The sequence below is a fragment of the Chryseobacterium sp. CY350 genome, from assembly GCF_027945075.1.
Classification (GTDB): Bacteria; Bacteroidota; Bacteroidia; order Flavobacteriales; family Weeksellaceae; genus Chryseobacterium.
The window spans coordinates 1038085-1153427 of sequence record NZ_CP116034.1; the positions used below are offsets into that span (position 1 = coordinate 1038085).

Sequence of the window (115343 nt, forward strand, 5' to 3'; positions counted from 1 at the left end):
ATTGTATATAATTTCTGTACTGAATCTTCGCTCGTCTTTCTGACCGTGATGCATGATAAAAAATTTTTCGCCTGAAGTTTTTTTCAGTGCCTGAATATATTTTCCATCTTTTTTGTAAAAATCGAAGGTCACATTGGCATTGCCTACCTGAAAATCAAACTCTTCACCATCGGTATTTACTCGTTTATAAGCAGGAAAACCGCCTTGTACATAATTAAGGTCATATAAAACCACCACCTTGTCCTTTTTATCATAAGTAATTTCACCATCTATCTCTATCCCGTTTTCAGATTTTATTTTGACACCAATTAATTGCAAATCACCCTGTTCTGACAACAGTCTACCAACATTTTTCGAATTTTTCATCCTCATGTTGATCAACAACCTGTAAATTTCATAGTTAAAAAAGAAATTACCCATTTCATCATGATTAAACTCTTTCGTCTTGACGTTAAATATACTTTTAGAATCATTCTTTTTGAAGTATTTTACATTATTAAGCTGTAATTGCAGCAATTCATCATAATCTTTTTTGTAGCCATACTTAAAATTATAGGCATTCGTTTTACTCCAAAGTTTAGCTTCAGCAATAACCATAATAAAGAGTTTATCATTGTTAAATCCCTTAGATTTGAAGGTAATATCATATAAAGATGGCTCGTCGTAATATCTCTTGTGATAATTTTTGTAAAGATCTTCGAACAGGTTTTTGATATCTACATCAATAATTTTCACTTCTTCAATATCTTTCATAAAAGGCTTTAGCTTCACCACATTTTGAAAACTGCTAAAACTTTCTTTATGAAAACCAGAAGCAGAAACTTCAAAGTTTTTAACAGAACTGTCTAATGGTGCAAAACCATCTTCGTTGCTGTAAACCAACTGGTCTGACAGTACAATTCTGGCATTAGCAATGGGTTTTCCGTTTTCAGCATCTACGACCTGTACTTTTTGGGAATAAAAAATTGTCGAAATAAGGAGAAATAAAATAGAAATTCGTTTCATATTGATTCGTTTATTCTGGTTGATAATTTTTAACAAATATATATTTCAGAACACATACAATTCAAACGTAAATGAATTATTTAGGAGAAATTATCAAAAATTAACTAAATCTTATGAATATTGATGAGTATTTGGAATTTTATAGAGTAAAGATAGCATTGCGAAACAAAGCACAAATATTACTATGACTAAAGAAAAAGGCATAAAAAAAGCCGGCGTTTAAAAGCCGGCTTTATCTGTCTTATTTTTTAGATTCTTCTACAGAAACTTTTCTGAATTCTTTGAACAATTTGCTCAATTCTAAAGCTGACTTACGAGCTCTTGTACCCGCTGCCTTGTTTCCTTTTTCTGATTGTTGGTTTGCTTCACTTGCAAACGCTTCGAATTCTGCGTTGATTTTTTCAATAAGTTCTTTCATGTCTATAAAATTTAGGCTGCAAATATATGTTTTCAGATGTTGCCAGCCTAACATTGGAGAAAAAATTTAAGGCAAAATGTGAATTATTTAACATAAAACCTAGAATTTTCACTTTCAAAAGCACAAAACAGTGGAAATAATTCAATCTGAAAAGGATTTAAACTTAAATTTAAGCCAAATCCGAAGGTTTTTACAACAACAAAAAAATTCAATCAATTGAGAGAAAATTCTTGCAGTAAAATCCCAAACCCACTACTTTCTGATTGAGAATATCTTACTATTTTAAAGGTGAAAAAACTGCAGGATTCATATCATCTTTTAAACCATTGAACAACAAATCAAAAATAATATACAGCTAAAAAAATACTACAAAGTGATCATTTTAAACTCTAATAATTAAATCTTTATCGTTCATTTAAGACTTTTCGGATAAATATGTATTTTGGTAAAGCTTTTGAGGTAACGAACATCAATTCCAGCACTATTCTTGAATTGCATATTTAATAACAACATGATTTAATTTAAAAATGAAAAAAATACTGACGGCATTTATAGCAGGAACATCAGCAACAATCGCATTGATATACCTCGCCGGTTATGGTTACATTTTTAAAGCTGTCGCCATGAACTTAAAAAAAGGCTCTCTCACACCTTCAACCGATGATAATGAAAAATTTCCGTCTCATCATATTTCTAATGCAAACCCAATATTCTGGCAAAAAGATGATTCTTACAATACAAAAAAATTGTCGGAAAAACTGATGGATGATCTTAAAGAAACAAGAGCTTCATCACTCATCATCATTCGAGACAACAAACTTATTCACGAGCAGTACTGGAAAAATCATCGCGAATATTCACTTACAAATTCTTTTTCTATAGCTAAAGGAATCATTTCGATTCTCGTTGGCTGTGCTATTGATGACGGATATTTGCAGTCGGAAGATCAACTATTGTCATCAGTACTTCCGGATTACAAAAACAGCGAGTTTGGAAGACATCTTACCTTCAAACATCTGATGACAATGCAGGCCGGCCTTGATTGGGAGGAAGAATATCATCATCCGTTTGCTCCTAACTCTAAGCAATATTTTGTTGATGATCTTAAAAAGCAGGCACTCGAAGTTGAAGTAAAAGAAATGCCCGGAGAAAAATATGAATATCAAAGTGTTGCTGCACAAGTTTTGGGAATTGCATTGACGGAAGCAACGGGAATGAAATTAGCAGACTATTTATCAAAAAAAATATGGATTCCTCTCGGGATGGAGCTGCCAGCAAAATGGAGCATCGATGAGAAAGGAATGGAGAAAGCTTTTTGCTGCATTCATGCAACCGCAAGAGATTTTGCAAAAATAGGACAGTTCATTTTGCAGAACGGAAATTGGAACGGACAGCAGATCCTGAGTGAACAGTTCTGCAAAAATCTCATTTTACCGACAAAAGCTAATGATGCTTTTTGCTATACAGTCTGGGCAAATGACGACAGCAATATCAAATATCGTTTTTTTTACGGCTTTCTGGGCCAGTTTATCATAATGATTCCTGATAAAAACATCGTAATCGTAAAAACCGGACTATCAAACAGTCTGGAGGTTGATAAAAAGAAAAGACCGCATCAGGTACAGCTTCTCGTAGACGAAATTATTAAAATGACTGAGCAGCAGTTTTCATAATTTTTTTTCTAAAATATTATTACATATCAATAATCATTTACTATTAAGAAAACAATAATTTTTAGTTCAGTAAATTTCTAAAATATTAAATGAATTTAAGATTGGAAATAACTTCATTTGATTAAACTATTTTTGGATAAAAACATTTCATTAACAAGCTTTTTAGCTTATTTACAGTTTTTTCTATATTATTTTTTTCGATTTAAATAATATTATAAGTTATTTTTTTGCCATATAATATTTAGTTATCAAAGCGGCATCACAAGACACAAATCAGGCATTCTGTGATCTACATTATAAAATTATTAAATTTATTACATAATTGAAAATTGTTTGCATATTTGTCAAATTAAAATTCTATTTTTGATGGAGTTAAAGTTTATGTTTCAGTTTCAACTTAGTAAGAATGTACCAAATAACAAATCAGCTTCATAAGATAGGTTTCAGTATCGATTTGATCAGCAATATCATCAGAAGAAACAATTTTCAGAAAAAATTTAATACTAAGCAATTTTTCTGCATTCTGCTGGTTGCGAAAGATATTGATTTAATTATTTCGGGCATTCAATACGAAATAAAAGGCGGCAACGCAGTATTTATCGGCCCCATGAAAGATGTAGAATTTGGAGACGCTTATGGCAAAGAGATTTACGTGATTGTTTTTTCAGCAGATTTCTATGACAAATCAATGAAAGACAGCGTTTTTATGAATTCTCAGGTGTTTTTCAATTCCCGATCTGATGTTTTCATTTCACCCTATTTTGGAAACAATAAATACAATGAAGTCATTTTAGTAGAAAGGCTTTTAAAATTCCAAAGCAAGGATGAAAGTCTTTATATTTCCGCCGCTCACAATGCTATTGAAGGCTTGATTCTCGATGCATATCTTCATGTAGACGAGCATCATACCGAGGCAGATGAGCGTTTGGAATACGTTTCGTTTGTGAACAGATTCAGGGTTTTACTTCAGAGAGATTTCAAAACTGCAAAAAAAGTTCTATACTATTCTCAGGAACTGAAGATCTCATCACGAAGACTGACCGAGATGTGTGAATACGTTTACGGCAAATCTGCAAAACAGATTATTATTGAAAAAATAAAAATCGAGTGCGAAAAAGCAATAAAATTTTCAAATTTTACCATGTCAGAAATTGCTTACGACCTGGGTTTCAACGATGAAGGAAACTTCAGCAATTTCGTAAAAAAACATACAGGAAAAAAACCATCTGAAATGAGGGAAATCTCAGCATAAATTCTTAGATTTATGTAACCAAGATCATTCAAATTATCAGTATGTACGCTAAGTATATTGTGCTTTTCTGCCTTTTAGGACTTTCAGCACTCTTACCTGCACAAGCAGTAGACCACAATCGCATCAATATCAGAATTTACCCCGCACAGGTTCTTTCAATTTCATCTGGCTCAGATTTAAATAAAAACTCGAACACTCAAAAGAATATTGAAGCGAGTGAAAGGCGGGAGTTAATTGTCTCCAATCTCTATGGTTATCAGATAAAAACTTTGAGTGAACGGTCAGATGATCAGGCTGAAAAAAGATTATCTACAAAAGATTGCCCACCAAATTCAAGACTTTTATACCAAAGAACATCCTCTTCGGCCGATCAAAGAATCGGAACAACCAATTATTCTGAGGTTTTTGATAAGAAATGCACAAGTTCTAATAACGAAAGACTCCTTGTATATCTCATCATAACTCAGTGAAAAATTACAACTGTATTAACTTTATTTTATGCAACAAATAATAAAAATTCATCATGATTTTTATTAAATTGACTACATAATATTTAAAGTGTTACAATATTTTACAATATAATAACATTTTTCATTAACAATATTTAACCATATAATATTATGTTTAAATTTCATTAAAAACAATAAATGACATGATTTAATAACGATTTGTTAATTTTCACAAAACATATGTCATTTTTCACAAACTTTCATTTTGAGATTCGCTGTACTTTTGCATCAGAAACTTAGAAACAATATAACAATAACTTTAATGAAAAAATTCATTATTACATCAATAGCAATATTAGGTGTAGGAACTATCAGTGGTCAAAACGTAACTCTTAACGTTAGATTAAAACCTATCCAGACGCTTGTAGTAAACGACGGACAGAAAATCGTAAATTTAGACTACGTTACAAAAGATGATTACGCTAACGGTGTAAGCTCTAATAATGTAGATCACTTAAAAATCTTTAGTACAGGAGGATTTCAGGTAAAGGTAAAAAGTGCTACTTCTGCTTTACAAAGTGGCTCTAAAAACATTCAGGCTAATACAATTAGAATAATTGCTACTGCAGGTTCTGATGCTGTAAATGGCGCTCAATATGCTCAGGGAGTTCTACTTTCTGCAAACGAAGCTAATTTGGTAACTTCTGCAAGCGGAGGTGTAGATAAAAAAATCAGCATCGAATATAAGGGTGCAGGCTCAAATACTTATATTGATAACTATATCGCAGGGCAAGATCCTACAATTTACTCAACAGAATTGACTTATACAATCATCTCTCAATAAATTCTGGCCAATTCAAATAAATACAGAAGTGTTGCATCCTTGCAGCACTTTTGTTACATTCAGTACTTTTTTCATGAGAACTACCATTCAGCAAATCTGCATTTTATTTTTTGCAATCATCTTTCAGGCTAAAGCACAGACAGGAATTTCAGTTTCGCCACCTCGACTTTATTTTGAGTCGGCGGCAGGAATCAGCAATTCCGAAAAAATAACTGTTACCAACGTCAGCGCAAAAAATACGCTCGATCTTGCATTAAGTCTTGGCGACTGGCAATATGATGCTAAAGGTGAAAATCAAATGTATCCTGCCAATTCTTTACCAACTTCATGTGCCTCATGGATCAGCATTAAAAAAGATGACACTTATTTTTCCCTCGGTCCGGGAGAAAGACGAGACATTGAGCTTACCATCACCTCGCCTACCCTTTCGAAAGAAAATCTGGCGGCTCACACTGCGTTGCTTTACGTAAGCCAGATGAATCCTGTGGAAGATGTAGACAGTAAAGGTGCCAACATTAAAGTAAGCATCCGTTCAGGAATCAAGATCTTTCACAAAAAGCCGGAAGCAACGAAGAAAAAATTAGAAATTACAGATTTAAAATATGATGCAGAAAAAAAAATACTGAGATTACATTTTGAAAATCAGGCAGATATTTGGGTTGATGGAAAAGTGACTACAGACATTCTGAATGTAGGTAATGGAAAAAAAACAAGCCTGAGCCCAATTGTATTTTACACGATGCCGGGCAACAAACGCGAAATGGAAGTTCAGCTGCCAACACCTTTAGATAAAGGAAACTATACGGCTTCTGTACTTGTAGATTATGGTGATTCTGAAAATCTGGAGATGGGTGAATTAAATTTTAGTTATGAGTAGAAAGCTCTGTTTTTTAATGACGCTATTTTTCGTAAGCAACTATTGTAATGCTCAAATATCATACTCTTCATGGGTAAACGGTTATCTTCAGATTAATTCTTATCAGGGCGAAACAAATCCCGATGCGTATACCGCAACTTTTGCCGGAAACGGAAATTTTAAGTACACAAACTGGAGATTGGCTGCCCTTTTAAAAAGCAGCATCACCGCAAACAATGGCCCTTATATTTTTCCCGCAAACAAAATTTCTTTTCAGCCTGTTTCGTCTTCAGGCCAGGCTTATCCCAATTCTGTTCCCACTATTGCAGAAATAGGAATTCCTCTCAACACGACCGTTACAGAAGCAGGAGATTTTTTATTGATCCCGACATCTAACGCGCCACTTTACAATCAGCCGAGTCAACCAAACGGCTATTATAATCTGCAGTTAAAATTCAGCATTATTGTTGCCGGAGGAGCATATCTCGGGAATTACCCTGCATGGACAACCTTTACCGCGCCTATTGAATTTACTGCTTATGATCAAAACAACATGATTATCGGCAGGATGGATCATCTCTTTAAATTCCAGATTGGGGCACTCACGGGAACGCCACCGATGAGCACAGAACTTTCGTTAAAAGTAAATGGTAACGCAGCAAACGGTGTTTTGGAATTTAGCAGTATGCAGGATTATAAAGACGGAAAAAGCGTTATTTATCCAAATGCACTTACTGTAAAAGCTAATACAAATTTCCAGATAACTGTACGGTCGATTCAAAATAACTTTATTTCAGCTGCCGGAAAAACTATTCCTGTAAGTAATGTTAAGATGAATTTAATTCCGACTGCGCAAAATACTGGATCAACATTTTCAACTGTTTATCTAAATACAGCCTCGCAAATCATCACAAAAGGATCTTCTACGCAAGGCGCAAATCTTGATTACACGATCAAGTATTTCACAAAACCAAATGACGAATATTTCATTAATGCAAAGCCTGATGAATATTCTGCAACTTTACAATACGAGATTACTCCGCAATAATGTCATCGTCTTTCAGCAAGAATTTTACCCAATATTTTTCGGCTTTTCTGATCATGATAAGCTCGGTAATTTTGTCGGCTCAAAATAAAACTGAAAGCATCGTTTTTGACATTCACGAAAAATCTTACAACGAAGATTCTAAAATTCTTGACATCGTAATTTCACTTAATAACACTACGAATCAAAATTTTAATGGAAAAATAAAAATATCTGTTCCTGAAGGGTTTCGATCAATCATGGGTGAGGAAATTCTTATAGATCTTCAAAAAAATGAGAAAAAATTTATTTCAGTTAAAATTTTTGTGAGTAATAGTGCTGACGCGGGAGATGCAAAAATCAAGCTTTCATTGACAGACCAATTTAACAACAAAATTGACCAAAAAACCATTTTGCACCAAGTTATTGAAAAAAGTCTGCTGCAGATGGTTGCAGAAACTTCGCAGATTTTCAGAACAGATGCTCGGGATTCTCTACAAGTAAGAGTAAAAGTTTCTAACAAAGGAAACAGAAGGCAACAGACGACGCTGGTCTTTAAAATTCCTGAACAAAATGACAGCAATTTATTTATAGAAAAAAAAGGAACAATTCGCCCGCAGCAGGATTCCGTTTTTATATTCAGTTTTTTGCCTTCAAAGGAGCTTCTGAAAAAAAGTACTTTTAATATTAATGTGACTGGTTTTAAAGATGCTGATAAAGAAATTTTTGGCAATACCAGAATTAGCGTACAAAGTGTTTCGCATATACAAAAGTTTCAGGATGAGCAGCAAAGTGGTTTTGCCAGCACTTCGAAAAATACGGTTACTACAAGTTTTCGCAGAGTTGGTGATGACCTCAGTATGTATCAGATCTTGGGAAATGGTGGTTTTAACGTTTCTTCCGGATATATTTTCATCAACGGAAATGTGTTTTTAATGAATTCTCAGACTGAACCGATCATTAACAATACCTATATTTCTTACCGCCGTGAGAAAAGTGAGTTTACGATCGGAAACATCAGTAAACTTCTGGAACTTTCTCTTTTCGGACGAGGAATAGAATACAGTTTTCTGAATTCTGCTAAAGACAAAAAAATTGAGGTAGGTTTTATAGAGCAGAGCTTCAGTTTACTGGAAAAAAATTCGTTCCTGAAAAATGGCTACGGATTTTATGTCAAAGGAATTTTAAATCCTAATAATTTTTCGCGAAATCTTTCTACTATCTATATATTTAAAAATGATCCTTTCGAAAAAGCCAGGCATCATTTGGTAGGTACAGAATTTACGCACAGCTTCAACAATCTTTGGCAAAGCTCTTCAAAACTGTACGGCGGAGTGAGTTTCTACGATCAGAATGATCTTAAAAAGCCATCTTTTGCATTTGAATCGCAATATTCGGGAATGGTAAAAAAGATTAATCTAAATGGAAATTTTTTCTACAGCTCAGATTATTATCCCGGTAACAGAAGAGGGAATCTACAGCTTCAGCAAAATGCAAATTTGTTGGTTTTAAAAAAACATTATGCCTTTGCTAATATTTTTTATTCTAATTATTCGCCAAAATATTACTTTTATCAGACGCAGCTTTCTTCGGACAATATAAAAATCGAGACCGGACTGAATTTAGCAAAAAAAGGAGAATTCGGTTACTCTTTGGCGTATCAGTTTCAGTCTGAAAGATCGAATTCTTATAATAACTTTCTCCCAAAGAGTAAAGAAAATGATTTGTCAATTACCGCCCACAGGATAGTGGAAACTACAAACTGGATCAGCAAAAACAGAAAACATTCTGCTTTACTGGCTTTCGATCTCGGATTTGCACAATATCCAAATAATGAAAACAGCCAGTTTCAAGGAAAGATTGTTGCAAATTATAATTATCGAAAAATCAATTTTGCATCTCAATATCAGTTTGGAAGTTATTATCTGTCGGAGTTTGCATTTTCTCAGCTTATTAACCAAAATATCAAATACAAAAAAGTAAACACTTCTTTGTACTACAGCAGCAGTACTTTCAAAGAAAAATTAAGCGTTACTTCAGGACTTTCTTACACAGATGATAATATTTATGGAAAATCTCCGTCTGCATTTTGCAATCTAAAATGGCACGCAAGACTGTTTGAGTTTTTCGTCAATTCATCTGGATATAATTACTCATCCACAAATATGAGAAATAATATATTCACCATTGAGGCAGGAGTTACGTTAAACATTCATAAAAATTCACTGTCTACTCAGAAAAAATCAAACATTCGCGGTTTTGCATTTTATGATGAGAACAACAACAATCTTTTTGATCCAAACGAAAAACCGGCGCCAAACTACCTTATTACCATCAATAATATAGCCTTCAAAACAGACAGTAATGGCACAATGACCTACAAAAATGTTCCTTTTGGAAAATATAAATTGAAGCAGACCATTCAGGAAGGTTGGTATTACGACGAAAAAATAGTAGAGATCGATTCTTATCAGTACCAACTTACAATACCATTGCATCAAAACGGAACTGCAACAGGGCGAATAGATTATCAGTTTGATCATAAAACCGCAATGGATTTTCAACCCAAAACAAGTGGTATTGCATTTAAAATTTCCCAAAACAATGTTCCGATTGAGACGGTATATTCTGATGACAACGGCGAATTTATCGCATTTTTACCCATCGGAAACTACACAATTTCGCTTTCAGAAAATACACTTCCTACTAACACTTTCTGCGAAAAACCAGTTATTCAAGTTGATATAAAAGCAGGACAACTCACATCACTTCCTTCATTTCTTGTTAAAGTGAAAGAGAAAAAGATTCATTCTAAGAAATTTTAAATTACATTAAAGAGTACAATATTCGATTTTCTCTTAAATATGATGTAAACATTTGTAAATAAGATCATTTTTGTATAAATGTCACTCTTCACAGACAGTGCAGGATAATCATTAATCATATTTATATTAGATTGCGAATAGCAAAGGAGATTTTTTAAATATAGATCTTCCGAAAACTTCTAATGTTGTGAATTCATGAAAAATTATCTTGTATCAATTCTAATTTGCCTGTTATCCAGTTCTTTTTCGGCTCAATATAAACCGTGGACTTCCCCAAAGCAACCTTTAAAGGAAATCAAAGCTTTAAAGAAACAAATCAAAGCTCCAAAATTCAGAAAAGTTGACTATTTAATCACAGATTTCGGAGCAATTGGTGACGGAAAAACAAAAAATACGGAAGCTTTTAGAAAAGCAATTGAAAAATGCAGTGCTGAAGGTGGCGGTAGAGTTGTCGTTCCAAACGGCGTTTTCCTGACTGGAGCAATTTATCTGGAATCTAATGTCAATCTGCATCTGACAGACGGTTCTACGATTTTGTTCAGTCAGGATAGCAACGACTACCCTATCGTTTTCACGCGTTGGGAAGGTATGGAATGTATGAATTATTCCTCTTTGATTTATGCGTATGAAGAAGAAAACATTGCCGTGACCGGAAAAGGAACTTTGGATGGGAATTCAGATTTAGACAACTGGTGGTTTTGGTGTGGTGCAACAAAATATGGTTACAACACATCACGTCCTGGAAGACAAAACCCGGCGAGAGCTAAACTTCACGAATATATGGCCAATAGAACTCCTGCAAGAGAAAGAATTTTTGGCGACGGATGGTATTTAAGACCAAACTTTGTCCAGCCTTATAAGTCTAAAAACTTCTATATGGCAGACGTTTTAGTTAAAAATTCACCGATGTGGAACCTAAATCCTGTTTTGTGTGAAAATGTTTTAATTGAAAGAGTAAAAGTCATCAGTCACGGACCAAATAACGATGGTTTCGACCCTGAAGCCTGTAAAAATGTCTGGATTAAAGATTCATATTTCGACACCGGAGACGACTGTATCGCCATCAAATCAGGAAGAGACGAGGACGGAAGAGATATCGGAAGACCTGCTGAAAACCACATTATCGAAAACTGCGAAATGAAAGACGGTCACGGCGGTGTTGTTATCGGTAGCGAAATTGCAGGTGGTGCAAAAAATATCTACGCCATCGGAAATGTGATGGATAGCAAGAATCTTGACCGTGCATTAAGAATTAAAACCAGTTCAAGCCGTGGCGGAACGGTCGAAAATGTTTTTTTCTATAATACAAAAGTAGGTGCTTACAAAGATGCAGCGGTACGTTTCAATATGTTTTATGAAAAACCAGGGAATCATATTCCGACCATTAGAAATATTTGGGTAGAAAATCTTACCGTAGAAAAAGGTGGAAAATACGCCATCCTTTCTAATGCTTACGAATCCTCTCCTGTCACCGACTTCACGATGATTAATGCAAAAATGACAGGCGTTGAAATTCCGTATAAAGTTAATTTCCTTAAAAATGTGACTTTAAAAAATGTAACCGTAAACGGACAGCCATTAACCGAGCTAAAGCCATAAAATGCAAAGAAAAACCATTTTCGCCGGACTTATTGTTTTGTCGGCATTTTCACTCTCATTTTCCCAGTCGAAACACTGGCAGAATAATGACCGTGAACTGCATTACAAAGAAGATAAAGGCGATTTTTTGTTGGTCAACGGAAAGTACAGATTCAACCGTGCCTTATATGGCGACAACCGTGCATCGCGAGTTGAAGCCGGAGATTTGCCGGAATTTGCACTCTATCTTCCGGGAATGGGCGGAAATCTTCAGTTCGTCATTCAAAAGGGAAATTCAATTAAACAATTAATAAAAGCTGATAAAATTGAAACGCGTTACCGACCGGGTTCAATGTTGTATGAAATCAAAGACCCTATTCTTGGATATGGGACTTTAAAACTGACCGTTTTAGCACAAGCTAAAGAAGAAGGTTTGGTTTTAAAAATGGAGACTGTCAATGTAGATTCTTCAACAAAAATCTATGCAGTTTACGGCGGTGCGAGCGGAAATACTTTCAGCAGAAACGGTGACATCGGTGCAGACCCGGAATCCGGATTTTATCTGTTGCCTGAATATTGTTTGAATAATCAGTTTCAATTCAATAAAAATCAGTTTCAGCTCAATTATTTAAATAAGAAAAAAGAAACTCAAATTGTCAGCGGAAGTTTTTCGAATGTCAATTCATTACAGCAAACTGATGCTACAACTTTAGAAAAACTTACCGAGTTTACTCAAAATAAAACAGACAAATCTCCAATTGTTTACGCTTCATATTCATCACAAAAACAACCGGTTTATATTCAGGTTGCAAAGGGAAAATCGGCTAAGAATTTTTCAGATGAAGATTTGAAAAACATTTTTGATGAGGCGGAAAAATCCCGTTTTACATTAACAAATAGAATTCAGCTTAAAACTCCGGATGCAGATCTGAATAATTTCGGAGCCAATTTAGCGGTTGCAGCAGACGGAATTTGGGAAAGTCCGACCTTCCTTCACGGTGCTGTTGCCTGGAGAATGCGGTTAAATGCCTGGCGCGGCGCTTACACAGCCGATGCTTTGAGTTGGCACGACCGAGCGAAAGAACATTTTGAAAGTTATGCAAATTCTCAGGTTTTAGAACCTAAAAATGCTCCAGTACAAATGGATACTTTAAGGAATATTGCAAGACACGAAGAAAAAATGGGAACTTCTGTTTTTTCCAGCGGATATATTTCCAGAAATCCGAATGATAATACAAAACCGCACCATTACGATATGAATCTGGTGTTTTTTGACCAGATGTTTTCGCACTTCAACTACACCGGAGACAAAGAATTTCTGAAAAAAATGTGGCCCACAATGGTTCGTCATATGGATTGGGAAAAACGAAATTTCAAACGTGGCGATTTGTATGATGCGTATGCTGCGATTTGGGCAAGCGATGCGTTGCAGTATTCGGGTGGAAAAGTAACGCATACTTCAGCCTATAATTACAGAGCCAACCGTGAAATGGCAAAGCTGGCGAAAATCATTGGCGAAAATCCTCAACCCTACGAACAGGAAGCTGATGCGATTTTAAAAGCGATGAAAAACGAACTTTGGATTAAAAACAAAGGTTATTTTTCTGAATATAAAGATGCTTTGGGCAATCAAATCATTCACGACAAACCAGGAATCTGGTCGATTTACCACGTTTCGGATGCTTTTATTTTGAATGAATTTGAGGATTATCAAAATTTACAATACATTAATAATTACACACCGAAAATTCCAATCACAGTAAAGGGTGCGGATAATAAAGATTATTTTACTCTAGCAACTACCACTTGGCAACCCTACGATTGGTCGATTAACAATGTTGCTTTAGCGGAAAATTTACAGACTGCTTTGGCGTATTGGCAAGCCGGAAGAACAGAAGATGCTTACCAACTTTGGAAAGGAAATCTAGTGGAATCGATGTATTACGGAATCAGTCCGGGGAATTTTGAACAGCTTTCTCATTACGATGCTTTTCGTGGAGAATTGTACCGTGATTTTGCTGACCCGATTGGCGTAGCTTCAAGAACTTTGACAGAAGGACTTTTCGGAGTTTATCCGAATTTACTGGAGAATAAAATCAGCATCAAACCAGGATTTCCAAAAGACTGGAATTCTGCAGAATTGAAACTCCCGGATTGGGATTATCAGTTTAAAAGAACCTCTAAAAAGACTGAATATTTTTTTAATTCAAAATATCAAAATCCGGTATCACTGGAAATGCAGATTCCTGTAAATTATTCCAATATCAAATCGGTAAAAGTAAATGGAAAGAAAGTGGATTGGAAGATTAAACCCAATTCAATTTTGCAACCTTTTGTTCAGTTTGAAACGCCGAAAGGAAATGATTTTAAAATAGAAATTAAATATTCGGGAGAAGAAATTAAAAACGAACAAACCTCTTTCACTAATTATATTACTGAAAATCTTCAGTTGAATTTTGATTCAAAAAAGAAAATTAAAAATATCTACGACCCACAAGGACTAATTAAAAATTCCCCTCCTTTGGAGGGGTGGATTCGACCAAAGGGAGAAGACGGGGTGGTTAACCGCGCAATCAATTTAAACGATGAAGAAAGAAAAGGAACATTTTTCGTTCAGGTTGAGCAAAATGGATCGACTTGGTGGCAACCTTTAAATGTAGACATCCGTTTTCCTTTGGAGACCAAATGGGCGAATAAAAAACTACAGATTCAGTCAAAATCTACAAATCAAATTAATGGAAAACTTACTGTTAATGGTTTAAACAAAACATTTTCGATTCAGAAAAATCAAAGTGCATCGATTGAAATTCCTTCAAATTATTTAAGCAAAGGAACCAATTCTATAACGCTTGAGTACAACGGAATTAAACAAAATATTGAAATCACAGATTGGGAAATTGAAAACCAAGGTCAGTTTAACAATATCTCTTTGGCTTCAAAATACAATGAAAAAGTAACTGAGATTTTCAATCAGAAATATCTTTCGCCGAGACTGGAAGTTCCGACTTTACAGCTTCCGTGGCAGGGAATCGGAAACTGGTGTTATCCGTTAATAACTGCTCAAATCGATGACAGCGGATTAATGAATAAAAGAAAAAACGGCAAAGTTGATTTTCTCGGAATTCCATTTTTAATTGATAAAACAGATAAAAATATCGCGTTTGTAAGTCAGTGGGATAACTATTCTGATTCTCTTGAAATTCCGGTTTCAGGGAAAGGAAAGAAAATCTATTTTGTGATGGCAGGTTCTACGAATCCGATGCAGTCGCAGATTGTGAATGGGAAAATTACAGTTCAATATGTGGACGGTTCGACTACAGAATTAGAGTTGAAAAACCCGACAAACTGGTGGCCGATTGAGCAGGATTTGTTTGATGATAATTTTGCGTTCGAAATTCCGGATGATAAAATTCCGTATCGTGTGAAACTGAAAACCGGAGAATTGTACAAAGGCGGAACTTTGAGTAACTACTCGAGTATCAAAGGATTCACAGATCGGCAGGTAGATGGCGGTTCTGCCACGATTTTGGATTTGCCGATTGACCCAAATAAAGAATTAAAATCAATAAAATTAACAGCCGTGAGCAATGATGTGGTGATTGGAATGATGAGTGCGACGGTTTTGAAATAAATAATTAACAAAATAAAAATTCGAATTCCATATTAAATAATGAATTATGAATAAAAAAATAGCAATATATCTTGGGATTTTCCTAATGGGATTTTCTTCAATGAATGCCCAGAAAATCGAACGAAAGAAGGTCGTTCAGCGACATAATGTAGTCAACACAAAAGCCGATACACTTTCTACTTTGACGGTTGGAAACGGAAAATTCGCGTACACGGTTGACATCACCGGAATGCAGTCGTTCCCTGAATATTACAAGAATGGAGTTTCTCTTGGAACCCAGTCTGAATGGGGCTGGAACAGTTTTTCGAATAAGGAAAATTATAAGTTTGAGGAAACTTTAAAGCCTTACGATTTCAATAACGACGGGAGAAAAGCTTTGTACTCTGTTCAAATCAAAGAACCGGAAAGAAATAAAGGTGCTGTTGAATATTTCCGTGTGAATCAACACCGTTTACAGTTGGGAAATATTGGAATTGAACTGACGAAAAAAGATGGTTCGAAAGCAAAAATTTCAGATTTGACCAACATCAATCAGAAAATTGATTTGTGGACGGGAATTATCACAAGCGAATTTTCTCTGGAAGGAACTCCGGTAAAAGTCTGGACGGCTTCTTTCCAAAATTCAGATAAAATCGGGGTAAAAATTGAATCTGATTTGGTTGCTAAAGGTAAGCTAAAAGTATTTGCACGCTACCCTTCTCCGACCGGTCAGTTTTTAGATGATGCTGCTTTTTATGGAAAGGAAAATGATCATTCTTCGAAAATTGTTTCTTCAAAGTCGACGCAGGGTTTGATTCAGCACAAATTGCAAAGCACAGATTATTATACTCAGCTTAATTTTACGGAAGGGAAACTTCGTGAGGCCGGAAAACATTATTTCGTTTACGAGCCTTCTTCGAAAAACAAAACGGTTGAATTAAGTGTTGAGTTTTCAGCTAAAAATCCGAAATCTAACAGAACTTTATTCGCTGATGCTGAAAAAGAAAGTACTTCTGGCTGGAAAAACTTCTGGGAAAGCGGTGCAGCCGTGGATTTTGAAGGAAGTACAGACCCAAGAGCCAATGAATTGGAAAGAAGAGTTGTTCTTTCAGAATATTTAACCAAAGTTCAGTGTGGAGGAAACAATCCACCTCAGGAAACGGGCTTGACATTCAACAGCTGGTACGGAAAACCGCATACAGAAATGCATTGGTGGCACGGCGTTCATTATGCTTTATGGGGAAGACCGGAGATTTTGGAGAAGCAACTGGATTATTATTTCAGATCGTTTGACAAAGCTAAAAAATTAGCAGAAAGACAAGGTTACAAAGGCGTTCGCTGGATTAAAATGTCGGATAACGATGGGAATGAAAGTCCGTCTTCTGTTGCAGCATTTCTGATTTGGGAGCAGCCGCACATTATTTATATGACCGAACTTTTGTACCGAAACAGCAAGGATAAAAAGGTTTTAGAAAAATATAAAGATTTGATATTCGCTACGGCTGATTTTATGGCTGATTTTGCAACTTATGATAAAGAGAAAAACCGTTACAACTTAGGTAAAGGTGTCATTCCAGCTCAGGAAGTTTTCCCGGCAAAAGATACTTACAACCCGACTTATGAAGTGGCGTACTGGGACTGGTCACTGAGAATCGCTCAGGAATGGAAAGAAAGATTGGGGCAACCAAGAGATAAAAAATGGGATGATGTTATTAATAAACTGGCTCCGCTTCCGGTTCAGGATAATGTTTATTTATCGACAGAATCTGCGAAAGATTCATTCACTTTTCCAAAATGGATGACTGATCACCCTGCAGTTTTAGGTGCTTTAGGAATGGTTCCGGAATCTGCGAAACTGGACAAAAAAATTATGAAAAACACGCTGGATATCGTTTGGGAAAGATGGAACTGGGAACACACCTGGGGTTGGGATTTCCCGATGACCGCAATGAATGCAGCAAGATTGGGTCTTCCGAATAAAGCTTTGGACGCTCTGTTTATGAATATTCAAACCAATACGTATTTGAAAAATGGTCATAATTTTCAGGACAAACGTCTTCGAATTTATCTTCCTGGAAATGGTGGTGTTCTGACAACGGTTGCAATGATGTTAGAAGGTTGGGACAGTTCGACAGGTCAATATCCTGGTTTCCCGAAAGACGGAACTTGGAAAATAAAAGCAGAAGGTTTTAAAAAAATGCCTTAAAAATTTCACATTCATATAGTTTCGAAGTCTGTCTCGCAAGGGGCAGGCTTTTTTTTAACGATTTTAGTTAAAGAGTTGGAGAGGTGAAAAGTAAAAGGTTCTCAAAGTAACTATTTTGTTTTTCAATAGATGCTACCAGCATTACGCTTTCAGATACAGAATGATTACCAATTCTTCTGTCAGCTATCATATCGGGGAATTAAAAGCATTAAACAAAAATCAATAGACTTTTTCAATAATCAATAAATCAAATAGTTATAACCAATTAAAATTTTAAACATGATGAATATCACTTATTTTAAAATTTTGTATCTTGTCATTTCTCATTACTAAAGATTTCACGTTTCAGTTTTGCGGCTGAAATTTATATTTACCAAGTAAACATCATGTCAGACACTTTAGAAATCAATATCAACGAAAACTCCAGAGTTCCGAAATACAAACAGATTGTAGATTCTATTTTAAACGGAATTGATGGCGGTCAAATAAAAATTGGAGAAAAAATCCCTTCTATTAACGAGCTCAGCGAATCCTGCTTTCTCTCAAGAGATACTGTGGAAAAAGCCTATAAAGAACTTCGTAAAAGGCAAATTATTGAATCGGTGAAAGGTAAAGGCTACTATATTTCCCGTATCAACAAGAACGATATCATCAATATTTTCTTTCTGATCAATAAACCGAGTACCTATAAAATGATGATTTACAATTATTTCGTCAATGCGATCGGTACAAAAGGAAATGTGGAGATGTATATTTACCATTGTGACGAAACCCTTTTCATCAATGCTCTGAAAAAGAATCTTGGTGGATTTGATTATTACGTTGTGATGCCCCATTTTCGTGATGAACAGTCGAAACACACGAGTTCTACGCAGGAAGTTTTAGATATTATTGAACAGATTCCGAAGAATAAACTTTTGCTTTTAGACAATACAAAACCTAATATTTCAGGAGATTATGGTTCAATTTTTCAGGATTTTGAGTATGATATTTATGATGCCCTGAAAGAAGGTTTAGATAAAATTAAAAAGTACGAAAAGATCATTTTGGTTTATCCTGATAAATCGATTCATCCCTACCCTTTCCGTATCGTGCGTGGATTTGAGCAGTTTTGTCGAGATTTTAAACTTGATTATGAAATTTTGGATGAAATTTATCCCGACATGGAACTGCAGGATAAAGATATTTTCATCACGATTCGTGAGCGTGACTTGGTGAATTTGGTAAAGCAGATCCGTCAGAAAAATTTAAAATTAGGTGAAGACATCGGGATTATTTCCTACAACGAAACTCCTTTGAAAGAATTGCTGGGAATTACTGTGATTACAACTGATTTTAAGGCAATGGGAGAATCTGCTGCGTACATGATTCTGAAAAATAAGAAAGAACAGGTGAATAATGTTTTTAAATTTATTCAGAGAGAGTCACTATAAATATCTGTTAAAAATTATTTTAGTTTTCCTCAATTAATAATAACTAAAAACTCCGTGAGCTTTTATAAGTTTACGGCTTTGTGAGCCTTCAAGACGCTTAGTAGATAGAAAAAACTTTGTGGTCTTTGTGTCAACACTTTAATAGATAACGATAATTACAAAAATTATAAATGAATATTCGCTATTCATTACAATACCAATTTAACGCAAGGTCAAACAAAGATTTTTAAATCCTGACTGTTTTAAAGGTATACAAAGGCGTAAACTTAGCAAAGAAATACAAAGTATTCTATGATTACAGATTACCGACAGTCTTTTATAAAATATATTAATAATTATGATTAAGAAATTAATTTTAGCCATGAGTTTTTTGGTGGCAATCACTGTTTTCGGACAGAAAAAAAATGACATCCAAGCTGTGACAGATGCAGCAGAAAAACTAAGATTAGCGATGATCAGCGGTGAAAAATCTGCTTTGGAATTTTTAATCGTTCCGGAATTGACTTACGGACATTCGGGAGGTCATATTGATGACCCTAAAGAATTTGTTGAAAAATTGGTCAGCAAAAAATCTGATTTTCTAACGATTGATATTTCTAATCAAAACATACAAATCGTTGGAAACACAGCAATTGTGCGTCATCATTTTTATGCGACGACTGCTGATCTGGGAAAAGCTCCGGGAGATGTGACTTTGGATATTTTATTGGTTTGGACGAAGGTGAAAAACGACTGGAAATTATTGGCGAGACAGGCGGTGAAGTCGGAGAAGAAAAAATAGTAAGCATTTATCACAAGGATTTAAATTATTCTTAATTTAGTAAGACAATAAATTTTCCAATACATTATGAAAAAATTGGTTTTAATATTAATACTTTTTATTACAAATATTCTTTACTCTCAAAATATAAAATTTGTAAATTCACAATTTGCAGAGATCGTTCTAAAAAAGTATCCTACAATTGACATTAATAAAAATGGGAAAATTGAAATTGATGAATCAGCAAAGGTTGATAGTCTTGATTTAATGGAAGAAAATTTAACTGATGTTGAAGATTTAATTCATTTTAAAAATCTAAAATATCTTTCATTAACAATAAATGAAATAAAAACACTGAAATTAAATGACTTTCTTAATCTTGAAGAATTATATTGTTCAAGAAATAAGCTAACAAAATTGGAAATTTCTAATATGCCAAAATTGAAGGACTTAGCATTTGGAATTAATCAACTTGAAAAAGTGACAATTAAAAACTGTCCAAATATTGAGTCGTTGAATTTTATGGACAACAAAATAAATACAATTGATTTAAGTCAATTTTCAAAATTAAAATATTTGTCTGCAGATAATAATGGACTTACACAAATAGATTTTTCCAAAAATCCGCTATTAATACAATTCATAATTGATGAAAACCAAATAAAAAAAATTGATATCTCTAACAATCCAAATTTAGATATGAAAATTCTTTATATAGATGACAATGTAGAAATTATAGGTACTAAAAAACAAACTAAAAATTACACTCCTATTTCACGCCCCCCAGCTTCAATGTAAAGAGACATTGGAAAAGGGTTAAAATTCGGTAATGAACTTTGAAATTTAATATATTTAAAATTATTGGGGAAGCCATAACATATTCCTAAAAAACGGGCTAAAGCCCGTTCCTATTGATATTATTTCGTAATTATTTTACCCTAAACTTCTGCAACTCCTCCGGCGTATCACAGCAAACCTGCTCCATCACCTGTCTGAACTGCATTTTCAGCATTTCAATAATATGATCGCCACCTTTGTCGCCTAAAGCTCCGACTGCATACATAAACGTTCTTCCCATAAAGGTAAATTCTGCACCACAGCTCAAAGCACGGGCAACATCCGGACCGGTTCTTACGCCACTGTCCATCATGATTTTAATCTGACCTTTGTATTTTTCACTGATTTCTTTTACCACAGCAATCGTAGATTCTCCTGCATCCAACTGTCTTCCACCGTGATTGGAAATGATCATTCCGTCGAAGCCTAAACGTACTGCTTCTGCTGCATCTTCGTTGGAAGCAACGCCTTTGATGACCAATTTCCCTTTCCATTTATCGCGGATAGCTTTGATTCTGTCTGAATTTAATCTTCCCGAAAAAGTAGAGTTCATGAACTGTCCCAACTGTTTCACATTCATGTTTTTATCCATGTATTTTTCCATCGTTTTAAAACTTGGAACGCCGTGTTTCAAAATTTCAAGGCACCATTCAGGTCTTGCTAAAGCCTGGGAAACATTTCTGAAATTCAATTGCGGCGGCATCGCCAAACCGTTTCTGATTTCTTTAGCTCTGTAACCGAAGGTAGGAACATCAGATAAAACGCAAAGCACATCATATCCGGAAGCTTCACACCGGTCGAGAATATCGTCCCGCAACCATTCTTCTCTCGGATGATAGAGTTGATACCACGCTTTTCCTTCTGTTAATTCAGCAATTCTTTCAATGCTGCTGGTTGTTACCGTACTTAAAATGAAAGGAATATTATGTTTAAAAGCTGCTTTTGCTAAAATTTCGGGAGCATTTGGCCACATTAAACCTTGTAAACCAACAGGAGAAATTCCGAACGGTGCGGAATATTTTACACCGAACAATTCCGTTTCCATATTGGCTTCCGTATAATTGTTGTTCAGGTATTGCGGACGAAGCAGAACATCACGCAATTCACTTGTATTTCTGTCGCGGTTGATATTTTCGTTACAGCCACCATCCAGATATTCGAAAGCGAAACGGGGCATTTTCTTTTTTGCTTTTTCGATCAGCAATTCGAGGGAAGCGTAGTTGGTATCAAATGGAAAGGACATAAATAGTTTTTGGTTGTTGGTTGATTGTTGTCGGTTTTTGAGATTTTGCCATCAACTGACAACCAATAACCGACAACTAAAATATTTTACAAATTAAGGATTAAAGGCTGAAGCACTTTCATCTGATAATGCTGCTGTAAAAAAGTTTCGTCTATTTTTTTGTTTGAAATCACCATCGATGCGCCCAAAGCCGATCCCAACGGAGAATGCGTAGACATTACATTATAATGCTGGAAATGATGAGACATCAGTTTCATAAAGACATCATTGTCTGTAAAACCGCCGTCAATGTAAATATTTTTTATTTCCGAATTTCCGATGGCATTGGTAATCGTGTGAATCTGCAAATCCATTAACTCGATCATCAATTGGTGATATGCTTCTTCAAATGTTGCAAATGAATTTAAATCTGTTGCAGTAATCATTTTTCGTTTTAAAATAATCCCTTCAAAACGGAAATAGATATTTTTATTTTTCATTAAACGCAGATACAAATCCTGATCAAACTGAACTTCTCTGTGGAAACCGTATTCTTTTCCATAATAATCGCACAGTTTTTCAACCTGAATTTTGTATTCATTCCCCATGAAAAAACGGGATGCTTTCACACGTTTGCCGTCGATTCTCATGTAGTTCAGACAGTTGTTTTCGATATCTTCATCCGTCAAACTTTCATCGTTGAATGGATTTAAAGAAATACTCCACGTTCCGGTTGAAAGCAATAAAAACGGTTCTTTTTTACTTAAAATATAAGGCAACAGCGCTGAAGAACTGTCGTGAATTCCAACGCCGATTTTAATTTTTTTGTTTCTGTAAGAGGTGTTGATACTGGCAGAAGTAGGAACAATTGGTCCTAGTAAGGCATCGATTTCTTCTTCATAAACCCAGTCGTGGTAATCTGCTTTGTCGTAATCCCAAAGGTTGGTATGACAGCCAATTGAGGTAAATTCCGAAACAAAAATTCCCGTAAACAAATACGATAAATACTGAGGTAAATGAAGGCTGTAACGGATTTTTTTAAAAACTTCCGGATGTTTGTATTTTAACCAGAATAACTGCAGTCCGGAATTCAGCATTCCGGTTTGGGGCGATGCAGTTTCGCGGGCAATTTTTAGTTTGCTGCCATGTTTTTCGTAAAACAGATCAAGAATATCCTGATCCATTGGTTTGGTATAGTTGTACAATGGCGTCAGAACATTTCCTTTCTGATCGAGGTGTACAAAACTTGCTCCGTACGTAGAAAAATTGATGGCTTTTACTTCAAAATTTTCATCATCTAGAATGGCATTGAAATTATCTTTGATCCAGTTTTGCAATGCTGCCAAATCTTCTGTAGGATAACCATCTTCATCGGTGGTAAGGGGAAGTTCGGTATATTCACGCACAACTTCTTTGTAGTTTTTATCAAATAAAAAAAACTTTTTGTTGGTTTTTCCAATATCAAATACGATGGTTACCTTTTTTTTGGACATTCCTGAGATGAATTTAATGATTTATTGTAAATGGGAATTAGTTTTTTTCAAATGTAAATTACAATTGTTCTAATATTTTTAACGCAAAGTACGCTAAGATATTTTTTTTTAAAATGCTGATTATTTTTAAGTTCGCAAAGGCGTTCTACTCAGCAAAGACTTCAAAGAATCCTTTTTGGCTTTTCTTTAATTAAAAAAAGTAAAACCATCAAGGAGTGTTTAGTTATTAAAAATAATTAAGAAAAAAATCAACTGATTTCTTAAATAAAGAATTCATCTTTAATTCTAAACACTCTTTCTCAACGGTAAATAAGGATACATATAATTAAACTTTCGATTGCACCTGAAAGTAATTATCAAATTAAACGGATTTTACAATCCGGTTGCTTTTGCCCAGCCTCTTTCAGAAATCAAGGTTTCTCTCACCTTTAAACTTCTGTAAGCCGCAATTGGGTCTAAAGCCGCGCCAGTCCGTAATCTTGCAGCTTTCAACAACGGACGGACATCTGTTCTGTACGCATTCTGCAAAATATCCTGAGCTGCTACAACATCATTGTTTAACTGTGCTGTTTTTAAAGCTTTCTGATCAACCAAGAGTGCCTGAGCATAAGCAATTAATATCGCTTCTAAAGACTGTAATAAATCTTCCAAAGGATCTTTGATGTTATGACTTGCATCGATCATCCAAGCCGGATAAGGATTGTTGGCGTTGTTTTCCATTCCGTATACCAATTCATTGAAAATCAAGAATAAAGCATAAGGTTTAATAGAACCCACCGTCAAATCATCATCTCCATATTTGCTGTCGTTGAAGTGGAAACCACCTAATTTACCTTTATACATCAATGTTGCAACGATCTGCTCGATGTTGGTGTTTGGTAAATGATGACCAAGGTCAACTAATGTGAAAGCTCTTTCTCCACAAGCGTTTGCCAGCATGAAAGATGTTCCCCAATCCTGAATGGTTGTTGAATAGAAATTCGGTTCGTAAGGTTTGTACTCGATAAACAGTTTCCAGTCTTCCGGCATTCCTGCGTAGATTTCTTTTAGGCTTTTTTCAGTGTTTGATAAAGCGGTCTGAAAATTTAACTGTCCCGGAAAACTTGCTCCGTCAGCCAACCAAACGGTTAAGCTTTTTGAACCTAATTCTTTCCCGATTCTGATTACTTCTTTGTTGTGTTCAACAGCGTAAGCACGGGAATCTTCGTTAACAGAATTTAGAGATCCGAATTTGTAAGAATGTTTCGCATCCGGCTGATCCTGAAATGTGTTTGAATTCATCGCATCAAAGATCAATCCGTGAGACGCAGCACTTTCTTTCAATGCATTTACATCACTTGGAATATCCCATGGAATATGCAAAGAAACCGCTCCGGCAGAATGAGTCAGGGCGTGAAGCAAACCAACATCATCTAATTTCTGTTCTAAAACAGCAGGTTCGCCACCGTAAGAAAATCTTCCGAATCTTGTTCCGCCTGCGCCTAAAGCCCAACTTGGAATTGCTACCTGAAAGTCGGCAATTTTGTTAACGATTTCTGAAACGTTTGAACCTGATTTTGTTAATTTATCTGATAAATATGCGAAGTCTGAATTGAAATTTTCAACTTCGTTTTTGTTGTGTTGTTCAATGATATCTTTTCCTATAATCATAGTTTGAATTTTAAATTTTTAGATTGAATCAGTTTATTTAAAATATTGAACTTAAACCATTAAGATTATTTAAGTTGTTAAGTTTTTTTAAGAACAATCAAATAGATTTTTTAAGTACACCTCTTAAAGCGAAGCTAAACTTAATAATTCTAAACTTCTTAATAGAACTTAATGGTTCAAATATTTTAATTCATCAATTTAAAATAATTTATTTTAAAATTTTTATCTCGGGAACGCATTTGCCATTCCGCCATCTACATTGATGATGTTTCCTGTTGTTTTATCTAAAATTGCTACACAAGCGAAAACTCCGTTTGCGATGTCTTCTGGAAGGATAATTTCGTTTAATAAGTTTCTTTTGGCATAAAATGCAGGCAATTCTTCTACAGAAATTCCGTTGGCTTTTGCACGGCCTTCTGCCCAAGAACCTTCCCAGATTTTGCTTCCAACGATAACTCCGTCTGGATTCACAACATTAACTCTGATTTTATCAGCTGCCAATTCTGCCGCCAATAATCTTGTCATGTGCTGTTGCGCTGCTTTTGCAGTTCCGTAAGCTACGTTATTTGGTCCGGCAACCAAGCCGTTTTTACTTGCAATATTTACGATGTCGCCACCTAAATTTTGCTTTTTCATAATTTCAGTACCGCTTTTAGCCATCAAAAACTGACCTTTTACCAATACATTTTCCAGTAATTCCCAGTCTTTTGTAGTCGTGTCTTCCAAAGATTTAGAAATAGCCAAACCTGCAGAATGAACGATAATATCTACTCCTCCGAAAGCTAAAACTGCCTCTTTGAAAGCATTTGCAATAGATTCTTCATTCGTCACATCACACGGAACAGACACTGCCTGATCTTTGCTGTATTTTGAAGTAACAGATTCTACAGCTTCCTGATTAAGGTCTGTGAAAACAACTACTGCACCTTCCTGAAGCATTTTGTCAGCGATTGCCTGTCCGATTCCACCACCTGCGCCTGTTACGATGGCAACTTTTCTTGACAATGGCTTTTCTTTAGGCATTCTTTGAAGCTTAGCTTCTTCCAATAACCAATATTCGATGTCGAAAGCTTCCTGTCTTGGTAAAGAAGTGTACTCAGAAATGGCTTCTGCACCACGCATTACGTTGATTGCATTCACGTAAAATTCATTTGCAACACGCGTCGTTTGTTTATCTTTTGAGAAACTGAACATTCCTACTCCCGGATAAATGATGATCACCGGATTCGGGTCACGCATTGCCGGACTGTTTGGATGCTTGCAGGTTTCGTAATAGTCTTTATATTCCTGTCTGTACTGTTCAAAAAATGGATTTAATTTTTCTAAAATCGCTTTAGAATCACTTAAATCTTCATTTTTATCTAAAGTCAACACCAAAGGCTGAATTTTCGTTCTTAAGAAGTGATCCGGGCAAGATGTTCCCATTGGAGCCAATCTTTCCAAATCATTACTGTTGATGTATTCTAAAACCACCTCGCTGTCTGTGAAATGACCAACCATTCTATTTTCAGAAGAAGCCAAACCTCTTAACAAAGGCATGATCTGAGCGGCTTTGTTTTTACGTTCGTCAGCAGGAAGAGATTCTACTTTTTGTCCGCCAAAAACCTGTCCTTTTTCTTCGATTTTTTTAGCGATGTATTCAGAAGCCATTTCGATAACTTCTAAACTGTTCATGTAAGATTCATAAGAAGTGTCTCCCCATGTGAATAAACCGTGGCTTCCTAAAACAATTCCTCTGATTCCAGGGTTATCAGCTAAACATTTTTCAAGCTGCAAACCTAAATCGAAGCCAGGTCTTTGCCAAGGCACCCACCCCATTGTGTCGCCCCAGATTTCTTTAGTAATTGCTTCGCTGTCTTTTGCTGCTGCAACTGCAATTAATGCATCCGGATGAAGGTGATCGATATGTTTAAATGGAAGTAAACCGTGAAGAGGCGTATCAATAGAAGGTGCTTTGCTGTCTAAATCGAAAATACAGTGGTCGAATAATCCTACCATTCTGTCTTCGTCTGCCAAACCTCCGTAAACATTTTTAAGATTTCTCAATCTTTCCGTATATAATCCGGCAATTCCTTTTCTTGTTAAAGTTCCAATGTCGCCACCTGAACCTTTAACCCACATTACCTCAACTTCTTCGTTGGTTAATGGGTCTTTTTCGATGGTTTTGCAACTTGTGTTACCCCCACCATAATTGGTAATTCTAAGGTCTGCTCCTAATATGTTTGAACGGTATAAAAATAAAGCCACCTGATCGTCTCCGAAAGATGCTGCTTTTTCTTCATCCCATAAATAATCTACGTATTTAAATGTTTTTACGTTTTCCATTTGTTTTCTTTTTGTTTTCTGAATTTCACTCAAATTTAGATCGTTTTACCCGTTACACTATCCCGCACTATACTGCTAAAAGCTTTATTTAAAGATAAATTAACGTTTGCCATTTACTGATCAGAAACCTATTTGAGTTTGTTAATATTTAATATTTTGTGATTGTCGGTTCAAAAAAAATAAACATTAAGAAAGTTTACAAGAGCAATCGGAAATACCATTAATCTTTTAAACTCCTTAATGTTTAATTTAATTAAGTATGAAATTTATTAATAACCGGGAAGCTGTGTCAGATTAGGGTTGTCAATCATTGGATGACCTGCAGACTGCGCCGCAAATGGAAGCAATTCTGTTTTATTCGGTACAAATCCGTAGAAAAGACCATCACCTCCACCTTCGATCCAGTTCGGATAAACTCCGCCGTTTTCGAAAGAGCCTGTTGGCTTCGTATAAATGATATTACCTATCTGAAGTGCATTAAATCCTGCTGTAAATCCTACGGCTTTTCTTGCGTTACCGTTAAATGTACTCGTGTATGCCTGGAACATATTTACAGGATACCATTTGTCATCGGTGGTTGAAGTTTGTCCGTTTGCTAGTGCAACAGCCTTCAGAGTTGTCTGGTAGGTTGTATATGCATTATTAGCATTGCTTGTTGGAACTGCCTGAACCTGTGCAATCTGTGCAGGATTTGTAAGATCAATATAAGTCACAGCCAAAAACGGATCTCCATAAACCTGCGCATTTTTATGATACTTATAAAGACGGTAAATTGGTGTACTTGCAAACTGACCTGTACGGTTTGAAAGATTTTTCATTGCTGTTTTTGTAGCTTCAATTTCGGTAGCCAATTTATTCATTCGAATCAAATCGGTACGAAGCATGAACTCATCAGAAAATTCCCACTTACGTTCCTGAACAATTGCGTCCTCAAAAGCCTGTTGCCCGCCAGGAATTGCCATAGACCCTATACCTGCGCGATTTCTTACCTGCTGTAGAGCCGCTATACCAAGAGCGGTAGGTCCATTATTTAAATAATTTTGTGTCTCTGCATACATCAATAATACGTCAGCATATCGGATGATAGGAATATTCAAATTACGTGAATCTGCAGCCTGTGGCTCTACACACCAAGAGATTCTGAATTTCCCCGGCATAATACAAGAATAGGTAGTTCCTACATCTACCCAAGTATCAGACGCAGCTCCGCCATTCAGGAAATAAATACTATAAGAAGTTGTAGCGACATCTCTACGTTTATCGGCAGCATTAAATGACAGATAGTAACTTGGCAAGATGAACTGTAAAGCTTTACGAGAACCGTATGTACCGCCTCTTGAGCCCGGATGTGCGTAGACTCCGAATGCTGAATTGGTATTGGGTCCATACGAAGCTATATGCCAAAGCATTTCCTGATTAACTGCTGCGAAATTTCTCCTGTCGAAATTAAACCAAAGAGCTTCAAAACCACTTTTACCTCCACTCGCCTGCACTAAGCTGTTAGTACCGCCATTAATAACAGAAGCTGCTGCTGCATCAGCAATTTGATACAATTGCTGAACTCTAGCATTATCTGGACGACGAGCCATTGTACCCGGTGTAGAAGTGTTGAGAGGCCAACGAAGTGAATATCCAGCAGCATACAAAGCAATTCTTGCCAGTAATGCGTTGGTAGACTGTTTGTTTAATCTTTCAGGTGTTCCGTTTGAAACAGGCATATTTGCAATAGATTCTTGTATATCACCAATAACTTTATCGTAGATGACATCACGAGAAGCACGCTTAGGATACAAGGTACTTGGATCGTTAGGGTCTGCTTCTTCTAAAGGAATCCAGATTGCCGGAACGTCTCCGTATACCCTAATCAAGTTGTAGTAACAAAAAGCACGGATTGCCTTCGCTTCTGCCAGCAATGCATCACGCTTTGTACTAGCCGGCATATCTGGCAATCGATCGATGGCAATATTGGTTCTCTCAATAACCGCGTACATTGCAGCGTAGATTCCTGTAATGGTGTTTGGTGTTTTTGAGTCATACTGATAATTACAAATATTATATTTAGAATTATTGGTTGACCCATCTTCGGCAGAATGCGTAACTGTATCACCTGCACCCAGCTGGTAAAACATTTCGGTTGGTACAAGGCCTCTGTACAAACCCTGAACAAATGCATCTGCTGTTTCTATATTGTTAAAGACAGATTCTGTGTCTGACGAATTATATGCAGGTTGATCTAAAAAATCATCACTACAAGAATTAACACCCATGCCTGCAATTAGAATTGCGGGAACGATGATCAATTTTTTTATTAAATTATGTTTATTAAATATATTTTTCATGATTGAAACATTTAAATATTAAAAAGTAAGATTGATCCCTAGAACATAACTTCTAGATCTTGGGAACGAAGAATTATCATAACCCGGTGTCACTGTAACGCCACTTGCAGCTGAAACTTCCGGGTCAAAACCTGAGTAGCCCGTGATCGTTGCCAAATTATTAACTGTTGCGTAAATACGCGCATTACTTAATCTGACAGTATTTAAAAATTCTCTTGGGAATGAATAACCTACCGTTACCATAGCAATTCTCAAGTATGAACCATCTTCTACGTAATAAGATGAAGGATATGTAATGTAACTTGAGTTCGTAGTTCCTAAGCTCCAAAGTCTATCACTTTCATTAGGATTAAGTTCTTTTAATCTTACCAAACTTGTTGCAGCCTGCCCTGTATTAGGATCAACCACGTGATAGTAATTATCACCAAATTCTGAAGGTACATTTTGGAACAACGCATACGGACTCATACTATGTTTTGTAGCATTATATACATCACCTCCCACACTGAACTTCATAAATACAGCAAGATCAAAACCTTTATACGAAAAGTTATTGGTAATTCCGCCAATAAAATCTGGAGTACCATTTCCTATTTTCACCAATTTTCTTGTAAACTGATCTCCTGCTTCATTATCAGCAGCAAATTTAATATCGCCCGGCTTCGGAGTTCCTGAAGCTGGTTTTACAACTCCAGGCTTTAAAGTTAGAACGCCATTTGACGCCTGTGTAAAGTCATCAGTAGTATAAATTCCCTGATAAATATATCCATACATGTCACCCAATTCTTCTCCTACGGTTGCATAATACGTTACCATACCTGCTCTATTGCTACCTACGCTGAAGTTTCTAAAAGTTCTTCCCTCATCAAGAGATATTACTTTAGACTTATTTAAACCAATGTTGGCATCTGTAGACCATCTGAAATTTTCAGATTTTAAGTTTACTGAATTTAAGGTAAATTCCATACCTCTGTTTACCATAGAACCAACGTTTATAAATTGGCTTTTATATCCTGTAGAAGCAGGAAGTACAGTTTCCAACAGCATATCACTTACATTATTATTATACCATTCTGAAGTTAGTTTGATTCTGTTGTTAAACAATGCAAGATCAACTCCGATGTTCGTAGATCTCATCGACTCCCACGCTACGCCACGGTTTCCTAAAACAGAGCTTGTTACTAAAGCTAGATTTCCTACCGTATTATTCGTAGGATAATCTGTTCCTACCACATTGGTTCTAAATACATTGTTTGGGATACCATTATTACCGACAACTCCATATTCTCCTCTAAACTTTAGATCATTGATATAATTTTCGATTTTAGAATTTTTCCAAAATCCTTCTTCAGAAACACGCCAAGCTACTGCTGCTGATGGAAACATTCCCCAAAGATTATCTTTAAATTTGGAAGAACCGTCATAACGTAAAGTACCCGTAATTAAGTATCGGTTATCGTAGTTATAATTTACACGTCCGAAGTATGAAAGCAAGCTAAAAGAAGATCTATCTGCACTTTTATCTGCAACAGTAGCATTGGTAATATCATCCAAACCATAATTTAAAATAGTTGGGAATTTTATTAATCTCATGCTGTTGCTTTCATTTTCCTGATAAATGATTTCATTACCGATTAAACCAGTGAATTTATGTTTCTCTCCAAAAGTTTTATTGTAGTTTAATGTATTCGTAATCTGATATCGGTAAGATTCAGAATTACCTATACTACCATTAATCCCAGTGTTTACAGGATCTGTAAGAAAAGCACGCGAGTTTCTATCAGAAAATGCAGTAGATTTACTGTTCGTCCAATTATAAGATCCGGCAGTTCTGAAAGTGAAGTCTTTAAATAAATCGAATTCAAGACCTATATTTGCTAAAAATGTTCTGGCTCGTCTGTTTGAAGTAGAGGCTGCAGTTTCGATATACGGATTCTCTGTATCAAATGAAGAATCTAAACTTGAGAAATCACCAAACGTCTGCGTGTTGAATAACTGATCCTGAGTAAACAATGTTCCTCCTGTGATAGGCTGAAGGAGAATCTTTTTCATTCCAGAATACGCTCCACCGCCATTTGTAGAATTGGATGTAAACATTGAACTGAAATCTAATCTTATCCCTTTGTATAATTCAGAATTAATATTGGCGCGCAATGAATTTCTTGTCTCGCTGAAGTTTTGCAGCAAACCTTCCTGTTTATTGTAGTTGTAACTTACAAAAACCTGTGTTTTATCGGTGCCTGCAGAAACATTCACGTTATGGTTTTGAGTAAGCCCTGCTCCGCCAAGCATTTTTTCCTGCCAATCTAACGCAGGCTCTGAAGCGTAACGGTTACTAATCCTATTAAAAGCACCTGTGTAATATCCTGGTGAATCTATTCCTAAACTATTATCAAAAACATTACTCCACTGCGTCGTTTTACCTTGCAACTGAGCCATTTCATATTGATATTTTACATATTGCTCAGCATTTGAAATCATATCTAGTTTTTTAGATAGCATATCAAACGCCACGAAAGAATTGTACTGTATAGTCACTCTTCCTTTCTTACCTGTTTTGGTCTTAATAACAATAATACCGTTAGAACCACGTGAACCGTAGATTGCGATTGCTGATGCTCCTTTTAGTACGTCAATACTTTCAATATCGTTAGGATTAATAATATTTAATGCATTATCAAACTGGAAACCATCCACAATATACAAAGGCTCGGTACCCTGAGTAATTGAAGAACCACCACGCACGGTAACATTGGCTCCTGCTCCTGGTGCGCCACCAGCTGTAACAATATTAAGACCTGCGGCTCTACCCTGTAAAGCCTGCAAAGCATTCATTGCGGGAGTTGCAGCAAGTTCTTTTGCAGAAACTGAGGATACCGATCCTGTAAGATCAGATTTTTTCACCTTTCCGTATCCTATTACTACTACTTCCTCAATATCTTTGGTATCTGTTTTTGCAGTATCACTTACTGAGTTTTGTCCGAACACAAAGCCAGACGCAAGCAAAAACAGCGGAGCGATGAGTGGCTTAAAATTCTTGTGACTAATTATTAATGACATATTATTAATTTTTATTTACATTACTTATTTCTGTCACCAAAGTACATCGTTACAGAAGTTTTGGCATCCTGTCATATCCTGCATTATAAAATTCTTAATTTAACTTAAATATTTATAAATATTTAATACAAAATTTAATAGTATTAGCAATTCAGCGACAAAAAATAGAATAAAATTTGAAATCGATAAATAACCAATATATTCTTCTCTATCTGTTAACATAAAATTTAATTACAATAAATGTAATAAAATACAAGAAAAAAGCACTGATCTTTATCAGTGCCTTACAAAAATTGAACTATATAAAATATGAATGAAATTTAAAACAACACACATAAAACCGCATCTCTATCTCAAAGAATTTCCGTATCCGACGATCAAAATAGAAATTAATAATACAAACATACCCAAGCAAATCGTGGTAATAGTTTTCTTTGAAACTCCTTTCCATTCTTTAATGATAACGCCCCAAAGATTGGCAATTAAAATAATGAATGCCATGTGTAATATCCATGAACTTGCACCATTCCCCATTTTGCTTTCGCCCATTCCGTAAAAGAAAAACTGTAAATACCACATCGTTCCTGCCAACGCACAAAACAGTATATTTTTTGCAACAGGTACATTTTTTTTAGTGTAATCGGTATAGGATTTATTTTTAAATGCCAAATAAAGACAACCGATGAGATTGGATGCCATACCGCCCCACAAAACAACAACATAAGTCACATTATTTTGAAAAAGAAATTCTCCCTGATTAGGATTTGCTAGTTTCCAAGCTTCATTGGCAACATTTGCCATTGGTTTTCCTGCTTCCAAACCAAAATTAAAACATGCACTTAAAACTCCTGAAATAATGGCCACCGTAAGGCCCAAGCCAAATTTATACTCAGTTTTCACCGTGACTCCATGAGGATCTGTAGATTCTCCTTGAAGTTCTCTGTCTTTCATGACACCGGCTTTTCCACTGATGACAATTCCGATAACACATACAAAAAGTCCCAAAAGAACCATTTGTCCCCATGAGCTTGAAATCATTAATCCGATATTATCTTTTCCGGTCTGCGGAGAGAATTCATAAAAAATAGAAGGAACCAACGAACCGATAACCATGGTAAGACCAAGCATAATGCTGCTTCCCAATGCCACTCCCAGATAACGAACTCCCAAACCGTACATGAAACCTCCAATTCCCCACAAAGCACCAAACAAAAACGTCAAACCAATAATTGATGAACTTTCATTCTGGATAATATTCCAAAATCCCGGAATGGTAAGATATGCTGCTAATGGCGGAACGATGATCCATGAGAATGTTCCCCCGATTAACCAAAACGTTTCCCACTCCCAACCCTTCACTTTTTTGTACGGCAGGTAAAAACTTCCAGACGAAAAGCCTCCCAAGAAATGAAATAAAACTCCTAATAATGCATTCATAATTTATTGTATTGGATGAAACTGAAAATTAACAAGATGTAATCGGTTGCGCATCTTGTAGTGTCATGCAAAAGACTTTTGAAAATTAAGATTTTTTTCTTTATTTCAGAAAGATAAGGCAACTCTCTATCAGATTGAAAGTTATGCCTATCTAAATCACAATCTGCTCTTTTCTATTTAACTAAAATAAACATATAAATCCCATTATTACAGATTTTTGATAATTTAAAAATCAATCTCTCTTTCTGTAAATAACAAAAAGGCTTAACAATTTTCATTATTAAGCTTTTAATTATTTTGAATATAAATTTACTTCAATTTATAAACCTCACTTCCCGCAAGCAGGAAACAGCCCAATCCATAATCTTCAAAATCAGGCACTTTGTCTACAGCTAAAGGTTGACCATCTTTCGGCTCCTTTCCTGTTCCCTGTACCCAACCTAAAAATCCGTTTGGCTGAACAGAATCTTTTACCATCGCATTCCAAGCTTTAACCAAAACCGGCAAGTAAGTTTCTCTGTCGATCAATCCGTTATTCACGCCATAAGCCATTCCGTAAACAAAAAGTGCAGTTCCTGTTGTCTCCTTTCCACCAAAATTAGTCGGATCGTGCAAACTCACATTCCAGAAACCATCTTCTCTTTGGATTGGAAGTAACGCCGCTAACAAATCTTTGTAATCCTTTAAATATTCCTGATAATGCGGGTCAGATTTTGGTGTATCGTGTAATGTTTTGGCTAATGCAGCCACTACCCATCCGTTTCCACGGCTCCAGTAGCAATCTTCGCCATTCGGTTCTTTGTAGGGTGGAAGAAAACTTTTGTCTCGCCACCAGATTTTGTCTGCCTGATTATACAATCCGCTTCCGCCTTCCTTGTATTTGGTATGGGCGTACATTTCGTAATTTTTATCGAAATACTTTTGCTCACCTGTGATTCTGCCTAACTTTGTAAAGAGTGGCATCGACATTTGAAGCGCATCAATCCACCACCAATCGTCCACTTTTGGGGTGGCAATCATACTGTCCATCGCAGCTTTTACGTTTTTAATTCTTTCAGGATGTTTTCTTCCATCGATTTCATAAAGGTCAAGATAGGTTTGTCCACAAGCCTGATGGTCAGCATTTCTGGTATATGTACCGCGCTGTAAATTCCAATTGTGATTGTTTGCCCACGACATTGCATAATCGTAATATTCCTTTTTAGGATCTACGGAATAAAGAGCCATTAAACCTTCATAATAAACCGCTCTCGTCCAGAGATTACTTGGCCACACTTTTTTGCCGACAATATCTTGTTTGGTATCCGGCCACTTGTTCATAAAGTATTGATTGGCTCTTCTCGAAACTTCCAGAACCTCTTTCTTATTCGGAATCTCCACCTTGCTTGCCGAACTGTTTTTCTGGACTGAACAGGAAGTCAATCCCGCCAGAATCAGTGCAAAAAAACCTGTTGTTAATAGCTTTTTCATAAGTATATATTTATTTTTTATTTTCTTTTAAATAATTTTTAAGACCACATTTCTTTAAATCCCTGATGCCTTTCGCCACCAGTTCTGCATTGAAAACAGCACCAGCTTCATTGGTGTGCGTATGATCTTTGGGGAAGAATCCTTTTACATTTTCGGCTCCCATTTTTTCATATTTTTCGATGACCATTGTATTTAAATCTAAAAAATAAGCTCCGGTTTGTTGAGCGACTTCCTCTGCCCAAATTCCATATTGGTCTTTTTCAATTTTGCCTTTTTCATTAAATTTATTTCGTGGAACCGGTGAAACGATGATAGGAATTGCGCCCTTAGATTTTGATTCGTTTGCATATTTTCTCATATAATAACCGTAAGTATAGACCGTTTCGTTCACCTTACGAATTGGATTGTAAATATCTTTTGACTCGTCGCCAATCCCTTTTATCGTTCCTCGTGCTCTTAAAGTATCTGCTAACTCTCCGCCGTCATTATGACCGAACTGCATCAAAACATAATCGCCTTTTTTAATGGTTTTCATAATCGAATCCCAACGGCCTTCCGTCACAAATGTTCTGCTGCTCCTGCCACCTTTTGCGTGATTCTGAATTTCAATTTTTGTCGTATCTAAAAATAAATTCATAAAACTTCCCCATCCCCAAAGTGAGTCTGAACCCTTTCCTGAACCGTTCTGCACCGTAGAATCTCCGATGATGTAAATAACAGGTTTATCCTGAAGTTTTTGAAATGAAGCTCCAATTAGAATGACCAATGCAACCATTGGAATGATGAATTTTATTTTCATGAATGATTTTATTTTTTTGGAGTTATAGTTTTAACATTCGGTTTTGGCATTTCCTTAATCGATTCATCCAGATAATAATCCGTATGCGGTGGCTGATTATATCCCACATTTTGCCAGACAATGCTCAAACGGTATTGCGGATTATGCATCAAAGTGTACAATCTATGTTTCGTCGGAATGGTTGTCGAAAAAATTCTCAATTCCTGATTATCTGTAGTTCTGTACATCACTTCTTCACGCCAATCTCCGAACAAATCGACCACCAAAGCAGGATTTTTCTTGGTTCCATTATTTGATTCACACTGGAAATTTTTAGCATCAAAAATTAGATTTGATTTTTCATTCTTCCAATCCCATTTTGAAACGTTTGTGCCGTCTAAAATTTCGCTTAAAAAATCCCCGTCCCAATAAATCCCCATATTGGCAGGTGGATTTTTGTCACTGATTTTTTTTCCTTTGCTATCATATATTCCTTTCAGTCCAGCTCCGGCTGCCCAGAATTCTGAACCTTCGTAACGAGGGTCAATATTTAAAGACAAACCTCTTCCCGGACCTTGAAATTTCCCCTGTTTGCTGTAAACTGTGGAAGGTAATTTCCATAAAACTTTTCCGGTTTTCCCATCTCTGAAATGCGCTCCTGCATCATCAAATCTCTCCTGAATGTCAAAAATTTCCAGTCCCGGATTGGAAGGGTCCAAATCTCCGACGTGCAATGCATCGCCGTGACCGTAACCTGTACTGTTTAACACTTTTCCGTCGTCATCCACCGTCATTGCCCCGAAAACAATTTCGTCTTTTCCGTCGTTATCAACGTCTGCAATCGTCAAATTATGATTTCCCTGTCCGCGGTATTTTTTATTTTCTTCTGAACTTTCGGTATCAAAAAGCCAACGTAAACTGAGTTTTTTATCTTTATAATCCCACGCTGCAATCGCCGTTCTGGTGTAATATCCTCTCGACATAATCACACTCGGTGTTTTGCCATCCAAATATGCAACTGCACCTAAAAATCGGTCGATACGATTTCCTTTGGCATCGCCCCAGGTTTCGGTCATCTGTTCATCGGTCGGATTCAAACTGCCTGCAAATCTTGGAACTTGATAATTAACTGTATTGATTTCAGCGCCGGTTTGTCCGTCAAAAACGGTCAGATATTCCGGTCCGGAGAGAATCATTCCGTTTTCGTTGACGTAATTTTTGGTCGAATCGCCAATGAATTTTCCTTTTCCGTCTTTGCTTCCGTCGGCGGTTTTCATTACGATTTCAGCTTTGCCGTCCTGGTCTAAATCATATACCAAAAACTGGGTGTAATGCGCACCCTCTCTTATATTTTTCCCTAAATTAATTTCCCACAAAAGCTTTCCATCCATTTTATAAGCCTGAATAATTGGCGGATCGGTTTCGCCTTTCTGACTGTTGTCTTTTGACCTACCGGTTTGATGAAGGATAATTTCGTATTCACCATCTCCGTCCAAATCGGCAACAGAAGCGTCATTCGGTGTGTAACCTTGTGGTGTTTTTAATGGAATTGAAAAATAAGGTTTTTGATTAGCTACATATTTTACAGAATCAATGTCAACCGATTTATCCTGAGTATTTGATTTGACGAAATAGGTGTAATTTTTTGCTTTGTCTGGGGTTTTATCTAAAAAATTCGTTTCGTTCGAAAGTTGTTTTTCATTCAGCTTTTTGGTTGAATTATTTTCAGTTCGGTACAAATCAAAATGGGTTTTTTGAGCTTCTGTGCCGAGCAAACGCCAACTCACAAAAATGCCGGAATCCGCTGGAATGGCAACGATTCCTCTCTTCAGATATTCCATTTGTCTTTGGGCAAAGGCTAATTGCGAAAGAAAAATGACTGATGTAATGAAGATATATTTGACTTTCATAATTCTGTTTTGATTTTATAAGTTTTGGCTAAAGCCGGATTTGAAAAACCTTTTTTAAGCGGGCTTCCTTCGACAAACTCAGGATGACATAACCCGTTCCTATTGATAATTTTCGATGATTTTTATCCTTGCCAAGGTTTGAAACCTTCACAAGGATTTTTTGCGCTGAATCTCTCGCAGCCCGACTTGAACGGAGCTCTTTTTGTGAGGAGGAACGACGAGCAAAAAAGCGGGAGTGGAAGGCGGATAAAGCTGCCCAAATAAAATTCATCGAACCGCTTCAACCGATTGCACACCTTTAATTATTTCTGGGAAGTCTGCTTCAAAAGCCACTTCACCCACTCTTCAGTTCCCTGATAATTGGTAAAATCTGCGGGTAGTTTTTTGCCGTCGATGTACTCGTTGTAGCACCACGGGTCACCCAATGCGAATACAGTTCCTTTACCGATTTTTGCGATGGCTGCGATGTTTTTGCTTTCCGCAGACAGCAATTCTTTCGCTAGACTTTTCACGGAAATCGTTGCTACTTCCTTCATATATAATTTTTGTTCGGAGAAAATTTCATTCCTTGCCGGAACCATCACTTTTCCCTGCTCAAATTCTCTTTTCTGAACTCGGTTGTAGCTGTCTTCATTGAAATGAATGCCAAATTCTCCTGCAAGTTTGTTGAAATGTTCAAACTCAGAATTTCCTTTATCGTTGCTCATCAAAACCAAAACGCCTCCTTTTTTTACCCAATCTGTCAGGTTTTTGATGCTCGTCGGGTCAATCAGATTCGCCTTTCCGCCGTACGCTTCTTTGTCAATATCTGCATCGACGATGATGTAAATATTGGCTTTTTTTAAATCTTTTTTTGTAGGAGCAGTCGTCAGCGTACTGATTTCTGCGCCTTGTTTCTGGAAGAGCTCTCCCAACAGAGAAAACCCGCCGTTCGTTGTATCATTCCACGTGTAATGCCAGGATTCCAAGGCTTTGGTTTCTTTGTTTTCTCTTTTTTCGTTGTTGAAAAAGTTGTCTAAAACGACTTTCGGTTTCTGCTGAGCATTGGAAAAACTGAAGGTCAACAAAGTTCCTAATGCAAATGTTTTTATGATATTTTTTGTACTCATTATCAATTATTTATTTTTTTGAATTCGTGAATTTTCGATTTCATATTTTAATTAATCTGCTTTCTTAATAATTTTTAACGCAAAGTCAGCAAAGTTTTTTTTACTACTAACTTTTTTTTAAGTTACACAAAGGCGTTTCACTTAAATAAGAACACAAAGTTTCAAATTTCATAATCCTAAAATTTATTTTGAATAATGAATTGGAATTAATTGAATTTCGCCATCCAGACCGGAAGGCTGAACTTTCCAGTTAGATGCATCGAAAGGCTTATAGTTAATGTTCACAAAGTTGATTTCGTGATAATTTCGCCACTGGATTTTATTTTGGTCCATATAACGGATACGGTTGGCCATCAGATTACTCACTTCAATCTGAATCGTATTTTTTCCTTTTTTAAGATATTTTCCGACGTTGATTTCAAACGGGTTGCTCCAGACAATTCCGGCCTCTTTCCCGTTGACAACCACTGTCGCACTTTCGTAGAGTTTATCGAACTTCAAAAGGTAATTGTCAGCTTTATTTTTCTTTAAATTAAAAGTCGTTGTGTAGACTCCGGTTCCCGAAAAACTTTGCGTTTGAGCGTCTTCTGTGAAATTCGTCCAAGGTTGAAGTTTCGTCAAAGTTCTTGATTTCGGAAGTTCCGGACCGCCTTCTTTGAAGGTAAGTTGCCAAGGTTGATTTAAAACAATTGGCCCTTCTGTTTTTTCAACATATTTCCATTTTGCAACAGAATTATCTGCAGTTTCAGAAGCTCTTACAATTAAAGATTGCCCGGATTTCAACTGAATTTTCACCGAATTATTTTGAGTTTCAGCAATTCCATAATCCCCATTTTCAGGATTCATCAAAGCGACCTGTTTCCCAACAAAATTCAACGGAATATTCTGATTGATTTCCTTCGAAGTGTGATTGACGATGTAATAATATTTTCCGCCATCAAACTTTCTTCGCACGAATTTCAATCCGGTATCAGTCAGTTTTTCTCTTTCAATTTTTAAAAATTCCAGACCTTTTTCAACATCCGAAGTCAGGATAATTTTTCCTTCTCCAAATGTTGCCGATTTTAAATTTCCGTTTTGCTGAAAAGGAATTGACTTCCATAAAGTCTGCAGTTCCGCTTTTCTTTTTTCTGCTTCAAAATATCCCGGAATATTTTTCGGTTCATTCTGAAATATAATAGATGCGCCGTTTTGAGCTAAATTCAGAATATTTTTCAAGGTAGATTCCGGTAAATAATCCAATTGCGGAATGATTAAAACTTTATAAGAACCACCTTCTTTTGAAACCTGAATATTTTGATTATCCAACTTCGCCTCGCTAATCATTTTATCGGAAACCATATCCAGAGAATAGCCGGATTTGCCCAATTTATCGAGGTTTTTATAAAACTCTGTGGGCTGTAGCCATTTTTCAATATTGTGAATTTTAAAGGCAACATCTTTCCCTTTCGGACTCGCCCACTGGTCATAAACCGGCCAGTAAATCAACAGTTCGTTATCCGATTTTCCGCTCTGCAAAACACTTTGCGTACGTGCAACATACGAATTGAGCCCACTCAACTGTGGCCACAAACTATTCTCGGGCACAAAATTGGTCGATGCATAAAACAACCATCCCGGAAATTGTACATCCGCGGGCGTGTAGGTCGTTCCGTGGTAAAAAACGTGATTGATTCCCGACAAAAAAACCTGCTCCACTTCCGGTTTTGCCTGTGACCACGAGGTTTTGAAATGCTCCGTGAGCCAGGTAAAAGTTTCATTCGAAATCAATTTTTTGCCCGTTACATTGGCTGCCGAAGAAGAAAATTTCAACATATTAATATCGGGAACGTCCGATTTTTGAATGTCGGCGCTGTCTCTTTTCAAACCTAAAATATCAAATGGCGTACTTCCAAATGTTTCAGATTCGGGAATATCAACTGCTGCATATAAATCCAATAAATTTCCCGGCGAACCGTGTGCCTGATTGGTATTTTTGGAGTTTTTGGAATGTGCCCAATTGGTAAAATCTTTGGTAAAACGATTTAAAATCAAATCGCTCAATGTTTCCCTGTAATCAGATTTTATTCTTGCTGCTATTTCGCTTTCCTCATTGCCCACCAAATATTTGATGTACGGACTTAAATCATAACCCCGTCTTTTTTGAAATTCTTCTTTAAAATCGGGCGTCCAATCGGCGTTATAAACTTCATAACTGTCGTTGAAAAAAGAACGGATTCCATAATTTGAATTTCCAAAAGCTTTATCGAAAGTTTTCAGATAATCCTTTGTAGCATTGGGCGAAAAATGGTCTAAAGTGTACCCTTCTCCACCCGGAGCAGCACGTTTTACCTTCTGTAAAGTTTTACCCACAAAAAAGGCGTAGATTGTCCACTTGCCTGAAGTTGGTTTCCAGTTTAAAGTTCCGTCAGCACTGATTTTATCCGTTAAAATCAACGGTTCATTTTTTTCGTTGTAAGCGGTTACAATATCTAATTTTACGGTTTTTAAATTCTTCTGCTTTTCGTCTTTCAGAACAATTTTTTCTGAGAATTTTTCATTCTTTTGAATTTCGTAAATCTGAACAATCATCTTGGTCGCCGCATCATTTTCGTCAACTTGTGGCCCACCGATTGGCCATCCCGTGCCAACTGCCATATCAACGTCCATATTTAAGCTTTTCGCTTTGCTGGTCGTGAATTGCAACATTTCCATCCATTCTGGAGAAAGATAATTGATGTAATTTTTTTCAAAACCTTTTGCGCCGTAAATCGGTACGATTTCCACGCCACCGAAACCTGCTTTATTTAAAGTAGTCAGTTGTTTGTCTAATCCTTTTTCGTCAACCGCATTTCCCATCCACCACCAGCGTGTCCACGGTTTTGCGGTCTCTGTGGGTTTTGGCCACGGGTTTTGTGCGGAGAGATTTCCGAAGGCAAAACAAATGACACTGAGTTTTATGATATTTTTGATATTCATTTTTACTTTTTAATTTAACCGCAAAGTCATAAAAGATTTTAAAATACATTAGTTTGTTGAAAAATCTGCAATTTTCTTTTTAAAACTGCTTGTTGAAATTTCATCAAAATTATTTCCCCAACCCTAAAGGGAGTAATTTTCCTGAAATCTTCAAAGAAATTTTGCTTCCTTTAGGGTTGGGGCAAACAAAATTTCTTTGAAAATCATTTGACAATTAATTTCCATCAGGCTTCAAAGATTCCATAAAAACAGATTCCGGCCAATGGAATTTTTCTAAATCATCAGGTTTATTGGGGTTAAAACTTTTATAATTTTTTGAAATATATTTCTTTAAAGGTAAATTTTGGTCGACGATAGATTTCACGACACATTTTGCTAATTCGTAGGCACCATAAGGGTTAAAATGGGTATCATCTGCCAAAGTTTCTTTCTGATTCGGATAAGAATTGGCTGGATAATATACGAATGCTTTTTTGGAATTCTCAGGTCCCATCGCTTCAAACAACGTTTTGCTCATCGCATTTAAGTCGATTAAATATACATTTTCTTCCTTCGAAATTTCACGCATCGCATCCGGAAAATCCTCCAATTTATTAACAATTTTATTATTCTCGTCAAAAACTCTGCGGTTCATTGAGGTAACCAAAACAGGAATTGCACCCAATTCTTTGGCTTTCGAAATCCATTCTTTTAATCGCTTTCTATAACCGGATTTTGTACTGTTTCCCGCCTTTTGGTCATTGTGCCCAAACTGGATGAACAGATAATCTCCGGACTTTATTTTATTCCAAATTTTATCAATTCGGTGACGGTCTTCAAAAGCTTTGAGGGTTTCACCACTTTCTGCGTAGTTGGCAATCACGACTTCATTTGGAACGAAAAAATACGGCAACATTTGTCCCCAAGACGCCCAAGGTTCGTACTGAGCATCCACAACCGTAGAATCTCCAGTGATATAGATAGTTTTCGCCGTTTTGTTGGGTTGAATGATGACCGAACAAACTTTTGGAGCTTTATCGTTGAATTCAATCGTCAACAGATTGTCCCAATGCAGATATTTTCTTTCTCTCGGTTTCAGTTTTACAATCCCAATTTGAGTTCCGTCCTGATTTCGGATAATGCTGTCTTTGACGTGAACTGTGATTTGTTTTTCGAGGATTTCGCCTTTTTTAGTTTTGACTTCATTCAACATCAGACGACGGTTTTCCACACGAACTGTCGTTTCCGATGTTCCTTTTGTATCGCCTAGATTCAGTTTAATATCATAATTTCCTTCAGGAATTGCGACAGAAAAATAGAATGGTTTTTCGCTGATGATGAAATCTCCTGTCAATGCATTTCCGCCATTATCGACAGATTTCAGACCGGAAATATCCATAAAACCGTAGCCGATTTTCTTATCAAATTTTGAGGTCGACATAATAGGAATAAATCCGTTTTCGTTTCTTTCTGTGCCAAAATCAAAATTAAAAGTCGTCTGTTGCGCGAACAAAAGCGAACCTAAGAAAAGCGTCAAAAATTTTATCCAGTTCTGCATCTTAATCTGTTAAAATATTTTCTTTAGGCATTGTAAACTGCTTATTTTCATCACCCAAATCCGGCAGACCAAAATAGAAATACAATGTTCTTTTGAAGGTCCCATTCAAATGATTCGGTTCACTTTCAGGGCCTAAAGTCGAAGTATCATTATTAATATTAAATGCTAAAACAGTTCCCAGTGGCGGAATAGCATCGAGGAAAGAAATGTTTTCTGTAGGCAGTTTTGGATAACCTTCCGCACCATAAATTCCGTAAAAATCGAAAAGTCTGATGAACATTTTTTCTTCTTTTGTTCCTACCGTAATTTTTCCTTCTGCAGTATTCAATTGCAACCACGAAACATCGTCGAAATAACCTTTAAATTCCGGATAAATCCAAGGTGAAAAACCTGTTCGGGTAGAGTTTTTTAGATTTTGCCAGACATTGTAGGTTTGTCCTTGCGTTCTGTTTTTCCAAACGTGATACGGACCTTTGCCGAGCCATTTTGCGCTGATAACATAATTTTCGGGATAATCGAAACTCACGCCTGAAAACGGGTAATCTGCGGAAAGCGAATATTCATAATTCAATTCTAAAACTCCATTATGATTCAGTTTCCAAATTATTACTTTTCCATCTTTAAAACGAGCTTCTATTTCCGCATTTCCTTCTTCCAGAAAAGATTTGAAAGATGATAATTCCGTTTTTCCGTTCACGAAAACGGGTCCGTTTGTGAAGGTCATTTTTTTGCCTTTCTTATCTAAAATGACAGACTTTAATAATCCATCTTTTTTTCCAAACGAAAATTCTTTTTCGTCTGATTTCAAAATAAATAATGAGTCATTTTCTATAACCAAAATCGGAAATTCTTTGATTAAAGATTTCGAAAACTGTTTTGAAATATCATCGTTTGATTTTATTTTCCAAGTCCAGGTGTAAATTTCCTTTCCGAAAGAATCGGTTGCGGTCAGCATTAAAGCTTCATTTTCTTTCCAATTTGATGGTAGATTTAGTTTTAAATTTCCCTTTTCTGTTGGTTTAATATTAGGAGATTCTGCTTTTCCTTTTTGAAGCACATCAAAACCAGATTCAGACGAGAACGGTGTTTTAAATTTAACCAGTTTCCATTCAAACTGGCATTCATTCAGATTAGTAAAATGATAACGATTTTCAACAGGAATGATTCCATTAAAATCATTCCGCAACGTTTTCAAATCAATTTTTACCGGACTGTAAATTTCCCGTATGGCGTAAAAACTTCCCTCTTTTTCACGATGCGGACCGACCACGCCATCGGGAGCGTTAATCGCATTGACATCAAGTTGATTATTATAATCAGTTCGCACCAATCCTTCATCCGCAAACGCCCAAAGAAAACCGCCTGCACCTTTTTTGGAATTCCAGTGAAGTTCCCAGTAATCGGCTAAAGATGTTCCGCCACCGCCGTCATCCTGCGCGTGCAGAAACTCGGTCGGCATATAAATATTTTCGCCTTCGAGAATTTTTTTGGTGCTGTAATAATCTTCATAATGATTGCAGTCGATGCCGTTGAAAGCGTTTCCAGGTTTGTGATGAGCGTGAATTACAGGACGGTCTGACAAGTCGTATTTTGCATATTCTGCATCCAAATCAAAATTATGTCCGCCTTCATTTCCGTTGCTCCAAAAAATAATTGAAGGATGATTGGCATCTCTCGTAACCATTTCTCTCACGAGCTTTTTTCCAACTTCAGTGCTGTATTTTTTTTGCCAGCCAGCGAGTTCATCCAAAACATATAAACCTAACGAATCGCAAATTTGTAAAAAGGATTTATTTGGAGGATAATGAGCACATCGAACGGCGTTCATATTCATCTCTTTAATGAGCTGAACGTCCATCAAATCGATGTTTTTGTTGACCGCTCTTCCGGTTTCTGGCCACCAAACGTGACGGTTGATACCCTTCATTTTGATTTTGGTTCCGTTGACGTAAATACCGTCGCTTTTTCGGATTTCAATGGTTCGGAAACCGAATTTTTCTTCGGTTTGGTAGATGTTTTTTCTATTTTTATTTAAACTGAATTTCGCTTTATATAAATTCGGCGTTTCAGCTGTCCAGAGTTTTGGATTTTTAAGATTGAATTGGATTTGTTTTAAAGTATCATCTTTCTGAATTTGAATCTGAGATTCCCCAACTAAATTATTTTTAGCATCAAAAATTTCAACCTTTACATTATTGGCAGATTGAATTCCTTTTAAATGAATATTCGAACGGAAAGTTCCATCTGCTTTGGCATCAATTGCTGTCCAAGAAATATTTTCTTTTGGAGTCGCTTCCAAATAAACCGGTCTGAAAATCCCTCCCAAAACCCAATAATCAGCCAGCCGTTCTGCGTTGTTGACCGATTTATCAGTTGACATTTTGAAAACTTTGACTTCGATAATATTTTCTTTTCCGAAAAGTAATTTGTCGGAAATATCATATTTAAATTCATAAAAAGCACCCTGATGAATTGCTCCGGCCAACTTGCCATTGATTTTCACTTCGGTGTCGGTCATTGAACCTTCAAAAACGATGTTGATTGACTTTCCTTTCCAGGAATTCGGAACTGAAAATTGGTGTTTGTAAAGACCTACTTCATCATTGAATTTAAAATTTTTGCCGTAAGTAACGTAATCTCTTCCGTAGTTATACGAGCCAAATCCCTGCTGTTCCCATTGTGACGGAACCTGTATTTTATCCCAGCTTCCGGATTTTCGTCCGCCGGTTATCCAAAAATCCCATTGTTTCGTATGCTCAGAATCTGTTCCGCTTAGGAATTGGATTTCCTTAGATTGAGCATGCAGAAACTGTGAGCAAAAGCATAAAAGAACAAATATTTTGGAATAAAAACTCATTTAGCAGAAATATCGGAATCGTCTTTTTTGTCGTAAGATTGCGTGAGAGAAGCCACTTGCATCACATTGATATTTTTTTGCTTTAAATTCTGAATGTGATTCAGGTTTTGCATTTCAGGTTTTACAGCTTTGATTTTGAAATTTTCAAATGTGAAATCCTTCAAATCAAACAAATCTGATTTTTCAATAGAGAACGCCGTTTCACAACTGATGTCGATATTTTTTATTGTGATATTGTTGGCCAATCCTTTTCTAGGTCTTTCTTCACCTTTTAAATCAAAAAACTGGTTCCAGCCTTTTACATATAAGAAAGTTTTTACGTTTCCGGTGATGTTTTCAACCGTTAGATATTCATAATGCTGAGGCGTGTCGGGACGCATTTTAAGGTGTAATAATCTTGATGCATCTTTTACTTTAGAATTGCGCAAAATCACATTGTAATTGTGAATGGACTCACTTCCGCAAGTCAAAACGCTGTGGCAGAATCCAAAAGTATTGTCTTCGATAAGAATGTTTCTGTTTTCGCCGTTGTTCGGGTCTTTATCAGACTTCGGACCTTTTCCGCCTTTCAAAGCAATTGCGTCGTCGTTCACTGACATATAGCAATTTTTAATTAAGAAATTGGTACAGGCGTCGATGTCAACCGCGTCTGTACTTGGTGCTTTTACAGGTTCTTTCGGAGCGAGAATGGTCAGATTTAATAATTTAACAAAATCACTTTTATAATAATGCGTGCTCCAAAAAGGTGAATTTTTAATGGTAATTCCTTCCACCTGAACGTTTTTAGAATTTGAAACATAAATAATTCTAGGTCTCATTTCGTCCATATTAGTGCATTTAGGATTCCATTCTCTTCTTTTCCAGAATGATTTCCAGAAACGAAGTCCGTTTCCATCTAATGTTCCTTTTCCTGAAATCGTGAAACCGTCTAATCCGTCTGCATTAATTAAGGCAGGAAAATATTTTACTGTTTGACCTTCCATTCTTGTCGTTACCACCGGAAAATCATTGATATCGTCGCTACCTTTTAATTTTGCTCCAGCTTCCAAATGCAAATGCGTTCCCTGTTTGAAGAAAACTGAACTGATGAGAAATGTTCCCTTCGGAACCACCACAATTCCGCCGCCGTTTTTAGCAGCCAAATCAATGACTGCCTGAAGTTCTTTGGTCTGAAGAATCGTGCTGTCGTTCTTCACACCGTTGGCTGTAAGGAGGTATTTCTTGCCTAATTTGCTAATGTCTGTAGGTTTGTTTTCTGTGAACCATTTGTCGATTTTGGTTCCATCCGGCCATTTGTCCTGACTTTTCAGTCCGTTAGAAAATGATAGGATTATTATTAATGAAAATAGGAATTTAGGAGTGTTTTGGAATTTCATAATTGGTTGATATTGTTTAAAACCTGATTTCTGCCTCATCATTATTAAGCTCTAAAAATCAGCAAAATAACTTTCATTTATTATGTGAAAATTATTTTAATATTTCATTTTCATAAAAGTATACATTTTTGGTGCTTGCAGTATCCTGCTCTTTCGGGTTAAAGATACTATCATAATAATTGGAAAGAAAATGTCAATAAAAATTTCTTATTACAACACATTTTGCTAAACTCCATAACTGTAATTGGTAAATTATATTACTATATGATAAAAAATAATAATATTAATCACTAAATTTGTTTAGAAATAATTATATAATGGAAAACAATAATACAATGACCGAAGAACGAATATTTGAACTTTACAGCGATTATATTCTTAATCATGGTGAACGACCAAAAAATATCTATCGCTTTGCAAAAGACAATGAATTTGAGGAAAAAGATTTTTACGAATATTTTGCAAGCTTTGAGCAAATTGAACGAAGAATATTGCAGGAGATTTTCATGAAATCTGTTGATCTCGCTGCGACAGTAAATGAAAACCAAGGTACTCATTCTAAAGAAAAAGTTTTGAATGTTTACTATATTTTCTTCGAGAATCTTACAATGAACAGATCGTTGGTTTTGATGCTATTGGGAAAAAATATGCTTCACAATTCTAAAATACTTACACCTCTCAGAGAAACCCATCGGAACTTTATAAAAACTCTCGATTTCAATGATTGGGAAATCATCAAGAATGCAAAAAGTGATGTTCGAAATTTCAATGATAAAGCGAGAGAAGAAATTTTCTGGTTACATCTGCTTTCAAGCATAGACTTTTGGCGAAAAGACACTTCACCAGCGTTCGAAAAAACAGATGTTTTTATTGAAAAAACAATCGATACAGGATTCGAAATCATGGATAGTCAGCCGCTGAAAAAGGTTGCAGATCTGGGTAAATTTCTTTGGAAAGAAAAATTTAAAAAAGATTAAATGAAAACACTCAATACAATTCCTACAGGGAAAATCGAAAGAACCGGAAGCCTTCTTAAAGCTGGAGCAAAAGTGGGAGTCAATTACATAAAATACTACGGTAACAAAATCACGAAAGATAAAAATGAGGAAGAAGCTCTGAAGACTTTGAATGAAGATAATGCCGCAGATATTTATGATTCCCTCAAAGAGCTTAAAGGTTCTGCTTTGAAAGTGGCCCAAATGCTCAGCATGGAAAAAAATATTCTTCCTCAGGCATATGTAGAAAAATTTTCTCTTGCCCAATTTTCTGTTCCGCCGCTTTCCGGAGCTTTGGTGAGAAAGACTTTCAGAAAATATTTCGGTAAAAATCCGGAAGATATTTTTGATCAGTTTTCTCCCGAATCGATTAATGCAGCAAGTATTGGTCAGGTTCATAAAGCTGCCAAAGATGGAAATAATCTAGCAGTAAAGATTCAATATCCCGGCGTGAGAGAAAGTATCTCCAGCGATCTGAAGATGGTGAAACCTATTGCTATGAAGATGTTTAATATTAAAAAAGAAGGTTCAGAATCTTATTTTCAGGAAGTGGAAGATAAATTGTTTGAAGAAACAAATTATGATCTGGAATTGAAGCGAAGTCGGTATTTTGCTGAACAATGTGAACATTTACCGAATATTGTATTTCCAAAATACTATCCGGAATACTCTTGTGAGAAAATAATCACTATGGACTGGATGGATGGAAGACATTTTTCAGAATTTGTGAAAGAAAAAAATTCCCAGAGTGATTTTAATAAAATCGGACAGGCTCTTTGGGATTTTTATATGTACCAAATGCACAGTCTGAAAATGGTGCATGCAGATCCGCATCCTGGCAACTTTCTGGTTTCGGATGATAAAGAATTGTTGGTTATCGATTTTGGATGTATTAAAGAGATTCCGGCTGACTTTTATAAACCTTACTTTGAACTTGCAAAAAGAGAAAACCTGAATAATGCTGATATTTTCCGCGAAAAACTTTACCAGCTGGAAATTCTAAGAGATGATGATTCACCGGAAGAGCAGATTTTTTTCACAAAATTATTTTATGAACTTTTGGAACTTTTCACAAGACCTTTCAATAGTGAAATTTTTGATTTTTCAGATGAATCGTTTTTTCAGGAAATTGCCGATCTCGGACAGCGATATGCAAAAATGAGCAATATGAAAGGAATGAATCTAAACCGAGGATCAAAACATTTTATATATCTCAACAGAACATTTTTTGGTCTTTATAATATGATGCATGATCTGAGAGCTGAAAATATGATCATTAATAATTACTTAAAATTTACCAAATAATGCCGTCGGAATTGCCTTCAAAAATTTGCCCCATTTGTGGTTTTCCATTCAACTGGAGAAAAAAATGGAAACAGAACTGGGAAGAGGTAAAATACTGCAGCGAACGTTGCAGGAAGAATAAACGCAATGACTTTTAACAAGCATATTGTGATTTAAATTTAAACAAATTATTATGAAGATGTTACTCAATTTGCAACAGATTGACCGTATTATAGAAATGGCCTGGGAAGACCGAACTCCCTTCGAAGCAATCAGTTACCAATTTCAGATTTCTGAAAGTGAAGTTATAGAGCTGATGAGAAAAGAACTTAAATCTTCAAGTTTCAGACTTTGGAGAAAAAGAGTGAATTCTGGTGTTAGCAGCAAACATTTAAAGAAAAGAAGTTCAGAAATCACGAGATTTAGATGCAGCAGACAAAAGACGATTAGTCTTAATAAAATTTCCAAACGCATAAAATAATTAAATCTTATCAATAAAACTTTATGAAAAACATTGTAATAATTGGTTGCGGACAAGGTATTGGACTGGAAGCCGCAAAAATTTTGGCAGATAACAACAATATTATAGGAATTTCGCGTACTGAAAATGAGATCGTAAACAGCCTTGGGATAGAATTTCACAAGTTTGATATCAGCAGTGATGAACTTAGCAGTATTACTTTTCCGGATCATATTGACGGTTTGGTATACGCACCGGGAAGCATTAATCTAAAGCCCTTTAATCGACTGACGACGGAAGATTTTAGAAATGATTTTGAAATTAATGTGATTGGTGCTGTAAAAGCGATTCAGCACTTTTTGCCCTTTTTAAAAAAATCAGGAAATTCTTCAGTCGTTCTTTTCAGTTCGGTGGCAGCAAAATTAGGCATGCCTTTTCACGCTTCAATTTCTGCAAGCAAGAGTGCGGTTGAAGGTTTAACGAAGAGTTTGGCCGCAGAATTATCGTCACATAAAATTCGTGTAAATGCAATTGCGCCTTCTCTTACAGACACTCATTTGGCATCACAATTATTGTCAACTCCAGAAAAACGAGATTCATCAGCGAGAAGACATCCGCTACAAAGAATTGGAAGCGCAGTCGAGATGGCAGAAATGGCGGAATTTTTATTATCTGATAAAGCATCGTGGATTACCGGGCAAATTATCGGAATCGACGGCGGAATGGGAAGCACCAAGCTTTAATTGACAAAAAAAAACGAATATCTTTACGCGAAATATAATATTATGAATACCAACTTTATCATCGATCTTCTTCATGAAGTTAAAAGCTATGAAGATTCTAAATTCTACAAGCCTAACGGTAAAGTTGAGGATTTTAGAGTTTGGCTGAATGAAAAAAAATATGCTGAAGAAAGCCCTACAAAACTTTTCAAAAATGAAGATCATACGGTCTCATTTACTGAAAATGATATCTGCAAACAGATAATTCTGCTGAGTAGATATTCGAAATTACTTATTAGAAAGGGTTTGGGAGAATTTCCTGATCTTGCGAATGAAGAATTTACCTATTTGTACAGGCTGAAAGATGAATCGTCGCTGACTAAAACTCATTTGATCGAAAAAAATGCTCATGAAAAACAAACCGGAACACAAATTATTAAAAGACTGATAGAAGCAGGTTTTGTACAAGAGAAGGGAGATGAAGAAGACCGACGTATCAAGCGCCTTAGCCTAACAGAAAAAGGTGAAGAGATTTTCCATCATTCTGTAGAAAAAGTAAATAAAACATCAAAAGTTCTTACAGGAAAATTAGATGTAAAAGAGAAAAAGGATCTTCTGTCAATTCTAAAAAAGCTGAATGAATTTCATGCTCATTTACACGCAGAATCCCGAAATGTGAGCATTGAAAAAATGCAGGAATTGATATGAGAGGTCTCAGTACTTTTATTTGAATTTCTTAACTTTGCGTAATGGAAAAGAAGGTAACCAGAGCAATATCGAGTTTCAACAAAGAATTAAAACTTCAAGGTTTCAAAGCATTCCAAATTGAAGGAGATGGTGCTGAAACCAGAACGTACAGCCGCAAAGAATTTTATAAAATCTGCCTTACGACGGGAGAAAGTAAAATTCATTATTCGGATAAAACCTTTGAGCAGGAAGGAACTATTTTATTCTTCGGAAATCCTCATATTCCGTATTCCTGGGAAACAATTTCTACGGCATACGTAGGTTACACAATTCTCTTTTCAGAGGATTTTTTCAAAAATTCTGAACGTTCTGAAAGTCTGCAACATTCGTCTTTCTTTAAAATTGGGGGTACGCCTGTTTTACAAATTACCGAAGAGCAGAGATCATTTTTAAATACTATTTTTCAGAAAATGATTACTGAGCAGGAAAGCGATTATATCTTTAAAGATGAATTGATTCGAAATTACATAAGTCTGATTATCCATGAATCTCTCAAGATGGAACCGTCTCAGAACTATGAGCAGAGCAAAAATGCATCTTCCAGACTAACATCTGTTTTTTTAGAACTATTAGAAAGACAATTTCCTGTAGAAACTACCGCAAATCCGCTTCAGTTGAGAACTGCTAAACACTATGCACAATATCTGAATGTACATGTAAATTATTTAAACCGCACCGTAAAAGAAGTAACCGGAAAATCTACTACGACACACATTACCGAAAGAATCATCACCGAGGCTAAAGCACTTTTACAACATACAGAATGGAGTATTTCTGAAATCGCCTATGCCTTAGGATTTGAGTATCCAACTTATTTTAATAATTTTTTCAAAAAATTTACGGGAACTACTCCTACTTCATATCGCATATCTGAAGTTTGATTTTCTTAATCTTTGGTTTGATTATCTTTACGTTAATACACTAAAACGGAGCTAATTTTGTATCTGGTAATCAAATCCAAATACAATGTCAGAATCTAATAACAATTCAGCTTTATCCTCTGTTCAGAAAGACGTTTTTGAAAGGTTGCGCGACGGCGAAACCATTGCTCCGGGCGATCCAGAATCTTACAAAATGATGGAAGCTTCATTTGCCACAAAAAAACTTTCGGTACAAATGAATAACGCCTCCGAACCTGAAGAAATCCGAAGTTTCCTCAGTAAAATTACAGAAACAGAAATTGATGAAACGGTTACGGTTTTTACTCCTTTACACATCAATTACGGTAAGCATACAAAAATAGGGAAAAATGTCTTCATCAATTTCGACTGTGTATTTTTAGATCTTGGCGGAATCACCATTGAAGACAATGTTTTAATCGCTCCCAAAGTGAGTCTGCTCTCCGAAGGTCATCCTACGTCTGGTACTCACCGACATTCATTAATTCCTAAACCTATTCATATTAAAAAAAATGCATGGATTGGCGCCAACTCCACTATTTTACAAGGCGTTACGATTGGAGAAAATGCAATTGTGGCAGCAGGATCTATTGTTTCTAACGATGTACCTGATAATAAAATTGTAGGTGGAATTCCAGCAAAAATACTTAAAAATATTAATCCTTAAAACCACTAAAATGTCAGAACAAAATAACAATTCACGAAGAAGATTCATTCAGCAGACCGCTATTGCTGGGGCTGGTTTGGCACTTGCGGGACCGCTGAATCTTTTAGCACAAAACAACAAATCAGCGATGAGTAAAAACATTAAATCAAAAGGATACGCCGGAAAAGATGTAAAAGGAAAAATGCTCCCATGGAATTTTGAAAGAAGAGCCGTTGGTGACCATGATGTTTTAATTGAAATAAAATATTCCGGCATTTGTCATTCGGACATTCATACCATCAAAGGACATTGGGGAGAGCAGAAATATCCTCAGGTTCCGGGACACGAAATTGCCGGAATCGTAACTGCTGTCGGAAAAGAGGTAACTAAATTCAAAGTAGGCGATCATGCCGGTGTAGGCTGTATGGTAAACAGCTGTATGAAATGTGACAGCTGTAAAAGCGGCGAAGAGCATCATTGTGAAACAACCGGAATGGTGGGAACATACGGAGCTCCGGAAGCCACCTCTCCTACAGGTATCACGCAAGGTGGTTATTCTAATAATATCGTGGTAACAGAACATTTCGCCATTAAGATTCCAAAAAATATTGAGCTAAAATATGCCGCACCACTTCTCTGCGCAGGAATTACGACCTACTCACCGCTCATGAAAGCGAATTTTAAAAAAGGCGACAAGATTGGCGTGATCGGCATCGGAGGTTTAGGACATATCGCCGTAAAGTTAGCAGTCTCGAAAGGAGCAGAAGTTTATGCTTTTACGTCATCACCTTCAAAGCAAAATGATATTAGAGGATTTGGTGCTGCGCAGGTTATCGTGGTAAAATCAGCAGAAGATCTAAAACCATACAAGGGCAAATTAGACTTTATGATATCTACCGTTCCTTATGCGTATGATATGTCACCATATATTGACTGTGTAAAAAAGTACGGTTATTTTACGCAAGTCGGTCAGCCGATTAATGGCGAACTGACTATCAACAATTTTAATATGATTTTCAACCGAGTGAATTTTAATGGTTCTTTGATTGGCGGAATTCCCGAAACACAGGAGGTTATAAATTATTGTGCTGATAATAAAATCTATCCGCAGATAGAAGTCATTAAAGCATCCGAAATTAACGAGGCCTGGGAAAAAGTTGTGAATAAAGAAGCCCGATATCGATATGTTATTGACGCCTCTACTTTTTAGCATTAGAAAATTTATGCAAAAATTTTTTATTTTGATTGCTTACCTCCCTGTATTTTCATTCTCTATTATCGCAAGCAGCATCAAAAACGTGGAGACATTTATACAAAACAACAAGGGTAATTATCTAAAACAATCAACATCAAAAATGGAAATAACAATCGGAACTGCAGTTTTTACAGGAACATTATATAACAACTCAAGCAGCGAAGTTCTTAAAGCAATGTTTCCGCTTACCATTAAGATGACAGAACTCAATGAGAATGAGAAGTATTTTGATCTGGCGGAAAATCTCCCAACCAGTTCGACAGCACACTTACCGATAAAGTCAGGTGATTTAATGTTGTACGGAAACAATACACTCGTGCTTTTTTATAAGAATTTTACAACGTCATACAGCTATACAAAATTGGGAAAGATTGATAACCCGGCCGGACTTTCTTACGCTCTCGGCAGAGGAAATGTGACGGTAAAATTTGAAATTAATTAACCAAAAAAATATGAAAAATATATTGAAATCTTTTGCATTATTGATAATTTCACAAGCCATTCTATCGTGCAGCAATAAAAATCAGAAAACAATGAACGAAGAAAAAAACGGATTAGACCAAATTTTTCCCAAGGGAGAAAAAGGATCAGGTGACACATTTACCGGAAACGCATATAATGTTGGCTTAGTCGATGCAGACAATATTTATACAACTGCCGTTGGAAACGTATATTTTGAACCCGGAGCAAGAAGCAACTGGCATAGCCATCCTGCCGGTCAGATCTTAATGATTACCGACGGAATTGGCTATCACCAAATTGAAGGACAGCCAATGGAAATCATCAAAAAAGGAAGCGTTATCAAATGTCCGCCAAACGTTCGACATTGGCATGGAGCAAGTGCAGATGTAGGTTTACAGCAATTATACATCGTACCAAACACCGAAAAAGGAATTGTAAATTGGGATGAAGCAGTCACCGACGAGGTGTATAACCTGGCAAAATGATGCAACCAAATACTTAAAAACAGGTATTAATAAAAAGTTGGTAAAAACTTTGATATCTGAATTGTAAATATTTCACATGAAAAAGTTTACAGTTCAGATATTTCTTCTTTTTGTAGCTTCAACGGCATTAAAAGCTCAGTCTTTACAGTCTCCTGACGGAAAATTCACAATGAACTTCAATTTAAAGAATGGCGTTCCATACTATAATTTGAAATATGATGGAGCGACAGTTATTGAAGATTCTAAATTGGGATTTCAATTATTCAATGACACGGGAGCGATACCTGTGATTGAGAAACCGATTGACGCAAAATTTAATTTAAATAACGGCTTTACCAAATCTGGAGAAAAAAGAGCGTCAAAAAATGAAATCTGGCAGCCTATTTTAGGCGAAAAAAAGAATTATGTCAACCATTATAATGAGTTGGCAATTTCATTAGATCAAAATCTCAGCGATCGAAATATTGTCATTAAATTCAGATTATTCAACGATGGCCTCGGTTTCAGATATGAATTCCCTCAACAAAAAAATCTCAACTATTTTACAATTCGTGAAGAAGATACAGAATTTGATCTGCCGGAAGATCTGAAAGTCTGGTGGATTGTAGCGGATTACGATTCTCAGGAATATCCTTATCAGACCACAAAAATTTCTGAAATTCCCGAAAAATGGGATCAGGCTTTTGACAAACATTCTTCACAAAAACTCATTAAAGGTTCTGTGCAGTCTCCGATCATGTTAAAAAAAGAAGGGGCAAAACCTTTATATATCAATATTGCTGAAGCTGCAGTACTCGATTATCCTGCTTCAAATCTTGATGTTGATCCTGAAAATTTTAAATTTAAAGTTCATCTTACGCCAGACAGACAGGGTGTAAAAGGCTATATTCAAACTTCTTCAGTCACACCCTGGAGAACAATTGTTGTATCGCCAAAAGCCGAAATGGTATTAGATTCAAAAATGCTGTTCAACCTCAATGAGCCAACCAAGTATTCTAACACTTCTTACATTAAGCCAACAAAATACATGGGCGTCTGGTGGGAAATGATCGTTGGAAAATCACAGTGGGCGTACGGAGAACCGAAAACGAATATTCACATCGGAAAAACAGATTATTCTAAAATAAAACCAAACGGAAAACATGCAGCCAACAATACGAAGGTAAAAGAGTATATCGATTTCGCCTCCGAAAATGGTTTTGACGCGCTGCTGGTTGAGGGATGGAATATTGGTTGGGAAGACTGGATTAATCACTCCAAAGAATTCGTCTTCGATTTTGTAACACCAAATCCTGACTTTGATATAAAAATGCTTAACGAATATGCACATTCGAAAGGTCTCAAACTTATCATGCATCATGAAACTTCAGGTTCAGCTACAAATTATGAAAGATGGGCAGACCAAGCTTTTCAGCTGATGAATAAATATGGCTATAACTCTGTAAAGACAGGCTACGTAGGAGATATTATTCCTAGAAATGAACATCATAATTCGCAGTGGACAATCAATCATTACTACAGAATAGTTGAAAAAGCGCACGAATATAAAATAATGTTTAACTCCCACGAATCTGTACGTCCGGGAGGTGAAAGCCGTACTTATCCCAACTGGGTTTCTGCGGAAGCCGCAAGAGGAACAGAGCATGAAGCATTTTTGGGGAATAATCCTGATCATCAGACGATTTTACCCTTTACAAGATTTATTGGTGGTTCGATGGATTACACACCCGGAATTTTTCAGACTAAACTTGATTATTATTTTCCCGGAGACAAACGTTTTGTGAAAACCACTCTTGCCAAACAGCTTGCGCTTTATGTGGTGATGTATATGCCCGTACAAATGGCCGCAGACCTTCCTGAAAATTATAAAAAACATATGGATGCTTTTCAGTTTATAAAAGATGTTTCTGCAGATTGGGATGATACAAAAATTTTATCTGCCGAACCTGGCGATTATATTGTAACGGCAAGAAAAACGAAAGGTCAAGAAACCTGGTTTGTAGGAGGAATTACCGATGAAAATAAACGTGATTATACCGTAGACTTTTCTTTTTTAGATAAGGGAAAGCGATACGAAGCTACAATATATGAGGATGGAAAAAATGCAGATTACATAGAAAATCCACAAAGCTACTCTATTTATAAAAAAATAATCAACAGCAAATCTAAAATCAATTTTAAAATGGCTCGAAGTGGAGGTTTTGCAATAAGTCTTAAACCTGTAAAATGATCATTTATTTTTTTGAAATTTTTAAAATAAAATAAAAAAAATATGATAAGAAAAGAACAAAATCTTTGGGAAAATGATTTCGCATAAACGTAGTTTTGATTTATTTAAGTGAAGTACAAACCTAGTAGTGGCGCACTATTTGCAACTATTTACACAAAAATCACCAAACAAAAATTTTATGGAATTGACCTACGATTTTCAAAAAAACATTTTGAATCCTGCACAACAAATTGAAGATATTGAAGTAGTTTACAAAAAAAATAAAAAATACAGCGGGCCTTTATTAAACGTAACCGAAGACCCATTTAAAATTATCATTTCAGATGATGAAAAAAAAGAAGATTCTGTGCATACAATTGATTTTGATGCTGCATTACAAATCACAGTGAAGTACAGTGATGATTCTTTTAAGGTTTATCAGGATATAATCGACTAAAAATTATTATAATCAGAAAATTCTCACCCTTTTTCTTTTTTCCAATTTTTTTTCATTTTAGAATATTCAGGATCAGCCTCAGCTTTTTTCCACTTTTCATAGAAAATTGCGGCTGATTCTGCTTTTTCAGGATCGCCTGTACCTCTTTCCAACTGTTGATGATTGTTTTCGGCGTCATATTTTTTTCCGCCTTTGTAATTATAATATCTACGTGCACGCGTAAAACCCATCTGAAGATATTTTCTTGCCATATCTGCACCCACAAAATCATTTTCAAGTAAATACTTTTTAAATAAACTATAGATCGCTGCAGAACTTTCTTCTGCAATTTCTTTGCTCTTGAAACGCCAGAATTTTCCGATTTCGGTTTTGTAAGGTTCACAGGTTAAAACACCTTGTTCACCTTTTCCTACGCGGTATTTTTCAGGATGAAGCCTGTAATCTACATCAGCTTTCCAGAAATAATCATCTTTATTAAAATTTAAATAACTCGGCTTTTGATCTTTCATTTTTAAACTGTGAGAGTTTTTTAATTTAGTATGCAAAAAAAATTCCTGAAAGTAAATCTCCCAGGAATTCTGTTTTTTAAAATGAAATCTTAATCTCTTGTTCTTTCAAGAGTTTCAAATTTAGCATAAGAAGATTTCAGATTTTGCAACTGGTCTGCTACCACAACGGTACTTTGTGGACATAGATCTCCGCTTTGTAAAGCTTCCTGATAAGCATCAATCGCTGCTCTTTCGCCAAAAACTACATTTTCTAATGTAGATTCGGTGTTATCTCCACCAAAAGAATTTTTAACGTCAATCCACGTTCTGTGCAAAGCACCTGCAGTTGTAGATGTATCGTCCGGCGTGCCACCGCGCTCTGTGATTAAACTGATAAGGTCTGACTTCATTTTTTGAGATTCCATAACCATTTGATCATAGTCGTTTTTCAATGGAGAATAAGTTTCCCAAACTTTATCTTCCACTTTGCTGAATCCCTGAATTCTGTCGTTTGTAATGTTTAGTAAATCATTAAGTGTTGATACTGTTTTACTGTTGTCCATAATAATATTTTTAAGTTAGTGATAACATAATGTTTGCAATCAGCATACCATTTAAGCGTTTGATAATGTTAAACTTGTTTAACACAGTACTGTGATTTGAATCATAAAAAAGTTTATTTTTTATGCTTATGTTTCCTGACAATAGGTATACATTTTGAATTAGAATATTCTGAATAATCCTATAAATTTATGTCACAAAACGACTCCCAAACCATTGCCTTAATCGGTGGTGGCCCAGCTGCCTTATTTTCATTAAAACACATACTTCTAAAACAAATACAAACTGATAAGATTATCATTTTCGAGAAAAATGGCCATCTCGGGATGGGAATGCCATATAGTAATGCAGGAGCCGGCCATGAGCATGTAGCAAATGTCTCTGCAAATGAACTTCCTGAGTTAGTAGACGATATTGAAACATTTGTAACAGAACATCCTACAGATGAGTTTCCAGATTATATAAAGAACGGTCACATTAACCGCGATCAAGTAATTCCAAGATTGTTGTTGGGGAAATTCCTCGAAAATCAATTTAAGAAATACATCAAAATGGCCAAAAAATCACATATTGATGTTGTAGGTTTAACGAATACTTCTGTGAAAGATATAACAACAGTACAAGACGGAACATTTAAAATCTTTACTGATAATAATGAGCAACACATGGCAAATGTTGTGATTCTCTGCACAGGTCATCAGTGGCTAAAATCTTTCGAAGGGAAACACAAAGGCTGGTACGATTCTCCTTATCCACCATCAAAATTCACCCAACATACCAATCATCCGGTTGCGGTAAAAGGCGCATCACTAACTGCTGTAGACATTATCAGAACTCTGTCACGTTTGAATGGTGAGTTTAAACACGATAAAGATGATAAATTAACATACACATTGCATTCTAAATCTAAAAATTTCAAAATTGATCTTTATTCTTTAAGCGGATTATTGCCTGCACTAAGATTTCATTCTGAAGATGATGCCTTTTCGCCAGACTGGAAAATGTCTTTTAAAGAAATCTTTGAATACAAAAAAAATAATGGTGGTTTTGTAGATCTTGATTATGTATTTGATAAAAATTTCAAGTCTGTTGTAAAAAATAAAGATCCGGAATTTTATAATGAAATAAGCGAACTGAGTATCGAAGAGTTTGTTGATAAGATGATGAAACTGCGTAGAGAATTAGACAGTTTTGATCTTTTTAAAGCTGAATATGCAGAAGCTGAAAAGTCTATAAAAAGACATCAGTCTATTACCTGGAAAGAGGCACTTACGGCATTCAGCTATGCGATGAATTATCCTGCAAAACATTTCTCCGCAGAAGATATGCTGAGACTTAATAAAACATTAATGCCGCTTATTTCTATTATAATTGCTGCACTTCCGCAGTCGTCTTACCGTGAGATGATCACTCTTTATGACGCAGGAATTTTACAGCTTAGTAATGTTGACCGTGAAAGTACCGTTGAGCCATTTGAAAATGAAGGCGCAATTTATCGTTATCAGACAGAATCAGGGGATTCAAAAGAAATAAGTTACAAAATGTATGTTGATGCCACAGGACAAAGTGCGATGAACCTGAACGACCTTCCTTTTGACGGACTTAAAGAAAGTGGTTTTGTGAGTTCCGGTTATTTAAGTTTTAAAGAAACTGAAGAAGCCATCGAATTAAATAAAAAAGGAAACAAACAGATCATTAAAGGTTACAATGAAAATTTTTATTTAAAAGTTAATGGTCTCAGTATTAACGATCATTTTCAGGCTTTAGATTCTTATGGTAAAGTGCAGGAAAAATTATATATCATGTCAGTTGCATATATTGGTGGCCTGAATCCCGATTATTCCGGTCTTGATTTTTGTGACACAGCTGCAGATACGATTGCCGAATCTCTGGCGATGCCAAAAATGATTTCGAAAGTTGATCTCAGAGCTTAGTAAAAAATTTTTCGATTTCTAATTTGTAGAAGTTGATCCTTTTCCATGTTTTTAATGATTCTGATCACTGTTTCTACCCGCAAATTGGTGAGCGATGCCATTTCTTTGCGGGTATAAGGGATCTGGTAAGAATAGAGTCCGGTTTTTTTATGATAATTCTTCAGGCAGTCCATTAAACCTTTTACTTTATGTACAGGATCTGAAGCTGTAATAAGATTCATCATCACATATCGGTAATACATTCTTTCGGCTGTATAATGATATAATTTTCTGAATATCTGCGGGTCTTGCCCCAACAGTTCAAAAAATTTAGATCTCGTTAACCTCATTACTTCGCTGTCGTCTGTCATCACTTCAGCATTCACAGGATATGGTGAATCGGAAAATAGAAAAGTCTCGCCAATACAGTGTCCTACGGTAGGAAGACTATGTATAAATTCTTTCCCGTCCTGCTGATAATTGTTGAGTTTTACTTCACCGCGGATAATCTGATAATAAAATTTTGGAGTTTCTGCTTCTCTGAATATAAAATCATTTTTGCTGAAACGTAACAATTCTCCTCCATAACGAAAGAGCATATCTTCACTAATTAACATTGATAAAAAGTCTTCTTGTTTTAAACTAAAGTATTGCACTTTACAGGTGCAATACATTGGATTGATATCACGATCAGATCTCCTGAAAGTGAGACTCAAAGGTAGTTTAAGAAGTCTATTTGTCGCTATGATCAAGATCATATGGATTACAGATCGAAAAGTACGGCAGATAAAATACAGTTGACAATCATAATCATTTCAAAATTTAAATGAAACTTTCCTTAAATCTATGGTAATGCACCAAACGAAATGTTAGACTGATATGTTCAGAAATTATTAAGGTAAATTTTACTGAAAAGTTTTCTGATAACGATTTATTAATTAATTAAAAATAAAAAAAGGTGCAAAACTTATGATAAGTTTGCACCTTGTGACCTCGGAGGGATTCGAACCCCCAACCCTCAGAGCCGAAATCTGATATTCTATCCAGTTGAACTACGAAGCCGATCTTTAAAAAGTAATGAGTAATCAATAATAAGTAATGCAATAATGATTATTACCGCTTACTCATTACCACTTTTTTTAGAAAGTAATTTTCACACCTCCCACAACCTGCGCACCAAGAACTTTGTAGCCTTTGTACGTTTGGTATTTTGAGCTTAGAAGATTGTTTCCGAGTGCGAAAATACTGAAATTTTTGTGAATTTTATACTCTGCTGACAAATTTAGATCTGCAAAACCTCCAACTTTGTCATTGGTGTCTTCTGCCGACTGGAAAACCAATGACGGATTTCCCACGCCTTCAAGCATATACGAATTTGTGGTTCTGTCTGTTGCGAAAATTCCTTTGAAGCCTAAAGACAGTTTTTTCTCAAACATCGTATATTTTGCACCGATGCTTCCACTGACTAAAGGTACATTATAAATATTGTCATAATTCTTTAAATCATACTTTAAAAATCGTACGTCAGCATCCACAATCAGATTTTCGAGCGGGAAATATTGTAAACTCCCTTTGATATCGCTTACATTTCCATCATCATAAACTGCAGAAAATGTATTCGCAAAATCATAACCCGGACGGTCTAAAGTAAATGTATTGTCGAATAAATTATTTCCCTGGAAGAACATAATATTTCTCATTTTCCCAAATCCGGCAGAAACATCGTATTTAAAAGTTTCGTCGATATCACCTCTCAAACCTGCGTAAAAATGATATTGTGTTTCCGTCGGTCTCAACATTTGGTCTGAAACCAAGAACGGATTTGCCTGCAATAACTCGCTGTAAGTATTTAGCTTTAAACCACCGTCTACTCCACCATAGAATTTAAATTCTTTAGCAGCAGCAACCTGAAATTCGGCCTGAGGAAACCAATATGTTTTATTATTTTTTAATTCTTCAGCTAAAATTAAATTTGAATTTCTCGCATTTAAAAATGAAAAAGATGATCCTAACATTAAATATGATTCACCTTTTGCAAAAGTCACCTTCGGAGCAATATCTGCGTTAAAAAACGTTGATGAGTTTTCACTTAATAAAGCAAAATCTGTTTTTACAGTCTCCAATCCTAAACCTAAATCTGCATTTAAAACAATTCCGTTGTCAGAAAGTTTCACAGCATGTTTTGAAAGATTCGCTAAGATCGAAGCCTGATTTTCTTTTGCATCAAAATGATCACTCAAAAATGAAGACTTTACTCTAACATCGTTTAAAATTTCATTAGAATAAAAATCGTAATAACCATTTACTTTAAACTGATTTACTTTCTGCTTCAAGTCTACATCCGCAGAAGGCGTCAATGCATAAATTCCGTAATAATTGTAATTATCTAAGCCGTATTCAGCATTAACATTAATTTTTCCTTTCTCTCCATAAGAATTTAAGAAAGCGCCTAAAGTTGCCGAACTCTGATCAGAATCCCAATCGTAAACTTTTTTCAAACCGTTGGTAGAAAGCACATGAACATCTGCTCCCACTTCAATTTTATTCTCAAGAGTTTTAGAAATGTTGGCGTCTGCCAAGATCTTTCCGTAATTCCCCATTCCAAACTGGAAATAATTGTTCTGAGCCGTTCCGTCAAATTTTGGCGCAACATCTTCACTCTGAATGGTAGAAGTTTTAAAATCTGAAACCGCAGGAACGTCTGTAATATTGTATTTCACAGGATTGGCTGATTTCTCTTCCGGCGGATAGTTTTTTATGATTTCAACTGAGGTTTTCTTCTTCTCAATTTTCTTTACTTCCGGTTCTCTTTTTTTATTAAGAATCAGTTTTTCTTCTTTGATCTGAGAAAACGCCACCGACGAAATTCCTAAGAATAATATAGATAATATTTGAATTTTCTTGTTCATACTCTTAATTTTAATCACAAAGGATTTTAAATCTATTGAATATTATTGTTTATTTTTTTAATTAGTCCTCCTCCTAAAAAATCTCGGAAGATTCCACTACTTTCATCTCTTTTATATAAGTAATCATAAAATGTTCCTTCAGATTTTTTACCATTACTAAAATAATAACCTATAAAATGATTAGGGTTAAATCTAAAATCATTTATTATAATATAGGATGTATAAAAATTAACTCCCACTCGGTTTAAGGGACCATAAAAATTTCCGTCCCAATCTCCTCCAAATAATCTGATAAGAGATTCACCAATATATGAAGTTAAAAAATCTTCTAAAATTTCCCGATCACTGTCTAAGGATTTTGAGTATTTCTCTAAAATTTTATCAATTTCTATTTCTAAACTTTCTAATGAAAAATTGAGAACAAATCCTTTCCTTTCCATTATCGTTGCAAAATATTCTGCACAAATTCTTGGATTCATGGGTTCGGAAGTTGAATATTCAAAAGAAATATCCTCTCCTAAAAAAATCATTTCTTAATCATTTTTTTCACTTCCTTCGCTTCTGCCACAATTTCCGGGAAATCTGCATAGTTTGAAATAATTTGATCGCAAGTATAACTGGCCTGATAATTATCTTTCAGACCAATATAATTTTTCGCCATCAAAACCAATGCTTTTGCGCCCCAATAATCTTCTGATGCGTAATTATTAGCCAGTTTAAAGATGGTTTCATTAGAAGACTTGAATGCTTTTCCTTTGTTCTGATAGAATGCTTTTGCGTAAAGAGCTTCTGCTGCAACTTCTGTGTTTGAAGACTTTTCAAGAGAAGTGTAAGCGTTCTGTGCATCTTTATCTTTCCCAGAATTCATCAGACTTCTCGCCTTAATTACTTTTGCCGTTTCAATAACTGCTGCAGAGTTTTTATTGTTGGCAATAACGGCGTTTGCTAATTTCTCAGCTTCTGAGAAATTCTTTTCTTCTGCATACATCTTCATCAACTCAACATTAGCATAATTTTTAATGTTAATATTGGATGAATTTTTAATGTTTTCTAAATATTTTTTAGCTTCAGCAGAATTCCCTTGGGCAATATAAATTTGAGAAACTCTTGTCGCCGCATCGTCCTGATAATCATTCTGAAGATTGGCAATTTCCTGAAGAACTAATAAAGCTTTCGTAGAATTATTCATCTGGTAATAACTTTCACCCAACTCATATTTAGCCTGATAAAGACCTTCCCCTGTAGGATTTTGCGTTAAATATTTCTCATAATAAGAAATGGCATTCTTATAATCTTTCTTCGCGAAATACTGTTTTCCTGTTGATAAATTGATTTCGTCGATTTCAGAAGCATCAATATTCACTCCGACATTTCGTGCAAAATCAGCATATCCAGAAACATCACCGTTTTTCGTGAAAATAGGTTTCGCAGCCTGAACAATCTTCTGTGCGTATGCCGTATTTTTATATTGTTCGCCAAGAGATTTTAATTCAGATAAAGCTTTATCATTTTGATTTTGGTCAATATAGTTCTGTGCTCTGTAAATTGATGCGTTGGCCACCAAATCTTTATCTGGAGAAGATTTTACAACCTTACTGAAGAAATCGTTAGAATTTGCAAAATCATCCTGAGCAGCGTAAGCCACACCCATTTCGTACTGTGCATCATCAATATATTCTGAACCTGGATATTTAGAAATCAGTGACTTTAAATTACTAATTTTTGCAGCCTGATCATCTTTAAAACCTAGAGCCAAAGCTTTTTGATACAAGGTATAATCTGTGGCATCTTCGTTTTTATCGTAAATCGCAATCGCCTGATCTAAATCGTTGTTAGCGTAATTGATATCTGCTAAACGAAGTTCAGCATCATTTTTAAACTCAGGTTTCGGATTTTTTAGATATTGGGTAAAGTACTGTTCTGCCTCATCAAACTTTTTAGATTTAAAATAAGCATAACCCAAATCATAAGGTAGTTGTTGCTTTTCCGGGAACGTTTCGTTGTTCAGTTTTTCGTAACGAACAATTGCAGAGGGATAATTTCCTTTTTGATAATACACCTGACCCAACCAGTATAAAGCCCTGCTGTTGAATTCTTTATTGATATTAAACTCTAAACTTCTGAGGAAATATTTTTCCGCTTCATCAAAATTACCTTTATTAAACTCTTCGGTTCCCAATAAATAAGAAACTTCCTGATCTACTTTATCGGTTTCAGGAGTTGAATTTGGCAATTTATCAATCGCATTCAGAGTTTCTTTAAAATTCCCCGAGTATAGATAAGATTTAACCAAAAGCGATCTCATTTCTGCATTTTTAGGACCACTTGGGTTTGCCGTAATATAATTTTGAATTACCGTTGTCGGACTTTCAAAAGGATTTCCGATGTCGTAACCTAATTTTGCGTACTGCTCGTGCGCCAACTGCTTCACACTCGCATCATAATCCATCTGATAAGACGAACGAAACGCTGAAAGTGCTTCCTGCTTTTTATCAACCGCCAAATATGCATTTCCCAGCTGATAATATGCATTCTGAGCCAAAGCCGAATTGCTGTTGATCAATTGATTATAATAAGAAACTGCTTCGTCATATTTTTTAAGCTGAGCCGCTACAAATCCCATTTCATACAGATCATTTTCAGATGGGTTTTGCTGAACGCTTAGATAATCTTTCAAGTGTGGATATGCTGATTCATAATCATTCTTCATGAAATATGATTCACCGATAATTTTGTGAACCTCTGCTTTATAAGACGCCGAAATATCTTCATTCAACAAAGCATTTCCTTCTGAAATTGCTTTATCATAATCTTTATCATTGTAATACATCTGCACATAATACGGACGTACCAATTTTGAAAATTTCGGCTGATCTTTTATCGAATCAAAATACTGAAATGCCTGATCATTTTGCTTGTTTGAATAATACAAATGTCCCAACATATAAGCAATATCTCCTTTTTGAGATTCGTCTGCTGTTTTGTGAGCTTCTTCCAGCGCATCGATTGCGCCTTTAGAATCGCCCATCATAAACTTAGCATAACCCAATTTCAGAATATACTGAGTATTTTCTTCTTTGGTCAGTTGGTATTGATTAACTTTTTTTAAAGTTTTTAAAGCTTTCGCAAAATCTTTTTTCGCCAGATAATAGTCCGCTAAAGGAAGATTTGCCTGCGCAAAATATGCAGAATTAGGATATTCTTTCATAAAAGCCGTCAAACCTTCTTCCGCATGATTTTTCTGAAGAATAACCCCTATCACATTATCAAAAAACTGAGCAGCTTCTTTTTTCGACTGCTCCAAATTCTGATTATAGAAATATTGGCGTGCATATTCGTACTGTGAAGCGTTGTATATTTTGGTCTGATAAAGATTCTGTGCAAGAGTAAACCTGTAGTTTTCCTTTTGAGTAAAGTATTGAGACTGTTGCGCTTCCGAAACTCCGAAATAGAAAACAGCAGCCGCTAAGAGTATTTTTTTTGATTTCATTAATATCAAATTTTAATAGGGGTACATCTTCAAAAATAAGACCAATTGCCTTACATTTTAAACATGTTTTTATCCACAAATTATCAACGAAAATATCAAAAAGATATTGCATAAACAAGTCTTTTCAGATAATGTTAGTCTGTGGATTAATTTTTAGTATTAATTAACTTTTGAGTAATAATTTTTAAGATAATATTAATTATTTAATAGAAATAATTACATTTGTTTTTTTCAACTTATATATAATTATTGATGAATCAACTTTTCAAGAGAAAAAACTATTCAGAAACAGATACTTCTACTAATCTTTTAAGAGTTCTCGGAACCTGGGACATTGTATTTTTTGGTATTGCCGCAATTATTGGCGCGGGTAGCTTCAGCAGTTTGGGCGAGGCTGTTTTCAGAGGCGGTCCCGGTGTAATTTTACTGTACCTGATATGTGGTTTTGCCTGTGGTTTTACCGCGCTTTGTTACGCAGAATTTGCCAGCAGAATTCCTACAGCGGGTTCGGCTTATACGTATGCTTACGCCAGTTTTGGTGAATTAATAGCTTGGGTAATCGGCTGGGCTTTGATCATGGAATATTCTTTTGGAAATATTTACGTCGCCTTTTCATGGTCAGATTATTTTACCAGTTTTATTGAGAGAATGGGAATGCACATTCCCGACTACCTCACGTGCAGCTATACTGAAGCAAAAAAAGCCTTTATGAATGGCTCGGAAAATAAAGAACTCATCAATGCCTGGACAAGCGCGCCTTTGCTGGGAAGTTTGAAATTTATCGTCGACATTCCTGCGCTGGTTATCAACGGATTGATCACGTGGCTTTGCTACCGTGGAGTAAAAGAAAGTAAAAATTTCAATAATTCTTTAGTGATCTTAAAACTTGCCGTGATCGTACTTGTGATCTTGGTTGGTTATTCATATATCAACACCGAAAACTGGACGCCTCTAAGCATTGAAACAGGAACACGATCTTTTATGCCAAATGGTTTTGCTGGGGTAATGAGTGCCGTTTCAGGAGTTTTCTTTGCCTACATTGGTTTTGATGCACTGAGCGTACTTTCTGAAGAGACGAAAGATCCACAGAAAACTTTACCGAAAGGAATGATCATTTCTCTGGCTCTGTGTACAGTTATTTATATTGTCCTGACTCTGGTTCTTACAGGAATGGTAGATTACCGAAAATTTGACGGTGTAGGAGATCCGCTTTCTTTCATCTTTGAAACTTCTAATGCCAACGTTGCCTGGATGGAACTCACGGTTTCTTTTGTTGCAATTGTTGCCATAACAACTGTTTTGTTGGTTTTCCAGATGGGGCAACCAAGAATTTGGTACGCAATGAGTCGTGACGGACTGATGCCTAAGAAATTTCAGGAGGTTCATCCAAAATATAAAACACCATCGTTTGCTACCGTAATTACCGGTATTGTAGTGGGAGTTCCTATTCTTTTTACAGATAAAAGTTTCATACTAGATTTTACGAGCATTGGGACTATCTTTGCTTTCGTATTGGTTTGTGCCGGAGTCTTGCTTCTTCCTGCAAAAGAAAAAATCAAAGGAAGATTTCATCTGCCTTATATCAACGGAAAGATCATTTTTCCTGTCATATTTATAGGAGCTTTGGTTGGGTTTTATTATTTTCAGCCAGAATTTTTTGACACATTGATGGAATGGAATGATCCTAAAAACGGAGAATTTAGGGCTTCAATATTCTTTTTTATACTGATTAATCTTGGACTTTGCGTACTGACGTTTATCAAAAACCTTTCATTGATTCCATTGATCGGTTTAAGCTCTTGTCTATATTTATTGACAGGAATGAGTCACGATAACTGGTTTTGGTTTGGGCTTTGGTTTGCTGTAGGTTTGGTTATTTACTTCTGTTACGGATATAAAAACAGCAAGTTGAGAAGTGCCAATTAGCAGATGAAGTATCTTTTCTGTTTGCTATGTTTAATCCTCATCGGATGCAAAAAAACGTCGTGATGAAAAGAGCAACGATTTAACTATAGATAATTTAGAAGTAAGGAAATTTTCAACAGCAAAAGCACTAAAAGATTTTTTTTCAACCTTTAAGGTTATAAAGTTTTTTACAACAATCAGATTTCAGATTTATTAAAATTCACTAAAGTAAATCATTAAGCAGAGTGCTTAAATCAATTTATTGATTCTTAATCTTTCTTAAGCCTTTCATTTTCTTAATGTTTTAAAAATGTCAAGTGATACAAATTACTATATTTTCAATGCATTAATAATTGGCGAAATAATTGCTAAAGTTTCTTTAGAACTTTAAACTACACTACCATGCCCGAAAGAATCAAAACATACCAAGAGTTCTATCAGTTTTATCTCGACGAACATAAGAAATTAGGAACAAGAATTTTTCATTTTCTTGGAATTCTATTTGTTTTTCTAGTGATTGGATTTGTCATTTACACCGGAAAAGAAAGATTTTTATGGTATATACCGATCGTTGGATACGGTTTTGCATGGCTGAGTCATGCTTTTATTGAAAGAAATAAGCCCGCAACTTTTAGATATCCTTTATGGTCATTAATTTCAGACTTTAAACTTTTTTTTGAACTTTTAACTGGCAGACAAAAATTTAGAATAAAAGAAAAAACAACATTTGATGAACCCAAAAATTAAGCATATGAGATACATTTTAAAAACTTTGATTCTTCCAATAGCTATTTTGTCGATCATGATACAATGCAAACCGTTAGCAAACACAGAGTCAGCAAATGAAAAAACTTTTATAATCGCATACCAAACTGCCGATTGTACAGGAGTTGCGCCGATGAAATGTCTTCAGGTAAAAGAAAAGGAATCTGACAATTGGGGAAATTTGTACAGCAATATCGAAGGCTTCACTTACGAACCCGGATTTGAATATGTTTTAAAAGTAAGAACAGAAAAAATTCCAAACCCTCCAATGGACGGCTCGTCGATAAAATATACTTTATTAAAACAAGTTTCAAAAATCAAGAAATAAAAAAATCCTCTCAAAATATTCTGAGAGGATTTTTTTATTTTTTAGTGTCCTGATTGTCCAAAATCTTTTGGAGGTTTAGGATAATTTGCAGTGCTTAATTCATCCATTTTTTGCGTCGCCGCCATCGAAACCACCAAGTCATTCAGCATTGAGCTTGCTGCTGTTGGCGAATTCGGAAGCAACACCAAATTGCTTCTGTTATTGGCTCCAATCGACTGCAATGTATCATAGTGCTGTGTAACTACAATTAATGCAGAAGCTTCCTGCGCGTTGATATTTGCTGCATTCAGCATTTTTACAGATTCTTCAAGTCCTTTTGCAATCTCTCTTCTTTGATCGGCAATACCTTGTCCCTGTAGTTTTTTAGATTCTGCTTCAGCTTTTGCAACAGCAACAATTCTGATTCTTTGTGCTTCAGATTCATATTCTGCGGCAGTTTTTTCACGTTCTGCAGCATTAATTCTGTTCATTGCGTGTTTTACCTGCTCATCCGGATCGATATCAGTAACCAAAGCTTTGATGATATCGTAACCGTAACTTTGCATTGCTTCCTGCAATTCACTTTTTACAGCCACCGCAATATCATCTTTTCTCACGAAAACATCGTCTAATTTCGTTTTCGGAACTTCTGCACGCACAACATCAAAAACGTAAGAGGTAATCTGATTTTCAGGATTTTCTAAACGATAGTAAGCGTCTTTTACGTTTTCTCTGATGACCTGATACTGTACAGAAACTTTCATTTTAATAAAAACGTTATCCAAAGTTTTCGTGTCAATAATAACGTCTAACTGTTGAATTCTAAGATTTAGACGCTTTGAAATCTGATCCAAAAACGGAATTTTCAGATGTAAACCGGCGTGGCTCACTTTTAAAAATTTACCTAATCTTTCTACGACCGCAGCAGATTCCTGCTTTACTGTAAAGAAAGAAGCGAATAACGTCACAAGTCCGAAAAAGACCAAAATACCTAAGTACACCATAATGTTTTTTTTATGAATTAGCTGATAAGATACAATTTCTTGTAATATAAATCAAATAAAAATGAGTAATTCTACATGGTCATCCCGATATCGATTCCTTTTATTTTTCGGTAAAGGTCGGTCGCGTAATTATCTGTCATCCCGGAAACAAAATCAATGACGCCCAACACTTTCTGGTAATCGCTACCTTCATCATAAATAAACTGTTTAGGAATCAATTTTAAAGCTTTGGTATCGTAAGATTTAATTTTATCCTCAGACTTAAGTATAGACGGAATAAAATGATCCAGAAGCTCATACATGACGTTGTAACCTGCATTTTCAATTTCCACAACCGCTTTATGATTATAAATTTTCTCTATCGAAAAGCTTTCAATATCCTGCAAAGACCTGTTTTCGTTTTTATAGATATCAAGTAAAGCTTTATTAAGGTTTCCTTCAAGAATTTGAGTGAAATTCTGCTTATACATCGCAATAGATTTATTAATTAAAGCATTAATAACTTTCGCTCTGAGGTATGAGATTTTTTCGTTGTCATTGCCTATAGAATCAAGTTTTCTCTTTACTCTTTCAACGTCATCAGTTTCAGATTTTACCAGCTCAAAAAAGAGATTCTTGCAATCTGCTGTTGAAACAATTCCCAATCTGTGTGCATCTTCCATATCGATAATATTGTAACAAATATCATCAGCAGCTTCTACAAGCCACACAAAAGGATGTCTTTTGAAAATTTGCGGCTCCTGACTTTCGGAGATCATATCTGTTCCTTTTGCTATTTCCAGAAATATCTCTTTCTCATTCTGAAAAAAACCGAATTTCTTTCTATGAATTATTCCTTTTTTCTTAGCAATCGCCTCGCAAGGATATTTTGCAATACTCGCTAAAGTGGCAAATGTCAGTTGAGTTCCTCCCGCGTCTTTTCCCTGCTGTTGCTGAGCCAACACCCTGATTGCATTGGCGTTTCCTTCAAAATTAACAAGATCTGCCCATTCTTTATCATTAAATTTTGGCTTAAGATCATTTTCATTTCTGTCAAAATAACTTGCGATGGCGTCTTCACCGGAATGTCCGAATGCAGGATTTCCCACATCATGACAAAGACATGCTGCAGCAATAACATTTCCTAAATTATGATTGTAAAAAATCTTTGATTCTTCTGTAAGATCACTTTTATAATTTTCTGCTACAAACTCTCCTATTACACTTCCCAAACTTCTTCCCACAGAAGAAACTTCCAGAGAATGTGTAAGGCGGTTATGTACAAAAACACTTCCCGGAAGCGGGAAAACCTGAGTTTTATTCTGGAGCCTTCTGAATGCTGAAGAAAAAATAATACGGTCAAAATCTCTTTGAAAATCTGTTCTTGAGGCAACAGTATTTGGATTATTACCGGTCCGCTGACTGGTAAAGATCTTGTTCAAATTCATCATTTTCCAAAATTAATTCAAATTTTACTTTTAAAGGAATAATATTTGAGTTTTTCTTGAAAAAAAAGCTATGCCTGAAGGTCCCACAATTGTTTTAATGAAAGAAGATCTGCAAAAATTTGTAGGTGAAAAAGTACTGGAAGTTATTGGTAGTGAAATTCCCGAAAATCTCGATCTCAGGGGTGAAATTTTGAAAGAAATCAAGACATTTGGAAAACAGACGTACCTCATTTTCGACAAAATTAGTTTTAAAGTTCATCTGATGATGTTCGGTTCGTACAGTCTGTATGAAAGAAAAGATATTGACACATTAAGGCTGGGACTGGCTTTTGAAGATGGCGGAATGTATTTCTACACCTGTACGATAAAAGTCGTTGACAAGAGTATTTTAGAAAAAATCAACTGGGAAGCTGACATTATGAGCAGAAAATGGAATCCCGAAAAAACAGAAGAAACTTTAAAATCACAGCCAAAAATGATGATCTGTGATGCTTTGATGGATCAGGATATTTTTTCGGGCGTCGGTAATATTATTAAGAATGAAGCATTATTCAGAGTAGGAATTCATCCTGAAAGTCTCGTTGGAAATTTAACATCAAAAAAACTTAAAGATATTATTGCAGAAGCTCGAAATTACGGATTTGATTTTAAAAAGTGGAAGAAAGCAAATGTTCTCAAGAGACACTTCCAGATCTATCATAAAAAGCTGTGTCCAATTTGTGGTGAAGAAGTTATAAAAAAAGAAACTGGAAAAAGTAGGCGAACCAGCTTTTTCTGTTTAAGAGATCAAAAATTATTTTAAAAGCTCATTTGTTATATTTTTTGGGGAACATTATTATTGACTTTTTTCGATCATTATGCTGTTCATACTTTATTAATATCATTGTCAACTTGAAAATACAAAATATAGAAACATTAACATATTTACATTTTTTTACGAATAAATCAATTAAAAAGTAACCCGAAGCCCATATTTCATCGTTAAATATTTAATAGTAAAAAGCTCTAAAAAGCATCTTAAATGACGGTAAAACCCTGATATACATCATAATATTTTTATTTGACATTTTACCTGAAAGCTGTAATATTGCATTATAGAATTCGCAATAGATATTTAAATAAATAAAAATTCAATATTATGATCGCAATCGTCGGAGTAGCAACATGTGCAGTTTTAGTTTCTTCTTATATCGCAACAGTGAAAAAAGAAAATAACTAATCAGGTTAAATAGCTGCCTATTAAGCAAATTTATCAGTTAGTATTATTTATGTTTGCAGTCTCAATGGCTGCCCGCTGTTTTGCTCAACCGGAGTAAAGCAGCGCAAAAAAACATAAAAAAATGATTACAGAACTCGAGCAACTACAAAATTCAATTTTTTCTAAGCTCAACTTAATCATCTCTGATCTTCGGCCTGATCCCGAATGTGATGAGTATCTTGGTCATAGTTTTAAACTTGATCGATTCAATATAAAATTCAGAAAAGCTAAAATTACCCCAAAGAAAATCGGGCAGTTTGTTACTTTGTGGAAGAGAAATCCTGTAAGTAAAATAACGGAGCCCTTCAGTTCAGAAGATCCTTTCGATTTTTACATCATTTTTTGTAGATGTGATGATAAGAATGGATTTTTCTTTTTCCCTAAAAATACTTTATCTCAAATGAAAATTCTTACCAATGCTTCAAAGGAAGGAAAACGCGGATTCAGAGTATATCCGAATTGGGATCAACCTGAAAACAAACAAGCAACCAAAACCAAAGAATGGCAGAAAGATTTTTTTATTGAGTTTTCGGATGGTGACTTTCTTGGAGAACTTCGTCAGTTTTCTTTATAAAATAATGAAAAACAAATCGGGAATCAACGATCAAAAGACGATTCATAATCAAAAACTTCTCAAAACTATTATTGGAAAATCTACTTGACGTGACGTAATTTGAATAAATTTTCTATTAACTAAAAGTTTGGAAAGAATTATCTTTGAAACCACAAACTCTTTTAATCAAATTAAAAAATGAATCTGTACAACCTCATCATTCAGTACAAAGAAGAAGTAACGATAGATGATGTTTTCCTGGAACCACAAAATCGACAGCAGTTTGTACAGCTCATTAAAGAACAGACTTTTGCCAAGGAATTGATGGAACACGGACTTCCCGTTAACAATAAAATTCTTCTAGAAGGAAGTTCTGGTTGCGGAAAAACCATGACTGCAAAAGCGATTGCCAATGCTCTGGGTAAAAATATTATTATTCTCAATCTCAGCAATATTGTTTCTTCAAGAATCGGGGAAACTTCACAAAATATCAAAATGATCTTCGACAAAGCGGCTAGAGAAAGATCTGTTTTATTTTTAGATGAGCTGGATCAGATCGGGAAAGCTCGTGGAAGTGATGACAAAGATGTGGGCGAAATGAGACGGCTCGTCAATACGTTGATTCAATTAATCGATTATTATCCGGAAAACGCGCTTTTGGTTTGCGCCACCAATCATGCAGAAATCATTGATACAGCGATTATCAGGCGTTTTCAGCTGAAAATAAAATACGAAATGCCTTCCAAAGATTTCTTGGATTCTTTCTATCATAATCTTCTAGCAAAATTCCCAGAAGATTTAAGAAATATTGAACGAAAATATGAGATCTCTTTCGCTGAAGCAAAAGACTATGCTTTTACGGTAGTGAAAGGAAATTTGATTAAAAAATTAGAAAAAAAAAAATAATTTAAGATCATTTAAGCCAAAGAATATTATCGGTAGAAAACTAATCTTCATCCTAAATCGACTCTCGTAATCTTTCCTTATTTTGATCATTCAAATCAGCAGTGTTCAATATCCCTCTCGCTAACGGATGGAATTTTAGATAAAAAAGATGAAATAGTTTTAAAACAAAAAATCCCTTCAAATAAATGAAAGGATCTTCTAATATAATATGAAAAAAACTAAGTGTATTGTCTTTCTACTGAACGATAATTTTAAAGTTGCTGTTTAAGTTATCTCCCGAAACATTCAGAATATAGTTTCCTGAAACTTTTTTACCACCAAAATTGAGATTGAAAGTTCCGTTTCCATCTGCATTCAGCTTTTCTTTAATGATAACTTTTCCGGTCATATCGATTACTGTCGCCGTCAAACTGGATTTTTTATATTCAGGAAGTTTGATAAATAACTGATCTTTTACAGGATTTGGATATACCGATCCCACATTTTTACTGATGCTGAATTCTGCATTACCCAAAACAGCCTGATTGTACAAAGCAGAAATTTCTGTCTGAGTAAGCGCGTAATTGTACATTTTCAGTTCATCAAATGCACCTTTGTAAGGAGCTGGAGCATTCGTAGTCGCTAAAAACTCAAGCTCACCAATATTTCCGATCACAAGATCACTCGCTTCCCCAATACCTGTAACAGCAGTTTCGTCTCCCTCAGAACTTAAAACGCCATTCGTGTAAATTCTCATTTTGTGTGCAGTAACATCTCTCTGTATCACCACATGTACCCAGTTTCCTGTAAAATAGTTGGCAATTGGGGATGTTATTTCTTTTTTGGTTACATCATCATCGATCGCATATCTTAGCTGGCCACCTTTGATCTCGATATTAAAACGTTTACCAGTTGCTCCTGTTGCTACATTTTTAGTAAACGAACCTTTGCATAAAACATATAAACTTGTCGCCGAAGATGATGGAATCATAGTTGAAGGAGCTTTCATCCAATAAGAAACAGTAAAAGAATTTGTGTTGAATAAAATCTGCTCCTGATGCGGAATACTTGCTATATAAGGAGTTGTGGGTGCCGATGCAAGATCAAGCGCGTAGTTTTCTTTGCCGGGAACTCTTACCGTGGAATTGTCGTAAGCTACATTTAGAGATCCATGATTGGCAAAGGTCGTAACATCTGTAATCTGCTCTCCTGCCAGCGGCGCCTCAGAAAATGGCCAGTTACCTACAAGAGACGGGGTAATAGCTTTGAAGTTCCATACATTTCCTGATGCCGAACCAAGAGCATTTGAAGCATCAATTCTCCAGTAATAATTGGTGGCAGGACTTAGATTTGAAAGTTGATACGTTGGCGTTGCAGAGTAAGGCACTGTGGCAATATTGTTTAAACTCTGCGGATCTGTCCCGAAAAACACTGTGTAACTTGTTGTATTACTACTACCAGTCCATTTTAGAAGCAGGTTACCATTATTCAGTTCTACGTTGGTATTGTTGTTTGAAGGCGTTGGTGTTGAGGCCTGTGCAGGAGCTGACGGAACAGGAGGTGTTGTAACCGAAGTATTTGCTGTGTAAACGGAAGATTCTGTTGCGTTGGTGGCTTTTACTCTGTAATAATATTGAGTATTCGGAGTCAAACCCGTTTCATTATAACTTGTCGTATTTGCCGGCAATGTCGCAATCACTGTAAATGCAGTTCCGTTGAGTGAACGTTCTAAGACATAATTTGTTTCATTGGCTGCATTATCACTCCAGTTTACGGTAAGAGAACTTGATGCCGGATTTCCTGAGGTAAGCGGATTTGTGAAATTTAAATTTGATGGCGGAATAATAAATGCCGCAGGTGCAGTATTCGGCAAACTGTTGATGTATGCCTCAATATTTAGATATGGAGCATGAGCCGTGCTTACCGCCAAAGCATCTGCGACGTTAGGATTAAGTCCGTTGGCAGTTTCCCACACATCCGGCATTCCGTCATTATCAGTATCTAAAGGAGCGGGAGCGCCATAAATATGTCCTGCTCCACCATTTGTAAATCCGAATTGAGTCGTAAGATCAGTCTGTACATACACATAAGTAGCAGCCGTACCTTTAGAAGAAAGATCTGAAATCATTAACTGATCTACCTGATCGCGCTGCGGATAAGATGCACCTACACCTGCAACAATATTGTCAAACGAAGCCTGTGCGGTAAGTGCAGGATTTTTCATCGGGTAATCATATGAAGTAGGCTGTATCGCAGTGATATCTCCTACCGGATAACCTATAAGATCCTGAGGAACAAGGGTTCCATCCAAAATTCCGTTTTTGTTGTTATCAAAATAATTTCCGGAACCATACAGATTAAAATTCGCATTTCCAACGCTAAATGGTGTAGAAACCGTCGAACTTGTATTCGGGCCTCCTATGAAATAATTGTTTAAAATATTTACATAAGATGCTCCGGCAGAATCTCCTCCCATAATGTATGCCTCTCCGGACTGAGTATGTCCGTAGGTATTTCCGTAATTTCCCCAGTTGTACACTACATTATTTACAAACTCGTTGATTCCTTTGATCTTATTGTTACGCGTTTTGTTACAGATATATAGATTTCCAATGAGACTGATTTTCCCTCCCGGCGGCGGTTGCATCAATCCTCCCGCAGAGTGATTATGACGGTGCATTCCCTGTCCGATAATTGAATTCTGAATTGTGATATTGTCGGGAGCAGTACCGTTATTGTCCCAGTTTACAGAAAATACTTCATCTGTTCCCCAAGTAAAAGTCATGTGGTCTAAGATGATATTTGCTCCGTTTGCAATTCCAGACGCATCCTGATTCTGGGAAGTTCCGCCATATCGAATTCGCATGTATCGCGCTATTGTATTATTTGCTCCCGTAAAAGAAACTCTCGGTCCCAAAAATAAAATTCCTTCTCCCGGCGCGGTCTGTCCGGCAATTGTTGTATTGGCAGAAACAGCTACAACTGATTGTAAATTAACAATTCCACCAACTTTAAAGATAACAAATCTTCCCGGCTGGCTCACCGCGTCACGAAACGAACCAGGGCCGCTGTCATTAAGATTGGTCACCAAATATATCTGAGGATTTGCTGCGCCTCTCGCGCCCGTGGTAAATCTCCCAAAACCGGTAGCTTCCGGAAATGCTAAAGTCTGAGCATTGAAATCAGCAACAGATAAGGTGATCCCGCATAGCAATAAAGATTTAAGAGCTTGCTTAAAAAGTAAAGATTTATTTTTCATGAATATTAAATTTTTGTGTTTACCAAGCTAATCACAAAGACAAATACAAGCATCCTGCCCCATCCTGCTACCATCTATTAATCAAACCTTTACAGTATAAATTTTGATTTTAATTCAATATAAACAAGTATTAACATACTGGAAATCACACAAGAGAACTATCTAAAATCTTTCATTTTTTATTTAAAGTTTTGACTTTTGATTTGTATTATAAAGAATTCACCAAATGAAAATAATACAGAATAATATGTAGACTAATTACTAAATTGTTGTGAAATTAGACCAGTATTCTTTTGAATTTTAAATTAAATGATACCATCGGGGAAACAGAAGAGTGACATTACGAAATGATAGATCGAAAAAAAAGTCTACGAATTTTTAGCGGTGTGGCTTCGTTATTGCGTTACGAAAATTAACTATTTTAAGTTTAAGAATTAGTTTTAAAATGATCAATAACTTTAACTTAATAGTACAAAAAAATCTTTAACACCATTAAAAAATATTATTATGCAATTTATTGAATTTAAAAAAGAACACTTTGTTCACGACGAAAAAAACGGAAACTATTTCTTAGAAATCCCTAAAGAAGAAATTGGTTTTGGCGAAATCAAGGTACAAAAGAAACAGGAAGATGAAACGCTTTCAGAAATGGAATACGAGATCACCGATGATCTAAACCATGTTAAAATTACTCTTGAAAATCCACAGAACATACGAGTGAATTTCTAGTTTCAGTTTAAAAATCAAGAAGAGAGAAGATGATAAGCAATCGCATTTCTAAGCTATTTTTAGGCGCAATTATTTTGCCTTTCGCCTGTTATGGTCAAAAGGAATTGCCTTATAATTATTCGCTTTTCAAGCCTGTTCCCAAATCTATGATGAGGGAAATGGAAACTGATCGACCCGACGTTACAGAATCTCCGTACACCGTAGATGCGGGACATTTTCAGTACGAAACTGATTTTGTAAGGCTTGTAAAAGAAAAAACTGAAGAGAAGAAAACCAATACATTATTGATCAATCAGGCGAATATAAAGATCGGACTTACCAAAAGCACTGCAATACAGATTGGTTTCCAGACTTACGGAAAGCAAAAAGAAACTGATATAGCGACCGGAAATAAAGAAATAACGAATGGTTTTGGTGATGTAACTTTAAGAGTTAAACAGAATTTAATAGGAAATGATCAGGGTAATTTTGCAATGGCATTATTACCTTATGTAAAATTTCCCACATCAAAATGTGATGAAGAAAGTCGTTTCGAAGGAGGTTTAATTATACCAATGATGTACAAGCTGCCGGGAGAGTGGAATCTGGGATTTCAGGTTGAAGTTGACCGATTGAAAGACCAAGACCAGCCATCAATGCACACAGAGTTTTTACAAACACTGACAATCAGCCATCAAATCTTGAAAAATGTTGACGGCATCGCAGAAACTTATTACACCTATGATTTTAAAGAACATCATTTTTCCAGTTTTCTAAATGCAGCCGTTCAGATGAAAGTCGTAAAAGATTTTAAATTTGATGTCGGAATTAACTACGGACTTCAACACGATGCGGAAAAACAATTCTTTTTTGGCGCATCCTATCGTCTTTAAATCATGAAAATAGCTTGAGCTGAACTGATTTAAGAAAAATTATAAAAAACAAAATTCTCTTTCAAGGTTCGAAAGAGAATTGATTTTGATAAAATATTTACGAAAACGTAAAAATCCCTTTCATTGCTGAAAGGGATTAATTATATAAAAAACTTTTTATCTACATATAAGCTTCAATCGGCTCGCAAGTACAAACCAAGTTTCTGTCTCCGTAAGCTTCATCAACTCTTGCAACAGTTGCAAAGAACTTATGCTCTCTTACCCAATCCAAAGGATAAGCTGCTTTCTCTCTGCTGTATGGTTTGTCCCAAGAATCAGAAACGACCAATTGCTCGGTGTGAGGAGCATTTTTTAATACGTTGTTTGCCTGATCAGCTTCGCCATTAGCAATCTCATCGATTTCATGTTTGATAGCGATAAGAGCTTCTGCAAAACGGTCGATTTCAGATTTGCTTTCAGATTCTGTGGGTTCAATCATCAATGTTCCAGCAACCGGGAAAGAAACCGTTGGTGCGTGGAAACCGTAATCCATCAGTCTTTTCGCAACATCAGCCACTTCAATTCCTAAAGATTTGAACTGACGGAAATCTACGATACACTCGTGCGCTACTCTACCTTCAGTATTCGAATATAAAATAGGGAAATGCTCAGCTAAGATTTCTTTTAAATAGTTAGCATTTAAAATCGCGTGCTCAGTTGCTTTTTTCAAACCTGAAGTTCCCAACATTTTGATGTAAGCATAAGAAATATTTAAGATCAATCCGGAACCGTAAGGCGCAGCAGAAATTCCTTCAATAGCGCTTGGAGAACCAACTTTAATGTTTGCATTTGTTGGCAGGAAAGGAACCAAATGTTTCGCAACACAGATTGGGCCAACTCCAGGACCTCCACCTCCGTGAGGAATTGCGAAAGTTTTGTGAAGATTTAGGTGACAAACGTCTGCTCCGATGTTTCCAGGACTGGTATATCCTACCTGAGCATTCATGTTGGCACCGTCCATATAAACCTGTCCGCCGTGATCGTGAACCAATTGAGTAATTTCTTTAATGTTGGCATCAAAGAATCCGTAAGTTGAAGGATACGTGATCATTACAGCAGATAAATTCTCAGAATTAGCTTCTGCTTTAGCTTTGAAATCTTCGAAATCAATTTCTCCGCTTTCAAGATTTTTAACGACAACAATTTTCATTCCCGCCATTGCTGCAGAAGCAGGGTTTGTTCCGTGTGCAGACTGAGGAATCAACACCACATTTCTGTGACCTTCGCCTCTTGAGATGTGATACTCTCTGATCACCATCAAACCTGCATATTCTCCCTGAGCTCCAGAGTTTGGCTGAAGTGAAGTTCCTGCAAAACCTGTGATTTCAGAAAGATCTTTTTCTAATTCTTTGATCATTTCCTGATAACCTGCTGCCTGATTTACCGGTACGAATGGATGAACAGCTCCCCAATTATCCCAAGAAAGTGGTAACATTTGAGTCGCAGCATTCAGCTTCATTGTACAAGAACCCAAAGAAATCATCGAATGGGTTAATGACAAATCTTTTCTTTCAAGACGTTTGATGTAACGCATCAATTCTGTCTCTGTATGGTATTTGTTGAATACTTCTTCCGTCAGAATCTCATCTTTTCTAAGATTTTCTTCAGGAATGCTGTATCCTTCTTTTATTTCTAATTTAAAAGTCTGCTTGTCTTTAAACTGAGCGAAAGAAGCCATCAAAACATTCAGTTTTTCCAGCGTTGTACTTTCGTTGATCGCAATGCTGATTACTCCTTCTGTGAAATAGTTTAGATTTAGCTTGTGATCAAGCATCATTCTCATCAATCTCGCTTTCTCATCTTCAGCCATCTCGATTTTTACCGTGTCGAAGATTGGTTCTTCAACAGTTTGGTAACCTAAGGCTTTCAAACCGCCTTTCAAAGCATTTGCTTTAAAGTGAATTTGGTCAGCGATATAGTTTAATCCTTTCGGACCGTGATAAACGGCGTACATTCCTGCCATCACCGCTAAAAGAACCTGAGCAGTACAAATGTTTGAAGTCGCTCTTTCTCTTTTAATGTGTTGCTCTCTCGTTTGCAAAGCCATTCTCAATGCACGTTTTCCGTACATATCCTGAGAAACCCCGATGATTCTTCCAGGAATATCTCTTTTATAATCCTCCTTACAAGAGAAAAATGCTGCGTGAGGACCACCATAACCTAATGGAATACCAAATCTCTGTGAAGTACCAACCGCACAATCAGCGCCCATTGATGCAGGAGATTTCAATTTAACCAAAGCCATAGGATCACAAGCTACAACAACCTGTAAGTCTAATTTCTTATATTCAACGATATCTTCAGTATAGTCTAAAACGATTCCGTTTTTACCTGGATATTGCAATAACACTCCATAGTAAGATTCGTCAAACTGGTGTGTTTTATGATCACCTTCAACGATTTCAATTTCTAAACCTTCAGCTTTTGTTTTTAAAACAGAAACGGTTTGAGGCAAAACTAAATCAGAGATAAAGAACCTGTTTGCTCCCGCTTTTTTCTGATCTTTCGTTCTGTTGTTGAAAAACATGTGCATTGCTTCTGCAGCTGCTGTAGATTCATCCAGCAAAGATGCGTTTGCCAAAGCAAAACCTGTCAAATCGCACACAACAGTTTGATAATTAAGCAACGCTTCTAATCTTCCCTGAGCGATCTCTGCCTGATAAGGCGTGTACGCTGTGTACCAGCTTGGGTTTTCAAAGATATTTCTCTGAATCGCCGATGGCAAAAGGGTGTTGTGATATCCAAAACCGATATAGCTTGTAAAATCAGTGTTCTTCGATGCCAATTCTTTTGAATGATTCAGCATTTCGTATTCTGAAAGAGGTTCTGAAATGTTCAGATCATTTTCTAAACGGATAGATGATGGAATGGTTTGAGAAATCAATTCTTCGATACTTGAAACGCCCATTTTTTCCAACATTGCCTGCTTATCGGCTTCGTTTAAGGAAATGTGACGGCTCACAAACTGCTCTGTATTCATTTTTATATATTAGATTTTGTTTGAAAAAAAAGATTCGTAAAATTACGATTTTTAAAATGATTTCGCAACCTAAGTGGAGACTGGCGATTGGCTTTTTGCAATTGGCTTTAAAATAGAAGTTCTGAATCTTGCGAATGTGTGATTACAGGCGATAAAATGTATTTTATTTAAATCTTCTATCGAAACGATTTTAGTTGATAAGTTCTTATAAAGCTAACAGGAATTGAATATTTTCATTAATTATAATGCTCAATTTGAACACAAAGTGCACTAAGGTTTTTTACTAATAACTGTTTTAAAGTTTCACGAAGCCGTTTGACTTCGTCGAATCTTCGATTTCACTTATAAAAGCTCACGAAGTTTTTTCGTATTGAGATAATAGAAATCCATTCAAAAATCCATTCAGAAATATCCTCAAACTCTTTGCTAATCAACATTTAAAGAAAATTTAAATTTTATTAATTATATTTATTCTAAATTAATATATTTGCATTATGAATAACATCACTCCATTTAAAGTTCCGCCACTGACTCCGGTATTTTCTTTTAAGAATGACGAAATGTTCTGTGGAGACAAGAAATCTTGTTGTAAAAAATTCAAAAAAGGTAAGCGTTGTAAAAAATGCCCAGGAAATAAGAAATTGGCATAGTTAGTTAGTTTAGACTGCTGATTAAAAAATAAATTGCTAAAGCTAAAATCAATAATCCAAAAATTAATCTGAAAATTTTTGGCTTACCTTTAGGATTTATTGCAGTTCTTGGTTGTGATTTAAAGAGTTCTTCAGCCCGATCTCTGAATTTTTCTCCATCGGATTCAAAAACTTCGGTTATCGTAATTCCGTGAACGACGGTTTTGTGCAAAAGTGAATTGGTCGCATGCAGCAATAACTGAAATTTTCCGTTTTTAAATTCTGTTATTTTAAAAGTTCTCTCACCGTAGGCTTTTTCTAATCCAAAAGGTAAAACTTTGACTACATCAGCATTTTGAGTTTGCCAAGTAATGATAATCTCCTCTCCTTTTTTCGCATGAATTTTATTCGCCGAAAAAGTTTTAATCGAAGGTGGAACGGTATATCTAAAACTTTTCTGCAGACTTTCTAAATTCTGATCATAGGTAATTCTTCTTCCTTTATCGCTTAAAGTTTCGTACGCCTCTTGAATTTCTTTGAAACGCTCTGCAAAAAAGTCGTCGTTTTCGTTCTTATCGGGATGGTATTTTAATGAAAGTTTTCTGTAGGATTTTTTGATGTCTTCATCCGAAGCATCACGAGAAATCCCGAGAAAATAGTAGTAGTCTTTCATTTAGGCTAACAAAAATAAGGATTTTGTTGTTGCAACCCAAACGTAGCAATCTATTTTTAACACAAAGTTCGCTAAGATTTCTTTTAATTCTTTGCACATATTTTTCGTTCGCAAAGGCGTTTCACTAAGCAAAGACTTTAAATTAAATAGCCACGAATGCACAAATTTATTGTTGCCTTTTTAAATTACAGTGAGGCTCCTAAATTTTTTTTGATTGCAATAGATTCATAAGGAATTAATTACGAAAATATTAAAAAACATATTATTAGCGCTTCGACAGGCTCAGCGTGACAACGTTTATAATTTACAAATAGTATTAGATATGTCAGGCTGAGCTTGTCGAAGCCTTGTTGGCAAAAAAATTCAGCAGTAAAGCAATAAAAAATTCGTGCATTCGTGGCAAAAAATCATTCACAACAAAAAAATTCCGGCGCGGGAAGCAAAGCTTCCCGCGCCGGAATAAGACAATTTCAATTTAGTTACTTTTTGTTATGCTTCAGAAAAATTTTCTTTTTTAGCATCTTTTCTGCAACATCTTGAAGCAAATTCTTTTTTGAACTTTCCTTTCAGTTCCTGATACTGCTCCTCATCCATTTCTCTAATTTTATCGGCCAATCCGAAAGGTGATTTTTCTTTGATTCCGTATTCATTGAAAATACCTCTTACAAATCTTTTTCTTTCAATTACTTTTTTGGCAACCATTGCAACTCCGGCAACGGCAAGTGCTCCAAGAACACCTTTTAATACTGAATTTTTCATTTTCTTAAATTTTAAATTTTACTACTTCTTGTTTTTTATAGAGACGAATTCGTTTTAGTTTTTACTTTACTACTTCAAAAATTTTAAACTATTCGTTATTTCTGTTGAAGAATCCGGTTGAACATTTCTGTCTCCAGACTTCTTTGAATTTTTCTTTTTCTTCCTCAGACATTCCTTCCATTTTATGTCTCAGATGTTTCTCTTTCATATCTTGCATTCCCCTTCCGAATTTCCCGTGAAAACCTCCGAAAAGAATTTTACTCAACACCAAAATCCCCATCGCCTGCCAGTAATTGATACTTTTAACGCCTATAACTTCGGGCAAAATACAGTTCCAAAGCCACATTACAATCAGCGCAACGGCAAGGAAAATCAAGAGCGGACATAAAATTAAAAGTGCCCAGCTTTTTTTATATTTATTGTTCATTTTATTTATTTCTAATTATTTAAATCTTCGTACAATTGTCTTAGTCTGTTCCTCAAATGCTTCACTGCATAATTTTTTCTACTGATAATGGTTTTGATATTTTCTCCCTGTTCATCAGCGATCTCCTGCAGAGTTTTATCATTGAGTTCATTTTCCATGTACACCAGTTTCTGTTTTTCCGGAAGTTCTTCTAAGGCTTCAAACAGTTTTTTCCAAATCTCATCCTGAAACATTTTCACATCTGGTCCGGCGCTGTCGTCCAGCAACAGAATATCTTTTATCGAAAACGATCCGTCTTCATCTTCGTAGACAAAATCTTCAAGGTTTTCAGTTTTCTTTTTTCGGTATTTATCGATGATTTTGTTTGAGGTAACGCGGTACAACCATCCACCGACATTTACAATTTCCGAAAGATTGGTCAAACTGCTAAACTGATACCAGACTTCCTGCAGAATATCTTCCGCATCTTCGGTATTTTTCACTTTCGGGCGAATAAAAGACATCAGTTTTCCACCGTAATTTGATACGGTTTGCGAAATAATGTTTTCTTTTTCCTTCTGTGGCATTGTTATTTTCTCGGCAATCTCCATATTGCTATGACGATTGTCCTTTTTGTTTTACTTTAATGAATGTAAAGATTTTTTTTGACATTTCAGTTTTTCGTTTGTTAATCATGTTTTTGTTGCAAGATTTTTTCAGGAGCTTATCCGGCTATCCACTATTACTCCTCGCTCCTTCGCTTTTTCCATCGCCTGCTGTGGGGTAGCCGTTTCTATCCGGGCTATAGAACCACCCCGTCAAAAATTCTTCCAGAATTTTCGCCACCCCTCCAGAAGAGGGGAATTCTGTGCGCTGAAATAATGTGTGAAAACTACGATTTTGTTTCACTCTTTAAAACAAAAAACGGAAAGCAAAATACTTTCCGTTCTTTTATATACTTTTTGTTAAAGCTTATTTATTAAAATTTTCTGCGAAGAAACCTAGCATATATTTATACAACTCAAGTCTGTTAGGTTCTTTTCCGAATCCGTGTCCTTCATCGTATTTTACCATGTAAGGAACTTCAAAGCCTTTACTTCTCAATGCTTTTACAATTTGATCAGATTCATTAATATTCACTCTCGGATCGTTTGCTCCCTGAACCACGAACAATGGCTTTTTAATTTTATCAATCTGAAAAACGGGTGAAACTTCTTTCGCAATTTTCGCTTCCTCAGGATTGTCTAAATCATACCAAATTTGCTTTACCATTTCTTTGTACGGTTTCCAGTATTCAGGAAAGGAATCGAAGAATGTGAAGATATTAGAAACGCCAACGTAATCAACACCACAAGAATACAAATCCGGAGTTTTGATCAATCCCATCAAAGTAGCGTATCCACCGTGACTTCCGCCATAAATGGCAATTTTATCCTTATCGACCCAACCTTGTGAGATGGCATATTTAACTCCGTCTTCCACATCATCCATTGCTTTTCTTCCGATCTGTTTGTAGCCAGAATTTTGAAATTCTTTTCCATAACCACCAGAAATCCTGAAGTTGACCTGCAATGTTGCATATCCACGACTTGCAAACAATTGGGTCTCAGGATTAAATCCCCAATCATCTCTGATTCCTTGCGGACCACCGTGAGGATTTACTATCAAAGGAACTTTTTGACCATCAACAGCTGCCTTTGGCAATGTAATATATCCATGAATTGTAAGGCCATCTCTGCTTTTGAATTCGATAGGTCTCATTTCTGCCATATCCTCTTCTTTCAACTGAGGCATAAGATCGACAAGAAGTTTTAATTTTTTAGATTTTACATCATACTCGTAATATTTCCCGTATAATTTATCACTGTCTACAACCACGAGAAGCTTAGAATCGCGATCATCAGAAGAAACCACATAAAACTGTTTGTCACCAAATTCAGATTTTAACTGACTATCAACTTCTTTATAAAATTCACTTACAGGAATATCTTCATTCTTAATACCGTTATAGCTGATATAATCCAGTTCATAATTTCTGTTTTTACCAGCCACGCTTACAGAGTTCACATCAAAGGTTGGATTTGAATAAACCTCTTTAATGACAGCATTTTTCTTTAAATCATACAAAACAATTCTCGATTTGTCACTATCCAGATTCGTAACAACATACGCCTCATCTTTATTTTTTGAATTATCATTAAACCTCATGATGCTGAATGTATCTTTCCAGTCTGTCGATTTTATCAGATCAAAATTTCCTGATTGCAGATTCTTATAATACGTTTTAGTTGTTAAACCGTTTTCTAAAATCGTATAGCCTCTCAAATTTCCTTCTTTATCGAAAAGATAACCGTCAATAGGATTTTTAGGATCTTTATTTTCAAAAAGCTGAGTCATTTCACCCGTAACAAAATTTATTTTGAAAGGCTCAAAAATCTGTTTGTTATTTTTATTCATGGTGACAACCACATAGTCAGTGTCTTTTATGATCTGAACTAAACCAATCGTTACACCATCGAAAGGGGTAAGATCTTTAAGATTTTTACCATCAATATCTGCTGCGTATAAGTGAAGATTTTCATTTCCACTCTTATCCTGAGTATAAAAAAGACGTTTTTTATTTAACCAGCCGTAGCTTCTGATCAGATCTTCTTTTTCAACAAGTGCTTTGGTGGCTTTTCCCGTCGCAAGATCTTTTACATAGACATGATTTTTACTGTCCTTATCCTTTTCTTTATAAGACAAATATTTCCCGTCTGGCGAGATTTTAAACTGAGAAGCCTTTGGTCTTGCAAAATAATCCTCAACCTTATATTTAAAGTTCCCTTTATCATAGGTGATTAATTTTTCCAAAGTAGCTTTTGAGGAAACCAAAGTTGGGTCGCCGGGTAATTTTGTTGTGGAAGTCTGTGCATTCATCATTATGGCTGAAATGACAACCTGAGCGGTCGCAAAAATTTTAGTGTTAATAGTCATAGTAGTTATGGATTTAGTTTTAAAATGAATAATTATTTAAATAAAAATCATCTACTAATTAGACAACTGAAACTCAAAAATGTTACATCCTTTTCCCGGTAAAGAGAAGGCGCATAAAATAAAAAACGGAAAGCAAACTTACTTTCCGGTTTCATTTTGAAAACTTGTGTTATTTAATTTAAGTAAATTCCAAAATACCAAGTCCATGCAATTAATATAACCTGCATCGGGATTCTCTGTTGATATAAATAAGACATTCCGGGACCAGTATAGTCTCCTTTAAAAATATTGACATTCTTTTGCGATGAATTGATATTTGCGAAAAATACCAAAACAAAAAAAACAATGAGTGAAATTGCGGTAATCTCACGAATTGCAGAAATCATTAATCCAATTCCTGCCACAATTTCTAAAATCCCGGTGAAATAAACCCAGAATAATTTAGCAGGAATAAAATCAGGAATCATTAAAGCCATTCCTTTTTGAAATTTAAAATGAGCGAGACCTGTGAAAATGATGAACACGGTCATTCCTAAATTGCCGGCAAACAAAAGATCCCAACTTCCTTCAACGATTTTAGTTCCAAGCAAAGCCAAAATAAATGTGGCAAAAAGGATGATTAACAGTTTCATTTTTTATTCAGAATTATGTACTGATCATTTTAAAGCTAGTAAAATCCTTAGAAGAATTTGACATAAATTAAATAGCCTCGGCAAGATTTTTCACAACTTCAAGACCTTTTGTAAAACCTGTATTCATATGCTCTTCCCAGTCTTTTTCGGTTTGCACTTCTGCATGCAGTTTTGTTTGGCCATCATAATCGATAAGAATATATTTTTCAAAACAGCCGCTCCACTGTTTTACTTCCATGCTTTCCGTATCTTCTATGCCGTCTTTATCTATCATACCAAGATGTTTAAAAATAATCTGATCAGGTTCTTCAATATTGTCGATGGTAGAGACCATTCCTGCACCCTCATGATTTACAAAATAGGTTTTGCCACCTACTTTCCAGTCGGTTTTCATCTGCGAACCAGATCCGAAAAATTGCGTCCATTCGCTGTAAGTATTTTCTCCCCAAAGTACATCCCACACTCTCTGTTTTGGGGCGTTTATGATAATTTCGTAAGATAAAGTTTCCATATTTTTATTTTTTTAAATATAAATTAATCACGATTGATGGTAATTTTACGATCAAAATGCGCTAATCCGATTATTAGAGATATTTGTGTTATTCGTTTTTATTTTTACAATTGATTTTGCGATAAATTTTTAACATTCTGAAGAGCTGCAGGAAATTTATCTTCGAAAAATCCTTTAAACTCTTCGGAAGCATTAATTCTGGCAGTCAGCTTGGTTCCTGTTTCAGTTTCTTGCAAAATGTAAGATTCTGTGGCATCGCCCCAATCTTGCGGCACCTCTACTCCATCAAAAATTTCACCCAAATGAATAAATGTCATTTCTTTGTTGGGTTCATTTTTTAAAACTTTGCTGTACATCCCGTGGTTATTGGGATCAAAAAATTTCATGATACTTCCTTCATCCCAGGTTCCCATATAAAACGATCCTTCGGTGAATGCGGAAGTCCACTGTCTGTAGCTTAAATCGTCCCAGAGTACACTCCAGACTTTTTCGGGAGTTGCATCAATTTCGATATTGTATTCTAAAGTTTCCATAAAATTAGTTTAAGAGAAAAATTTATTTATAATGTTAAATTTTAATACTAAGTCCGCCAAAACTTTTTAACTATGACCATTTTGTCGCAAAAGTCCCATGTGGCAAAAATCAAAGTTTTTTTAATTATCACAAACTAAGAATTATCAGAACATATTAACCTCCAACAAAATCTCCTCCGTTGATATGAATAATTTCGCCGGTAATAAAACTTGAATCTTCCGAAGCAAGAAAAACATAAGCGGGAGCAACTTCCGAAGGCTGACCAGCTCTTTTAAGAGGAGTATCTTTTCCGAAAGAAGCGATGTCTTCAAAGGTTTCTTTCACAAGCGGAGTCCAGATCGGTCCCGGTGCAATACCGTTAACCAGTATCTTTTTCTCTGCAAGATTGACGGCCAAAGATCTGATAAATGTAGCAATTGCGCCTTTCGTAGATGAATAATCTATCAAATGGTTGCTGCCACGATATGCTGTAACCGAAGTTGTACATAATATCCTTCCGTTTTTGTTCATTACCTTTATAATATCTCTGGTAAATGAAATCATTGAAATAATGTTCACATCGAAAGTTTCTGCTATTTGCTCATCAGAAATTTTTTCGAAATCACTTTTAGGAAACTGAATTCCGGCATTATTGACCAAAATATCTACGCCCTTCCACTCTTTCTTAATTTTCTCAAGACATTTGTTTCTGAAAGTCTTCTTTGAAATATCTCCCTTCATCAAGATACATTTCTGACCTTCTTTTTCAACAAGTTTCAACGTTTCTTTTGCATCGTTATCACTTTCTTTATAGATAATGATGACATCTGCTCCTTCGCGAGCAAAATGAACAGCTACTGCCTGACCGATTCCGCTGTCGCCTCCGGAAATAATTGCTTTTTTTCCAAAAAGTTTTTTGCTGCCGATGTAATTTTTTCTGATAATTTCAGGATAAAGTCCGTCCTGAGGTACTTTTGAGATCGACTTTGACTTGTTCTGTGTTTTCATATGCAAATCTTTTTAGGCAAATCACATCAAACAGCAAGCCGAAAAGATTTAAGAATGATAAGCTTCTTCCAAATCTTTAATAACAATTTTCTGCATTTTCATCATCGATTGTGCAACCTTTTGTCCTTTTTCCTGATCAGAATCACTCATCAGTTGAATCAGTTTTTTAGGAATAATCTGCCAGCTGAGTCCGAAGTTATCTTTCAGCCAACCGCACATACTTTCTGTTCCGCCATCGGTCGTCAAAGCATCCCAAAGATGGTCAGTCTGCTGCTGATTATCGGTCATAACGACCGTAGAAATTCCCTCATTAAAATCAAATTTATGATCATAAGAATTATCCATACAGAAAAACGAAAAACCGTCAATTTCAAAATGAGCGTGCTGTACATTTTCCGGAACTTCATGGGTTTCGTTTCCTACACCTTCTCCATATTTAAGGACATTTCCGATTTTAGAATTTGGAAAAATATCAGTGTACAGCTTCATTGCTTCCATTGCTTTTCCGTTGTTTTGATGAATAAACATCAAAGTGGGAATGATTTTCTGTTCACTCTGTTTTTCGCCCAGATACAATTGCCAGGTCACCCCAAACCGATCACGAACCCAACCATATTTTTTACTCCACGGATATTCTCCAAGTTCCATCAGGACAATTCCGCCATCAGATAACTGACCCCAGTAATTCTCAACCTCAGCATCAGTTTCGCACAAGACCATAAATGAAACTGAAGCATTTTTTTCAAATTGAGGACCGCCGTTCAGCAGCATTAATTTCTGACCGAAAAGTTCAATATTTAAAACCATCGGCGTATCTGAAGTGATGGTTCCGCTAAATATTTTGCAATAAAATTCTGCAGATTCTTTGCCATCGCCATTGTACCAAAGACAAGGAAAAATATTGTTGTTCATGCTTTTTATTTTTTAAATGAAATCTGATTTTCGCTCATATGATTTTTCAGTTTTTTGAGTGTGTTTTCACCAAAACCGTGTCGCTGCAAGATTTCATCTTCACAACAGGCTGAAAGTTTTTTCAAAGAATCTATTTTTTCTCTTTCCAAAGCTCTTCTTGCGGGCATTGCGATGATACCTTTCAAAAAATCAGTTGAACCTGCATGATGATCATTACCAGTATGCTTTATAGATTTTGCCATTATGATCAGATTAATCATGACTGAATAATCACTTAATGATTTTCCACATGCTTGTGAAAGTTATTGAGAATCGCATACCAACCGTCACGCTGCATTTCTACAGAATTTTGTTTTTCAGGATCGAAGCTGATCTCAACTTTCGTAGTGTTTTCATCTAATTTTTTAAAAACAATTTCTACATTTCGACCGTCTTCTAAGTGATATTTTATAAGTTGATTTTGTACCAACTCATCATAAATTCCAACAAAATCAAATCCGAAACTGCCGTCTTTGGCTTCCATTCTGTTATTGAATTTTCCGCCAACTCTCAAATCGTTTTCACAACTAGGGCATTCCCAACTTTCATGAGCGAAATTCCACTGAACAATATGCTCAGGATCGTTGTAATACTCCCAAACTTTTTCTACGGGAGCAAGAATTGTAATGTCAATTTTGATCTGATTCATTTATTTTATTTATATATTTTATTTGAAAAAATCCCTTCTGATATTTTACTTTATAAAGATAATTATTTTGAATTTTATGATCATCTTTATCCTTCGTAACCTTCGTCAGTTGAAAAGTTAATCATCCAGTAGACTCCGAATTTATCCTGAAAACTACCGAAATAATCGCCCCAAAACTGATCTTCAAGAGGCATTTCCACGTTTCCACCTTCAGAGAGTGCTTTAAAAATTCTTTCTGCATCTTCTCTGGAATCCGGGAAAATAGAAACATAATTATTGTTTCCTACGGTAAGACTCTGCCCGAATGAAGGAACGATGTCTGATGCCATCAGCAGGTCGCCACCCACAGGAAGCGCGATATGCATTACTCTATTTTTTTCATCATCCGATAGGTTTTCGGTTCCGGGAGCGTTTCCCATTTTTCGAACTTCGCCAACGAATTCGCCGCCGAAAACAGTTCTGTAAAAATTGAACGCTTCTTCTGCTTTACCATCAAAATTGAGGTATGGATTTAATTTAGCCATGACTTTATGGGATTAGTTAGTTAGTTAGTTAGTTGAACTTAATTTCAGGTATCTTAATTAATACTTTATATTTTCATCGAATTCGTATTTCATTCCTTCATAACCAAGAATTCTGCGCATCAATCCGATTTGTCCGCAGAGGTAATCTTCACGGCCGATGCACATTCCGACAAAATTCAGAACGGTTTCAGTAAAGAATTCGATATTCATTCCCATCGGAAAATCTTGATCTAAATCTGCATCAGTTACTTCTAATAATTTGTTATAAACCAAAGGAGAAATCTGGTGAAAACTTTTTTTGAGCTGATCGAGTGTGGGATAATTGAAACCCTCATCAAGTGCTTTACCTTGAGAAAAATATTCTTTGAATTCAAATTCTTCTTCAACTCCTAAAACTTTTCCCATAGCGAATCGCATATCAAGAAAATTCCCAATCATCCAGATAATATGGTTGGTTCTTCCTTCGATCCTTTTTAAAGCATCTTCTTCAGAAATACCGTCAAGAACCATCAGAAAATTCTGGCTGTGACCGCGAAACGCGGGAACGATAATGTCTAGCTTGTTTGATTTTGGTGTATCCATTACTTTTTGTTAAGATTTAAATATAAAATTGCTACAGAGTTGGCATTTGTGAAATGTCGGTAAACATCACATTCCAACCATGCCCGTTGATGTCCCAAAAAGAATTTTGATACATCCACCCATGATCCTGCGCTTCCTCATGTTGAGTGGCTCCATTTGCCACTGCTGCATTCACAACGTTATCGACTTCCTCGCGGCTGCTCATACCGATTGCAACCAAAACCTGAGTAGTGTCGCCGTTCGGAACGGGTCTTTCAGAAAAAGTCTGGAAGAATTCTTCCGTTAAAAACATAACAAACATATTTTCATTTAAATTAACACAAACAGCATTCTCGTTCGATATTTCTTCATTGATTCCAAATCCGAGATTCGTCCAGAATTCTTTTGTTTTCGAAATATCCTTTACAGGAAGATTTACATAAATATATTGTACATTCATCATATTGATTTTATTTGAGTTAGATTTTAATTGAATAGATATTATTGTGAAGGAATTTGAGAAACATCTCCGTACATCACTTCCCACTGATGACCGTCGGGATCTGCGAATGCACTTTGATACATCCAGCCGTGATCTCTTGGCTCGCTGTATTTTGAGCCTCCATTTTCGGTCGCTGTTTGCATCATTTCATCGACTTCATCTCTACAGTTAACGCCGATTGCTAAAAGAGTTTGTGGTTTTTCCGTTTGCAATCGGTCGGTCGGTGAATGTTTTGAAAAATTCTTCCTGAAGGAACATGGTGTATATATGATTTTCTTTCATAACCACACAAATTGCTTTTTCATCAGAAAACTGTTCGTTGATAGAAAAGCCTAATTTCGTCCAGAATTCTCTTGTTTTCCGGACATCTTTTACGGGAAGATTGACATAAATATCTGTGATTTCCATTTTGGAATTTTAAAGATTAGCTTATAACCAAAATTACCAAGTCAAAATGAAAATCTACTTGCCATAAGACAAGATTTATACTTTTCTGGAATGAGAAACCAGTTCTTTGCGGATTCTGCTCAGTGAAGTATCTGTAATACCCAGATAAGAAGCGATTTGCTTTAAAGGGGCAAATTGTATAACATGCGGTTTATGTTGTAAAAGATTGAGGTATCTTTTGGTAGCCGAGAGTGTAAACATCTCCACAGACCTCTGTTTATAGGTGAAAAGTTCGTTTGACATCCAGGCTCTTCCCCATTCGCTGAGATTTTGTATTTTGTGATATAAATTCTGGAAAGTATCAAAATCAATTTTTTGACAAACGCAATCGGTGATGCAGACGATATTTTCCTGTGTTGGAATTCTCTGAAAAAGTGACGACACCTCGATAATAATTTCATTTTCAACAAAAAAATGTGTGGTTACATCATTACCATTAAAATCATTAACAAACGACCTTGCCAGACCTTTTTCTAAAATAAAATATTCGTTCGCCGTTTTACCTTCTTCGAGAATAAAATCTCCTTTCCTGAAAACCACTTTTTCGTGAGCCAGAAAGATTTCGGCAAGCTCTTCTTCAAAGAAAAAGGGAAAATCTGAGTATACTTCAAAGACTTTATTGCTCATGGACAGGATTTTTGCGTTAATGTTTTAAAATTAAAGCTTTTATTGGAATTTTAAACAGAAATTTTTCACATTGATTAGGATTTTCTAATCTTAAATTTTTAAATCATTTTTGTTATCCGATGATAGTTAAGAAGAATTTTTAAATCATTTAAATTTTACAGGAATGGAAAACTTTATTTGATTTAAATTCTAAACCTCCAATTATTTTAAATTCAATTTAAAAATTAAAACAAAGAAAGCTGAATTGGTTTTGGTTTAGAAGGTTTTTCCGCGTCTCCGGATACAGTTTTTCCACCAAACCTCCACGAGTTCTGACGTTCTTCTTCAATGACATCATTGATATCGAAATTAGGTTTAAAATTTTTCTCGGCCTCCGCAATAATGGTATGAAGCTTATTGACTGACTGTAATTTATCTGAATTTCCCAGCTTAGATTTTTCAATTCCTTTCTGTAAAATAGAAATCGTGTCATCATAAACGTTGATCGGAACCGGAAAAGGATGGCCGTCTTTTCCGCCATGTGCAAAGGAAAATCTCGCTGGATCTCTAAATCTGGACGGCGCACCATGAATGACCTCGCTCACCAAAGCCAGACTTTGCAACGTTCGCGGACCAACACCTTTTAACAAAAGCAATTCCTCAAAATTTTCGGGTTGATTTTCTCTGGTCATGTACAAAAGTGTACCCAGTTTTTTCAGATCAACATCAGAAGCGCGCACGTCGTGATGAGCCGGCAAAATAAGATTCGCAAAATCCTGCATGATTTTCTCTGAGTTGGTATGAGAAATTTCCAGAATCCCTTTTCGGCTGTCCTTGGCTTCGTGGGCTGTTAAATTTAAAATATTTCCGCGATTGATCCCCTGAATACCTTTGTGCGGTTCGTCGACAAATGATTCCATATTTTCTGAATGCCAATGGTAACGTCTTGCCGTTCCGTCAGCATCATTCATTCCTTGTTGCACGACAGCCCAATTGCCTTCATCGGAAACTATAAAATTGTGCAGATACAACTGATAACCATCCTGAATCGCCGTATTGTCAACCTTTGCAGAAAGTTTACTTGCCCGAACCAATTCAGTTCCATTTAAACCCGTTTTGTCGGCGATAAGGAGAAGTTCATTCGGGGTTTCTTTGGAAAACCTACCTTTTCCGCCACAGATATAAATTCCGAGTTCTTTAGAATTGGGATTGATGCTGCGTTTCAAAGAGCCCATTACTGAGGTAGTTATTCCTGAAGAATGCCAATCCATCCCCATCACTGCACCGAAACTCTGAAACCAAAACGGATCTGCCAATCTTCTTAGAACTTCATTTTTTCCGTAATCAGCCAACATCACTTCTACAATTGAAAGCCCAAGCGTGGCCATTCTTTCGTAGAGCCAAGGCGGTACTTTGCCGTAATGTAGAGGTAATGTTGCGGTTCCGGAGCGTTTCATAATGTAAAGATAGCTTTAATTCTAAGTAATTTTGATGACTTGACGCAGTTTTTAAGAACACGAAATTCCGCAAATTATTTTCACAATTCCATTAAAATAATAATATATCTTTCGGCTAAAGCCATTAGATTTCTTCTTTAAAAAAACGGGCTAAAGTCCGTTCCTATTGATAAAAAATATGCATATTTGTTTAAGACATTTCTACTGTTTTATGATTATAATTAACAAAAAACCCTGCAAAAAAATTCACAAGGTAATATTTCAATATTTATTTAAACTTTAATGTTTAATAATTTCTTTCACAATTCCGCCTTGCGGTTCTCTTACGGTTTGGGTAAAAATAAATGCTTTCGGATCGATTGCCCGAACGATATTCTGCAACTTTCTCACCTCCAATCGAGTTACAATGGTAAAAATAATATCGGCATCGGAGCTTTGTTCAAAAGATTCTTTCATAAATCCTCGCTCGCCTTTATACACTGTAATTCCTCTGTTCATCGTTAAAACTAAAGCTTTTTTAATTTCTTCACTGTTTCCTGAAACGATGGTTACGCCAGTGTAAGCTTCAATTCCTTCGATCACGTATTTTGTGATCTGACTTGCAACCAGATACGTCACAATCGCATATAAAGCCGTGTCCACTTTCAAGAATTTTGCAGCAATAATGAAGATAATGACATTCATTCCTAAAATGATTTCGGTTATACTGAAACTGCATTTCTTGAAAGTTAATAATGCTAAAACTTCCATTCCATCAAAAGTTCCGCCACCACGCATGGAAAGTCCTATTCCGATTCCCAAAAAGAAACCGCCGAACATCGCAACCAAAAGTTTGTCATGCGTGAGTTCAGGAAAAGGCACAAAATACATTGTCAGCGCAATTAAAAGAATCGTAAGACTGCTTCTGATCGCAAAATGTTTTCCGATCTGAAAATAAGCAAGAACGATAAAAGGAATATTTAAAATAAACAACGTTATGCCTAAATTCCAATGATAGACTTCGTATAATAAAAGTGAAATTCCGGTAACGCCGCCGTCTAAAAAGTGATTGGGAACGAGAAAAGATTTTAACGCAAAACTTGCAGAAATTACTCCTAATACCAAATAAATAATATCTGAAATAGTAAATAAGGGGCCATGTTTGGTTGCTGAGCTCATAAAATGATCAGTAGTTTTTTAGTTTTGTTTTAATAATGTTCAGATTTTCCTGTTTTTTCTGATCGCGGCTTTTGATGGCCGTTTCTGTAAAATAATGATGACTTTCCAGGAATTTTTCCTGCAGCAAATTCCAGTCACGCTCAGAATTAACGATTCCGAACATAGATAGTTCTTCGAATAATTTATCTCCGATCACAAAAAAATCATCTCTGCCGAGATAATCCAGATCTGCATCAGCCAATATCTGTTCTAAATGATTATACGGCGTCTGCGGAATTTTTGTCGCCATGATCATTCCTTTTATTTTCTCAGTCTGTTCCTGAGAATATCCGTACTCGGAAAGATATTCTTCAGCGATTTCGCATGATTTTGCCTCATGCTCTTTTGAACCATACAAAAATCCGGTATCATGAAATAATGCCGCCGTTTTTAGCAAAACTAAATCTTCATCATTAACTTTTTCTGATTTTGCAATTTTTTCGACAGAATCGATCACGTCTTTCACATGCATTACGCTGTGATATGACAAATGCTCCGGAAGGTGTTCCTTCAGCCGTTTTAATATTATGGTATTTAATTTTTCGTATTCCATATTTAAAATAGAAAATGTTTTTTTTGTTTATTTAAACGCAAAGTTCGCAAAGATTTTTTTTAAAATTCTTGAAAATATTTTTTGTTCGCAAAGGCGTTTCACTCAGCAAAGATTTTTATCACTCTTTTTATATCGTAATTCAAACTAAAAATAAACCTTTTGTTACTTTTGTGGTTAAATATCCTTAGTTTCAATTGCAAAATACATATCCATTTCGCCTTTACCTTTGGTGTGAATTTTACCCCTGTATTCGCAATGCACTTTATTTTTCACCAATTGATACGTTGATTCTGAAATATTTATTTTACCTTTTTCACTGTTCTGCTCCATTCTGGCTGCCGTGTTTACAGTATCGCCCCAAATATCGTAAGCGAACTTTTTAACACCGACAATTCCTGCAATCAAAGAACCTGAATTGATCCCGATTCTGATATCAAGAGCTTCCGGATGTGTCTTTTTCCTTTCTTCAATAAAATTAATGATATCTAAAGCAACCAAAACCGTTTGATGCGCGTGATTCTCATTTTTAATTGGAAGTCCACAAACAGCCAAATATGCATCACCAATCGTTTTTATTTTTTCTAAACCATGCTTTTCCATGATCATATCAAATGCGGTAAAACATTCGTTGAGCTCAACCAACATTTTCTCGGCACCCATTTTCTCTGAACTCTGGGTAAAATTAACAAAATCAGTAAACAAAACACTTACTTCGTCATAATATTTGGCTTCAGACGAACCATTTTCCTTTAATTCCTCGGCAACCTCGTGCGGAAGAATATTAAGCAGTAAATTTTCTGTTTTCTGTTTTTCTTTTTGAAGCTCAAAGGTGCGTTCGTCAACCTGTTTTTCAAGCAGATCATTTTGATCCTGAAGAATCTGCTGTTTTTCCTGTTCTTGTTTTAAATTAATATCAGAGAGCCGGTTGACTTCATCCAACTGTTTAACCAGACTTAAATTGGTTGAAGCAAATTGCCAACCCAAATACGCAGAAATTGAAATTGGAAAACTGATGAAAATTAAGATCAGCACATAACCGATAAAATCGTCTCCCATTTCCTCACTTATCTGAATTGTATTCAGTTTATTTAAAAATATAAAAATGATAACCAGTACAATAAAAAGGAAGAAGACCAACACTCCACCTCCCACGATAAAGGCAGATTTCTCTCTTCTAATCATCGCTCTGACGATTAAATAAAAAGATTCAAAAGCTACAAAAGAAAGGTAGAAAAATGCTAAACTTGCGGCAGAAGGAACATTGAAATAATAGATTACAAAAAGTAGAGCTGAGATGATCAGCATTACTTTCAGCCTTATTTTTGTTCTGCCGAATAACGTATTGACAAAGCCTGTGAGTGAGGTTGCAAATGCCATCAATGCAAGAAAAGAGAGAAAAGTGTAAGAATCGAGATCCAGCGGATCACGCATTTCTGAAAAAAGCAGTACCAGGTAGCTCATCAAAGAAATCGAAAAATTGTAGGTAGAGAAATACAGATTGTAAATTGCTTTTCTGTAAAAAATAAACAACAATAGATGAATAAATCCTAACGCGCCAAAAATTCCGCAAAACAGCATAGTGTAAAAGTTGAAATACTGCACCATTTCTGTTTTAGATCTAATCAATTCATTAGCTGACACAATCTCTACACTTATTGCAAAAGGACTCAAATTGACGGTCTTTTTTTTGCTTCCAACTACAGGTAAAAATCTGATAGCTAAAACATTTACTTTGGTATTGTCTAAGGTAAATAATTCCGGAATTCTGTTTTTTATTCTAAATTCTCTTGTTTTTTCGTTCCCAATTTTACCGATGCTTTCAATTTTTTTCCCGTTAAGGTAAATCTCGGAAGCACCAAGCTGAGTAACATCAAAACATAAAGACTCGTTTATAGATGCAGAATCTATTTTAAAATAGTACCGAACCCAGTAAATTTGCTCTTTTTTTGAATTATTTTTAGAGTTATAATTGACAGGATTCCACGAATAAACTTTTTTAGAATTAAAGCTTACATGTTTCCATGCAGAATCGTCAAATTGAGGTAAAGCAAAATCAGGATTATCGCCAGCGAAAAATTTGCTGGCTTCATCTATTTTTGCGCCGTTTTTAATTTCTTTGTGAGTCAGAATCCGAGGCTTTTCAGCAGAATTCTGTGCAAAACAAAATGTTTGCAAGAGAATAAATACAGAAAATAAAAACTTGAAGAGTAGATTTTTTTTCATTGATAAAATTAATTTAAGCCTGATTTACAAAATACATCTCCATTGCACCTTTACCCTTAGTTTCTATTTTTCCGCGAGACTCAAAGGTAAAATCTTCTTTTATTAACCGATATGTTGCCTCAGAAATATTCACCTTTCCTGGTTTGCTATTCTGCTCCATTCTTGCAGCCGTATTTACCGTATCTCCCCAAATATCATAGGCGAATTTTTTCACCCCTACAATTCCGGCGATTACAGGACCTGAGTGAATTCCAATCCTAATATCCAAAGCATTTGGATTTTCCTGTTTCCGCTGTTGAATATAAGAAAGAATTTCCAAACTTGCACTCACCGCGTTTTTTGCGTGCTTCCCATTAGAAAGCGGCAAACCGCTCACTGCCAAATATGCATCACCAATGGTTTTTATTTTTTCCAGTCCATATTTATCCATGATCCTGTCGAATTCTGTAAAACAGACATTCAGTTCATTCAGCACTTCCTGAACGCCAGTTCGTTCAGAATTTGCCGTAAAGTTGACAAAATCTGTAAACAAAACCGATACTTCATCGAAATGTTTTGCACTAGTTTTTCCTTTTTCCTTCAATTCTTCAGCAATTTCGTGAGGCAGAATATTTAAAAGAAGATTATCAGATTTTAGTTTCTCCTCGGCAATTTTTCTGTTATCTTTTCTTTTCTGATTGTATGAAAATACCGCAAAACCTAATAATAGAAGTGAAAGTCCTGCTCCCACAGCCCACATATTTTTCTGGTTTTTAGAACTTTCCAAATCTGCTTTTGCAACAGCGTCTTTTTTTTCCTGATTGATTCTGGCAATATTTTTTTCCTGAGAATATTTTAAAGCTACAGCTTTTTGCTCTTCATCAAATTTAAACTGAATTTCCTTTCTTTTTAAATCTTCTTCCAGAGCCAATCTTTTTCGTTCTTCCTCGGTTTTTGCTGCGGCATGTTTTTTCTCATATTCAAATCGGAGTGCTTTTAGTTCTATTTCTTTTTGTAGCTGAATCCGTTTGGTTTCTTCAACTAGCTGAATTCTAAGTCTTTCATCATTAAGTTGCTGTTCTCCCTGAACCTCGGATAATGCTTTTATTTTTTCAACGCTGTAAGACTTCTCTTGCTGCTTCATCGTCTTATCTAAGTAATAATAAGCCTTATCATAATCGCCCAACATTCCGTAAGCATCTGCCAGAATATTATAATTGTGCAAAAGCAATCCTGAGCTCACGTTATCTTTTTTCAGCTCAATTTTTTCAAAGTTATCAGATAATTCTTTAGTTATATTTTGAAGCTCCTTGTATTTGGCCGGATCTGTTTTTATATTCAGACTGTCCTTTTGCATCAAAATTTTAAACTTAATTGTTCCTAAATAGGCTTTATTGTAAAGATTTGTTTGAGAAGAATCCGGAACAATATTTATGGCTTTCAGGATATAATCTTTAGAATCAGAAAACTTTTTTTCTTCAAATGCAATATGAGATAAAAGATTGTAGGACGTGGAAAGTGCTGAAACATTATCTTGTGTTTTAAAATAATTGATAGCTTCCTGCGCATTCTTTTTAGCTTCATCAAAATCCTTCAACTTCATATAATTGGCGCCCAATGTATTTTTGATTGCATAAATGTAGCTTTCTTTCCCTTTTTGCTTTTCATAAAGCTGTATCGCCTTTTCATAATGGCTGATACTTTTCTTATTAAATCCTACACCCCAATATATAATTCCCAACTGAGTATGAACGTCTGCTAACTTTTCTGGAAATTCTTTTTCGGTAAATTTTAGATATTCATTAGTAATGTTGAATGTATTTGCGTAGTCATTTTTTGTGTAATAATATAATGATATCAACGAATTGTAGTTCTCATCAATTTTTTGTTTGTTGACTTTTTCACCATTTTTATAAAGCGAAATATTCCTGTTAAAAAAAAATATTGATTTCGAATAATTTTCATTGCTATACTGCAAAATCGCACCAATATTATTGAGACGAACTTTATTTTCTAAAGTCAGATCTTTATAGTATTTCTCTGCTTTTTCGAAATGTAAAAATGCTGAACCTTTCTGATTAAGAGTATGATAATTTGCAACTAAATTTAATTCTATATTTCCGATTTTGGCGCGATCATTCATTCTCTCATAGAATGGCAGCATCTTATTCGTATATACAATGACACTGTCAAATTTTTTTTCATTTAAATACGCTGCAATTATTTTTCTACGAACTTCCTGTTTTTCCTCTTCGTCAGAATTTTCCGCCAGCTTATTTTTCAATTCCAAAATCTCTTTAGAATCTTGTGCTTTTACAAAACTAACTCCCGAAAACAGAGAAACGAAAATTAAAAAAGAGGTAAATATATTTTTCAATGACTAATAGTTACGTTGGTGCACAAAAATAAAAAAATCATTCTGTTAAACAACAGAATGATTCAAATTAAGGAGAAATAATTTTATTTACTTCAACGATGCGATAGCCGCTTCATAATTAGGCTCTTGTGCAATTTCAGGAACTTGCTCTGTGTAGATTACATTGGTATTTTCATCTAAGACCACAACCGCTCTGCTCAAAAGACCTTTAAATGGAGAATCTGTAATAGTAACGCCATAATCTTCACCAAAATTCCCTCTGAAATCTGATAAAGTTTCTACGTTATTTAATCCTTCAGCAGCACAAAATCTCGATAGTGCAAAAGGTAAATCTCTTGAAACATTAATAACTACTGTATTATCAAGTGCTGAAGCTTCTTCGTTAAATTTTCTTGCTGATGCAGCACAGATTCCTGTATCAATGCTTGGGAAAATATTCAGAACAACTCTTTTACCCGTGTAATCTGCAAGATTTTTTTCAGATAAATCTCCCGAAACCATCGTAAATTCCTGAGCTGTGTTTCCTACTGCGGGAAGATCTCCAATAGTGTGTACCGGGTTTCCTTTAAATGTAATTGTAGACATAGTTTATATATTTTAATTTTTACCAAATTTATTTAAATTTCCATCGATTTTGTTTGAAATAAAGGTTAAATAATTCTTAAAACAGAAAATCTTACGTACTATTAAAGTGTAAAAAATTAAAATTTAACTAAATTTGTGAAACTAAAACTTTAAATAATAAATAAAAGTATAATGTCAGAAAAATCAAAAATCTATTACACACTTACGGATGAGGCTCCAATGTTGGCAACACATTCGTTTTTACCAATCGTAAAAGCGTTTACAAAACCCGCGAACATTGAGATCGCAGTTCCGGATATTTCTTTGGCAGGAAGAATTTTAGCAAACTTCCCTGAGTTTTTAAAAGATGATCAGAAAACTGATGACGCTTTGGCTCAGTTGGGCGAACTGGCAACTCAACCTGATGCGAACATTATCAAATTACCCAACATTTCTGCTTCTGCACCACAATTAGACGCGGCAATCGCTGAATTACAGTCTAAAGGTTTCGCAGTTCCAAATTATCCTGCAGAACCTAAAAATGACGAGGAAAAAGCAATCAAAGCGAAATATGCTAAAGTATTGGGAAGTGCTGTAAATCCTGTTTTAAGAGAAGGGAATTCTGACAGACGTGCACCGAAAGCCGTTAAAAATTATGCAAAAGCAAACCCTCACAGAATGGGTGACTGGGCTTCTGACAGCAAAACTGATGTTGCTCACATGAACAGCGGAGATTTCTACGGAACAGAAACTTCAACGACTCTTGAGAATGCTACAAAATATAAAATCGTTTTCAAAGGAAATGATGGTGCTGAAACTTTACTGAAAGATTTCGCTGGTCTTCAAGCTGGAGAAGTTATTGATTCTTCTGTAATGAATTTAAACTCTTTGAAAGCTTTCGTGCAAGAAGCTATTGAAGAAGCTAAAAATAAAAATGTACTTCTTTCTGCGCACCTGAAAGCTACGATGATGAAAATTTCTGATCCCATCGTTTTCGGTGGGATCATTGAAACTTTCTTTAAAGATGTTTTCATTAAATATGCTGAAACCTTTGATTCTCTTGACGTTAACCCAAATAATGGTCTTGCAGATCTTTTTGATAAAATTAAAGGGAATGCACAGGAAGCAAATATAAAAGGCGATATTGAGGCAGCATTGGCAAACGGACCAAGAGTAGCAATGGTAAATTCTGACAAAGGAATTACCAACTTCCACGTGCCTTCTGACATTATTGTTGATGCATCTATGGCTGCTTTGGTAAGAGGTGGCGGAAAAATGTGGAACAAAGAGGGGAGAGAAGAAGATACCGTTTGTATCATTCCGGATCGTTCTTATGCAGGTTTTTATCAGTCGGTAATTGATGATATGAAAGCGCACGGAAAATTAGATCCTACTACAATGGGTTCTGTACCGAACGTTGGTTTAATGGCTCAAAAAGCTGAAGAATACGGATCTCACGACAAGACTTTCCAGGCTACAGCTGAAGGAACAATTGAAGTTCAGGATGAAAATGGAACTGCTCTTCTTTCTCAAAAAGTTGAAGCTGGAGATATTTTCAGAATGTGTCAGACGAAAGATGCTCCAATTCAGGACTGGGTAAAATTAGCTGTAAACAGAGCGAGACTTTCTGATACTCCAGCTATTTTTTGGTTAGATAAAGGAAGAGCTCATGACAGAGAAATGATCAAAAAAGTTGAAAAATATTTAGCTGATCACGACACCAACGGATTGGATATTAAAATTCTTGACGTAAAAGATGCAATGACAGAAACGTTGAAAAGAGCAAGAGAAGGAAAAGATACAATTTCTGTTTCAGGAAACGTATTGAGAGATTACTTAACAGATCTTTTCCCGATCCTAGAGCTTGGAACTTCTGCTAAAATGCTTTCTATCGTTCCATTGATGAACGGTGGTGGTTTGTTCGAAACAGGAGCTGGAGGTTCTGCTCCGAAACATGTTGAGCAATTCCTGGAAGAAGGATATTTGAGATGGGATTCTCTAGGTGAATTCTTAGCGTTACAGGCTTCTTTAGAGCATTTGGCACAAACTCAAAATAATACGAAAGCTCAGGTTTTGGCTGATACTTTAGACGAAGCAAATGCTAAATTCTTAGCTACTGATAAATCTCCTGCTAGAAAAGTCGGACAAATTGATAACAGAGGTTCTCATTTCTATTTGGCGATGTATTGGGCGGAAGCTTTAGCAAATCAAACAGCTGATGCAGAATTGGCTCAACAATTTGCTCCTGTAGCAGAAGCATTGCAGGAAAGTGAAGAGGTAATCAACTCAGAATTAATTGGTGCTCAAGGTAAGCCTCAGAATATTGATGGTTATTTTAAAACTGATACGTATAAAACGTACGAGACAATGAGACCAAGTACAGTTTTAAATGAAATTATTGACGGAATTTAAATTTATGAAAAAGATATTTTTAATTCTGTCTGCATGTTTACTGATGTATTCTTGCGGTAGTTCTAATGACGATATAACAGAAGTTGTGGTAACACCTCCTTTTATTGAAAATAGAATAAATTTAACTTCAAATTATAATGATTCTGCTGAGACGGTTAGTTTGAGCTGGACTCTTGCAGGTGATAATACTTATATGCAATATAAAATTGTTAGAAGTGACTCGCAGAATGGTCCGCAAACCGAACTTTTAACAGCTGGACCCACGCAATTTTCGTATACATCTATTGTACCTTTCAATGCTTATTTTGAATATCAAATAATAGGAATCAAAACAAATGGCGAACAGGTAAAAAGTAATATCGTTAAGGTAGAAAGACCAGACATCAAACTTCTTAACCTAAAAACATTCGACGCTCAGTTTGATAAAAATACAGGAAAATTGTATCTTTTGGATACAGACGGCAAAATTGCACTTTACGATGTAAATTCAGGAACAGTTACTCATCAGATTAGCACAAATGCAACTTTAGGCTACTCTGATATTGGAATCTATAATGGAAGTGTAGAACTATATGTTCCCAGAAATGATGGTTGGGTAGACATTTATGATGGTAATGACCTGACATTGAAAACTCAGGTGAGTTTCGGAATGCCGCTCATAAGTACAGTTTATCATAATGGTATACTTTACGGTTCTTCAAGCAATAGTAATTACAGCGTAATTAAATCAGCAAGTAGAACTACAAATACTATAGTTTCACAATCTCCTCAGCTTTATTATAATACTGGAAGGATGAAAAAGTCGGTTGGAACATCGGTTAAATTATACACCATCACCCAGAATATAACACCAGTAGATTTGGATTTGTATAATTTTGATCTAAATGGAAATTACGTAAATCATCAAGATGATATCTATCACGGAGATCACCCTCTTAATTACAGAATTTTTGAAACATTTCCTGATGGAAGAGTGATAACATCCAGTTCAGGTTCTGTATATAATTCTCAAATGATTTATCAGAATAATTTGCCTTCTGGAAACTCTAAATTAACTAGTTTCGATTTTGACAGTAACAGTATCATTGCAGGAAATATGTCTAAAGCAATTGAGTTTTACAACATCAACACCTACACTAAAACCCAAACTATTAATACTAAAAAATTCCCTTTCAAAGTATTTAATTATAACAACAAAGTGGTTTGTGTAAGTTCGACTACCCAACTCAATGTTCAGAGTTATGATTATTCAAATGTAGTCCCTGAAAATGTAATGATCGAAGTTTTTAATAAGTAAAAAAAATTACATAATTAAATCCCCAATAGTTAAAACTCTTGGGGATTTTTTTTATAATCAAGCATGCGCTTTTCTTAATTTAGTTATACTTAAAATAATCAATCCTAAAATTCCCAAAACAAAATAACCTTCTGCAACTTCTAGTTGAATATCGGATTTAATGATTGCTACAATTCCGTAGCTTATCGCTGAAGTGATGATGAATGCAACTCCGCCTGTCAAACCGCCTGCGATACCTGCAGAATTGGGAAATCTTCCGATGCAGTAGGCGAAATAATTATTAAAAATAAACCCTGCCGTTACATGAATTACGAAAGCAAAAGCAACTAAACTGTAAATATTGTTTAGATAATACGAACAGAAAATCATTGCTACGATTAAAAATATCTGGATAAAGTTTGCATACCTGATTTTCGGGAGGAAAGCTTTTTCTATTAGCGCTTTTCCTAAAAAACCTCCTGTCATCCAGGCAAGACCGAGAATTAATGAAACATAACCTGCAACGACTTCTGAATATCCCATTTTGTGTTCGATGATAAAAGCCCCGCAAAGATTGAAAAAAATCACCATTGCGTAACTCACTCCGCACATCAGCATTCCGTAGAAAAAATCTTTGGTGCGGAACATGAGATCATATTCTTTGAGAACATAATTAAAATTAAAAGGTTTTTTGATTTTTAACGTTTCTCCGGAAAATATCAATTCCAAAATAAGCAGAATAAAACTGTATCCTGCCAAAACGTAAAAATTAGACTGCCAGCCGAATAATTTCTGAAGATAACCACCGATAAATGGAGCAATAATGGGACCTACAGACCAAACAATCGTCATAATGCTCAGATAATGTTTACGCTTTTCACCTTCATATACATCAACAAAAAATGCTCGTTTTGCAACGACGGCAAAGCCAGATAACATACCCTGTAACACTCTCATTGCATAAATGACGACAATATCTTTCGTCAAAGCGGTCACTAAAAAACTGACTACAAACAAAGCCAGAGAAATTGCCGAAACTCTAAACCGCCCGAATGAGTCTACAATGCTTCCTGCAAAAAACTGCGTCAGTCCGTAACTGATGAGAAATATAGAAAGCGTAAGCTGAATGCTACTTTCCGGCTGAATGAGTTCTGTAGCCATACTTGGCATTGATGGCAGATAAATATCTGTTGCCAAACCAGACATCGGAATTACGGCAAATGCCAATATCGTAGCAATAAATTTATTTTTTTCCTGAAGAGTTTTCATTTTTAATATGCGGTCTTTCTGTTAGAAATTTTGTCGCTGCAAAGGTAAATTGATAACTTCAAATAGAGCACAAAAAAATGACTGTTCTTTCGAACAGCCATCTCTTTTTTGAAAATATGTATACTGATAATTAGTTTATTTGTTTTTATGGCCTTTTCCTTTGTTTGATTTATAAGCCTTCGCTTTTTTATCCATGTGTTTGTATCTCTTATCATTATTTTTATTTCGGTTGTACACAGCCACAGGATTTTGCCCTTTGTAAAATTTGGTTTTAAATTTTGTGTACTTATCTCTTCCTAAAATTCTTTCTATCTCAGAATAACGATCTGTTCTCCATCGGTCAGGATTATTTGCGTATACTCTATTCCATCCGTTATAATCTGAATATCTGTCATTTAACGAGTATAATTGATTGGCCTGTGTTGTAGAAAGTACCAAATCTGTAACTACAGTTTGCCAGTTAACATCAGTAACACTTCTTCTGTAATCATTGTAATAGTCTGATTGTGCATATCCTAAACTAAAAGTTCCGAGGAATAATGCTGTAATCAATAATTTTTTCATTTTGATAATTTTATTTAGTCAAAACTCTCAATTTAAATGCCAAACAATTAAATGGAAATCATAATACTTTATTAAAAAACAAATAATCATTTAAATTTTTTAAATTATTCTCAGATAAATTTAAATAACACTACAAATCCAATAGTCACGAGAACTTTCAAGTTTACAAACTGCTGTTATTATAAATATTTAATTTTAAACAAATATAAATTAGGTCAGATTTGTCGAAACTGTGGTATCGTAAGATTATAATTTGTAATTTTAAGAAAGAGTTTTTTTATAAAATATCAAAATCATGGACAATATAGAATTTAACATCACGCCGTATCAGGACGAATTGCAGCTTTTAATAAACGACAAAAAAGTTGGCTATATGTCAATAGCGGTAGATGGCCGGCTATTGAATGTTCATTACACAAAAATCAATGAAAATCTTGAAGGCCACGGATACGCCAAAATGCTTTTAGACGAGCTGGTACGTTTTGCAGAAGAAAAAGATCTGATGATCGATCCCGAGTGCGATTTCGTAAGACAACAGCTTGAAAATCATCCAAAAAGATACCGCGGAATCTGGCACGACTAAATCAATCTTGCCACCAGACCGGAAATGTATTGTCATTTTTATTTAAATCTAAAACCTCACCGATTTTTGGCGTGAGAATGTGTAGATTTTTTTCCTTGCCTAAAGATGTAACTTTCTGCAATGGCTCATTCCATGGGTGAAGAGCAAGAGCAAATTTCCCCGAATGAACAGGAATAATATTCTTCGCCTGAATATCAATACTTGCCTGAATTACCTCTTCCGGCAATGCATGAATATATTTCCATGCCGGATTATATTGGCCGTTCTCCATAACAGCGTAATCAAATGGGCCATACTTTTCTCCGATCATTTTAAAATGAGTGTCGTAACCACTGTCTCCACCTAAGAAAATCTTTTTACTCGGAGCTTCAAGAACATAAGAAGTCCAGAGCGTGTTGTTTCGGTGCAGCTTTCTTCCTGAGAAATGTCTTGCAGGAGTGTAGGTAATTTTAATATTATTTTTCAATTCTAGAACAGCGCCCCACTCTTCTTCCAAAAACTGATCTTCCCGATATCCCCATTTTGCAAAATGCGCTCCTACTCCCAAAGACATAATAACTTTTCCAACTTTTTGGCGTATCGCTTTTACCGTAGGATAATCTAAATGGTCATAATGATCGTGTGTAATGACCAGATAATCAATATTAGGAATATCTTCCGGTTTGAAAATATCTGCTCCGGCAAACGCTTTATTAAAAAATTTAAATGGCGAACCATAACTGCTTAAAACAGGATCAATTAAGAATGAAACACCATCAGTCTGAATGTAGTATGATGAATGTCCCATCCAAATAAAAACGTCCTGATCTTTCGGAATCTTATTTAGGTCGGTATGAATTGCAGGAATCTTGTGATGAGGCTTCAAATATGGATCTTTCTTATCAAAAAAGAAATTATACATCACTTTCGGCATGCTGTATCCTTCCGCAAAAGAAGGGGTATAACTGAGATTCTGAAACTGCTTATTTTTATAGTGTTCAGATTTCAGCATTCTTTCCAGCCTTTTCCCTTTCGGTTCGGCGCCAAAAACCTCCTGAGACATTACTATGAATGTGAATGCAACTATAAGTGCAATAATGATAATTAGATAGATCATTTTTTTTATATAAACTTTAAATGTATAAATTTCCTTTCAATTTTGTGTGGTCGGATTCTATTAGGACGAACGGCGATACTTTTTACTTTTTTTTCTTTTTAATTATCTGAAACTTTTTAAATTTAATCTTTCATAAAACTGAATCATTGAAAAACTTATTATCCATAATTTCCATACTGCTTGTAGCATCCTGCACTTCAATTAAAAGGCAGAATAAAAATACCCAATCTACCGTAACGCCAGATAAGCTGCATCAGGATGTTGATTTTGCCTACAAGAAACTTCAGGAGCTGCATCCAAAACTAAACTGGTACATCTCAAAAAAAGAGCTTGATTTTAAATTTGACAGTCTAAAAAAAACAATAAACCGCCCACTGACGCCGGTTCAGTTTTATTTTAAACTACAACCCGTCATTGCAAAAATAAGAGAAGGTCATCTTGCGCTGAAAATGCCTGCAAAAAAGTTTAATAAAAAAGAAATCAAAGTTTTAAAAAATAAAAAAGGACTTTTCGGTCGATTTGAATATTACGTTTCAGATGATCATCTTTACATCATTGAAAACAAAGATTCTGTAGAAAATATAAAACCGGGAACAGAAATTTTGAGCATCAATAAAATTCCCGTTTCAGATTATCTCAAAAAATACCGTAATCTCATCAACAGCGACGGTTACAATACAACCTTTCAAGATTATTACCTGAAAGATGTCTTTTTTAATTTCTACGTTGCAGAAAAAGGAATAATGGACAGCGCAAAAGTTGAAACACTTTACAATCATGAAACGAGAATCGTCAACCTCAAAAGGGAAGAAAAAAGCAAGCAAGAATTAGAAAAAGAAAAGGCAGATAAAAAACGGACCGATGAAAAAAAAGTGAATGATTACGTTGCTTCCACAAGTTCTTACAACCGCAATTTTAAGTTTTTAGACCAGGAACGGACGATTGCTTATATGAAAATTCAGAGTTTTTCAAGAAGTTTTTCTAATCGTTTTTATAAAGAATCTTTTGCTAAAATTAAAGACGCAAAATCATCTTATTTAATCATCGATATCAGAAATAATTATGGCGGTTCGCTGTACGAGATCAATCAATTGTACTCTTATCTTGCTCCGGAACCTTTTGTTTTAATTAAACCTTCTCAGCTTACATCACGTGCCACACCGTTGAAAACCAATTATTTCAGGAAATCAAATCCGTTGCAATATACTTTGAAAGGTCTTCTTTATCCGGGATATTTTTTCTCCCAGGCATTCAGTGTTTACAAAGGGAAAGACGGTAACGCTTACTACAGGATGAAAGAAAACAAACCTACAAAGCCAAAAAAGGATGCTTTTAAGGGAAAAGTTTACGTTTTAATCAATGGCGGAAGTTTTTCTGCATCGTCCGTCATTTCAGCTAAACTTAAATCTGACAAAAGAGTGACCTTAGTGGGTGAAGAAACGGGAGGCGCAAATGACGGTACCGTTGCCGGATTTTATTCTTACCAAAAACTTCCCAATTCGCAAATAGATTTGCCGATCGGGCTATTATTGATTCAGCCTAATATCGATTTTACGAACACTCAAAAAGGCGTTTTGCCGGATGTTAAAATTGAGCTGAGCATGCAGGATATTATTTCTAATAAAGATCCTCAGCTTGATTGGGTTAAACATCAAATCGCAAGAGAAAAAAACAATCTCGAAATTATTGACTGATCATAATTTAATCCAGATTGTTATTTTTAAAGCAGTTTTTATAGATCAGGATTTATTTTTTGATTTCCGTTAAAAGGCTTTCAATCTGCTGAACATATTTTCCGTAAAAAATTTTATACCAATATTTCCCAAGTAAAAAAAGTCCGAAAAGTCCTGCTGCAAGCATAGAAATAATTGTTGTGGCAACCTGAAAGTCACTCAATGGTTTACGGTGTGGGAGAAACTCTACCACAATGATGAGTTCGCACACCAAAAAAGGAACAAAAGACAACAAAAACGACAGATAATATTGCTTGTTGAGATCAAACTGATACATGAGATCCCTGAGAGAATCAAAAGTTTTCATTTCAGGACTGCTGATGTCTTTATAAAGTTTAAAAAACTTGCTGAAGAAAAATGATACCACGATCATCATCGAAAAAAGCAAGACGGTAAGGTAAAATTTAAATTTAAAAGGAGCTTCAGGAACAGCAATCCAGACGAGGGCAAAACCAAAAATCAGTATTCCGAAAGTCGACCAGAATTCCATCCTCATATTTTTTCTGATTTTCTCCAGCGGAAGATTGATCTTATTATTTTGTTCGATGCTGATTTCTGGTGTATCGTCAGAAACGTCGTCATTCCATGCGTTTTTCAGTTCATCTATATTCATAACGTTTTTTTTTTTGTGGTTTTCAACGTCGGGATTTATGTTTTAAATGTGATCCCGAATTATTCAACACATATTAATTATTATTCAAAATATCTTTCAGTTTATTTTTTGCGCGGTTCATTTTCACGCGTACGTTTCCTTCTGATATTCCCATCTGATCAGCGATTTCTTTACCCGAAAAATTTTCGAGATAATAAAATATAAATGCTTTATCAATAGGATTTAGCTGGTTGATCGCTTTGTACATTTCAGAAAGTTTCTCTTCCTTTTCGAGATCATATTCTTCCTGAATAATTTTGTAGTCGGTAAAATCTTCGTTGCCGATGAAGCTTCTTTTCTTTTCTGATTTTAAAAATACAATCGCAGTATTTAAAGCAATTCTGTAAAGCCACGTCGAAAATTCGCTTTCTCCGCGGAAACCTGCATACGCTTTCCAGACCTGATAGGTAATCTCCTGAAAAAGATCATCCCGATCGTCTTTGTGATCCATATACATTTTAGAAATCTTAAAAATGATTCCCTTGTGTTTTTCGATCTTATGTATAAATTCCTGTTCTTGTGAGGTCATGGCTTTCAACTCTATTGAGTTAGTTGTTGATTGAAATAAATGTTACAAATTTTTTTCAGAATTAAATTTAAATTTAAATCATTTATATCAAATTCATTAGTAACAATAGTAAAAGTCTTTGCCCGCACCCTTTTTTAAAATCTAATAAAATCAAAATTGAGTTTGTAAGGATTTAAAAAGAACGATTTAAATAAAAACCTTTTCATCAGCTTTGATAAAAAAACATTAAATCATCATGACCATGTACCACATCTATATTTCACACGTATGGTGGCG

Annotated in this window: 96 protein-coding genes and 1 tRNA gene (1 of these 97 running past the window's edge); 40 read left to right on the forward strand and 57 right to left on the reverse strand. The window is 35.5% G+C overall.

The annotated features are described in order from the left end of the window. Both PGH12_RS04775 and PGH12_RS04780 read right to left on the reverse strand, forming a co-directional pair. Positions 1-1005: the 5' portion of a hypothetical protein gene (locus PGH12_RS04775; RefSeq protein ID WP_267596946.1), read on the reverse strand. 144 nt of this gene lie to the left of the window's left edge; 1005 of the gene's 1149 nt are visible here — the first part of the coding sequence; its start codon is at positions 1003-1005; its stop codon lies beyond the left edge, outside the window. Positions 1006-1246: 241 nt separating this feature from the next. Further along, complete coding sequence (locus PGH12_RS04780) at positions 1247-1423, reverse strand: BF3379 family histone-like protein (RefSeq protein WP_262989762.1); 177 nt, start codon at positions 1421-1423, stop codon at positions 1247-1249. A gap of 527 nt (positions 1424-1950) precedes the next feature. Here PGH12_RS04780 and PGH12_RS04785 point away from each other — a divergent pair. The 13 genes from PGH12_RS04785 (at position 1951) to PGH12_RS04845 (ending at position 20731) form a co-directional block, all read left to right on the forward strand. Continuing rightward, the gene (locus tag PGH12_RS04785; protein WP_267596947.1) at positions 1951-3096 is read left to right on the forward strand and encodes a serine hydrolase domain-containing protein; all 1146 of its coding nucleotides are present in this window, start codon (positions 1951-1953) and stop codon (positions 3094-3096) included. A 406-nt stretch (positions 3097-3502) separates the two neighbouring features. Next, positions 3503-4348, forward strand: coding sequence for a helix-turn-helix domain-containing protein (locus tag PGH12_RS04790; protein ID WP_267596948.1), 846 nt, complete (start codon positions 3503-3505; stop codon positions 4346-4348). A gap of 41 nt (positions 4349-4389) precedes the next feature. Next, the gene (locus PGH12_RS04795) at positions 4390-4818 is read left to right on the forward strand and encodes a hypothetical protein (protein WP_267596949.1); all 429 of its coding nucleotides are present in this window, start codon (positions 4390-4392) and stop codon (positions 4816-4818) included. Positions 4819-5119: 301 nt separating this feature from the next. Further along, positions 5120-5641: a hypothetical protein gene (locus tag PGH12_RS04800; protein WP_267596950.1), complete on the forward strand. Its 522-nt coding sequence runs from the start codon at positions 5120-5122 to the stop codon at positions 5639-5641. Positions 5642-5714: 73 nt separating this feature from the next. Next, positions 5715-6518: a fimbrial biogenesis chaperone gene (locus tag PGH12_RS04805; RefSeq protein ID WP_267596951.1), complete on the forward strand. Its 804-nt coding sequence runs from the start codon at positions 5715-5717 to the stop codon at positions 6516-6518. Next, the gene (locus tag PGH12_RS04810) at positions 6511-7545 is read left to right on the forward strand and encodes a hypothetical protein (RefSeq protein WP_267596952.1); all 1035 of its coding nucleotides are present in this window, start codon (positions 6511-6513) and stop codon (positions 7543-7545) included. The genes PGH12_RS04805 and PGH12_RS04810 overlap by 8 nt, the downstream gene beginning before the upstream one ends. Then, positions 7545-10346: a hypothetical protein gene (locus tag PGH12_RS04815; protein ID WP_267596953.1), complete on the forward strand. Its 2802-nt coding sequence runs from the start codon at positions 7545-7547 to the stop codon at positions 10344-10346. The genes PGH12_RS04810 and PGH12_RS04815 overlap by 1 nt, the downstream gene beginning before the upstream one ends. 195 nt (positions 10347-10541) lie before the next feature. Further along, entirely contained in the window at positions 10542-11945 is a 1404-nt protein-coding gene (locus tag PGH12_RS04820) for a glycoside hydrolase family 28 protein (protein ID WP_267596954.1), read from the forward strand. A gap of 1 nt (position 11946) precedes the next feature. Beyond that, positions 11947-15555, forward strand: a complete 3609-nt coding sequence (locus tag PGH12_RS04825; protein ID WP_267596955.1) for a DUF4450 domain-containing protein — start codon at positions 11947-11949, stop codon at positions 15553-15555. 46 nt (positions 15556-15601) lie between these two features. Then, positions 15602-17740, forward strand: coding sequence for a hypothetical protein (locus tag PGH12_RS04830; protein WP_267596956.1), 2139 nt, complete (start codon positions 15602-15604; stop codon positions 17738-17740). A 386-nt stretch (positions 17741-18126) separates the two neighbouring features. Beyond that, the gene (locus tag PGH12_RS04835; protein WP_267596957.1) at positions 18127-19173 is read left to right on the forward strand and encodes a GntR family transcriptional regulator; all 1047 of its coding nucleotides are present in this window, start codon (positions 18127-18129) and stop codon (positions 19171-19173) included. Between the two features lie 337 nt (positions 19174-19510). Further along, positions 19511-19954 (forward strand): nuclear transport factor 2 family protein, encoded by a 444-nt coding sequence (locus tag PGH12_RS04840; RefSeq protein WP_267596958.1) that lies wholly within the window; start codon positions 19511-19513, stop codon positions 19952-19954. Positions 19955-20020: 66 nt separating this feature from the next. After that, complete coding sequence (locus PGH12_RS04845; RefSeq protein WP_267596959.1) at positions 20021-20731, forward strand: leucine-rich repeat domain-containing protein; 711 nt, start codon at positions 20021-20023, stop codon at positions 20729-20731. Between the two features lie 130 nt (positions 20732-20861). On the opposite strand, the gene PGH12_RS04850 is transcribed toward PGH12_RS04845, so the two are convergent. From PGH12_RS04850 to PGH12_RS04920, 15 genes are all read right to left on the reverse strand, one after another. Further along, positions 20862-22013 (reverse strand): alpha-hydroxy acid oxidase, encoded by a 1152-nt coding sequence (locus PGH12_RS04850; RefSeq protein WP_267596960.1) that lies wholly within the window; start codon positions 22011-22013, stop codon positions 20862-20864. 86 nt (positions 22014-22099) lie between these two features. Continuing rightward, positions 22100-23485: an FGGY-family carbohydrate kinase gene (locus PGH12_RS04855; protein WP_267596961.1), complete on the reverse strand. Its 1386-nt coding sequence runs from the start codon at positions 23483-23485 to the stop codon at positions 22100-22102. Between the two features lie 372 nt (positions 23486-23857). Further along, positions 23858-25135, reverse strand: a complete 1278-nt coding sequence (locus PGH12_RS04860) for a sugar isomerase (RefSeq protein ID WP_267596962.1) — start codon at positions 25133-25135, stop codon at positions 23858-23860. Positions 25136-25357: 222 nt separating this feature from the next. Beyond that, the gene (locus PGH12_RS04865) at positions 25358-27460 is read right to left on the reverse strand and encodes a bifunctional aldolase/short-chain dehydrogenase (RefSeq protein WP_267596963.1); all 2103 of its coding nucleotides are present in this window, start codon (positions 27458-27460) and stop codon (positions 25358-25360) included. A 269-nt stretch (positions 27461-27729) separates the two neighbouring features. Continuing rightward, positions 27730-29799 carry a RagB/SusD family nutrient uptake outer membrane protein gene (locus PGH12_RS04870; protein WP_267596964.1) on the reverse strand — a complete coding sequence of 690 codons (2070 nt, stop codon included), beginning with the start codon at positions 29797-29799 and terminating at the stop codon, positions 27730-27732. Between the two features lie 18 nt (positions 29800-29817). Continuing rightward, positions 29818-32859, reverse strand: a complete 3042-nt coding sequence (locus PGH12_RS04875; protein ID WP_267596965.1) for a SusC/RagA family TonB-linked outer membrane protein — start codon at positions 32857-32859, stop codon at positions 29818-29820. A gap of 348 nt (positions 32860-33207) precedes the next feature. Further along, positions 33208-34296 carry an L-rhamnose/proton symporter RhaT gene (gene rhaT / locus PGH12_RS04880; protein WP_267596966.1) on the reverse strand — a complete coding sequence of 363 codons (1089 nt, stop codon included), beginning with the start codon at positions 34294-34296 and terminating at the stop codon, positions 33208-33210. 309 nt (positions 34297-34605) lie between these two features. Beyond that, entirely contained in the window at positions 34606-35766 is a 1161-nt protein-coding gene (locus PGH12_RS04885) for a glycoside hydrolase family 88/105 protein (RefSeq protein ID WP_267596967.1), read from the reverse strand. 10 nt (positions 35767-35776) lie between these two features. Next, entirely contained in the window at positions 35777-36565 is a 789-nt protein-coding gene (locus tag PGH12_RS04890) for an SGNH/GDSL hydrolase family protein (protein WP_267596968.1), read from the reverse strand. 8 nt (positions 36566-36573) lie between these two features. Then, on the reverse strand, positions 36574-38454 hold the full coding sequence (locus tag PGH12_RS04895) for a rhamnogalacturonan lyase (RefSeq protein ID WP_267596969.1): 1881 nt from the start codon (positions 38452-38454) through the stop codon (positions 36574-36576). Positions 38455-38756: 302 nt separating this feature from the next. Next, positions 38757-39563, reverse strand: a complete 807-nt coding sequence (locus PGH12_RS04900; RefSeq protein WP_267596970.1) for a hypothetical protein — start codon at positions 39561-39563, stop codon at positions 38757-38759. A 183-nt stretch (positions 39564-39746) separates the two neighbouring features. Continuing rightward, positions 39747-42521: a glycosyl hydrolase gene (locus PGH12_RS04905; protein ID WP_267596971.1), complete on the reverse strand. Its 2775-nt coding sequence runs from the start codon at positions 42519-42521 to the stop codon at positions 39747-39749. Between the two features lie 214 nt (positions 42522-42735). Further along, entirely contained in the window at positions 42736-44058 is a 1323-nt protein-coding gene (locus PGH12_RS04910; protein WP_267596972.1) for a rhamnogalacturonan acetylesterase, read from the reverse strand. Position 44059: 1 nt separating this feature from the next. Then, positions 44060-46915 carry a glycoside hydrolase family 2 protein gene (locus PGH12_RS04915; protein ID WP_267596973.1) on the reverse strand — a complete coding sequence of 952 codons (2856 nt, stop codon included), beginning with the start codon at positions 46913-46915 and terminating at the stop codon, positions 44060-44062. Beyond that, positions 46912-48291, reverse strand: a complete 1380-nt coding sequence (locus tag PGH12_RS04920; protein ID WP_267596974.1) for a rhamnogalacturonidase — start codon at positions 48289-48291, stop codon at positions 46912-46914. The genes PGH12_RS04915 and PGH12_RS04920 overlap by 4 nt, the downstream gene beginning before the upstream one ends. Before the next feature lie 317 nt (positions 48292-48608). On the opposite strand from PGH12_RS04920, the gene PGH12_RS04925 reads away from it, so the two are divergent. The 13 genes from PGH12_RS04925 (at position 48609) to PGH12_RS04985 (ending at position 58912) form a co-directional block, all read left to right on the forward strand. Beyond that, positions 48609-49268 (forward strand): TetR family transcriptional regulator C-terminal domain-containing protein, encoded by a 660-nt coding sequence (locus tag PGH12_RS04925; protein WP_267596975.1) that lies wholly within the window; start codon positions 48609-48611, stop codon positions 49266-49268. After that, a complete protein-coding gene (locus PGH12_RS04930) occupies positions 49269-50591 on the forward strand; it encodes an ABC1 kinase family protein (RefSeq protein WP_267596976.1) in 1323 nt (440 codons plus the stop codon). It begins immediately after the preceding gene. Continuing rightward, complete coding sequence (locus PGH12_RS04935) at positions 50591-50728, forward strand: DUF2256 domain-containing protein (protein ID WP_267596977.1); 138 nt, start codon at positions 50591-50593, stop codon at positions 50726-50728. Before PGH12_RS04930 ends, PGH12_RS04935 begins: the two co-directional genes overlap by 1 nt. A gap of 35 nt (positions 50729-50763) precedes the next feature. After that, positions 50764-51051 (forward strand): TIGR03643 family protein, encoded by a 288-nt coding sequence (locus PGH12_RS04940; protein WP_267596978.1) that lies wholly within the window; start codon positions 50764-50766, stop codon positions 51049-51051. A 23-nt stretch (positions 51052-51074) separates the two neighbouring features. Next, positions 51075-51773: an SDR family NAD(P)-dependent oxidoreductase gene (locus tag PGH12_RS04945; protein WP_267596979.1), complete on the forward strand. Its 699-nt coding sequence runs from the start codon at positions 51075-51077 to the stop codon at positions 51771-51773. Between the two features lie 42 nt (positions 51774-51815). Further along, on the forward strand, positions 51816-52460 hold the full coding sequence (locus tag PGH12_RS04950; RefSeq protein ID WP_267596980.1) for a MarR family winged helix-turn-helix transcriptional regulator: 645 nt from the start codon (positions 51816-51818) through the stop codon (positions 52458-52460). A gap of 41 nt (positions 52461-52501) precedes the next feature. Continuing rightward, the gene (locus tag PGH12_RS04955) at positions 52502-53380 is read left to right on the forward strand and encodes a helix-turn-helix domain-containing protein (RefSeq protein WP_267596981.1); all 879 of its coding nucleotides are present in this window, start codon (positions 52502-52504) and stop codon (positions 53378-53380) included. Between the two features lie 85 nt (positions 53381-53465). Continuing rightward, positions 53466-54065, forward strand: coding sequence for a DapH/DapD/GlmU-related protein (locus tag PGH12_RS04960; RefSeq protein ID WP_267596982.1), 600 nt, complete (start codon positions 53466-53468; stop codon positions 54063-54065). A gap of 10 nt (positions 54066-54075) precedes the next feature. Then, positions 54076-55254 carry an NAD(P)-dependent alcohol dehydrogenase gene (locus tag PGH12_RS04965; protein ID WP_267596983.1) on the forward strand — a complete coding sequence of 393 codons (1179 nt, stop codon included), beginning with the start codon at positions 54076-54078 and terminating at the stop codon, positions 55252-55254. Between the two features lie 13 nt (positions 55255-55267). Beyond that, positions 55268-55741 carry a cyclophilin-like fold protein gene (locus PGH12_RS04970; RefSeq protein ID WP_271286806.1) on the forward strand — a complete coding sequence of 158 codons (474 nt, stop codon included), beginning with the start codon at positions 55268-55270 and terminating at the stop codon, positions 55739-55741. Between the two features lie 10 nt (positions 55742-55751). After that, the gene (locus PGH12_RS04975) at positions 55752-56246 is read left to right on the forward strand and encodes a cupin domain-containing protein (RefSeq protein ID WP_267596985.1); all 495 of its coding nucleotides are present in this window, start codon (positions 55752-55754) and stop codon (positions 56244-56246) included. Between the two features lie 76 nt (positions 56247-56322). Further along, positions 56323-58476 (forward strand): glycoside hydrolase family 97 protein, encoded by a 2154-nt coding sequence (locus tag PGH12_RS04980; protein ID WP_267596986.1) that lies wholly within the window; start codon positions 56323-56325, stop codon positions 58474-58476. A 178-nt stretch (positions 58477-58654) separates the two neighbouring features. Next, positions 58655-58912, forward strand: coding sequence for a glycosyltransferase family protein (locus tag PGH12_RS04985; protein WP_267596987.1), 258 nt, complete (start codon positions 58655-58657; stop codon positions 58910-58912). A gap of 23 nt (positions 58913-58935) precedes the next feature. Here PGH12_RS04985 and PGH12_RS04990 read toward each other — a convergent pair whose 3' ends face one another. Together PGH12_RS04990 and PGH12_RS04995 are read right to left on the reverse strand one after the other, a co-directional pair. Continuing rightward, complete coding sequence (locus PGH12_RS04990; RefSeq protein WP_267596988.1) at positions 58936-59421, reverse strand: DUF4385 domain-containing protein; 486 nt, start codon at positions 59419-59421, stop codon at positions 58936-58938. Positions 59422-59510: 89 nt separating this feature from the next. After that, the gene (locus PGH12_RS04995) at positions 59511-59963 is read right to left on the reverse strand and encodes a ferritin-like domain-containing protein (protein ID WP_267596989.1); all 453 of its coding nucleotides are present in this window, start codon (positions 59961-59963) and stop codon (positions 59511-59513) included. A 189-nt stretch (positions 59964-60152) separates the two neighbouring features. Here PGH12_RS04995 and PGH12_RS05000 point away from each other — a divergent pair, with 189 nt between their 5' ends. Continuing rightward, entirely contained in the window at positions 60153-61895 is a 1743-nt protein-coding gene (locus PGH12_RS05000) for an FAD/NAD(P)-binding protein (RefSeq protein WP_267596990.1), read from the forward strand. Here the strand turns inward: PGH12_RS05000 and PGH12_RS05005 are convergent. The 5 genes from PGH12_RS05005 to PGH12_RS05025 all read right to left on the reverse strand — a co-directional run bounded on the left by PGH12_RS05005 (position 61892) and on the right by PGH12_RS05025 (position 68273). Further along, positions 61892-62491 carry a Crp/Fnr family transcriptional regulator gene (locus PGH12_RS05005; RefSeq protein WP_267596991.1) on the reverse strand — a complete coding sequence of 200 codons (600 nt, stop codon included), beginning with the start codon at positions 62489-62491 and terminating at the stop codon, positions 61892-61894. The two genes, PGH12_RS05000 and PGH12_RS05005, sit on opposite strands and share 4 nt — an antisense overlap. Positions 62492-62862: 371 nt before the next feature. After that, positions 62863-62936, reverse strand: a tRNA-Arg gene (locus PGH12_RS05010). A 77-nt stretch (positions 62937-63013) separates the two neighbouring features. Next, on the reverse strand, positions 63014-64783 hold the full coding sequence (locus tag PGH12_RS05015; protein WP_267596992.1) for a TonB-dependent receptor: 1770 nt from the start codon (positions 64781-64783) through the stop codon (positions 63014-63016). Positions 64784-64815: 32 nt separating this feature from the next. Further along, entirely contained in the window at positions 64816-65313 is a 498-nt protein-coding gene (locus PGH12_RS05020; RefSeq protein ID WP_267596993.1) for a hypothetical protein, read from the reverse strand. Next, on the reverse strand, positions 65310-68273 hold the full coding sequence (locus PGH12_RS05025; protein WP_267596994.1) for a tetratricopeptide repeat protein: 2964 nt from the start codon (positions 68271-68273) through the stop codon (positions 65310-65312). The genes PGH12_RS05020 and PGH12_RS05025 overlap by 4 nt, the downstream gene beginning before the upstream one ends. A gap of 252 nt (positions 68274-68525) precedes the next feature. On the opposite strand from PGH12_RS05025, the gene PGH12_RS05030 reads away from it, so the two are divergent. The 3 genes from PGH12_RS05030 to PGH12_RS05040 all read left to right on the forward strand — a co-directional run bounded on the left by PGH12_RS05030 (position 68526) and on the right by PGH12_RS05040 (position 71271). Continuing rightward, positions 68526-70199: an APC family permease gene (locus tag PGH12_RS05030; RefSeq protein ID WP_267596995.1), complete on the forward strand. Its 1674-nt coding sequence runs from the start codon at positions 68526-68528 to the stop codon at positions 70197-70199. 381 nt (positions 70200-70580) lie between these two features. Next, a complete protein-coding gene (locus PGH12_RS05035; protein WP_267596996.1) occupies positions 70581-70925 on the forward strand; it encodes an Mpo1-like protein in 345 nt (114 codons plus the stop codon). 4 nt (positions 70926-70929) lie between these two features. Next, entirely contained in the window at positions 70930-71271 is a 342-nt protein-coding gene (locus PGH12_RS05040; protein ID WP_267596997.1) for a DUF4377 domain-containing protein, read from the forward strand. Positions 71272-71312: 41 nt separating this feature from the next. Here PGH12_RS05040 and PGH12_RS05045 read toward each other — a convergent pair whose 3' ends face one another. Together PGH12_RS05045 and PGH12_RS05050 are read right to left on the reverse strand one after the other, a co-directional pair. Beyond that, complete coding sequence (locus PGH12_RS05045) at positions 71313-72254, reverse strand: SPFH domain-containing protein (protein WP_267596998.1); 942 nt, start codon at positions 72252-72254, stop codon at positions 71313-71315. A 71-nt stretch (positions 72255-72325) separates the two neighbouring features. Beyond that, entirely contained in the window at positions 72326-73681 is a 1356-nt protein-coding gene (locus PGH12_RS05050; RefSeq protein ID WP_267597698.1) for a deoxyguanosinetriphosphate triphosphohydrolase, read from the reverse strand. 97 nt (positions 73682-73778) lie between these two features. Between PGH12_RS05050 and PGH12_RS05055 the strand changes: the two genes are divergently transcribed. The 3 genes from PGH12_RS05055 (at position 73779) to PGH12_RS05065 (ending at position 76398) form a co-directional block, all read left to right on the forward strand. After that, entirely contained in the window at positions 73779-74483 is a 705-nt protein-coding gene (locus tag PGH12_RS05055) for an endonuclease (RefSeq protein WP_267596999.1), read from the forward strand. Positions 74484-75021: 538 nt separating this feature from the next. Further along, complete coding sequence (locus PGH12_RS05060) at positions 75022-75513, forward strand: MepB family protein (RefSeq protein WP_267597000.1); 492 nt, start codon at positions 75022-75024, stop codon at positions 75511-75513. A 177-nt stretch (positions 75514-75690) separates the two neighbouring features. Then, the gene (locus PGH12_RS05065; RefSeq protein WP_267597001.1) at positions 75691-76398 is read left to right on the forward strand and encodes an AAA family ATPase; all 708 of its coding nucleotides are present in this window, start codon (positions 75691-75693) and stop codon (positions 76396-76398) included. Positions 76399-76633: 235 nt separating this feature from the next. On the opposite strand, the gene PGH12_RS05070 is transcribed toward PGH12_RS05065, so the two are convergent. Then, positions 76634-79636 carry a LamG-like jellyroll fold domain-containing protein gene (locus PGH12_RS05070; RefSeq protein ID WP_267597002.1) on the reverse strand — a complete coding sequence of 1001 codons (3003 nt, stop codon included), beginning with the start codon at positions 79634-79636 and terminating at the stop codon, positions 76634-76636. A gap of 507 nt (positions 79637-80143) precedes the next feature. Here PGH12_RS05070 and PGH12_RS05075 point away from each other — a divergent pair. Together PGH12_RS05075 and PGH12_RS05080 are read left to right on the forward strand one after the other, a co-directional pair. After that, on the forward strand, positions 80144-80365 hold the full coding sequence (locus tag PGH12_RS05075; protein ID WP_267597003.1) for a hypothetical protein: 222 nt from the start codon (positions 80144-80146) through the stop codon (positions 80363-80365). Positions 80366-80394: 29 nt separating this feature from the next. Next, entirely contained in the window at positions 80395-81237 is an 843-nt protein-coding gene (locus PGH12_RS05080; RefSeq protein ID WP_267597004.1) for a transporter, read from the forward strand. A gap of 160 nt (positions 81238-81397) precedes the next feature. On the opposite strand, the gene gcvP is transcribed toward PGH12_RS05080, so the two are convergent. Further along, on the reverse strand, positions 81398-84256 hold the full coding sequence (gene gcvP, locus PGH12_RS05085; protein WP_267597005.1) for an aminomethyl-transferring glycine dehydrogenase: 2859 nt from the start codon (positions 84254-84256) through the stop codon (positions 81398-81400). A 494-nt stretch (positions 84257-84750) separates the two neighbouring features. Here gcvP and PGH12_RS05090 point away from each other — a divergent pair, with 494 nt between their 5' ends. After that, positions 84751-84906 carry a hypothetical protein gene (locus PGH12_RS05090; RefSeq protein ID WP_267597006.1) on the forward strand — a complete coding sequence of 52 codons (156 nt, stop codon included), beginning with the start codon at positions 84751-84753 and terminating at the stop codon, positions 84904-84906. A gap of 4 nt (positions 84907-84910) precedes the next feature. Here the strand turns inward: PGH12_RS05090 and PGH12_RS05095 are convergent, their stop codons facing one another. The 24 genes from PGH12_RS05095 to tpx all read right to left on the reverse strand — a co-directional run bounded on the left by PGH12_RS05095 (position 84911) and on the right by tpx (position 104974). Further along, entirely contained in the window at positions 84911-85558 is a 648-nt protein-coding gene (locus PGH12_RS05095) for a J domain-containing protein (RefSeq protein WP_267597007.1), read from the reverse strand. Positions 85559-86047: 489 nt separating this feature from the next. Continuing rightward, the gene (locus PGH12_RS05100; protein WP_267597008.1) at positions 86048-86317 is read right to left on the reverse strand and encodes a hypothetical protein; all 270 of its coding nucleotides are present in this window, start codon (positions 86315-86317) and stop codon (positions 86048-86050) included. Between the two features lie 88 nt (positions 86318-86405). Beyond that, positions 86406-86744 (reverse strand): hypothetical protein, encoded by a 339-nt coding sequence (locus tag PGH12_RS05105; RefSeq protein WP_267597009.1) that lies wholly within the window; start codon positions 86742-86744, stop codon positions 86406-86408. A gap of 11 nt (positions 86745-86755) precedes the next feature. After that, a complete protein-coding gene (locus tag PGH12_RS05110; RefSeq protein WP_047446188.1) occupies positions 86756-87334 on the reverse strand; it encodes an RNA polymerase sigma factor in 579 nt (192 codons plus the stop codon). A gap of 361 nt (positions 87335-87695) precedes the next feature. Beyond that, the gene (locus tag PGH12_RS05115) at positions 87696-89699 is read right to left on the reverse strand and encodes a S9 family peptidase (protein WP_267597010.1); all 2004 of its coding nucleotides are present in this window, start codon (positions 89697-89699) and stop codon (positions 87696-87698) included. A gap of 173 nt (positions 89700-89872) precedes the next feature. Beyond that, complete coding sequence (locus tag PGH12_RS05120; protein ID WP_267597011.1) at positions 89873-90331, reverse strand: DoxX family protein; 459 nt, start codon at positions 90329-90331, stop codon at positions 89873-89875. A gap of 67 nt (positions 90332-90398) precedes the next feature. Continuing rightward, positions 90399-90842: an SRPBCC family protein gene (locus PGH12_RS05125; protein ID WP_267597012.1), complete on the reverse strand. Its 444-nt coding sequence runs from the start codon at positions 90840-90842 to the stop codon at positions 90399-90401. A 104-nt stretch (positions 90843-90946) separates the two neighbouring features. Further along, positions 90947-91375 (reverse strand): SRPBCC domain-containing protein, encoded by a 429-nt coding sequence (locus PGH12_RS05130; protein ID WP_267597013.1) that lies wholly within the window; start codon positions 91373-91375, stop codon positions 90947-90949. 154 nt (positions 91376-91529) lie between these two features. Next, entirely contained in the window at positions 91530-92363 is an 834-nt protein-coding gene (locus tag PGH12_RS05135; protein WP_267597014.1) for an SDR family oxidoreductase, read from the reverse strand. A 48-nt stretch (positions 92364-92411) separates the two neighbouring features. Beyond that, entirely contained in the window at positions 92412-93275 is an 864-nt protein-coding gene (locus PGH12_RS05140) for a VOC family protein (RefSeq protein WP_267597015.1), read from the reverse strand. A 5-nt stretch (positions 93276-93280) separates the two neighbouring features. Beyond that, entirely contained in the window at positions 93281-93517 is a 237-nt protein-coding gene (locus tag PGH12_RS05145; protein WP_267597016.1) for a helix-hairpin-helix domain-containing protein, read from the reverse strand. 32 nt (positions 93518-93549) lie between these two features. After that, entirely contained in the window at positions 93550-93963 is a 414-nt protein-coding gene (locus PGH12_RS05150; protein ID WP_267597017.1) for an SRPBCC family protein, read from the reverse strand. Positions 93964-94049: 86 nt separating this feature from the next. Beyond that, on the reverse strand, positions 94050-94487 hold the full coding sequence (locus PGH12_RS05155; RefSeq protein ID WP_267597018.1) for a VOC family protein: 438 nt from the start codon (positions 94485-94487) through the stop codon (positions 94050-94052). Positions 94488-94544: 57 nt separating this feature from the next. Further along, positions 94545-95069 carry a DinB family protein gene (locus tag PGH12_RS05160; protein WP_267597019.1) on the reverse strand — a complete coding sequence of 175 codons (525 nt, stop codon included), beginning with the start codon at positions 95067-95069 and terminating at the stop codon, positions 94545-94547. A gap of 31 nt (positions 95070-95100) precedes the next feature. Continuing rightward, positions 95101-95511: a VOC family protein gene (locus PGH12_RS05165; RefSeq protein WP_267597020.1), complete on the reverse strand. Its 411-nt coding sequence runs from the start codon at positions 95509-95511 to the stop codon at positions 95101-95103. 38 nt (positions 95512-95549) lie between these two features. Next, the gene (locus tag PGH12_RS05170) at positions 95550-95696 is read right to left on the reverse strand and encodes a VOC family protein (protein ID WP_271286807.1); all 147 of its coding nucleotides are present in this window, start codon (positions 95694-95696) and stop codon (positions 95550-95552) included. Positions 95697-95718: 22 nt separating this feature from the next. Beyond that, positions 95719-95958 (reverse strand): VOC family protein, encoded by a 240-nt coding sequence (locus PGH12_RS05175; RefSeq protein WP_267597022.1) that lies wholly within the window; start codon positions 95956-95958, stop codon positions 95719-95721. Positions 95959-96033: 75 nt separating this feature from the next. Then, a complete protein-coding gene (locus PGH12_RS05180) occupies positions 96034-96624 on the reverse strand; it encodes a Crp/Fnr family transcriptional regulator (protein ID WP_267597023.1) in 591 nt (196 codons plus the stop codon). A 224-nt stretch (positions 96625-96848) separates the two neighbouring features. Continuing rightward, the gene (locus tag PGH12_RS05185) at positions 96849-98060 is read right to left on the reverse strand and encodes a DUF763 domain-containing protein (RefSeq protein WP_267597024.1); all 1212 of its coding nucleotides are present in this window, start codon (positions 98058-98060) and stop codon (positions 96849-96851) included. Positions 98061-98339: 279 nt separating this feature from the next. Then, the gene (locus tag PGH12_RS05190; protein ID WP_267597025.1) at positions 98340-99218 is read right to left on the reverse strand and encodes a YitT family protein; all 879 of its coding nucleotides are present in this window, start codon (positions 99216-99218) and stop codon (positions 98340-98342) included. 7 nt (positions 99219-99225) lie between these two features. Continuing rightward, the gene (locus PGH12_RS05195) at positions 99226-99810 is read right to left on the reverse strand and encodes an HD domain-containing protein (protein WP_267597026.1); all 585 of its coding nucleotides are present in this window, start codon (positions 99808-99810) and stop codon (positions 99226-99228) included. Positions 99811-99984: 174 nt separating this feature from the next. Next, positions 99985-102033: an adenylate/guanylate cyclase domain-containing protein gene (locus PGH12_RS05200; RefSeq protein WP_267597027.1), complete on the reverse strand. Its 2049-nt coding sequence runs from the start codon at positions 102031-102033 to the stop codon at positions 99985-99987. A 13-nt stretch (positions 102034-102046) separates the two neighbouring features. Next, positions 102047-104389: an adenylate/guanylate cyclase domain-containing protein gene (locus tag PGH12_RS05205; protein ID WP_267597028.1), complete on the reverse strand. Its 2343-nt coding sequence runs from the start codon at positions 104387-104389 to the stop codon at positions 102047-102049. Between the two features lie 87 nt (positions 104390-104476). Further along, positions 104477-104974 carry a thiol peroxidase gene (gene tpx / locus PGH12_RS05210; protein WP_267597030.1) on the reverse strand — a complete coding sequence of 166 codons (498 nt, stop codon included), beginning with the start codon at positions 104972-104974 and terminating at the stop codon, positions 104477-104479. Positions 104975-105145: 171 nt separating this feature from the next. Between tpx and PGH12_RS05215 the strand changes: the two genes are divergently transcribed. Together PGH12_RS05215 and PGH12_RS05220 are read left to right on the forward strand one after the other, a co-directional pair. After that, the gene (locus tag PGH12_RS05215) at positions 105146-107365 is read left to right on the forward strand and encodes an NADP-dependent isocitrate dehydrogenase (RefSeq protein ID WP_267597032.1); all 2220 of its coding nucleotides are present in this window, start codon (positions 105146-105148) and stop codon (positions 107363-107365) included. A 4-nt stretch (positions 107366-107369) separates the two neighbouring features. Then, on the forward strand, positions 107370-108662 hold the full coding sequence (locus PGH12_RS05220; RefSeq protein WP_267597033.1) for a hypothetical protein: 1293 nt from the start codon (positions 107370-107372) through the stop codon (positions 108660-108662). 57 nt (positions 108663-108719) lie between these two features. On the opposite strand, the gene PGH12_RS05225 is transcribed toward PGH12_RS05220, so the two are convergent. Next, positions 108720-109910, reverse strand: a complete 1191-nt coding sequence (locus PGH12_RS05225; protein WP_267597035.1) for an MFS transporter — start codon at positions 109908-109910, stop codon at positions 108720-108722. A gap of 135 nt (positions 109911-110045) precedes the next feature. Then, positions 110046-110474, reverse strand: a complete 429-nt coding sequence (locus tag PGH12_RS05230; RefSeq protein WP_267597037.1) for a hypothetical protein — start codon at positions 110472-110474, stop codon at positions 110046-110048. Positions 110475-110769: 295 nt separating this feature from the next. Here PGH12_RS05230 and PGH12_RS05235 point away from each other — a divergent pair, with 295 nt between their 5' ends. Further along, a complete protein-coding gene (locus PGH12_RS05235; RefSeq protein WP_267597039.1) occupies positions 110770-111057 on the forward strand; it encodes a GNAT family N-acetyltransferase in 288 nt (95 codons plus the stop codon). 1 nt (position 111058) lies between these two features. Here PGH12_RS05235 and PGH12_RS05240 read toward each other — a convergent pair whose 3' ends face one another. Further along, positions 111059-112153: an MBL fold metallo-hydrolase gene (locus PGH12_RS05240; protein ID WP_267597040.1), complete on the reverse strand. Its 1095-nt coding sequence runs from the start codon at positions 112151-112153 to the stop codon at positions 111059-111061. A 146-nt stretch (positions 112154-112299) separates the two neighbouring features. On the opposite strand from PGH12_RS05240, the gene PGH12_RS05245 reads away from it, so the two are divergent. Continuing rightward, entirely contained in the window at positions 112300-113847 is a 1548-nt protein-coding gene (locus tag PGH12_RS05245) for a S41 family peptidase (RefSeq protein WP_267597042.1), read from the forward strand. Between the two features lie 52 nt (positions 113848-113899). On the opposite strand, the gene PGH12_RS05250 is transcribed toward PGH12_RS05245, so the two are convergent. Together PGH12_RS05250 and PGH12_RS05255 are read right to left on the reverse strand one after the other, a co-directional pair. Further along, the gene (locus PGH12_RS05250; RefSeq protein WP_267597044.1) at positions 113900-114499 is read right to left on the reverse strand and encodes a hypothetical protein; all 600 of its coding nucleotides are present in this window, start codon (positions 114497-114499) and stop codon (positions 113900-113902) included. Positions 114500-114572: 73 nt separating this feature from the next. Continuing rightward, positions 114573-115067, reverse strand: a complete 495-nt coding sequence (locus PGH12_RS05255) for an RNA polymerase sigma factor (protein WP_267597046.1) — start codon at positions 115065-115067, stop codon at positions 114573-114575. Positions 115068-115343 lie beyond the last annotated feature (276 nt).

What these genes read in the sequence shown, in the direction of transcription:
- PGH12_RS05255 (WP_267597046.1), bottom strand. Translation starts at nt 115,067, where the DNA reads ATGACCTCACAAGAACAGGAATTTATACATAAGATCGAAAAACACAAG.
- PGH12_RS05040 (WP_267596997.1), top strand. Translation starts at nt 70,930, where the DNA reads ATGAGATACATTTTAAAAACTTTGATTCTTCCAATAGCTATTTTGTCG.
- PGH12_RS05100 (WP_267597008.1), bottom strand. Translation starts at nt 86,317, where the DNA reads ATGAAAAATTCAGTATTAAAAGGTGTTCTTGGAGCACTTGCCGTTGCC.
- PGH12_RS05065 (WP_267597001.1), top strand. Translation starts at nt 75,691, where the DNA reads ATGAATCTGTACAACCTCATCATTCAGTACAAAGAAGAAGTAACGATA.
- PGH12_RS04850 (WP_267596960.1), bottom strand. Translation starts at nt 22,013, where the DNA reads ATGTCCTTTCCATTTGATACCAACTACGCTTCCCTCGAATTGCTGATC.
- PGH12_RS04980 (WP_267596986.1), top strand. Translation starts at nt 56,323, where the DNA reads ATGAAAAAGTTTACAGTTCAGATATTTCTTCTTTTTGTAGCTTCAACG.
- PGH12_RS04895 (WP_267596969.1), bottom strand. Translation starts at nt 38,454, where the DNA reads ATGAAAGTCAAATATATCTTCATTACATCAGTCATTTTTCTTTCGCAA.
- PGH12_RS05105 (WP_267597009.1), bottom strand. Translation starts at nt 86,744, where the DNA reads ATGAACAATAAATATAAAAAAAGCTGGGCACTTTTAATTTTATGTCCG.
- PGH12_RS05170 (WP_271286807.1), bottom strand. Translation starts at nt 95,696, where the DNA reads ATGATGCAAACAGCGACCGAAAATGGAGGCTCAAAATACAGCGAGCCA.
- PGH12_RS04855 (WP_267596961.1), bottom strand. Translation starts at nt 23,485, where the DNA reads ATGTCCAAAAAAAAGGTAACCATCGTATTTGATATTGGAAAAACCAAC.
- PGH12_RS04975 (WP_267596985.1), top strand. Translation starts at nt 55,752, where the DNA reads ATGAAAAATATATTGAAATCTTTTGCATTATTGATAATTTCACAAGCC.
- PGH12_RS04885 (WP_267596967.1), bottom strand. Translation starts at nt 35,766, where the DNA reads ATGAAAAAGCTATTAACAACAGGTTTTTTTGCACTGATTCTGGCGGGA.
- PGH12_RS05130 (WP_267597013.1), bottom strand. Translation starts at nt 91,375, where the DNA reads ATGGAAACTTTAGAATACAATATCGAAATTGATGCAACTCCCGAAAAA.
- PGH12_RS04785 (WP_267596947.1), top strand. Translation starts at nt 1,951, where the DNA reads ATGAAAAAAATACTGACGGCATTTATAGCAGGAACATCAGCAACAATC.
- PGH12_RS05200 (WP_267597027.1), bottom strand. Translation starts at nt 102,033, where the DNA reads ATGAAAAAAAATCTACTCTTCAAGTTTTTATTTTCTGTATTTATTCTC.
- PGH12_RS04995 (WP_267596989.1), bottom strand. Translation starts at nt 59,963, where the DNA reads ATGGACAACAGTAAAACAGTATCAACACTTAATGATTTACTAAACATT.
- PGH12_RS04810 (WP_267596952.1), top strand. Translation starts at nt 6,511, where the DNA reads ATGAGTAGAAAGCTCTGTTTTTTAATGACGCTATTTTTCGTAAGCAAC.
- PGH12_RS05025 (WP_267596994.1), bottom strand. Translation starts at nt 68,273, where the DNA reads ATGAAATCAAAAAAAATACTCTTAGCGGCTGCTGTTTTCTATTTCGGA.
- PGH12_RS05070 (WP_267597002.1), bottom strand. Translation starts at nt 79,636, where the DNA reads ATGAAAAATAAATCTTTACTTTTTAAGCAAGCTCTTAAATCTTTATTG.
- PGH12_RS05185 (WP_267597024.1), bottom strand. Translation starts at nt 98,060, where the DNA reads ATGAAACGCTCCGGAACCGCAACATTACCTCTACATTACGGCAAAGTA.
- PGH12_RS05060 (WP_267597000.1), top strand. Translation starts at nt 75,022, where the DNA reads ATGATTACAGAACTCGAGCAACTACAAAATTCAATTTTTTCTAAGCTC.
- PGH12_RS05165 (WP_267597020.1), bottom strand. Translation starts at nt 95,511, where the DNA reads ATGATGAATGTACAATATATTTATGTAAATCTTCCTGTAAAGGATATT.
- PGH12_RS05055 (WP_267596999.1), top strand. Translation starts at nt 73,779, where the DNA reads ATGAAAGAAGATCTGCAAAAATTTGTAGGTGAAAAAGTACTGGAAGTT.
- PGH12_RS05220 (WP_267597033.1), top strand. Translation starts at nt 107,370, where the DNA reads ATGAAAAAGATATTTTTAATTCTGTCTGCATGTTTACTGATGTATTCT.
- PGH12_RS05095 (WP_267597007.1), bottom strand. Translation starts at nt 85,558, where the DNA reads ATGAAAGACTACTACTATTTTCTCGGGATTTCTCGTGATGCTTCGGAT.
- PGH12_RS04950 (WP_267596980.1), top strand. Translation starts at nt 51,816, where the DNA reads ATGAATACCAACTTTATCATCGATCTTCTTCATGAAGTTAAAAGCTAT.
- PGH12_RS04800 (WP_267596950.1), top strand. Translation starts at nt 5,120, where the DNA reads ATGAAAAAATTCATTATTACATCAATAGCAATATTAGGTGTAGGAACT.
- PGH12_RS05135 (WP_267597014.1), bottom strand. Translation starts at nt 92,363, where the DNA reads ATGAAAACACAGAACAAGTCAAAGTCGATCTCAAAAGTACCTCAGGAC.
- PGH12_RS04860 (WP_267596962.1), bottom strand. Translation starts at nt 25,135, where the DNA reads ATGATTATAGGAAAAGATATCATTGAACAACACAACAAAAACGAAGTT.
- PGH12_RS04805 (WP_267596951.1), top strand. Translation starts at nt 5,715, where the DNA reads ATGAGAACTACCATTCAGCAAATCTGCATTTTATTTTTTGCAATCATC.
- PGH12_RS04825 (WP_267596955.1), top strand. Translation starts at nt 11,947, where the DNA reads ATGCAAAGAAAAACCATTTTCGCCGGACTTATTGTTTTGTCGGCATTT.
- PGH12_RS04890 (WP_267596968.1), bottom strand. Translation starts at nt 36,565, where the DNA reads ATGAAAATAAAATTCATCATTCCAATGGTTGCATTGGTCATTCTAATT.
- PGH12_RS04815 (WP_267596953.1), top strand. Translation starts at nt 7,545, where the DNA reads ATGTCATCGTCTTTCAGCAAGAATTTTACCCAATATTTTTCGGCTTTT.
- PGH12_RS05120 (WP_267597011.1), bottom strand. Translation starts at nt 90,331, where the DNA reads ATGAAACTGTTAATCATCCTTTTTGCCACATTTATTTTGGCTTTGCTT.
- PGH12_RS05020 (WP_267596993.1), bottom strand. Translation starts at nt 65,313, where the DNA reads ATGATTTTTTTAGGAGAGGATATTTCTTTTGAATATTCAACTTCCGAA.
- PGH12_RS05045 (WP_267596998.1), bottom strand. Translation starts at nt 72,254, where the DNA reads ATGGTGTACTTAGGTATTTTGGTCTTTTTCGGACTTGTGACGTTATTC.
- PGH12_RS05160 (WP_267597019.1), bottom strand. Translation starts at nt 95,069, where the DNA reads ATGGATACACCAAAATCAAACAAGCTAGACATTATCGTTCCCGCGTTT.
- PGH12_RS04870 (WP_267596964.1), bottom strand. Translation starts at nt 29,799, where the DNA reads ATGAAAAATATATTTAATAAACATAATTTAATAAAAAAATTGATCATC.
- PGH12_RS04875 (WP_267596965.1), bottom strand. Translation starts at nt 32,859, where the DNA reads ATGTCATTAATAATTAGTCACAAGAATTTTAAGCCACTCATCGCTCCG.
- PGH12_RS05145 (WP_267597016.1), bottom strand. Translation starts at nt 93,517, where the DNA reads ATGGCAAAATCTATAAAGCATACTGGTAATGATCATCATGCAGGTTCA.
- PGH12_RS05235 (WP_267597039.1), top strand. Translation starts at nt 110,770, where the DNA reads ATGGACAATATAGAATTTAACATCACGCCGTATCAGGACGAATTGCAG.
- PGH12_RS05155 (WP_267597018.1), bottom strand. Translation starts at nt 94,487, where the DNA reads ATGGCTAAATTAAATCCATACCTCAATTTTGATGGTAAAGCAGAAGAA.
- PGH12_RS04945 (WP_267596979.1), top strand. Translation starts at nt 51,075, where the DNA reads ATGAAAAACATTGTAATAATTGGTTGCGGACAAGGTATTGGACTGGAA.
- PGH12_RS05090 (WP_267597006.1), top strand. Translation starts at nt 84,751, where the DNA reads ATGAATAACATCACTCCATTTAAAGTTCCGCCACTGACTCCGGTATTT.
- PGH12_RS04920 (WP_267596974.1), bottom strand. Translation starts at nt 48,291, where the DNA reads ATGAAATTCCAAAACACTCCTAAATTCCTATTTTCATTAATAATAATC.
- PGH12_RS04910 (WP_267596972.1), bottom strand. Translation starts at nt 44,058, where the DNA reads ATGCAGAACTGGATAAAATTTTTGACGCTTTTCTTAGGTTCGCTTTTG.
- PGH12_RS05080 (WP_267597004.1), top strand. Translation starts at nt 80,395, where the DNA reads ATGATAAGCAATCGCATTTCTAAGCTATTTTTAGGCGCAATTATTTTG.
- PGH12_RS04900 (WP_267596970.1), bottom strand. Translation starts at nt 39,563, where the DNA reads ATGAGTACAAAAAATATCATAAAAACATTTGCATTAGGAACTTTGTTG.
- PGH12_RS05240 (WP_267597040.1), bottom strand. Translation starts at nt 112,153, where the DNA reads ATGATCTATCTAATTATCATTATTGCACTTATAGTTGCATTCACATTC.
- PGH12_RS05180 (WP_267597023.1), bottom strand. Translation starts at nt 96,624, where the DNA reads ATGAGCAATAAAGTCTTTGAAGTATACTCAGATTTTCCCTTTTTCTTT.
- PGH12_RS04835 (WP_267596957.1), top strand. Translation starts at nt 18,127, where the DNA reads ATGTCAGACACTTTAGAAATCAATATCAACGAAAACTCCAGAGTTCCG.
- PGH12_RS04915 (WP_267596973.1), bottom strand. Translation starts at nt 46,915, where the DNA reads ATGAGTTTTTATTCCAAAATATTTGTTCTTTTATGCTTTTGCTCACAG.
- PGH12_RS05190 (WP_267597025.1), bottom strand. Translation starts at nt 99,218, where the DNA reads ATGAGCTCAGCAACCAAACATGGCCCCTTATTTACTATTTCAGATATT.
- PGH12_RS04955 (WP_267596981.1), top strand. Translation starts at nt 52,502, where the DNA reads ATGGAAAAGAAGGTAACCAGAGCAATATCGAGTTTCAACAAAGAATTA.
- PGH12_RS04840 (WP_267596958.1), top strand. Translation starts at nt 19,511, where the DNA reads ATGATTAAGAAATTAATTTTAGCCATGAGTTTTTTGGTGGCAATCACT.
- PGH12_RS04985 (WP_267596987.1), top strand. Translation starts at nt 58,655, where the DNA reads ATGGAATTGACCTACGATTTTCAAAAAAACATTTTGAATCCTGCACAA.
- PGH12_RS05150 (WP_267597017.1), bottom strand. Translation starts at nt 93,963, where the DNA reads ATGAATCAGATCAAAATTGACATTACAATTCTTGCTCCCGTAGAAAAA.
- tpx (WP_267597030.1), bottom strand. Translation starts at nt 104,974, where the DNA reads ATGTCTACAATTACATTTAAAGGAAACCCGGTACACACTATTGGAGAT.
- PGH12_RS04970 (WP_271286806.1), top strand. Translation starts at nt 55,268, where the DNA reads ATGCAAAAATTTTTTATTTTGATTGCTTACCTCCCTGTATTTTCATTC.
- PGH12_RS04935 (WP_267596977.1), top strand. Translation starts at nt 50,591, where the DNA reads ATGCCGTCGGAATTGCCTTCAAAAATTTGCCCCATTTGTGGTTTTCCA.
- gcvP (WP_267597005.1), bottom strand. Translation starts at nt 84,256, where the DNA reads ATGAATACAGAGCAGTTTGTGAGCCGTCACATTTCCTTAAACGAAGCC.
- PGH12_RS04905 (WP_267596971.1), bottom strand. Translation starts at nt 42,521, where the DNA reads ATGAATATCAAAAATATCATAAAACTCAGTGTCATTTGTTTTGCCTTC.
- PGH12_RS04965 (WP_267596983.1), top strand. Translation starts at nt 54,076, where the DNA reads ATGTCAGAACAAAATAACAATTCACGAAGAAGATTCATTCAGCAGACC.
- PGH12_RS05175 (WP_267597022.1), bottom strand. Translation starts at nt 95,958, where the DNA reads ATGGAAATCACAGATATTTATGTCAATCTTCCCGTAAAAGATGTCCGG.
- PGH12_RS04790 (WP_267596948.1), top strand. Translation starts at nt 3,503, where the DNA reads ATGTACCAAATAACAAATCAGCTTCATAAGATAGGTTTCAGTATCGAT.
- PGH12_RS04925 (WP_267596975.1), top strand. Translation starts at nt 48,609, where the DNA reads ATGGAAAACAATAATACAATGACCGAAGAACGAATATTTGAACTTTAC.
- PGH12_RS05230 (WP_267597037.1), bottom strand. Translation starts at nt 110,474, where the DNA reads ATGAAAAAATTATTGATTACAGCATTATTCCTCGGAACTTTTAGTTTA.
- PGH12_RS04845 (WP_267596959.1), top strand. Translation starts at nt 20,021, where the DNA reads ATGAAAAAATTGGTTTTAATATTAATACTTTTTATTACAAATATTCTT.
- PGH12_RS05140 (WP_267597015.1), bottom strand. Translation starts at nt 93,275, where the DNA reads ATGAACAACAATATTTTTCCTTGTCTTTGGTACAATGGCGATGGCAAA.
- PGH12_RS05035 (WP_267596996.1), top strand. Translation starts at nt 70,581, where the DNA reads ATGCCCGAAAGAATCAAAACATACCAAGAGTTCTATCAGTTTTATCTC.
- PGH12_RS04990 (WP_267596988.1), bottom strand. Translation starts at nt 59,421, where the DNA reads ATGAAAGATCAAAAGCCGAGTTATTTAAATTTTAATAAAGATGATTAT.
- PGH12_RS05000 (WP_267596990.1), top strand. Translation starts at nt 60,153, where the DNA reads ATGTCACAAAACGACTCCCAAACCATTGCCTTAATCGGTGGTGGCCCA.
- PGH12_RS04930 (WP_267596976.1), top strand. Translation starts at nt 49,269, where the DNA reads ATGAAAACACTCAATACAATTCCTACAGGGAAAATCGAAAGAACCGGA.
- PGH12_RS05195 (WP_267597026.1), bottom strand. Translation starts at nt 99,810, where the DNA reads ATGGAATACGAAAAATTAAATACCATAATATTAAAACGGCTGAAGGAA.
- PGH12_RS05050 (WP_267597698.1), bottom strand. Translation starts at nt 73,681, where the DNA reads ATGAATTTGAACAAGATCTTTACCAGTCAGCGGACCGGTAATAATCCA.
- PGH12_RS05110 (WP_047446188.1), bottom strand. Translation starts at nt 87,334, where the DNA reads ATGGAGATTGCCGAGAAAATAACAATGCCACAGAAGGAAAAAGAAAAC.
- PGH12_RS04795 (WP_267596949.1), top strand. Translation starts at nt 4,390, where the DNA reads ATGTACGCTAAGTATATTGTGCTTTTCTGCCTTTTAGGACTTTCAGCA.
- PGH12_RS05075 (WP_267597003.1), top strand. Translation starts at nt 80,144, where the DNA reads ATGCAATTTATTGAATTTAAAAAAGAACACTTTGTTCACGACGAAAAA.
- rhaT (WP_267596966.1), bottom strand. Translation starts at nt 34,296, where the DNA reads ATGAATGCATTATTAGGAGTTTTATTTCATTTCTTGGGAGGCTTTTCG.
- PGH12_RS05005 (WP_267596991.1), bottom strand. Translation starts at nt 62,491, where the DNA reads ATGTTAATTAGTGAAGATATGCTCTTTCGTTATGGAGGAGAATTGTTA.
- PGH12_RS05015 (WP_267596992.1), bottom strand. Translation starts at nt 64,783, where the DNA reads ATGAACAAGAAAATTCAAATATTATCTATATTATTCTTAGGAATTTCG.
- PGH12_RS05215 (WP_267597032.1), top strand. Translation starts at nt 105,146, where the DNA reads ATGTCAGAAAAATCAAAAATCTATTACACACTTACGGATGAGGCTCCA.
- PGH12_RS04960 (WP_267596982.1), top strand. Translation starts at nt 53,466, where the DNA reads ATGTCAGAATCTAATAACAATTCAGCTTTATCCTCTGTTCAGAAAGAC.
- PGH12_RS04830 (WP_267596956.1), top strand. Translation starts at nt 15,602, where the DNA reads ATGAATAAAAAAATAGCAATATATCTTGGGATTTTCCTAATGGGATTT.
- PGH12_RS04780 (WP_262989762.1), bottom strand. Translation starts at nt 1,423, where the DNA reads ATGAAAGAACTTATTGAAAAAATCAACGCAGAATTCGAAGCGTTTGCA.
- PGH12_RS05125 (WP_267597012.1), bottom strand. Translation starts at nt 90,842, where the DNA reads ATGGAAACTTTATCTTACGAAATTATCATAAACGCCCCAAAACAGAGA.
- PGH12_RS04820 (WP_267596954.1), top strand. Translation starts at nt 10,542, where the DNA reads ATGAAAAATTATCTTGTATCAATTCTAATTTGCCTGTTATCCAGTTCT.
- PGH12_RS05250 (WP_267597044.1), bottom strand. Translation starts at nt 114,499, where the DNA reads ATGAATATAGATGAACTGAAAAACGCATGGAATGACGACGTTTCTGAC.
- PGH12_RS05030 (WP_267596995.1), top strand. Translation starts at nt 68,526, where the DNA reads ATGAATCAACTTTTCAAGAGAAAAAACTATTCAGAAACAGATACTTCT.
- PGH12_RS05115 (WP_267597010.1), bottom strand. Translation starts at nt 89,699, where the DNA reads ATGACTATTAACACTAAAATTTTTGCGACCGCTCAGGTTGTCATTTCA.
- PGH12_RS04865 (WP_267596963.1), bottom strand. Translation starts at nt 27,460, where the DNA reads ATGGAAAACGTAAAAACATTTAAATACGTAGATTATTTATGGGATGAA.
- PGH12_RS04940 (WP_267596978.1), top strand. Translation starts at nt 50,764, where the DNA reads ATGAAGATGTTACTCAATTTGCAACAGATTGACCGTATTATAGAAATG.
- PGH12_RS05225 (WP_267597035.1), bottom strand. Translation starts at nt 109,910, where the DNA reads ATGAAAACTCTTCAGGAAAAAAATAAATTTATTGCTACGATATTGGCA.